This is a genomic window from Psychrobacter faecalis (assembly GCF_016107575.1).
Classification (GTDB): Bacteria; Pseudomonadota; Gammaproteobacteria; order Pseudomonadales; family Moraxellaceae; genus Psychrobacter; species Psychrobacter faecalis.
This window is the reverse complement of the sequence record NZ_JABAST010000007.1, coordinates 1-112268: the sequence shown is the minus strand read 5'-3', so window position 1 is coordinate 112268 and position 112268 is coordinate 1. Positions and strand designations below refer to the sequence as shown.

The window sequence follows — 112268 nt, the reverse complement described above, 5'->3', positions numbered from 1 at the left end:
CATTGTCCCCTTTGGAATTATTATTTAGGGGTGACAACTATCCTGCCATAGGGGGGAATGGCAGAATTCTATGAATAATATAACCCGTCAAAAACCAGTGAAAGAAGTCATGACCGTCACCGCTAAGGAGCGATTGACCCCGCACTATATTCGTATTTATCTTACTGGTCATCCTGACACGATTGCTAATATTGCGACCATGACTATCGGGGTAAACAATAAAGTCGCCATACCAATTGATAAATCCCAACCGCTCAATCTAGAGGATAAGTCCAGTTTTGTGATTCGAACCTATACCCACCGCGGCGTAGATATTGAAAGACAACAAATCTGGATTGATTTTGTCGCTCATGGTGATGAAGCACCCGCTTCGGGGTGGGCAACTCATGCCAAAGTTGGTGACGAGCTTGGGGTGATGATGAGGCCTAAGAATAAAGCGTTATTTCCAGTAGCAGATCAATTTTTATTGGTTGGCGATGCCACGGCTATCCCTGTGCTTGGGGCGATACTTGACAGTCTGCCGAGTAGCGCGACTGGGCAATGTATCATCGAAGTTCATGGTGAAAAAGACGAACAAGTTTTACCCACGTCAGCTAATATTGCAATGACGTGGTTACATAACCCGCATCCTATGCAGGGCAGTCAACTCGCTGCTGTGGTTAAGACGCTTACGCTACCAAGTTCAGAAAACAGCCGTTTTGCTTATATTGCTAGTGAGTTTTCATCAGTTAAAGCCATTCGTCAGTATCTAAAAGGTGAACTGGGGTGGTTAAAAGACGAGCTATACGCCTTTTCATATTGGAAATCAGGCTTTGCTGAAGACCAATCTGCGAGTGATCGACGTGCAGAAAAAGAGGCAGACTAAAATAGAAAAATGATAGTAAATAGACGAGAAAGATTGGTTCCCATAACTCTTTTTTGACCAACAGCTATAGCAACTATAAACCACTGTGAAACCGTTAAATTTTCCAGGTAAGTCAAGGCGCGGCAACTTTTGCCAGAATGACGCATAAGAGGCATGATAAATACAGTAAGTCGCATTGATAAGTAAAACAGACAGGATCAAATATAATTTATTTTATTCACCCTGTTCAAGATCTTCTAGTATTGCGCACTCTGCGTTTTCATCACCTGAGCAATGATCAGCAGAAATCTGTAATAAGCTCACCATATCTTGCAATTGAGCTATTTTTTGTTTCAAAGTTGCGATATGTTGCAGTGTCAATTGTTTAACATCAGCACTCTGCCGATCTGTATTTTTCCGCAAATCAAGCAACTCTTTCATCTGTTTGGACGAAAAACCTAAATCGCGAGCCTGTTTTAAAAAGCATAAGCCTTTTATATCTTGTTTAGAGTACATTCGATAACCTGAATTCGAGCGCTTTGCGGCATCAAGCAACCCGATCTGTTCATAATAGCGGATCATTTTGGGAGAGATTCCTGATTGCTCTGACGCTTGACCGATATTCATAACTTTCCTCCTGATATAAAAAGAGTTAAAGCCAAATGACTACTTTGAATCGCGACTTTAACCCTATCTTAATACAATCTATGCTTTAATCATTGGCACCTGAAAATACTTTAAGCGAAAGGCATTACCTAGCACAAAAACAGAGGATAGGGCCATTGCTCCTGCAGCAAAAATAGGTGACAACAAAATTCCAAACGCTGGATATAAAACCCCTGCGGCAATTGGAATTAAAGCAATGTTATAGAAAAATGCCCAAAATAGATTTTGTCGAATATTTTTGATAGTTGCTTTACTTAAAGCAATCGCATTAGGGACACCTTGTAGACTACCTGACATCAACACAACGTCTGCGGCTTCAATCGCCACATCTGTCCCTGTCCCAATCGCTAGACCGACATCAGCTTGGGCTAGCGCAGGCGCATCATTAATACCATCGCCAACAAAAGCCACGCGACCATACTGTTGTTGCAGTTGACGTATCGCATCTACTTTTCCATCAGGCAACACTTCTGCGATCACTTGATCAATATGTAATTTTGCTGCAATTGCTTGGGCGGTATGCCGATTGTCGCCTGTAATCATTGCCACTTTTAAGCCCAATTGATGTAAACCTGCAATAGCGGCATAAGTGGTATCTTTAATAGGGTCTGCAACGGCAATAATGGCGGCTAGCTTTTGGTCAATCGCGACATAAAGTGGGGTTTTACCTTCTTGTCCTAAGCGTGCAGCCTCGTTTTCAAAAGGTGTAACATCAAGCTCTAATTGCTTCATATAACGATCAGCACCAATATGAATGGTTTGACCTGCCACTTCCGCTTTAATTCCAAATCCCGTCACAGACTCAAAGTTGGTAATCGGTAATAAGCTGATATTTTGTTGTTCTGCAGCCTGAACAATGGCTACGGCAATGGGATGTTCAGATTTTGCCTCAACCGATGCCACAATACGCAAGACTTGCTCATGTTGAAACCCTTGTTGGACATGAAAATCCGTTAAAGTTGGTTTACCTTCGGTCAAGGTGCCGGTTTTATCGACTGCAATGACCTTAACTTCCTGTAGAGCTTGCAACGCTTCACCTTTACGAAATAACACGCCCATTTCTGCACCGCGACCTGTACCGACCATAATAGACGTAGGGGTTGCCAATCCCATTGCACAGGGACAAGCAATAATTAAGACGGCAACGGCGTTGACAAGACTAAATGTCAAAGCAGGTTCAGGACCAAAAATAAACCAGACTATAAAAGTCAGAGCGGCTAAGAGCATGACCATGGGGACAAACCACATCGTGACTTTATCAACCAATGCCTGAATCGGTAATTTAGATCCTTGAGCCTGTTCAACCATGCGAATGATTTGTGCCAATACCGAAGATTCTCCGATAGCCGTTGCCCGAAAATTCAAAGTTCCATTTTGATTGACCGTCCCTCCTACCACTTGATCGCCCACTTGTTTTTTGACAGGAATGGGTTCACCTGTAATCATGGATTCATCAATATAGCTTTGACCTTCAATAACTTCACCATCAACAGGAACACGCTCACCGGGACGAATCTCAACGATCGTTTCTGTGGTCACTTCTGCAATCGTTACTTCCACCACTTGTCCGTTATGGTGAACACGCGCTGTTTTTGCTTGCATACCAACTAAGTGTTGAATGGCTTGAGAGGTACGTCCTTTGGCTTTTGCCTCAAAATAACGCCCTAATAAAATTAAGCTCACAATCACAGCGGCCGCTTCATAATACACATTCACGGTGCCCTCGGGTAGAACTTGTGGAATAAATGTTGCAATGAGAGAAAAGCTATAAGCCGCCAGTGTTCCAACCGCCACCAATGAGTTCATATCTGGGGCAAAACGCCATAATGCCGGAATACCTTTTTGATAAAAACGTCGGCCTGGAAAGATGAGTACCAGTGTAGTCAAAACAAATTGAATCAGCCAGCTTTGTTGCGTGCCGATATTGTCCATGACCCACATATGAAAAGCTGGAATCATATGTGATCCCATTTCTAGAATAAAAACAGGCATGGCTAAAATTAAAGAGATCATTAAATCTCGTTTCAGCTGTTGCTGTTCCGTGGCTTTTTTATCCTGTTGAACACTCACACTTTGTTCAATCTGCTTAGCTGTGTATCCCGCTTTTTTAACGGCTTGAATCAAATCGCTGCTCTGTACTTGAGCGTTGCCTTGTACCCATGCGCGTTCAGTAGCAAGGTTGACGTTTGCTTGTTGTACGCCCTCAACTTTTTTTAATGCTTTTTCTACCCGTCCAACACAGGAAGCACAAGTCATACCTTCTATCGACAGCTCAATCGGCTGAGATGCCAAGATCTTATAACCGGCTCGTTCTACGGCTTTGGTTACTGCGATAAGGTCTAAAGGTTGAGATGAGGAAATCATGGCTTTTTCAGTCGCAAGATTCACCTCAGCATTTTCAACACCTTCAACTTTTTTTAATGCTTTTTCTACTCGTCCCACACATGAAGCACAAGTCATACCCTCAATGGGCAATGTCTCACTATAAAGATAAGACTTACTATTTTCTGAATTCATAACAGCCTCTATCATGTTCAATCTATTATCAACAGCATATAGGTTGACATCATGGTAAGGTCAAGTATATTTTTTCAAAAATGTGTTTGACCTTACCATTATGACAAGGCTTAAGCTTAGTGATGAAATAAAACTTATTTGGAGAAAGGGTATGAAACTATTGATTGCAAATATGAACTGTGGCGGTTGTGCCCGTGGTGTGACAGCAGCTATTCAGAATATCGACTCAAAGGCCAAGGTTAAGATTGATTTAGCAGCCAAAGTGGTCAGTATCGAAACCATCGCCAGTATTGAGCAGATGACAGCTGCTTTAGCAAAAGGCGGTTTCCCTGCACAAGCGCAATGAATCAGCCTTATAAACGCGCAGCCTATCTGTTTGACAGAAAGGACGATGGGCTGAATCACATCTGAAAATATTGACCAGTTGAAAAAAATCTGACATGGGCAACTGCATCTTAGTGATGCGTTTGCCCCGCGCCTTTGGTTATAGGTCTACTTTTAATGATAAAAAGTGGACAGTGTTATCAAAATGAATACTTTATCTATGACACGAGTTATCGGCAAGCGCATGCAATATTCCGCAGGATTCAGCTAGCGCTTCACTTGCGCATTTTTGCCGCAACGCTAGTAGATGTTGCTTTAATTGTATCAGCTCTTCCATACGTGTCTCTACCGCATCGATATGCTCATCCAATAGCACATTGACCTCACCGCAGTTTTCATCAGGTTTATCTCTATATTGAAGCAGGGTTCGTACTTCATCCAAAGTCATATCGAGCGTACGGCAGTGCAGGATAAATTGTAGACGCTCAAAATGCGCTTCATTATACAAACGATAGTTGCCTTGGCTACGCGCAGGTTTTGGTAATAACCTCTCTTTCTCATAATAGCGAATGGTTTCGACCGTCGCACCGGTGCGCGTGGCAAGCTCACCAATTTTGATTAGCATGTGTATCTCCTTAAATAGTATTTTCTATTATCTAAACAATAAAGTAACTATAAGGTTTGCTGATAAAAAATCAAACCTCTTTATCGTTAAAAGTCTTGACCCTAAAGTTACTATAGGGTTCATACTGCCTTTAACAAGAGGAGAAGTGATTATGCAATATCATATTGAAGGTATGGACTGTGCCAGTTGTGTTGGTAAAATCGAGCGGGCGTTAATGCGAATACCTGGTGTCTCTGAGGTTCAGTTAAACTTTGCGACTCAAAAGCTAGAGCTAACCTTGGCGCCTGATACGAATACTGGCGTTAAAGATATCGAGAAAACCATTAAAAGCCTAGGGTTTGGTGTGTCAGCGTTAACGGGTCAACAAAATGAGAGGGGCAATGATGGTAATCAATCAGCGGTGGACAATCAGCGCTGGTGGCAAACCATAAAAGGCAAACAGGTCATTGGTACGGGGCTTTTGATGGGTGCCGCATATGTATTGTCTTTAATTTTCCCTGAATATGGCGCATGGGCTTTTATTGCCGCTGTGGCTATCGGTGTCCTACCATTTGCTCGCAAAGCTTCTGCACTGGCGTTAGCAGGATCGCCTTTTTCAATTGAAATGCTCATGTCTGTTGCGGCTATTGGCGCGCTTATCATAGGTGAAGCTGAAGAAGCGGCTGCCGTGGTCTTTTTATTCTCGGTTGGGGAGCTATTAGAGAGTGTCGCAGCTAATCGTGCGCGCGCAGGAATCAGAGCATTATCGTCGCTTGTACCAAAGACAGCTATTTTACTGGACGCGCAAGGACAACAACGTCAGGTGGCAGCGACTTCACTACAAGTGAATGATAAGGTGCTTGTGCGTCCTGGTGATAGAGTCTCTGCTGATGGCGTGATTGTTCAAGGTACGTCTAGCCTTGATGAGTCACCTGTGACGGGAGAATCTGTTCCTGTTGCCAAAACCATAGGCGATGAGGTCTTTGCTGGATCTATCAACGTTGATGGGGTACTACAAATACGCGTAGAAAAAACAGCGGCAGATAATACAATTGCTCGTATTATTGAGCTTGTGGAGCGGGCACAAGCGTCCAAAGCACCGACTGCACGCTTTATTGAAACCTTTAGCCGCTACTATACGCCTATCGTTATGGCGATTGCGGCTTTAGTGATTATTATCCCACCTCTACTGATGGGAGCAGAATGGGGAGTATGGCTATACCGTGGTTTAGCGCTATTACTGATCGCCTGTCCTTGTGCTCTTGTGCTGTCAACACCTGCCGCTATTGCCTCAGGTTTGGCTGTCGGCACGCGCCATGGACTGCTTATCAAAGGAGGTAATGTCATGGAGTTGGTGGGTCAGGTCAACACTGTCGCTTTTGATAAAACGGGTACTTTGACCGAGGGCAAACCTCGAGTAACCGATATCATTGATTTTAAAACAGTACATGGCGATGCTGAGGGTCGCGATAAACTACTGTCACTGTTTGCAAGTGTCGATGCTACCTCCAGTCATCCGCTTGCTATCGCTATTGTGGATCATGCCAAAGCCGCTAAGGTAGTCATACCTGGATCCTCCAACGCCTTTGCGACCGCAGGTAAAGCGGTTCATGCAACGGTTGCTGGACGCTCTTTGGCCATCGGCTCACCAGTCTACGTCGCTGAGAAAGTGATGTTGCCAGCTGAGCAGCAGATTCAAATTGAGATGCTACAAAATGATGGTAAAACGGTTTCTATTTTGTTTGATGAGCAAACGAGGGAGGCGCTCGGATTGGTCGCTCTACGTGATGAGTTACGAGAGGATGCAAAGCAGGCCATTGCCCAGCTTAACAAGATGAACGTGCGCTCCGTCATGCTCACAGGTGACAACAGTCGTACGGCAAAAGCGCTTGCCAGTCAGTTAGATATAGAGTGGAAAGCTGAGCTGTTACCTGAAGACAAGCTACGTCTACTCAGTGAGATGCAAAGCAATAGTAAAATAGCGATGATTGGTGATGGTATCAATGATGCACCCGCTTTGGCAGCGGCAGACATTGGCATTGCGATGGGCAGTGGCACGGATGTGGCTATCGAAACGGCTGATATTGCCCTATTAAAAAGCCGCGTGATAGACGTTGCTAACCTTATTGCCTTATCCCGCGCCACCATGAGAAATATCCATCAAAATGTCATATTTGCACTTGGGTTAAAGGGCATATTTCTGATAACCACTGTGCTCGGCGTGACAGGGCTTTGGATTGCTGTGCTAGCGGATACTGGTGCTACAGTACTGGTGACGCTGAATGCATTGCGTTTACTGCGTTTTAAAACAAGATCTTCCGATTAATTATCATTAAAGGATAAGGCGGTCGCAACTACATTGGGACCGTTTTATTAAACCTATCTCCTGCCTACAAGCAGTCAATGCACCTACCTTTAATCCAGAAATCGCCTAAACCTATCACTCTTCATCCAGAGTAAATCTGCGCCGATATTCGCTAGGGGTCAAACCAACAATGCGCTTAAATATTTTACGAAATGCACTGGCATCACTATAACCAACTTTCCACGCTATTTGCTCAACAGGCATTAAAGAGAACTGTAGAAAGTCTTTTGCACTACCAATGCGTAATCGCTGACAGTATTCTGTTGATGTCATGCCCGTCGCCTTATGGAAACGGCGCAGAAAAGTGCGCTCCTCTAACTGCGCACAACTGGCTAGGGTGGATAAATCAATAACCCGTGCTTCTGTTTTTTGTAGCCAATGCTGCACCTTTAGTATGGCGGCATCACCATGGGTGAGTATTGGAGAAAATGCACTGTAATAACATTGTTCACGCCTTGAGGGATCAATTAACAACGCACGAGCGGTCTCATTCATCACTTGTGAGCCAAGAAAGCGATCCACCATCCTAAGCCCCAAGTCCGTCCAAGCCATCGCGCCACCAGCGGTCACAATATCACCGTCTTCGATAATAATGCGATCCACATCAAGATCGACATCGGGGAAGCGCTGTTCAAACTCTTCTACATAACCCCAATGCGTCGTTGCTTTGCGTTTGGATAGGAGTCCCGTCTCGCCCAGTAAAAAAGCACCGGCGCAGACGGATGACAGTATCACACCTGTGGAATGCTGATCTCTTAGCCATTCCAGCCATGGTGCCGCTGCTTGCTTTGCAATTGGCGTCTCTAACGTGGGTGGAATGATGATAGCTGTTAACCTTCCTGCACTATCAGAATTGCTCGAAAAAGTGCAGGTAGGTCGCAGATCAGCATCTTTAATTTCCCAGTGACTCACTTGTAAAGGCAGATCGGTTGTATCTCGATGTTTGGCGGCGATCTTACTGGCAATGACTAGTAAATCAGTCAAGCCAAGGACGGCCGCCATTTGAGCCTTCTCATAAACAACTAACCCAATTTCAATAGCGTCTTTTTGATTCATATGTCGTTATTAACCTCTTGTGTGTCGATGTAGCCACTCGTTAGTGTGTCACAGCGCTTATATAATGTACGCCTATACAGTCACTTTGATAAAAAAAGGAATCATCATGAGCACAAAAGCACTGATCGTTGTAGATATTCAAAATGAGTATTTTCCGCAAGGTAACTTATCACTCGTAGGTATTAACGAAGCCGCTGCCAATGCGGCGTTGGTTATTGCGTCTGCTAGAGAAAAAGGCCATACCGTCATTCATATCCGTCATGAAATGCCTTCTGCTGACGCACCAATCTTTACGCCTGGTACTGATGGTGTAGAAATCAATGAGAAAGTAAAGCCTATAGAGGGCGAAGCCGTCATCACTAAGCATTACCCCAATTCGTTTCGTGAGACCTCTCTTAAAGATCTGCTTGATAAAGAAAACATCAAAGACGTTACCGTGATTGGCGCCATGAGCCATATGTGTATTGATGCAACCGTTCGTGCTGCGGTTGACTTTGGCTATACAACGACCACCATCCATGATGCCTGTGCCACGCTTGATCTTGAATTTAATGGCACGACCGTACCCGCAGCTCAGGCTCATGCCACCATTATGGCAGCGATTGAATTCCTATATGGCGAAGTGATTGACACCCAAACTTGGATTGCGCGTTAGTCATAAGTTTTTAAGCAAACCATTATTAACTCATAACATAGACTCATCAATAAGGTAACCATTATGAATATAACGAAATCGCTGACCGGCACCACACTATTAAGTGGTTTCATTTTGTTAACCGCATGTACCACCTTTGCCAGTCCAGCGACCAATTCTAACGCGGTAAAACAGACGGCGACCAATACCGTTCAATTTCAGCAAATCCGTAATGCCACGATTAAGCTTGATTATGACGGTACCACGTTTTTAGTGGATCCTATGCTCGCGGCTAAAAACGCTTATCCAGGGTTTGCAGATACGTTAAATAGCCAAATACGCTATCCAATGGTAGATTTGCCGGTATCTGTTGCAGAGGTGCTAAAGGCTGACGCCATTATTTTAACCCATCTACATGCGGATCATTGGGACGATGCTGCACGCAACCTGGTCCCTCGTAATATGCCAATTTTTACCCAAAATGAAGCCGATGCGGCAATCGTGCGTAAAGATGGCTTTACCGATGTCAGAGTGTTGACAGAGCAAGGGGTGGTGTTTAAAGGCACTAGAATCAATAAAACCATCGGACAGCATGGCACTGATGAGATGTACAAAGTTCCAGCGCTTGCTCAGGCACTTGGTAAAACGATGGGTATTGTGTTCCAAAAGCCAAACTACAAGACCGTCTATGTAGTAGGGGATACCATTTGGAATAAAGACGTAGAGAATGCGCTGACTCGCTACAAGCCTGATGCGGTCATCCTTAATACAGGCTATGCAAAGCTGTCTACCTTTGTCGATGACTCTATTATTATGGGTAAAGACGATGTATACCGTGCGTATCAATTCTCACCTAATGCTCAGATAATTAATGTGCACATGGATACGGTCAATCATGGCGCACTGTCGAAGGCAGAGCTGCGCCGTTTTATCGAAGAAAAACACTTAGACAAACAGCGTGCGCTTGTTCCTAATGATGGTCAAACCTATAAATTCTAGTTCTTTAGAAGTCAATTTTTAGAAGCTTCCCTGTGTGGCAATGCTCAAAGTGTGTTGCCACATATAATAAACACTGCATAACTGAGACAGTTTATGAATATGCCAAATAATTCTGGCAACGCACCTTTCGTTCTCTCGGTACTCGACAATGCCTTCACCGGCGTTGGCCACACAGTAGAGAACACCTTTCAAGAGATGATTGCGCTTGCGAAACTGGCGGATAAAAGGGGCTTTCAGCGGTTTTGGATGTCTGAACATCATGCCATGCCTGGCGCCGCGGTTCCTTCGCCACAGATGATGGTGGCTCGGCTTACTGGTGAAACCGAGCGCATTAGGCTTGGTGCAGGCGGTATCATGCTACCGAATCATGTGCCTCTGGTGGTCGCTGAGCAATTTGGTATGCTTGATGCGCTGGCGCCAGGACGGATTGATCTGGGTTTGGGAAGGGCACCAGGTACGGATGGCGCAACAGCTTCAGCTTTGCGTCGTCACCATGCGGCAAACGATGAGTTTCCTCAGCAAGTCGCAGAGTTGTTGGGCTTTTTAGAAAATAGTTTTCCACAAGACCATCCTTATAGTGAGGTTCATGCGGTGCCAGGCCCATGGCAGGCTGAGCAAAATCGAGTACCACCATCACAGACCACAGCTGATGTCTGGATCTTGGGGTCATCGACTTATTCAGCGCATCTGGCAGCACAGCTTGGCAGACCTTATGCGTTTGCCTTGCAGTTTGGCAGTGCTGATGTTTTAAATGCCATGCGCATTTACCGAGAGAATTTCCGTCCATCACAATTCCTAGCCAAGCCATACAGTTTGGTTAGTATAGGTGCGATTGCGGACGAAGATCCTGTAGAAGCACGTCGCCAGTCAACGTCGTCTGCCATGGCAATGTTGAGAATGTTCCAGCGTAAACCTTTTGCTTTACTGCCCCCTGATGAAGTCGCGGCTTTTCAAGGCAATTTACAAGAGCACCAGATTATTGAACAGTATACTGATCAAACCCTTCATGGCACTGCTGCCGAGGTAGCAAAAGGTTTGGAGGATCTTCAGGAGCAGACAGAGGTCGATGAGGTCATGATGGTGGTACAGGGCTATTCGCGACGCGCCCAATTGCGCACTGTTGAGCTAATCGCAAATCTCTATGGTATGCCAAGTCACTAGGGCGTGTCCCTAATCTAGAAAAGTAGGTTCAAAAGCCTTAAAATATAGAGACTATTTCAAACATGGCTCTCTAGGATATGGCAAGAACAGTACTCAATGATAATACATGGGAACAACTCCAAAGCACCATGAAGACTCATGGCTGTCATACTTGAAAAAACGACAGACAAGTCATGGAACCCATACTGTGGAAACTTCGTACAGGTGCCCTATGGCGTGATATACCGAGTGGGCTATGTCCATGGAGAACTGCCTACAACCGCTTTAACAGGTTGTCAAAAAAGGGGTTATGGGAACTATTTTTTTTGACCTACGAGCAAGTATTGATGAAGAACGGGTATTCGCAGACGGAAGCTACATCCGCTGTCATCAACATTCAAGCGGCGTCAGACGAGGAGAGCTTCGAGACACTGGGAAATCTTGAGGTGGAACCACCACCAAGATTCATCTCACCGTCGATTCGCATGGAAACCCGATTGATTTTAAAATCACTGAGGGTGACGTCCACGACAGCCAAGCGGTAGATGACATCATAGAGAGGTTAACGGATGCGACCTACTTCATTGCTGATAAAGCTTATGATTCTGAAACCATTAGAACGAGGCTCAAGCAAGACAACATAAGCCCTATCATACCTAAGAGAAAAAATGCTAAACAACCAGATCTAGCTTTTGATCATTATTTATATAAGCTACGACACTTGGTTGAAAACACGTTTGCAAGGCTAAAGCACTTCCGTAGTATTGCGACTCGATACGAAAAATTGGCTCGTAATTATAAGTCTATGCTGTATCTAGCTTGTACTATGATTCATTGTAAACTGAATTAGGGATACGCCCTAGATCCTGTTGATAATAGTAATAGTAAAAGGTTAGCAAAGCGCTTAACGATTAATCTCAATCGATGCAATGATTTTGTTAGATATACCGATAAAATGACTGGCTCTAGCATTATCGCTTTATTATTATAATCTTACGCTGTTAGGCAATGCTGCCTTACTTAAGTAAATCAACCTCAGATATGTTCGGGGCGGTTCAGTCTTCATCCCAATAAGGATACTCACCAAAGCGCTCGGTAATCAGCTCAATAAGCTTTCGGCACCGCTTTGATAGAAATTTGTTTTTTGGATAGACCGCATAAGCGTTTAATAAGGGTAATTGAAATTGCTGCAATAATGGGGTCAATTCTCTGTCTTTTAGCTTTTAGTAAGCAATAAAGGTAGGAAGTAAGACGATGCCATGGCCTCTAACTGCCATATCCAGCAAAAAATTACCATTATTGGCGGTCATTCTTGAGCCAGTGCTGACAAGATGGCGCTGACCTTGTTCATCGGTCAGTTCTAAATTATGGCTCGGACTTAAACTGTATTGTAAAACACGATGCGGACCACATGATAGTGGTAGGACAACAGTAATTGAGCGAGTCTTAAAGGAACGAATGATCTCATCTTTACCATGTTTTAGCTTGCCCCATCAATAGATCTTTGACGGGGCAGTATTATACCTCTAAGAAAGAAAAACCAGTTATTTTTAGTTGTCAGTCAACAGTTATTAACAGGTGTGCTTTCTATCATTCTTGCTTAGGAATGGCTTTAAATTTGGCCACTTGCTTCGCATTAGTAATAGTCAGAACAGGCAAGTTGTTACCGCTCTTGCTGATGCTATATTTGCCTTGTACCGTTGCTGCGGCTGCTGTATCAAAGCTGGCTAACGGTTCAGGACACCCTTTTCGAGTGCTTCTTATACCGCCTAGTTGTACGTTACCATTCACAACGCTGTATCCAGCAGCTAGGTTATTACAGGTATTCATGAGAGCGACAAAATTGTTGCCGTTTTCATTCATAAAATTTAGAACCAATGGGTTCTTTGCATCAAAGAATAGCTGAGGAACTTTATTATTATTTGCATCTTTGGCATCAACCAACTGCCAATTATAGGCTTGTAGGATATTTGATGTAATTGTCTGTTCTACTGGAGCTGTCACGCTAGGAGTAGTTTGGCAGCCAGCAGCTAATGTACCTACTGCTAAAACACCTGCCATCATCACTTTGGTCATGTTTTTCATATAAACGCCTATAAGATTAAATTTATTAAAAAATTATGCATAGCTGTCGTAGTCGATGATATTAACAGCTATAAAGCCTACGTATTGTCACAGAGGGTAAAAGAAGGTACAAGTAATCAAGTATGGCGATTTGGGTACTCCAGTTAAAGCGATGATAATAGAGGAAATTGATAAATTTCAGCATAAATCAGTGTACTGATAAATATTCCAGCCCCACTCAGCCAGATCATGTATACATGAGACATTGACCACTCGACTTGCCATATAATTTTCTTTTTTGCGCTCAACCACTCTGTAATACTGATGCCGACCATCAACCACAATATACCCACCAAATAACCGCCTAACACATCACTTAAATAGTGTTCATTTAGCACAATTCTACTTAACCCAATCAATAACATAAAAAAGATAGAAAATATAATTATGTGAATTTTTTGGACAAAATTCTGATTAAATCGAATCAGTAGGTAGGTAATGAACCCATATAAAGCAATCGTAATCGTAGCATGACCACTTGGAAAAGAATGGGTGTGCTCAAACAATAAAATATCGGCGGGTCGCTCACGTTTAAATAAATATTTGGTTAAAAAAGTAAATGCGGCGCTACCTGAAGTAGCAACCAGTAGTCCTATAAGGACATGGCGTTGCCGAAGCACCCAGCATATTACTATAGTAAGCAGCATCACCAAAACGGTCATAGGAGTAGAAGCAAAGCTGGTTATTTGAATGAAAAAATTAATAACGTCAGAGTCACGCAGTAAACTCATCTGCTGTGATACAAAGTAGTCTGTGGCAACAATAGGTTTTAATGTAGCCACGTCTTCGACCAGCCCAACGAATAACGCCAATACGTAGCTCATTAATACAAATAAAAGCGTGAATGACAGACCATAAAAATGCCGTATATCGAACCGTTGTGACAGTATTACATACAGCTTGGGATGCCTATCCTTAAATTGAATGATGCGTGTGTGTTTTCCAAGATACTGTTTTGTCATTACCCAATAGCGAATGACTTGATTTAAAAACCACTGTTCATAACGAATCATCACGTACTGCAACACTAATAAAATCCCAACAACTATAAAAAGCAGAGAAACTAAGGCGACCAGTGGCTGATTTTCTTGTATGAGTAACATTAATATTCATTCTTTTCGAGAATATCCCGAATCCTATATAATTACTTTTATTGTTTATAGCCGTTTTCTCGATATAAGTGTTTTTAGCATAGCAATCTCTCTAGATACTACGCTCATCTTCACCTATCCAATCAGGTCCTATTTCAACCTCAATATCCCGTGCATTAATTGGTTCATGGCATTCTGAACATACCGTTACGGGATGCATTATTTGGCCGCACTTATTGTGTCTATGTAGCAACGGCGCACCACGTTCATCAGCCATGTGTTTGTCTCCCCAGCTAACCAGTGCCAAAACGATTGGATGCAAATCTAAACCACGCTCTGTCAACCGGTATTCCTCACGCAGTGGTTGCTGTTGATACGGTGTTTTTGTCAGAACGTCATACTCAACCAGCTTACGAAGCCGGTTAGACAAGACATGACGTGTGATGCCTAAGCGTTGCTCAAATATATCAAAACGTCTGACACCTAAAAAACAGTCACGTAAAATCATTAGCGTCCAACGATCACCAATGACTGCCAAAGTGCGAGCTACTGAGCAAGGCTGTTTATCAAGTTCATCCCAGCGCATATGTTACCTCCTACATGTATGAGTAATAGATTAGCTTGACAGACTCTGAAAAGGAAGCTATGTTTTTGTTAGTTCTAAAAAGGAACCTATAAGGAAATAGACATGTATAGAGCACCCGTAGCGGTTGTAATTGGAGCAGGCGATGCCACTGGCAGTGCTGTTGCGAAACGTTTTGCAAGAGAAGGTTTTACCTTATGCGTGACCAGAAGGAATGTGGAGAAGCTGAGCGCATTAGTCAGTGATATTGAAGCCGCTGGTGGAATAGCAAAGCCATTTGGTTGCGATGCGCGTGTAGAGCAAGAGATGGTTGAGCTGTTTACCCATATTGAACAAGACATTGGCACGATTGAAGTTGTGGTATTTAATATTGGTGCGAATGTCCATTTTTCCATTGTAGACACCACAGAAAGAGTCTACCGAAAAGTATGGGAGATGGCAGCGCTATCTGGATTTCTCACAGGTAGAGAGGCAGCAAAAGTAATGATCCCCCGTGGAAAGGGCACGATTATTTTCACCGGCGCGACGGCTTCTTTACGAGGTAGTAAAGGTTTTTCTGCTTTTGCTGGCGCTAAATTTGCTTTACGTGCTTTGGCGCAAAGCATGGCTCGAGAGTTAGGGCCACAAGGTATACATGTGGCTCATCCTATTATTGATGGTGCCATTGATACCGCCTTTATTCGTGACAACTTTCCTGAGCGTTATGCGCTTAAAGATCAAGACGGGATCTTAAATCCAGAGCATATCGCTGAGCAGTATTGGCAATTACATTGTCAACCAAGAGACAGCTGGACACATGAGCTTGATCTACGCCCATGGCTAGAGACCTTTTAGAAACTTTCTAATATATTTTGTCAGGAGTACTTTGAGATGAGTAAAAAAGTAGAGTTTTTCTTTGATGTAGGCAGCCCAGCCAGTTATTTGGCATGGACACAATTAGAGGGTATTGCACAGCGCACCAACGCTAAAATCATTTGGCGGCCTATGCTGCTTGGTGCTGTTTTTCAAGCCACTGGTAATGCGTCACCAGCTTCGGTTCCTGCTAAAGGCCCTTATATGTTGAAGGATCTTCAGCGTTTTTCAAATATTTATGGGGTGCCGTTTAACTTCAATCCATTTTTCCCGTTGAATACGATGCATTTAATGAGAGGTGCGACCGCTTACTTGGAAGAACCTGAGTTCCAGACTTATTTAGCAGCTATTTTCAACGCTTTATGGTCTGAAAAGCTAAACATGGAGTCACCAGAAGTAGTGGCTGAGGTTTTGACCAAAGCAGGCATTGACGTGACTGATTTTATGGCTCGTATTAGTGAGACTGAGGCCAAGGCGCGTTTGAAGGCAACTACTGAGGAAGCTGTAGCACGAGGTGTTTTTGGTGCGCCTAGTTTCTTTGTGAATGATGAGTTGTTTTTTGGTCAAGATCGCTTAAGTTTCGTTGAGATTGCTTTAAAAGAGTGGCCTTAATTGGCAACGGTATAGCATGAGTTGAAAGCTTTTTAGACTCCTAATTTTTTTAAATTATGAAGAGATTAATACGAACATCGGTTATAGTATTACTGAATTCTATCTTCATTACTTTTCATTCTATGATACTCATATTATTAAAGGTACTTTGCTCAGGCTCACGTTATGGATTTTATAGTATGTGGTTGCCATCCCACTTTACGTGCTGAATAAAGACTTTGATGCTAGCGTCCCTCTTTCTTTTTTATCTATTATATTACTACTGTTTATAATAGTGCGATAACAGGAGCATAACCCATCGTGATTTGGCTAAAAATGCTTATTGGGGCACTAATGGTATTAGCCATTCAGCTATTTACTCAAACTCGCTTTTTTTATTTAGCTGCACTTGCTCCACTTTTCCCAACCTTTACTTTAATTAGCCACTTTTTAGTGGGAACTCAGCGTAGTGTTGCAGATTTTAAAGTAGCACTGGTGTTCAGCATGTTGGGCGTTATACCGCATTTAATTTATACAGTTTTAGTGTTTTTTACCTTTAGTCATATTGGTTTATATAAGGCCTTGATATTGGGAGTAATGGGTTGGCTGGTAGCAGCTGCCATTTTAGTTTTAGCATGGCAGCAGTATCAGCTCTAATATGAATTCCTTCAATAAAATATTCTTAAATGTGGCTTGTTCCATGTATGAGATTGAGGCAATGTAAAAATATTTTATTTTTCTGTTCATTGCTGAGCGGTTTAACACATGAGAGACGCTTATAATTCACTCATAGATAAACGCAAGCATTCTCTACTGTTTTAGCTTAGCATCTTACCCCTCATTAGTACTTAAGACATCTGTTGTGCTTCATCAATCTTATCAGTTAATAGTGGCTGTAGTGGCATAATAAATTTCTGCTAAAGTATGTAACTGCTTTACAGACGATTTATAAGGAAGAGCTTCAATTGTTTTTAGATCCTTGGGTTTGGCTGGGTTTTTTCATTTTGCTGTCTTATACCGTAGAGGCAATAACTGGCTTCGGAAGCTTAGTAATAGCGCTTTCTCTTGGCGCACTAATGTTACCAATCAACCAAATGCTGCCAGTAGTAGTACCACTCAACGTTTTGATGACCGGTTATTTGGTCTGGCATAATCGTCAATATATATACTGGCCCATACTGTTTAAACTGATTTTACCATTAATGTTATTAGGGACACTGGTGGGTTATGGGCTGCGACCGTGGGTTGGGGATTCTTTGCTTCAACTGCTATTTGGCGCATTAGTATTTTGGTTTGCTAGTCGCGAGCTCTGGCGTATACATCGCGGTATAAAGGCTGTTCCCCATACGCTTATGCTGAGCCGAGCATTGACTTTTGGTGCAGGCATTACGCATGGCTTGTTCGCGTCAGGCGGTCCACTTCTGGTTTATTCAATAGCAGGCATTAACTTAGACAAAAGCCGCATGCGCGCCACTCTGTTGGTCGTATGGCTCACACTAAATGGCTGTTTATCAGTACTATTCTTGTTAGATGGGACACTGTTTCCTAGTTTGACACGCCTTGTTGTTTATCTACCACTGTTGGTTATAGGTGTCCTATTAGGTGAATACTTGCATCATCGTCTGGATGAGCAACGTTTCCGCCGATTAATTTATGGCTTATTAGTAATAACTGGAGCGTTGCTGATGATGAAGTCTGTTATGTGACGATGGAAATATACTTTTTTATATCGATCTATTATGAGGCAATAACACCTGATTCAGTCATTTTATCGGTATAGCGAATGGGTAAGTACTAAGCCCTTCTATCGCTATGATGAATCATCTCTTACTCTTAGGTTTATTCCTATCTGCTTATCTTTCTCTAAAACTGCCATCGCCATATCAGTGTTCATACGATTCGAAACTTTCCAGCCAACGTTACTACGGGCAAACATATCAATGATAAAAGTGGTATAAATCTAGCCGCTGATCGTTACGATATTTAGTCGTGTCCTAGTCTTTACTACGCCAAACACTTTGCAAACGATGCAGCTCAATGCTGTTAAATCTGTAGATATTAACTTGAGAGGTTTTAGTTATGTAGCTTAACGATAAGGCTAATGATCAGCTAATTGAAGGTATTCGATATTGTATTGAAGAATAATGATAACTATTATCATTATTGTTTGCGTTATTTTTATAATGTTGCTAAAGTGTGCATTCTTTATTGCTGAGTAGTGGGTAGCTCTTTGCATCTTCTAGTTTTAAGATGTTATCTATATTAATACTTCAATTACTTATCTTACTTTTATAGCAATTAAAAAGCATAACTTTACCGTGTTTTTCTAGCAGGTATTCATGATGTTATATCGAATCTCTTCTATCAGAAAAGCTGAAAAATATTAGTAAACACTAAATACTTCCAGGATTGTCATCTATGCCAATATTACCAACCTCTTTTGCTATAAAAAACTCTTCCTTACAAAAACCACTATGTTTAACGACTGGTAAAGCTTTTCTGAGCATCGCTATCGCCTCTATTCTTACTACTACCGCATTCGCAGCTGAGAGCGGTGGCCTTACTGTACAACAAATAGAAGCGCAAGAAGCGGCAGAACAGCAAGCTATGCCCTCTGTTGAGCTAGATACCATTGTCGTTAAAGCGGCGCGAGAGGAGCTAGAACAAGCAGCGGGTCTGTCAGTGATTAGTGAAGAGGCCATCAAAAAAGCCTCTGTTTCCAATGACATTGCAGAGATCGTGCGCAAAATGCCTGGGGTTAACCTATCTGGCTCCTCAACTTCTGGTCAGCGCGGTAACCAGCGCCAGATTGACCTACGTGGTATGGGACCGAATAACACGCTGATTCTAATCGACGGCCGTCCTGTTACTTCTCGCAATGCAGTTCGCCCTGGTCGTGCTAGCGAGCAAGATACCCGTGGAGACTCGCAATGGGTGCCGCCGAGCGCTATTGAACGAATCGAAGTATTGCGTGGTCCAGCCGCGGCTCGCTATGGTTCTGGTAGTATGGGCGGGGTAGTTAATATCATCACCAAAGCGCCTACTAAAAAAGAATTTTCGGTCACCGGTCACTACGAATCCCCAGAGAGTGACTTAGAAGGCAAAGACTGGCGCACCAATATCAATATGGCTGGCTCTTTAAACGACAAGCTGTCCTTCCGTACCACGTTGGGTTACCACGACAGTGAAGGTGATGACCCTTATATCAATGCCGAAGACGCCCAAATTGTTGATGGGAGCAACGGACCAGCTGCTTCGGTCGCGGCAGGTGTTGAAGGGGTGGAAAATGTAGACGTCCGCCAGCTTTTTGAATACGCTATGGATGCGATGAATACTGTGGGTTTTGAGGTCAACTACAGCACGCAAGATAACCGCTGGGCGGGCGACTCGCAATTCCAAACAGTCAATGATGACTTGGTCGAAACCCTAGGGGGTGACACCACCAATAAGATGCGCCGCTATGGTGCTGCTTTAACCCATCGAGGTGACTATGAAAACTCCCGTAGTAACAGCTATTTAGAGTTTAACCGTACCAATAATGAGCGCTTGGCTGAAGGTACTGGTGGTAGTATTGAAGGTCAAATTAAGCCTCCAGTAGAAGGCGAAGATTACCTATGGAACAAAGCGACTTATGACACACTTAACGCCAAGTCAGAGTGGGATATCTTTTTTGACCGCCACACCTTGACTGCAGGCGCTGAGTTCCGTGGTGAAAAACTCAATAATCCTGTGGTTTCAGATTTAACTTTTGATGAAGGCTTTGACTTTGGGGATGTGGAAACTGACCCTGCTAAGCGCGATCCAAAATCAGATGCTTACCTGATAGGTGCTTATTTAGAAGACAACTACCAAATCACTCAAGATTGGTATGTAACCCCAGGGCTCCGTTTTGATTATCACAGCGAAGCCGGTAGCAATTGGTCACCGAGTATCAATACTACTTGGGACTTTAGCCCTAACTGGTCGGTGAAAGCAGGGGTCAGTCGCGCCTTTAAAGCACCATCACTTTATCAACTTGATCCCAACTATATCTACTACACTAAAGGCAATGGCTGTCCTTCTTGGATTCCGACTGATCAACGAGGCTGCTATGTTTTGGGTAACACTGATCTCGAGCACGAGACTTCTTGGAACAAAGAGCTGACTTTTACCTATGACGATGGTACAGGACTCAATGCTGGTCTGACGTATTATCATAATGCCTATGACAACCGTATTGGTGCGGGTGTAGATCGTGTGGGTGTAGTTGGTGTGGTGGTTGATAGTGCAGATATAAACCGCTCTGTTTTTCAATGGGAGAACCAAGGCGAAGCCATCATTGAAGGTCTTGAAGGCTTTGTAAAAGTGCCAGTGACTGACACGGTTTCTTGGTCTACTAATGTCACTGGAAATATTCGCTCAGAACGTAAAGATACTGGCGAAGCGTTATCATTAATCCCTAAGTTTACTGTTAATTCTAACGTTAACTGGGACATTACCCCACGTTGGAATACCGACTTTGGTGTTAGTTATTACGGAACTATTGAAGCGCCTGAAGTTTCAGTTACTACTGGCGATGCGTTAGAAACGCTAAAGCTTGATCGTAAGCCTTATGCACTTGCCAATATCAGCACTCGCTATAACTTGACGGATAGTGTCACCGTTGGTGCCGGAATCAAAAACTTATTTGATAAGCAAATTAAACGCGAAGGCACGGGTACCAATGCGGGTGCTCGAACTTTTAATGAGCCAGGTCGGGCTTATGTGTTTGATGTGAGTATTGATTTCTAATTCTTAGATACAGTATTTTCTTTAAGAATAAAAAAGGTCTGAACTAATGGTTCAGACCTTTTTATTTGGGTGATCAATTGTCTCATAATCTTGTAAAAAGTAATTCATTTAAATGCGACTGGTGATGCTGTCACTGGCTTTGAGCCAGGTCGTAACATCAAAGCCTCTTTAATCTAACAGTTCTAAAGCTTATTGGTTTTGGTATCGTCACTATAGTTAAAGTATCTTAAAAACGCTACGGTGCTGCTGATATCAATTTTTTGCAGCCTCTGTCTGCGTAGGCTCAGCAAGCGAGAAAAATTGATATCAGCAGCACTGTTATGTATCGATATTGCTTTTCCCTGACTATATATATTCTTAGTTTTTATTAGTCAGTAACTATTGAATGATTTTCAGAAGGTGAGATAAATTGTTCTTTTTAAGAAGTAAGGAATGAAGCTAGAGGCAGTTAGCTTGAATTACACCGTATCGACAATCACTGGACGACCTTGATGGTTTAAAACAGTGACATCGACGTTGTATAAATCTTTCATGGTTTCTTGCGTGAGGACATCTACAGGCGCTCCTGTGGCTAGCACACGCCCATTTTTCATCGTTACCACGGTATCAGCGAACTGTGCGGCTTGATTGATATCATGGAGGACAATGACCACGGTTTTTTGCTCAGTATGACTTAACTCACGTAGTTCACGCATCAGGCGACCAGCATGGTACATATCCAAATTATTTAATGGCTCGTCAAGCAATAAATACGGCGTATCTTGACAAACAATCATCGCAATCAGCACACGTTGGCGTTGACCACCTGATAGTGTCGATAAGAAGCGTTCGGCTAACGGCTGAAGCTCATAGCGCTCTATAATTTCTTGCACTTTTTGTTGATCGTTGGCGGTTGGCTGACCTTGATGATAAGGATAGCGCCCAAACATTAGTAGTTCATGCACCCGAAGCCGCCCTTGCACTTGGTTATCTTGCCCAAGCATTGCCACCGTTTTAGACAAGGTTCGTGCATCACAGCTGACAATACCACGTTCCTCATTATTTACATCAAAGCTTACTTGCCCACTTTGCAAAGGTTGCAAGCGTGCCATCACCGAAAATAGAGTGGATTTGCCAGCGCCGTTGGGACCAATTAAGGCAATGATTTGGGCACTAGGCAGGGTCAGTGTCATGTCATGCAAGATTTGCTGTTTGCCGATATGATGCGAGATGCCAGTTATTTTTATCATAATTGTTCTTACTTTATTGTTTTTACTTCATTTGAGTATCTGTGAGCTAAATTTTCAATAAATTTTTATGGTTAATGGCTTGAGCGACGTTGGCTCATAAAAATCAATATTAAAAATACCAAGCCACCAGCCAATTCAATGACGACCGATAAGACGCCAGCCATACCGAGAACTTGCTCAAATATGGTTTGACCGAGTACCAAGCAAATAATTGCCACTAAGCTGACCAATATTAAGCGTTCGCTATGATACATATTACGCGCGATACGATTGGTCAATGCGCAGACCAATAAGCCAAAGAAAGTCACTGGACCAACTAATGCGGTTGCCGTAGCAACTAGTACCGCAATGCCCGTTAACAGCCCAAATGCTAGGCGTTGGTAGTTGATACCGAGGTTGATTGCCTGTGATTTACCAAGCATCAAAACATCGCACTGATAGCGCCAGCGCCAAATAAACAGCGCACTAATGACACAAATAATAAAGCTAATACCCAAAAGTTGTGGGTTTACGGTATTGAACTGGGCGTAACTTGCCGATTGCACAACGACGAAATCATCAGGGTTAATCAATCGCGCAATCAGTGCCGATAAGCTGCGAAACAACACCCCAAAGATGACGCCGACTAATATCAGCCGTGTTAAATCCTGACTGCTTTTGGAGAACAGTAGTTTAAATAGCAATAACGACGCGCCAAACATCAAGACAATTTCAAGCGAAAATTTAGCAATCGGATTAAGACTGGTAAAGCTAATCGCGCCCAAAAAGAATACTAGTAAGCTTTGCAGCAATACATACAGCGAATCAAAGCCCAACAATGAGGGCGTCAAAATAGGATTGTGGGTTAAGGTTTGAAACAATAGGGTAGAGACGCCAATCGCATAACCAACGACCATCAGCGCTAGTAGTTTTTTACTACGTAATGGTAGCGCAAAATCCCAATGTCCATGGACGTTAATGCTTAAAAACAGAATCATCGAGATAAGCAATACAATGGACGCAATCGATTTTGGATGATTAACGATTGTTGTCCAGAGTTGTGCTAGACGACTTTGTCCAGAAGTAAGAGCGTCGTTATTTTCTGAAGCACTATCGTCTGCGGTGTTAGTGGTTGCGGCGCTAGGCTTAGATGATGAAAACATGCGTAAATCCTATAGTGCCAAACTTATTGGTAAAAAAGCAGTGATAAGTGAAAAGATTAGGTAACTGGATTGGGTTGAGTGATTCAAATAACAGCTTTTATTGTTCAGCAGGTGCACGTAATAATAGCCATAAAAACAGTACCGTACCAACCACACCGAAAACTGTTGCTACGGGCACTTCAAATGGATAGCGAATCGAGCGTCCAATAATATCGCACAGCAATACCGCTGAAGCACCAAGCAAGGCAACCGCAGGTAAACTACGGCGTAATTTATCACCCATCAATCGACTGACGATATTGGGCACGACCAAACCAATAAATGGAATCATACCCACCGTCACGACGACAACGGCACTCATCATGGCAACCATTCCGACGCCAATCCACGTCACATGACGCTTGCTGATGCCTAAGTTAAGCGCAATATTATCGCCTAAACCAATGATGGTCAGTTTATCGGCGATGATATAAGCCAGCACGCAGAGTACACCTGTCAGCCACAATAATTCATAACGACCAGCTAATACGCCAGAAAAGTCACCAAACTGCCAAACACTTAGCATTTGTAATGACTCAGTCTGATACGCGATGAAGGTCGTCACTGCTTCAATGATGCCGCCAAAGACAATACCAATCAGCGGAATCATTAAAAAGTCTGTCGGTGGAATACGGTGAATCAGCAGCATAAATAACATCATGCCAAATAGAGCAGCGATGGTTGCCACGCCCATTTTAATAATAAGCGCACTGGCTGGAAACAGCAAGCTGACCACGAGCAACCCTAGCGCTGCACTTTGGGTAGCACCAACCATTGATGGCTCAACGAAGCGGTTTTTTAGTACTACCTGAATAATCATTCCAGCCACTGCCATTGCGATACCTGTTAAGATAATGGCAATGGTACGCGGTAGTCGGCTGACTAACATTAACGAGCTGTCTGAGTTGGCGCTATGACTGATGAGGCTTTGCAGGATACCTGACCAGGAAAAATCGGCTACACCGATTGATAAGCTTAATAACACCAAAAGCCCCATAATGATGAGGCTAGCGCTGTTAATGAACCATGGTGCCATAACGGCACGTCGAGGTTGAGCGCTAAAACTATTGCTCGCGCTTTTTGACGACTTTGCTGAGCTAGTGGACAAAGAAGCGCTTGCTTTATCCTCAACACTGATCTTATTAGAAAATAACGGCATAAAGTTTGCTGGCTTAGAAATTTATTGACGCACAAAGTGATCGTTTGAGGACAGTTATCTAATAATGCTTAATAAATCTAACGATTATTTAGCATTATTAAAAGCGTCTTTAATGGTCGTTAAATCTTTAATCCATTGATAATAACCGCCGAATGCAAGATAAGAGTCTGGACTGAGATATACCACTTGATCTTTACTCCAAGCAGTGGTTTGGGCAACCAGTTTATTATCTAATACTGCTTTTGCTCCAGCACTGTCTTCACCAATTGCCGCGCTACGGTCAATGACAAATAACCAGTCTGGATTGGTCTTTTGTAGATATTCAAAAGACACTGGCTGACCGTGGTTACCATCTTTGATTTGTCCATCCGCTATTGGAATATTGAGTACGGTGTGAATAAAACCATAGCGTGACTCAGTACCATATACCGACATTTTATTGCCATTGACCATGACGACTAGGCCTGTGCCCTTATCTTTGGTGGAAGCTTTGGTTTCTGCTAACAGGTCATCAATGTCTTTTTGCAGTTTGGCCGCTTGCTCACTTTTACCAAACAATACTCCTAAATCAGCCAGGCGGCGCTTGCTCGATTCATAAATATCGGCGGTATCGACACTCATATCAAGGGTAAGAGCAATGTTCGAAAGTTCATCGTATTTTTTAGCAGTGCGGCCGCCAATTAAAATTGCCTGCGGTTGTAGCGCATTCAAGGCTTCAAGATCTGGCTCAAATAACGTACCTACTTCTTTTGGCTCAGGTTGGTTTTTTGCTTGCAGATTGTCTAACAACATATTGTTTGGCATACCTTGAATAGGCACATCAAGAGCGGCTAAATCTTGCATTAGCGTCATGTCATATACTGCAATGGGTGATGGGTTCATCGGTAAGCTTACTTCACCTTTTACGGTATCAATTTTTACAGTAGTGGCAGACTCGCCATTACTAGTAGCATTTGAGACTGTATCTGTCGTTTTATTTTCTGTTGTAATCGTTGCAGTTTCAGAGTCGCTAGAGTCGGATGATGTACAGCCAGTCAAACTAACAGTGGCTACTAATGCCACCATCATAGTGGTTAATAAAGGACGCTTGAATACAGGTACTGGTGTAGAGAGTAAAGTGGTAAACATAAATAACTCATTATACAGGTTATAGAAAGTTGGTTAATTAAACGACTGCCAAATATATGAAGGGTAGTAAAGAGTCTGCATAACTGTATTAACAACAGTGTTCTTCGCTATTTATTTTGCCTTCAATCTTCAATCTTATTGCTTATTTCGTTTTTTGTAAGGTCAGATAAGTAAACAGCGATTATCATAAAGGAGTTAGTGATATATATCAATGATAATGAGAACTATTGTCATTATTTATATTGGTTATTTTCATAGATAGAGGTACTCATCTTTCTAGCAGCTTTTAAGAAACAGCTTGCCTTCCTCTTAAACCTATTTAAAGTAGAGAGGGTAATTTGTAAGCGGAAATTAACATCTGAAAGATAATTATTGTTAATAGTTATCGTTTGCATTACTATTACATTTTATTTTATAGACTTATTAGGCTGTTATGGGTTCAACAAGTTTCAATGTGCCATCACTTAAATTAACATCAACAGTTATGGGTTGTGTTGTCACATTACACTTGCTGACAGCACTTGCATTGGTGATAGTCAAAACCCCTGTGACTACTATTAAGCCACTTAAAATAACGCCACCTATAGAAATACAGTTGGTGTCAGAAGTTACGACAATTGCAGAGCCGGTGACGGCAGCCGCAGAAGTCGAACCTATTAAAGCGCTCAAACCACAATCTGTTAGCGTACCTGAGGCAAAACCAGAGCCTAAAAAAGCCGTGCAACCAGTTGTGAAAGAAGAGACATCAAAGCCTCAAGTTGATACTAAGCCAGCTACTGCGACAACAAAGGTAGTAAATAGCAAGCCTGTCATCAAACAACCAATAAAATCACAAGAATCAGACGCAGCAGCTCAAGCAAGCGCTTTAGCAGCCGATAACGAACGTAAGATATTGGCAGTACAGGCTGAAAAGGCTACTCAACAAGCGCATGCCAAAGCTATGCGAGAGGCTCAGGCAGCAGCAGATGCCAAAGCAAAGGCAGATCGTGAAGCGCAAGCCGAATCCGATGCCAAAGCGGCAAGAGAAGCCGCACAAGCCGCTGCTCGTGAGAAAGCCAATCAACAAGCTGCCGCCGCCGCAAGTAATACCCCCGTCAATTTTACTGCCACTAACGCTAACTGGGCCTCAGAACCGAGTTTTAGTTTTCCTGCTCGTGCCAGACGAGCTGCCAAATCAGGCGAAACCTTTAGGGTGGTTTTGATATTACAAGTTAATAAGCAAGGCGGCATTGATAATGTGAGCTTAGCGCAATCTTCTGGCAACGCTGCACTCGATAGAGAAGCTCAGCAACAAGTACGTTCTGGTAAATTTAAACCCTTTACGAAAAATGGCGTACCAGTGGTGGGTAATGTGACTTTACCTATCAGTTATGCAGTGCCGTAAAAGTTAGTTATTTACCAAGCCCATTATTTTCAAAGCGTCACTATTTATAATTTTTCATGATAAGTCGTTATGCGGTACTCGCAACGAACTCATATGATTGCATAACATATTAAGGAGTCTGATATGGACTTTACAAGCTACTGGCAATACAGCGATTTGGTGACCAAAAGCTTGTTTTTCTTGCTATTGGTCTTATCGGTGCTCTCTTGGGTAACTGGTATTATTCGCATATTACAAAGCCGAAAATTGGCCGCCTGTGTTGCTGATGATTTGAGTCAGCAGGTTGAGATGAAGCGTTCAGCTGTGACTAACTCTGATGCTGCTATGCGTCGATTAGTCATTGAGCAAGCATTATTAAAGCATATAGGGCGTTACCGTTTTGCTAGCGAACGCGGCTTGCCTATTTTAGGTACAACTGCAGCGATCGCGCCGTTTATTGGGTTATTTGGTACAGTTTGGGGTATTTTTCACGCGTTACATAATATTGGTACTAGTGGGCAAGCAGGCCTTGGACAAGTGGCAGGGCCAGTTGGCGAGGCGCTCATCATGACAGGTCTCGGCATTGCCGTCGCAATTCCAGCAGTGGTGTTTTATAACCTTGCCGTACGTATCAATCGAAGGGTAATGTACCATGCCAATGATAGAGCCCATGATTTATTGGCGCAGTCTGTTGATTTAGCAGCAATGCAACCTTCAATGGATCCTCATAATGTAGCTGAAAAGCAGGGTATAACTACTAATGTCACTGGTAGTAAGAGTGCTCATAGCAATAGTAGTTATTCATACTGATAAACAAGAGGCTTATCAACAGTAGCAGTGCTAGCCTTTATTTATAAAGCTGTTTTAAACGATAGCACTGCATGGTTTTTTTCAAAGCAAAAATTTATGATTTTGTATAAGACGGATATACGATTGAGAGTATTATGGCATTTCAGTTAGGTGATGATGACGTCCAAAGTATGAATGAGATGAACCTCATTCCACTTATTGATATCATGTTGGTATTGATGATTATCTTTTTATTGACAGCGACTGTTTTGAACCCAACAGTACCGCTTGATTTACCCAAGACCAGTGCGCCAATCAATGAGCAGCCACCTGAAGCAATACAAATCAGTATTGATAAAGATGCCGGTATTTTTTGGGATAGCGTTCCTATTAGCATAGAAGAGTTAGATACTCGTTTGCAGCAAGAAAGTGCTTCAGGCAAAGACCCTTCTATTCAATTGCGCGCGGATAAAGACAGCAAATATGATACGGTTGCGCAAGTATTAGCATCGGCAAGTCAAGCAGGTTTAAGTAAAATTGCCTTTGTTAATGAATAACAATGAAAAATAGGAGTCATTTACCATAGTTGGCTTTCTATATAATCAATCTCCTCCCGCTATTATTAAAAATAACTAAGATAATAATAAAAAATAAATATAATAACAATCTTTCTCTTCCGCCTTGCTTGGGTAACCTAGCGAGGTTTTTCTTATCCAGTAGATAAGGTCAGAGTGCTAAAGTTATCTTGAATAGGCTTAATCTTAGAAGTTCTTTAAGCTCTCTAATAGAGAGGTTGTAAATACCTCTCCATGAGATTGGTTGTAAAACTGATAGCTACAACGCTCCTCAAAGTGCTCACAGACTTCCTTGGCGAATTCTTTTTTACTCATCAGAGTAGGCGCTACTACTGGCATAGTGGTCTGCTCTGGAGAGTGACTAAAAGTGAGTCGTATTTGTTTGTGTTTATTATTGGATATATCTGCAAGTTGCGCTTTAGGAAGATTTTGATATGCCTGCCAATAGTTAATCATCTCTCCATTTTGCCACCAAAGTGATGGATCTGCACTGAAATACTGCTGATAAGCTTCAGGATGCTTGAACAAATTATATAACACAAACAAACCACCGTAAGAGTGTCCCCAAATGGCTTCTTGCTTCGGTTTCTCGCCCAACTGTTCATATACCCAAGGTTTAATTTCTTTTTCAATCAACGCATAAAAGTTTTCTACACCGCCGTTTAATCGCTCTCTACCTTCTTCTGTAAACGCATTGTTATCTGTAGTGTTGGCTAATAGTGGTGGGGTATAGTCATAAGCTCTGGCGTCAACATCAAAACGATAAGGCGTCTGATAGCCTATGAAGACCAAAGCGGGCGCTGATTTTTGTGGTGTGGATTTGGATAATAAGCGCAGCGTTTCTTTGTTTAAATCATCAATAGCCGCATTGCCATCAAGCATATAAAGCACTTTACTAGGAGTTTTTACAGAATTGTTAGAGAGTAGATGATCGGTTGTCTGCTCAGGAATAGCTAACCACACTTGATAATGACGAGGTTTTGCATAGGCTTGCAGCGTTTTCAATTGTGAATCGGTTAAGCTAGAGGAGGATAGTTCTGGTGCAGGTGCACTGAAGGTATGATATACGAAACGATACCCGATATCTTTGGCATGCAATAAGCTCATATCTACGGTCTTGGTCAAGTCAGGTTTAGCATAGCTTGGTGACATCATTACTCCTGCCATAGTTATCGTTATAATTGCAAGGCTTCCCTGAAATCTTGACATACTTATCCTTTATTATATTTAGTTTATTGAAAAAAGCCTTAGACATAGCGTTGCTTATATTGAAGCTGTAAGAGGATTAACAAATGCAGTTTATATCATTGATAATGATTGACAATTAGTTACAATATCGTAATAATAATGCATATGATAATCGTTATCAATAGTATTGCTTTCTAGTGGTTCTGTATTTCACAAAAATCCTTCTTATGAGATTAAATTATGTCACGTTCAACTCAGTCATGTTTCAGCAAAAACCTATTATCTAAAGTTTCTATTTTATCTATTGCACTATTATCTTTAGGGGTTGCAGGCTGTCAAAATACGATGTCATCATCTAGCGCAACGCCTGTATCTACCTCTAATGCTGTCACCACGGGTCTCATGAAAACTCAAAGTAACTATGCTGATACCCGTTATTTAACGATTGACGGCAAAGATTATCCTGTTTCTGAAAACTCTGCTCGAGTAGTCATCAATAAAGCGAAAAATGCACCAGAATTGGTCGCTGATATTTTTGATGGAAAAGGTAAAGTTGCAGTACCAGGCTATAAAGTGATGTTGATGGTTCGAACGAACTCAGTGGCTGCAGAAGGCAGAAAGCTAGATAATGGTAAAGTTATCGATAATCGCATGATCCATCGTGGCAGCAAAACTCTTGTTGGTATCCCTGTTGTCAATGGTCAAGCAAAACTTGATCAGGCACAATTATTAAATTTCGATATCATTTTTGACGATTTAACAACAGTCGTTGCAGAGGGCGAAGTGGTCAAACCACGTGGTACCAAACTAACCAAAGCAAATATACCAGTTACCAATAAAAAAGTGGTCGTACACTCTTTGACCTTACCTAACATTGCTAGCGGTGAGAGTGCAGGTGGTGGTGTTAATTTCGAAGCCAGTGCAACAGTAGATGGCAAAGTCATAAAAACTGGCGCTAATAGTGCTTTTAATATCTTTTATACCGCGACTAGTGATAATGCTAGAGGATTCTAGTTGTTGAGTGCTAACTGGTAAGAACAGACTCTGACTTCACTAGATGAAGCCAGAGTCGTTTCCGTTTAATCGTTATCTGTTTTTAAAACCACTAACAAACCCAATGGGTTATCTACTATTGCTTTAAGGAATTCTCACGTGGTTAATAATACCTCCAATCAATCCTCGCATTTCCGACTATCTCCGCTATGCTATTCTGTTTTATCGTTACTCTTTATGTCAGTACCAGCGACTGCTGCTGAATCACAAAATAATGCTGATTCAGAGCCTAGCACCACATTAGATACAATTGTCGTTACCGCAAACCCTTTATATGCCATTGATCCGAGTGAAGACAATAATTTATATAATGCCAATGTCGCGACGGTCGGCACCAAGATACCAGATTATCTAGAAAATATTCCACAGTCTATCAGTGTGATCACCCAAGCGAAAATCGATGACTTAAATCTTGATACCCTAGACCAAATTGCTAAGCGCACGACAGGCTTACGCGTCCTGCAAAATGATGATGGGCGCTCCTCTATTTTTTCTCGTGGTTATGAATATGACCAATACAGTATCGATGGGCTCGCCTCTCCAATGGCAAGTATCAATGGCACCTTGCCTAATTTAGCGGCATTTGACCGAGTAGAAGTCATGCGTGGTCCATCTGGCTTGTTTAATTCAGCGTCAGAGATGGGCGGTGTGATAAATTTGGTTCGAAAGCGTGGTGAAGCCGATGGCAAGCAAATCTTAGAAGCCAATGTTAGTAACCCAACAGGTTATGGCGTAACTGCTGATCTACAAGGCAGTTTAAGCGCCGATGACAGTCTGGTTGGTCGAACGGTCCTGCAATACAATCAGCGTGCTAATCCAGTAGTTGATGATATCGGCGGAAAAGACAATCAAAATAGTACGGTCTATGTCAGTGTTGATAAGCAATTGAATGATTCCAGCAAATTTGGTCTAGGTTATTTAATGCAAGATCGACAAATCACACCTAATAATGGTCTACCAACTTTTGCAGATAAATCATTAATATCTTTACCTCAAGATAAATTCTATGGCGCTAAATGGAATGACTTTAACAGTCAGAGCCATGATGTGTTTGCCGATTTTGAGCATCGTCTTGCCAGTGCCGGCGTCATAAGTGCCGGTATGCGCTACTCTGATCGAGAGGCTGATTATAATTATGCTTTTGCAGGAAGCGCCCTTGTAGACAATAAAACCAATGTTGCTGGTATTGGTGCAGATATTCATGAAACGTCACTTAGTGCTGATGTCAATCTAAGCCAACCTTTTAAGATTGGCAACCATCAAAGCGAATATGTCATTGGTGCTGACTATAAACGCTTTAAAACTGATAATGAGAATGCACGAACTCAAGCCTTGGGTAAAGGGCTCACAGTCGAACAAATCAACGATTTGAACGAAGTCAGTATTATTGAGCAAGCACGTCGCGGTGAGAAAGGTTTTGCCCTCGTACACACTGAAAATACGCTGAGTGAGACAGGTTTATATGGCAAAGTCAATTATAAACCTATCGATAAGTTAAGTTTAATCGCCGGTGGTCGTTTGAGTCACTATGAGATAGAAAGTGATGACAAGATTAGCAATGCTAATGCCAGTACTGACAGTAGTAGCAAAGCCACCGGCTATGGGGCTGCTGTGTATGAGTTGACGCCAAATATCAACGCATATGGTAGTTATACCCAAGTATTTACCCCACAGTATGTCGCCAATAAAGACGGTGAGTTACTAAAGCCGCGTGAAGGCGATCAAATAGAAATCGGTCTAAAAGGACATTGGCAAGATACCTTATCTGCAAGACTAAGTGCCTACCGTCTGACCGATGAAAATGCTGCTGCTCCTACAAAAGATGGCGATCAAGTTGCATTAGGTAAACGTCAAATGCAAGGCGTAGAACTAGAAGTTAATGGCGAGATTATGCCGAATTTGCAGGTATCTGGCGGTTATAGCTATCTAGATAGTGATATTAAACAAGCATCAAGTGATAGGGATGATGGCATTTTCTTACTAATGCCAAAGCATTCTGCGAACCTTTGGGTAAGCTATGAAGCGGATAATTGGCTTGCTCGTCCATTAACAGTAGGATTGGGTGTCAACGCCGTCGGTGAGTTTTCTTCCTCTCAAGGTATCAAAGCAGATTCTTATAATACTTGGGATGCAATGGTCAGTTATCCATTTAATGATCAGCTCACCGGACAGTTAAACGTCTATAACCTCTTTAACAAAGACCATTATGTCCGCGTCGGTTCACTCAATACCTTTAATATTCCGGGTGATGAGCGTGAAGTAAAAGCGTCATTGTCTTATAAATTTTAGAAATAGTCATGGCTTGTTAGGTTACAAGCCTAATAAATGAGGCGCATTGAGTGGATCAAGCGCCTTGTCTTTTTTATAAAACTAATTTTTTATAAAGGGTGCATTATGTCCCAAGTTTTTGATCAACATTATACAGACAAAGTGCCATTACCCGTGGCGGCTAAAATAAAGTTCATGAACCATATCAATGATGAACACCAAGATGAGCTGGCTATGTTTGTGGAGGCATTTGCTGACACTAAGCTCAGTAATGATGTAGCGGTTGTGGTGGCAGAGGTTTATAGCGATGGATTATTGCTCGAAGCAGCAGCTCAAAACTCAGAAAGTCTACCAAGTCATAAAGCTGAATCGTTGCCTGATGTGGTCAAGCAATTCTTTATTGAATTTGAAAATGTGATTGATGAAACGGTTACTTTGAAGTCGCAATATATCAACCTCTTGCAGGTGGCTTCAAAGAAACTTGGCAAGCAGGCGATAAAACAGCAAGAGCGTTATTTCACTGTGATTGATAGTTATTACGCCAGCCCGAATATGTATCGATTGGTCGTGATCGCGCCTGCTGACTCGCCACTGAATCATGCAGGATACGCTTATCTGTTTGAAATGAATACTGACATATCAAACAGTCATGAATCTGCTAATGCCTCTGATAACGCATCGGAGAGGTTACAACGTTATTATACCTTGCGAAAAGCATGGCAAGATGCAGGAACTCAGCGAATACATGGCTGGGTGGATACTTATATTCATGGTGACACGCCTGGTGGAAATTGGGCAAGAGCGGCTCAAGCTGGCACGCAGCTCAAAAGTGTTCGCGATTATCCTGAAAAGATTGCGCATTTAAATGACGGACAATGTCTGCTTATCTGCGACGAAACGTCTATACCAACAGTCGCTAACTTATTAGAAAATTGGCACAATCCAATAGCGCCAATCGTCATTGTCGTTACTCATGATGTGGCAGATAGAGCGTATTTACAAGATATCGAATTAAGTCAGACATTAGCACAGATAGATAATTTTAAAAAAGATAGTATAACGCATATCTTAAATACGCCAACCACCAATCTTCCTGATGCTGTCTTGTCAGTTATAGATACACGCTTAGAAGGCGCATCTATCGTTATAGAAAAGGTTTGGGGAGCGCTTGGAGCGTCTGATGCCAAAATATTAAAGCGTCAATTAAAGGCTAAGTTTGGTTTGTCTCGCCAAGATATGGTGATGAAAGTGTATTGGCGAGCGTCTTAAAAGGTGAGTATGAGTCGCTTTGAACTGTCCCGACTATATCGTAGGCTGTTTATTTAAGTTAGGCCGCTAGATCTAACGGATTGAGGTTATCATAATACTGTTTTTCAAACTCAAAAGGTGGCACATCATCAATAGCGCGATACTTAGTAGAAAATGCTTTCGCTTGTGCTTATATCTGGCTGAAATAATGAGTGTTCAACACGCCTAAATAAAAATAACCTTAGATTATAAAATAACAGTCATTCTATAAAACGGTCTAAATATGTCTGCACCAAAACCTTCCTTGTCCAATAAACCGATTGCCACTGATCGCGTGCGCTCTACTGATTTACCTGTTGCATGGATTATGATGCTTGGGTTGATTGTGGCGGTAGGGCCATTATCGATTGATATGTATCTACCAGCGTTACCATCAATGGCGGACGACTTTGGCGTATCAACTGCCTTTATGGCAAACTCCGTCCCTGCCTATTTTGTCGGCTTGGTATTTGGGCAGCTATTTTATGGTCCGTTAAGTGATCGTATTGGTCGGGTTAAACCCTTATATTTTGGTATGATTTTATATGTCATTGCTTCGATTGTGTGTGCCACCACAAGTAATGAATACGTATTGTTTGCTGGTCGTACCTTGCAGGCCCTTGGTGCTTGTGTTGGGGCGGTGGTTACCCGAGCTGCTATTCGTGATCGCCTGACTGCCAAACAAACCGCCAAAGCCTTTTCTATTATGATACTGGTAAAGGGCTTGGCACCAATATTAGCGCCGTCACTTGGCGCACTATTTTTGCAGTTCTTTAATTGGCACTCTATCTTTTGGTTTTTAGCCGCTTTTGGAACGCTTAATTTATTATTGACGAAGTTTTTCTTTTTTGAAACGCTCAGCGAAGAAAATCGTAATACGCGCCCTGCTAAGGAGGTGCTCAGTCAGTACTGGGACTTATTAAAAGACCCGGTGGTGTATCAGAAAGTATGCTGAGGTAATAAAGGAGAGTGACAGCCGAGGCAAGATGATATATTTGAGGTTATGAAGACACAAATAGATATCAACTGCCCCGACTGTCACAGTCCCAGTTTAAAGAAAAATGGCAAAAAAAGCTATGGCAAGCAAAACTACCAATGCAAAGCCTGCAAGCGTCAGTTCATTGGTGATCATGCCTTAACTTATAACGGCTGTCACTCTAGAATAGAAGATAAAATACGGCTAATGACAGTGAGAGGCTGTGGCATTAGAGACATTGCTATTATAGCCTCAGTTAGCATTGGTAAAGTGCTAAGCACCATAAGCTCATCCGTATATAAGATTGCGCCTAAGCAGAGCTACTATGAACGCTTAGAAGTTGATGAGTTCTGGACTTACGTGTATCGCAAGAAGCGTAAAGTCTGGCTCATCTACGCTTATGACCGTGCTACCAATGAGATTGTCGCTTATGTCTGGGGCAAACGTGATTTGAGAACGGCTAAGAAGCTAAGAGCACGTCTAAAGCAGCTCAAAGTCAGCTATGACTCTATTAGTATGGACAATTGTGATAGCTTTATAACGGCTTTTAAACCAGATCATAAGCGAGTTGGCAAACAGCATACGGTAGGTATAGAAGGTAATAACTGTCGCTTGAGACACCGATTACGTCGAGCGGTTAGAAAGACTTGTTGCTTCTCAAAAAAGCTTGATAATCACTTTAAAGTATTCGATCTGGTGTTCTTTTATGTCAATTATGGCTACGTCTGATGCCAGCATACTTTTTAGAACACCACCGAAAAAAGAAGAGCACCTCACTAATCTAGTGTCTTCGACTAAGAAATCAACAAAGTTATGAGCTGACCTTAGAAGAATTTATCATCAATATCTATTTAACGGTATACTCTACGAAACTATGACCCCTGCCGTCAAATCCGCCCAGTTAAACTTGGGAGATTTTAATTACGCAGCTCGACGATAATAATCAAACCACACCTGTCTTGGCAATCTATAGTTCAAACCCTTTTGAATTCCAGTTTAATTGTATTCAAGCTCAACATACAGCTTGTAAGACTTTACTAAACCTTATCAGATTATTATTTTAATAAGTAATTTCAGAAAAACTTATTTAATTGAGTTTATGTATAATTAAACAAATGTGCTTACCATACTATAATTTCCGTTTTCTGTACTGACCCCTATTAAAAAAGAAATTCTTATGAAAAAGCTTGCGGCTTGTCTTTGTTTTGCCATTGCTTGTATCTCTACTTCTCATGCTGAAACCATCGCTGGTTACAGCTTTGAAAAATACCCTGCTAAAATTTATAACGGTAAACAAGCACCCTTAAAATTAGGTGACTGGAGCTCTTTTCGTACTCGTCTGAAAGCAGCTCATAAAGATGGTGAGGTTAACTTTGCGGGTAACTATATCGTAACAACCTGGGGCTGTGGTACAAGCTGTGTGTCAGGGGCTATGATTGATAAACGTACTGGCAAAGTATACGATATCCCGCTAGGTGAAACTGAGGATAGTGTCACCCCTTATGAGAGTGGCGCAGAATGCTTCGCAGACGGTGCGGAACTTGATGACAACGAGCGTTTGGCTTTCTATCCTAATAGCCGCTTATTTATCAGCCGCAATTGTGAAGGCGAGAAAGTCAACGAAACCACCGGCAGACAACTGATCACCTATTATGTCAACATTTGGGATGAAAAGACCAAGACATTCAAACTAAAAAAGGTTCAGCAATCTAAACTCGTTAAAGTGGACTACAATCCATTTTAAACTAAATTTTTCCTGTACCTACCTTTTAAAGCCAAGTTTTTAGCCTAAACTTGGCTCATACCACCCCCTGCTTTTTTTAGATGCCTTACTTGGACTATCTTGACGAAAGAAATCAACCACCTCAACGTTGTAGTGGCACACTAAATTTGGACTGTATTTAGGAGGAGATATACTACACACAAAAAAGCCAGACAACCTAAGCTGTCTGGCTCTAAAATTTGAACGACTTATCTATGATTATGTTCCCGCCATACAGCATGTTCACATACCTCACAGCACCAACTCTCTTTTGCTCGCATATAAGGGATGTCTGCTGGTATCTGTAAAGGGCAAACATAGCCGCAGTACTCACAAAGCACATCATCTAAATAAGCAAAACACTCACCGATTATCTCGAACAGCACTTGTGGGCTAATCTTATACTCCTCACAGACGGTTTCGATATGAGCGATATAATCACTTTCGTTATCATATGACCAGTAATCCTCACAGATTCTTAGATCTCGTGCGTTCTGCGTCATATTCGGCTGAAGCTTTACACTCATCACATTCTCCTTAGTAGCCGCCATAGCCAGACTGCGGTAATAGCTCGTAAAGCTCGCTCTGAAGCTGACAACACATATCCTCAATCACATAGTCAAGACTGGCATCTAAGCCCTTCTGCACCCATACCCGCACCGCCATATCGTTATTAAAGCAGTGCTTCACTCCCAAGAAGCGTGCTAGGTTATAACCCGATGGAACGTAAAACTCACGCATCAATGCATTGGCGATAAGATTTGCTTCATCACTGATTGCACCGTCCCGTTTAAACTCGCTAAACAGCTCTTCATAATTGATAATTGTCATAGTGACGTCTCCTTGTCTGTTTGTGCATTAGAGCTATTTGTATTTGCTGCGCTGGTTAGCTTTTCCTTACTCGCCAGTAGCAAGTTATCCATCGCTGAGCCATCCTGACGGGTGATATCAGGCACATAGCGGCTATACACCCGAAACAGCATCTCAGTACTACTGTGACCCATCTGCCGGGCTATCCACTCAGGATTCTCACCAGCAGCGAGCCAAAGTGTCGCTGCGGTATGCCGAGTCTGATAAGCCCGCCGATGTTTAAGACCGAGTAGGGCAAGCGTGGGTTTCCATACCCGCCGGTTCACATTGCGGTACTCCATCGGATTGCCTTGTGAATTGCAAAACACAAACTCTGACTTACCAAAGGTGCGCGTCTTCTGCTCTAGCAAGGCATCATAGACCAACTGTGACATCGCAATATCACGTTGTGAACCTAACGTCTTAGTCGGGCCCATCTCACCATTTACTAATGCACCACGGATACTGATCTCACGCCGATCAAAGTTAATACAGTCCCACTTCAGTCCATCAATCTCACTGGTACGCATTCCTGTAAAAAAGCGAATGGTGTAGTAGGGCCTATAATCAGCTCGGACATGCTTTAAAATCAGCCATACTTCACTCAGTGTGAAAGGATTCACATCTGGACGAGCTTGCTTGAGATTCTTAATATTTTTATAAGGCATCTCAAACTCATGGCGATCAGACGCTTCTTCTAGTATCATACGAAGAAGTATCATGATCTGATTGATTCGTGCTACTGACAGACTTGACTGACCATCTTTACCGTAATGAACTTTGGCGAGGGAGCTACGGAAGGTCAGCAAGTCTGGTTTTTTTATGGCGTGTACTGCTTTGCCACCAAACTCAGGCAACAAGTACTTATCAAGAATAATCTTTATTTTTTGCCGATAGCTTGGCCGCCATTCAATCTTCTTCTCCTCATACCAAATCTCTGAAAACTGCCTAAAGGTAGGATTGCGACTGATACAAGCTTCCGCTCTATCAGCCAGTGCATTCATTTCCTGCGCTCGTTCACTCTTTGGGAAGTAAGTAGCGTAATCAAAGATACCTAGGGTTATTTCAGCTTCCATTTTTTTCAAGACTTGCGCTAATTTTTTACGATTAGCTGGATTGTCTTCTAAACTGGTTTTCTCTCGACAGCGCTTACCTAAGTAGCGGAAGTCTACGACCAGCTTGCCAAACCGTCCTCGCATAGTAGCCATAGTAATTCTCCTTTTATTACTGAAGTGCCATACCGTTGATGGCGCTCATAACTGGCTTACACATATCCTCTTCGATACGCTCCCATACGTACAAAATCTTGCGACCGCCGAAAGGACGAATGTAATGGATGTTTTCAATCAAAACGGTGTCTTTCATTTGATTGCGGATAGTACGTGCGTCGTACTTGATGCGTTCGGCTAACTCATCAGTTGTTAAATAAGTATTGCTCATAGTGTTTACCTCTTTTCAGTTATTAAGTCATTGCATTAAGTGATAGAATAGAAATTATTTTATCAGCCTTAAAAATGCACCTTTGAAGTATCAGCTGTTATTTACCTGCTTAGAGGTAATTAGTAACCGATTTGTGTACTATATTATCTTTTTACCTCAATGTAAAGCATTTTTACCCGAAAAGAGGTATTAATTATGATTGTGTCTAAACTTCCTGTAATTTTGGCAGAGAAAAAGTTGCGTGTAGCAGATGTTGTAAGAGCAACAGGTATGAGTAAATCAACCCTTCATAAGTTATACAATGAAGAGTCATCAAGAATTGACTTCAATACCATCGACCAGTTATGTGAGTTTTTAGATGTGCAGGTGGGTGACTTATTTATTTATAAGCCAAATAATAAAGATAATGAAGAGTCTTGAGGATCTACAAAGTTGAAAGAAATTCTCAGATGAATAATTGGTAGAGCCTTATATATATGACGTTCCAAGGCCTACAATTAAGGTTGGGGTTATTTTTAAAACTTACTTTTTCATGATTTGGTCACGTTTTGGTCACGCTATGAGCTCAACATACAAAAGCAGTAAAAAAGGAAAAGCGATGTTAAGAAAATATTTCTTAGCATCGCTTTTTATAAAGATAAGAATAATAAGTTGGGTTCAATTACGAAATCAGTGTTTATAGCGTGGGCACGAAATGGTCACGTTTTGGTCACGGTGCTGATTTTTGAGCTTTTAATATGTTAGATAAACTTAGCAATTAGACTGAATAGCTCATGCTGAAAAACGCTACAGCCCTTAAAAATCGGACAAAAAAAAGCCTCACTGTTAAGTGAGGCTTTTTAAGTATTTGGAGCGGGAAAAGAGATTCGAACTCTCGACCCCAACCTTGGCAAGGTTATGCTCTACCACTGAGCTATTCCCGCTAATGATCAATTAACTATCGTCAGTTGATGAAGGCGTATTATACGCAGTTTTATTTACCTGTCAACACCTAACACGAAAAAAAGTAAAAGATAGCAAAACAGGCATGTCATCCAGTCATAATTTTATGTTATAACAGTTTATTATAATATGTATTCCAAAAGCTTTGTATGGAAGAAATAAGCTGGTGTGCATTTTATAAGAAACCCCATCTTTATTGATAGTTATCAATACTTATAATCTTAAGCATTAAGGATAAAAAATGAGTCAACAATATACCATCGCGGATTATTTGTTCGATCGTATCGCTGAAGCGGGTGCGACTGAAATCTTTGGCGTGCCCGGTGATTTTAATTTAACGTTTTTAGATAATATTATTGCGTCTGATAAGTTGCGCTGGGTCGGCAATACCAATGAGCTAAATGCTGGCTATGCTGCTGATGGCTACGCACGTGAGCGTGGTTTTGCTGCTATGGTGACGACTTTTGGCGTGGGTGAGCTGTCGGCGATTAATGCTACCGCGGGCTCTTTTGCCGAGTACGCACCCGTGCTGCACGTGGTCGGTGCGCCAAGTACCGCCCTGCAAGATTCAAAACGCCGGATTCACCATACTTTAGGTGATGGGGTGTTTAATTATTTTATTAAAATGGTTGAACCGGTCACCGTCGCGCGAGCGCAGATCACGCCTGATAACGCTGCCTCTGAGATTGATCGTGTGATTCGAGTTATTCTGAAAAAGCATCGTCCCGGTTATTTGTTGTTATCACCAGATGTGGCGAAGATGCCGATTTATCCGCCAACGACCAAGCTTGATGATAGCCAAGAAGATATCACCAGCCAAGCGGCATTGGCAGACTTTAAGCAAGCACTCATAGAGTTTTTGCCAAATAAAACCACCACACTGATGGCAGATTTGATGGTGCATCGTTTGGGATTACAAAATCAGCTAAAGGCTTTAATTGCTGATACCCACATTCCTTATACGACGTTATCATGGGGCAAAACCTTGCTTGATGAAAACAGTGAACGTTGGGCAGGTACTTATGCAGGCGTGGCATCACGTCCTGTGGTTAAAGACGCGGTAGAAAATTGCGAATGCTTAATTAAAATTGGCGTGCAATATACCGACACAACCACCGCAGGTTTTAGCCAAAATATCGATGAAAAAGTTGTGGTTGATTTGCATTATGAGCGGGCATCTATCAGCGGTCAAAACTTTGCCCCGATTGCGCTCAAAGATGCGCTGCAAACGCTACATGAAGTCATGACCTCAGGCATTAATATCGTACCGAAGCAATTTTGCAAAGAGATGCAGCCGCATGAGCAAAACGGCAAGGATGACGAGCCGATTCGGCAAGATGACTTGTGGCATATCATCGCCGATGCGCTCGATGATAAAAACCTCGTGTTTTCTGACCAAGGTACGGCGTATTTTGGTATCAGTGATGTGCGGCTGCCAGAAGGGGTAACGTCTTATGGGCAACCGATGTGGGGCTCAATCGGCTATACCTTGCCAGCGAGTTTGGGTGGCGCTATTGCCTCACCGCATAAGCGTAGTATCTTATTGATTGGTGACGGCTCGGCTTTGTTAACCATTCAAGAAATCGCGGTAATGATTAAAGAGCGCATCAATCCGGTTATTGTCTTGATTAATAACGATGGCTATACCGTTGAGCGAGCGATTCATGGTGAAAATCAGCGCTATAATGATATTCCTAAGTGTGACTGGCAAATGATGCCAAAAGCCTTTGGTGCCACGGAAGAAAATAGCCTTATACTTAAAGCAGAAACCGCTGGCGAACTAAAAGCAGCGCTCGAAAAAGCAGCGGCCACCAAAGATAAACTGGTAATGTTAGAAGTGATGACAGATAAACACGATATCCCGCCTTTATTGGCTGATATCAGCGCTGCCCTTAAACCAAAATAGCCTAAGTAAAAAATTTCATTACTATAAATTTATATCTTTTATTGATGAAAGAGAATAATTAAGCGTTTATAAAACAGAAAAGTCCTATTTAGCGTCATGCTAAATAGGGCTTTTTTAATATTCTCAGACGAAGGTTTATAGTGGCGCTAAAAGTCTTTATGATTGAACAAATAAAGAGCCAATAGTTAATGTTTTCTATAGGAATTGCAGGCGTACGACGCTTAACACAAACTACCGTTAGGATTCTATGTTATACAATAGAGTAGGCTTTTATAGATTGGGTTTTTAAAGTTAGACAGTTAAGAAAACTACAATAAGACTGTTTAATTTAAAGCATTTCAATTTGAAGCTTTTGCAACAAGTACGCTAGAAAAGCTAAAGGACACACTTACATAATAATGATTAAAAATAGGGCTTAAAAAAGATGGATACCTTAAATATCCTGTATTTCGTAGGAGCAGTTTTAATTTTTGCCAGTATCATGGCAAGTACCTTGTCGGCGCGTTTGGGCGTGCCGCTATTATTGTTGTTTTTAGTCGTGGGCATGCTCGCCGGTGAAGAAGGTATCTTGGGTATTGAGTTCTCTCAATATGGTCTTGCTAACTTTGTCGGGCAGGCGGCGCTGGCTTGTATTTTGTTAGATGGTGGACTGCGCACCTCCTTTAAATCTTTTCGAGTGGGGCTAAGACCTGCTATTACTCTTGCCACGTGGGGAGTGCTGGCAACGGTCATGATACTGGGCGTCTTTGTCACGTGGCTACTCGATGTCGATTGGCGTTTTGGGCTATTGATGGCAGCTATTGTCGGTTCGACCGATGCGGCAGCGGTATTTTCATTGCTGCGAAATGGCGGTGTGAAGCTTAACGACCGTGTACAAGCGACGTTGGAGCTCGAATCTGGTGCCAACGATCCACTAGCTATTTTATTAGTCACCGGATTGATTGCGCTAAATGTCGACCCTGAGGGACAAACGGTACTGGGCTTTATAGGCTTGCTATTACAGCAGCTGAGCTTTGGCCTCGGTATGGGTTTATTATTCGGTTACTTATTGGCAAGGCTGTTACCGAAGATACATTTGGCAGAAGGCATGTATGCCATTTTGATATTGTCGGCGGGCTTGGCAGTGTTTGCGGCGACCAATTTAATCGGTGGTAGTGGGTTTTTGGCGGTTTATCTGGCTGGCGTGCTGATAGGCAACCATAAAGTGCGCTCAACCGAGCATGTCATGCGCGTGATGGACAGCTTTGCGTGGCTATCGCAAGCCGTCTTATTTGTGGTGCTGGGTCTATTGGTGACGCCATCGAATGTCATTAACGTTTGGTATTACTCGGTTGCGATTGCCGCCTTTATGATTTTGATTGCTCGTCCTATCGCGGTCTATAGCAGCGTAAAACCTTTTAAATTTAAAGACCGAGAAATCGGTTTTATTTCTTGGGTTGGCTTGCGCGGTGCCGTACCGATTACCCTTGCTATTTTGCCCGTAATGGCGGGTATTGACGGCGCCTTTATGCTGTTTGATATTGCCTTTGGCGTAGTAGTTTTATCCTTGATTTTGCAAGGCACAACCATTCCCTTTATGGCGGATTTATTTAAAGTACGCATTCCCAATAACAAAGACCCCGAAGAGAAGCATGAGGTTTGGGTATCGGACAAGGCAAGTATTACTTTATATCAGTTTCAAGTAAAGTCTGGGGCGTTTGCGATTGGACGTCATCCAAAAAGCATTTCTAACCACGTTAACCCTGATCAAATTAGTGTGTTTGCCTTGGTACGCGGGCAGCAAATTGTGATTGTCGACGAAGACACTAAGCTGAAATTTGGTGATAGCGTGTGGTATGCGATGCGCGGCAATCATGCCAGCCAAATTGCGCGGATTTTTAATGACACCACCTTAGACCGCAAAGCTATCGATGATTTTTATGGCGATTGGCTCCTATCACCGAGTGTTAAGCTGGGCGATTTGCCATTTTTTACTGGTGTTATGACCTCTGAGTCTTTGGTCGATAAGCTTAAGTCCAAACCAGAAGATAACGAAAAAAATATGTGGCAGCAAACGGTTGCTGAATACGTCAAAGGTAACCTAGATATGGCGCCGGTATCGGGCGATACAGTGGGGATTAATGATGAATGGTCACTGGTCATCAAAGAAGTCGATGATAAAGGCAAACTTAGAACGATTGGTTTAAAACGTGAAGAGCTACCAAAAGCAGGGTAGCTGTTTATCGTTATTCTTTATTATTATCCATTAAATACTTGTCACTCTATAAAAGCCCAGTCATTTGCTGCAAAAAATCAGCGACGTGCTTATGCAGATTTTCTCGATAAGCCCAATGGTGTTTGACCTCATGGCTTGCCTCATTGGACAATAGTATTTTCATCATTCCTTTCTCTTCATAACGCTTGGCCAAATCATTGGGAAGGTAGCCGACGTGATGACCCGCCAAAATTAACTGTGCGGTCGCCTCCATATGATAAGTGGTGGCGCTTAACGTTTTTGGACGCACATGGTTGATACTTAGGTCAGTAATATAACCCCGTTTTATCCAAGGATAATTTTGTTCCAAGTCCTCAAAAGTTAAACCGTCTGCCTCATAAAATAGCCGATGCTCGCGTCCGCAGCAGACGACTTGCTTTTCGATAAATGCTGGCTGAAAGGTCAATAGGGGCGGGAAGCTGCTAAAATAACCCACGCCAATATCACTTTCATTGCTAAGTAACTTATCAAGCATACTCTCAGGGCTTTGCACATCGATAGAAAAATGTATCAGTGGGTTTTGACGATAGCTCGCAGCCAAGCATTGACGCAAGACATCATAAAAAAATGTTGGCATCTGATCGATAAGACATAATCGAATATGACCGCCGCGTACCGAATCCAGTTGCCGAATATAGTGCAATTGATGCTGAAAGCTGGCCACCGCCTCATTAAAGCTTAAGCAAGCCTCATAAACCGCTGCGCCGTCTTCGGTGAGCTTAAAACCCGCGCGCCCGCGATGACAAAGCGTCATACCCAAACGATCTTCTAAATGGGTTAAATGACCGCTAATGACAGACGGGGTGATATTTAAGCGTGACTGCGCGGCGGTCACGCCTTGGCATTCCACGATGGCCATAAAGCTGCGCAGGGTCTTGATGTCAATTTTTATCAATTCATCTAGCATGGAAAGTCATGTCCCCGTATCTATTATCTTAAACCGTCTTAACCAAATTTTTTATATAACTTCTATAAATAACGAATAAATCAAAGTTACTACGAAAAACCAGAAGTTTACTTCTAAATTTTACCATGGTCTCGCCTCTGATATTTAGGTATTGTCAGAGCTATAGAAAAAACGGCATAGACAAAAAGTAATATAGATAAAAAGTAATGTAGACACACTGTCTGTTTTGACCAATCGATATAAGGATGTAAGTGATGAAATTCAATCAACCATTAAGCGGCAACGATATGCCAAGATTTGGCGGCTTCGCCTCTATGATGCGCCTGCCAACCCAAGCGGATGCTGAGGGGCTAGACGTGGCTTTTGTTGGCGTGCCTTTAGATATCGGCACCTCAAACCGTAGCGGTGCTAGATTGGGACCACGCCAGATTCGCGATGAATCCCGTATGATTCGCCCTTATAACGTCGCCACTCGCGCCGCTCCCTTTGAGTCCTTACAAGTCGCTGACATTGGCGACGTGCCTATCAACACCTTTAACCTGCTAAAAAGTGTCGATATTATTGAGAAATTCTATACCGATAAAATCCTCAGTCATGGCGCTATTCCGTTGACATTAGGCGGCGACCATACCATTGCTTTGCCTATCTTACGTGCGCTCGCCAAAAAATATGGCCCTGTTGGGATGGTACATATCGATGCCCATGCCGATATCAATGATGAGATGTTTGGCGAACAAATCGCTCATGGTACGCCGTTCCGCCGAGCTGTCGAAGAGAACCTCATCGATGGCAATCGCGTCGTTCAGATTGGTCTGCGTGGCACGGGTTATAGCGCCGAAGAGTTTGATTGGTCAACCGAGCAGGGTTTTCGCGTCGTGCCTGCTGAGGAGTGCTGGTATAAATCACTGATACCATTAATGGCAGAAGTGCGCGAAAAATTAGGCGCTGGCCCAGTATACTTAAGTTTTGATATTGATGGTATTGATCCTGCGTTTGCACCGGGTACGGGAACCGCTGAAATCGGTGGCTTGACATCCACTCAAGGTATCGAAATCATTCGCGGTATGCGTGGCCTTGATGTGGTCGGTGGCGATTTAGTAGAAGTGTCACCGCCGTATGACCCGTTTGGTAACACCTCGGTACTAGCCGCGAACCTGCTATTTGAGATGCTATGTATCTTACCGGGCGTGCGCTATGACGATAAGGTTAAAGCCATTTATTGAAAATAATTTATAAACCCAAACTGTCCTTTATAAGGAATTAAAGGGTAGTTTGGGTTTAGCTTGGATTTGATACTGAACGACTTATTTAATTGCTATTAAATTTTTTAGGATGATTAACTCATGACGCATTCTCTACAAACGCCTTCTTCATTGCCAAATTCCGCGCCAACTGCCTCATCTCTAACTTGTGGTGAGCTACTTGTCCAGTGGTTAGAATATTACGGGGTGAAGACGGTATTTGGTATTCCGGGCGTACATACGGTCGAGCTATATCGTGGCCTGCCGAATACCAATATTCGCCACGTGACGCCGCGTCACGAGCAAGGCGCAGGCTTTATGGCGGATGGTTATTACCGCGCGTCTGGTAAAGTCGGAGTGTGCTTTATCATCACTGGTCCCGGCATGACCAATATCATGACGGCGATGGCGCAAGCATTGGCGGATTCTATACCGATGCTGGTGATATCTAGTGTCAATAAAGTGCAGCATACCGGCAGCGGTGAAGGGCATTTACATGAGCTGCATGACCAGCAAGGTATGGTCAGTAAGGTTGCGCTCATGAGTAAAACCATCTGGCAACCTGAGTCGTTACCGAAAGTCATCGCCGAAGCTTTTGCGTTATTTAATGGCGCGCGTCCAGGGCCGGTGCATATCCAGCTGCCCATTGATGTGATTACCGCTGATGCCCGCCATGTCGCCAAGCCGCCTAAACTAAATAAGCTAGATACTTCTCTAAACAGCCAATCTGCTAATAATATTTTGGCACAACTACAAGCAAACAAACCACTTCCTCACCCTGCACAATTAGATTTGATTGCTGAAACCTTAAAAACGGCAAAAAATCCAGTCTTACTTTATGGTGGTGGCTGCGTGGATGTTAATCATGACGCACAAAAACTGTCAGAACTTATCGATGCGCCGACATTTTTGACCATCAATGCCAAAGGTTTACTGCCGCCTGCGCATCCGCTGAGTTTGGGTAGCAATCAATCATTGGCCGCTGGTCGCGCCGTCATTAGCGAGGCCGACTTAGTATTGGCGATAGGTACGGAGCTTGGTGAGACTGATTATGATGTTTTTTTTAATGGTGGGTTCAAAATCAATGGCACGTTGATTCGTATCGACTGTGACGCTCAGCAATTACAGCGTCCGTTTAGAGCGGATATTGCGCTATTGTCGGATGCGCAAATGGCTATTAGTGGTCTATGTACGCGCTTAGAAAATCAACCGCTGCATCATCAAGCAGCACCGCGAGTAGCAAAGGTAAAGCAAGCGTTGATAGAAGAAATGACGCCAGATTTTGCTGGTCAAAACGCGCTGCTACAGCTGATTCGAGATGAGGTGGAAGACGTTATCTTCGTTGGCGATTCAACCCAGCCTGTTTATAGCGGCAATCTTGGCTTTGAAGCGTTAACTACGCGTCGATGGTTTAACTCATCGACGGGCTTTGGCACCCTGGGTTATGGTTTGCCCGCCGCGATTGGTGCCATGATTGGCTCAAAAGCGCCCGTTATCAGCCTGATTGGTGATGGCGGTATTCAATTTACTATTGCCGAGCTAATCTGTGCCGCTGAGCTTGAGCTACCATTAATTGTGCTGTTATGGAACAACCAAGGTCATGGTGAGATTCGCCGCTATATGCAAGAGGGTGGCTTGCCTTTGATTGGAGTTAATATAAAAACCCCGAACTTTGAGCGGTTAGCCGCAGGATTTAGCGCCGGTTATCGTCGAATCACAGATAAGCAGCAGCTATTAGATGCCTTGCAAGAGGATATTAAAGGCAAACAACCAATTATTTATGAAGTCGATGAAGCCGATGCATTTCTTCTTGAAATGGGTAAAGGTTTTACCTGCTTTAGCTAAAGCATAATTGCTACTAAAAATAACTTATAAAACGTTATCTAACTATTTGCGCAATGCGCTCAGTCTATGGATAGATTGGGCCGCCAAAGAAAAAATTGACGCTCGTCACCTATCAAGGAGGATTGAATGACGAACTATATAGATAAATCCCAGCAGCCAATCTTAGGTAACAATACCATCGTTTCAGGCACGCCAGAAGGACTACATTGGCGCGCCTCCATGTGGAAGTTTTTGCTATTTTCAGCACTGGGTATTGCGCTGTTTATTATTCCCTTTCAGTGGGATGGCAAAGTCACCATTTTATTGGGCGTATTAAGCGATACCTTGCAAGCAGTGCTGGGCAGTTATGTGGTTTACGCGGTATTGGCGATTGTGACGACCTCCTTTATCGGGGCGCTGACCGTTAAGGTTTTAAGACCCAATCTGCCCGCAGGCTCCATGTGGACAAAGCTTTTTGATGTCGATTGGTTTTGGTTTGCTGCCCGCTTTTTGGGCGTGCTGTTTGCGTGGATGATTTATTTACAAGTCGGCCCTGAGTTTATTATCAATCATAATACCGGCGGCGTGATTTTCGAAGATCTGATTCCTGTTGTGATTCCTTTGTTCTTTTTTGCCATTTTATCCTTACCGTTTCTTACAGATTTCGGTTTGATGGAATTTTTGGGTACTTTAGCTAGCAAGGTGTTCGTTAAGTTATTCAGGTTGCCGGGTCGCTCTGCGGTCGATGCCATGTCCTCTTGGTTTGGCGCCGCCTCTATTGGTCTGCTGGTGACCATGCAAGAGTATGATAAAAGCTACTATAGTCAGCGTGAAGCAGCAATTATCACCACCACTTTTTCGGTGACATCCATCGCTTTTACCTATGTCGTTGCCAAAACCATCGGCGTTGACAACAACTTTGTTTTCTTTTATCTGACCATTGCTGCAACTGGTTTTATCGCTGCGATTATTATGCCGCGTATACCGCCGCTGTCATTAAAGCCTGACACTTATCATTCTGGTAAAAGTATGCTCGATGAAGAAATCCCTACTGAGTATTCTACTTACCAATGGGCGATCAATCGTGCCGTCACGCGCGCGCATTCTATGCCAAGCTTAGGGAGGGTGTTTAAGCACAGCCTAAAGAACTTATTTGATATTTATTTTGGCTTAATTCCGGTTATTTTTGCTATCGGCGTTATTGGTCTTGGTTTAGCAGAATACACGCCGGTATTTAATTGGCTCTCTGCGCCGCTCGTGCCGTTGCTTGAATTACTACAAATTCCAGAGGCAGCAGAGGCCGCGCCTGCGATGATTATGGGCTTTGCCGATATGTACTTGCCAGCATTGGTTGGTAAAAGTATTGAGAGTGAAATGACGCGTTTTATCGTTGGTGCAGCTTCTATTACCCAGATTATCTATATGTCTGAGGTAGGCGCGCTGATATTGAAATCAAACATCAAGCTGAACGTCTTAGAGCTGTTTATAATTTTTATCTTGCGGACGCTGATTAGCTTGGTGGTCATTACGTCGGTGGCGCATCTATTGTATTAGTCGTGATTGCAACGCCTCATTTTGGCATTAAAAAAGCAGTGAACAGTTAGCGTAAAGACAACTTTATTAAACAATATAAGGCAACTAGTCATCATGGAAATAACAAATTCTTTATCCTTAACGAGAGCCGCCGCTCAGCAAAGCATGAAAAATGAAGTTAGGTTAAATGCCGCCTACATAGAGGGTGATTGGGTCACGATTGCAGCCTCTGAATCAGTAGATGAGCATGCTTTATATGATCCAAACTCCGGCGAAGTCATTGCAAAAACTCGCTTGTGTCGTAGCGCACAGGTAGACAGCGCCGCTTATGCTGCATCACGCGCTTATGCAACTTGGTCGCAAACCAGCGTCAATGAGCGCGCGCGTTATCTGCAGGCGATTGCAGATACGATGGCGCAGCAGTTTGAGAAGCTGGTTGCGTTGTCGGTATTGAATAATGGTAAGCCGATTGCAGAGGCGAAAATAGACGTGAGCGACGCCATTGCTTGTTATCGCTATTATGCCAATCTTATCACCGAGCAGACGACTTGGTCTAAGGTCGAGACAAACGAGTCAAGCATACGCTTATTAAAAACCTATGCACCCGTTGGTATTTGCGCCCTTATCGCGCCTTGGAACTTTCCGATGGTCACCACCGCTTGGAAACTAGCGCCCGCGCTGGCGGCAGGGTGTACTGTTATTCTCAAACCGTCAGAGGTGACACTATTACCAGAGTTGATGCTGGGCAATATATTGTCTACTATTAATCTGCCAAAAGGGGTGGTCAATATCCTACCGGGCGCAGCAGAAGTAGGTGCGGCGATGACCAGCCACCCGTTGATTGACAAAGTGTCTTTTACCGGCAGTAATGTCGTCGGTGAAAAAGTAATGCGCCAAGCAGCAACAGGTATCAAGGATATCAGTCTAGAGCTTGGTGGTAAGTCCGCTATCGTAGTGCGCGCAGATGCTGATATTGATTATGCCTGTGATTTAATCATCGGTGGTATCTTTACCAACGCCGGTCAGATTTGTTCTGCGACCTCAAGATTGCTCGTCCATCAAGACATTGCGCAGTCGTTATTTGACGCACTGAAAACAAAAACAGAAACTTTGAAAATTGGCGATGGTTTTGCTGTCGATACGCAAATGGGTCCATTGGTCAGTGCGCAGCAACTTGCGCAAGTCAAAAAGTATATCGATATCGCGGTTGATGAAAATCTTAATTGCCTAACAGGTGGCAAGATACTAGAGCGTCAAGGGTATTTTGTCACGCCGACCATTTATACAGAGGTACCAGTGAGTAGTCGGTTATGGACAGAAGAAGTATTTGGGCCGGTATTGGTCAGTACCACCTTTGCAGACGATGCGTGGGCGGTTGAACTTGCCAATGATAGTAAGTATGCCTTGGCAGCGACTATTGTGAGCGCCAATGAAAGTGCAGCGTTAGAGATGGCGCTACAAATTCAAGCTGGTCATATTTGGGTTAACGAGCAGCAAATCGTATTGCCCGAAGCAGGCTGGGGCGGGTTTAAGCAAAGTGGCATTGGTCGCGAATTGGGTGCTGATGGCTTGTCTGCTTATCAGAAGAGTAAGCACGTTTTGCTACCGTCGTAATTGCTGATTTTAGCGCCTTGTCATTTTAATCGTTATCATTTTAATCATAATGCTTTGCTGCGCTTAGAATGTTTTTCTATCTCGCTAATAAAAACCCCCTGTTATAGATATTCTATATAGGGGATTTTGGTTAATGCTTAGCAATAAAATGGTAGATTACCACATCAAATCATCTGGAATGACGTAAGCGGCATAAGGATCATCTTCTGCCAGCTCGACCTCTGACTTGTCATTCGACACCACAATAAAGCCTTCGAGCTTGGCGTTGATACGGTCAGCTAGTGGACGAGGCAGCAGCGCATAATCGTCTTCTAAGCGCGCAATCACCACATGACCCGCTACGATTTGATCATAGAGCTTTTGGGAGATATAAATCTTTTTAATTTTGCCATTATCAACAAACTGATAAGTGATGTCACCCTGTGTTTCTGTGATTTGATGTTGCCTAATCATTTGGATAACGTTGGCTCTTAGCGTTTTTTCTTCTAAAAGCTGCTGTTTTTCTTGATTGAGCTTTTGGTCTTTTTCTATTTTTTTGGCTTGAGCGTCTGCCAAGGCTTTTTTGGCTTCAAGGTTTGAGGCGTCACCTGTGCGCTTGGCATGCTGCGACTGTTTGCTGATTTTTTTGGCTTTTTTGCTATCCACCAATCCAGCTTTTAAGAGTTGTTCTTGTAGGGCGTTTTTGGCCATGTCTGTATTACCTAAGTACCTAAGTGAAATTGCCTAAATCTGAAATTATAGTGTTTAAAAAGGTTATGGTAGCAAATTTTGTGCAGTACTGTCACAGTCTGGCGTAAAAATCGTTCATTACGCCTTAAAAGAATAATTTTAAAAAGTAATTGTACATAATATCTCTCACATAAGGTTTAAAGATAAAGAGCTAAGCTTTTATTCAAATTGTCAAAAAGACGCACCCACATCGTGAGTACGCTAAAAGCTATATAGGTGTAATATAAAAATACTTGAATAAAAATAGAGTTTAGTCAAATTTAGGTTGCTATAGGCGTATCTAAAGTTACTGGTTGTGCCTTGTTTGTTTTGCCATCCACTGCTGCGCTTAAATTCACAAGGAAAATAGCAGTGGCTGCAATTAATCCTGGTATCGCGATAAACAAGAAGTTTGTTTGATGGCTTAGCTCAAGGGTGAGTAGGGCTCCAGTTAAGATAGGACCTACGATAGCACCAATACGACCAACACCTGATGCCCAGCCCATAGCTGTTGTCCGTACACTCGTCGGATAATACTGTGCGACAAAGGTGTAGAGTAGTATCTGTGAGCCGATAGTCGTAGCGCCTGCAATCGCGATCAGAGTATATAGTACTAGCTGAGGGCTGTTATAGCCAAGCAGTATCAACGCCGCAGCGCCTAGGGCAAACATGATGGCTAAGACAGGTTTAAGATGAAATTTATCAGCCAGTATGCCGCCGCCGATAGCTCCCACCATGCCACCAATATTGAGTGCAAATAAGAACAGCATGCTTGCACCTAGTGAGTAACCCGCCTGAATCATTAGTTTTGGCAACCAACTAGCAAGGGCGTACACCATCAGTAAGCACATAAAGAAAGCGACCCAAAACATGATAGTAGTGAAACCACGGTTTTTCAGAAATAAGGCTTTAATTGGTGCATCATCGCCTTTGGTCGGCTCGTCCAGTAGCAAACTGGTAGAAGTGGTAATCGTTTCTTGCGGTGCCAATTTTTTAACAATAATTTTGGCTTCTTTATCTCGCATCTCTTTTACCAAATACATCAAAGATTCAGGCAACATTTTCCAAATAATTGGTAAAAGTAGCATTGGAATGCCAGCGATATAAAACATAATCTCCCAGCCAAAATCTACCACCAAAAACGAGCCTAATAATGCCGATGCCATGCCACCAATGGCATAACCACTAAACATTATAGCAACTAAAGTACTGCGAATACGTTTTGGTGCATATTCGGAGGTTAAAGCAACACAGATAGGCATAACACCACCGATACCTAGGCCTGCAATAAAGCGCAAAGTGGCGAACTGTATTGGGCCACCAGCAAAAGCACCAAGAAAAGTAAAGCTACTGAACAAGCCGACGCAAATCATAATGGTTTTTTTGCGTCCAATCTTGTCTGATAGTGTTCCAAAAATCATAGCGCCAAACATCATGCCAAAAAGTGCAGCACTGGCAAGAAAACCTGCTTGTACTGCGGTTAATGACCATTCCTCCATGAGTAGGGGCAATGCTACACCATAAATAATAAGATCATAGCCATCAAAGATAATAATCAATAAACACCAAAATAAGACTTTCCAGTGAAAAGGTGCAAATTTGGCTTCATCAATAACCCTATTGATGTTTAAAGTAGGTGAGTCCATTCTTTTTTCTCCGTGGGTAATATCCCTATAAGTCTTTATTAAGTTATTGTTTTCTATCAAGCAAGTCAAAAACCATCTGAGTATTAATCTATACCTATAAGGTATAGATTTTGACGTAACTTAATAAAGGGCGGTGACATGTGGTAAAAGAGAAAAGCACCTACATATCCTTTAGATATACAGGTGCTTTTCTTAAATCAAATGAAAGATTTAAGCTCTTATTTGTTAGACTATTTTTTTATTACTAAAAAATCTGATGATATCCGTAACTCTATTAGTCATGAAAATATTGTTTGATTAATTGATTGAACACGTCAGGCTGTTCAATATTTGAGATATGTGAAGCATCGATAGTCGCAAGCTTAGCATTAGGGATGTGTTCGACCATATATTGACCATCGGCAACCGTCGTCACTGGGTCTTTAGAACCTGCAACCACCGTAACTGGCACGCGGATATCTTTTAGCTGTTCACGTGTATCAGCGTCAGATAATGCCTCGCAGCAGCTGGCATAACCCTCGCTACTGCCAGCTACGAGAGCGTCAGATAATGCTTTAACTGCATCTGGATAATCATCGATAAAACTTGCTGTAAACCAACGCGAAGCAGCTGTCGATGCAATAGGTTCTAATCCTTTCTCACGTACCAATTTTGCCCGATCTACCCAAGCATCCTCATTGCCAATTTTCGCGGCGGTATTGCATAGCATTAAGTGATGGAAGCGGTCAGGGTAATTGATAGCTAACCATTGACCCGTCATTCCGCCCATAGAGATGCCACAAAAAAACGCTTTATCGATGTTTAGATAATCAAGCAAATCAATAACGTCTTGTCCAAGCTGATCCAAACTATAAGGACCTTTTGGTGCGGAAGACTTACCATGGCCACGGGTGTCGTAGCAGATAATAAAATAATCGTTTTGTAAGGCATCGATTTGCGGCTGCCACATATGATAGCTGGTACCTAAGGAGTTAGAAAATATCAGAGCAGGGCTGCTTTTATCGCCAAAAGTGGCATAGTTTAGGGCAATTTCTTGGTTGTTAAATATGGGCATACTAAGCATCCTTATTTAGGATTAAAGTGTTGAAGACATATGTAGGGATGAGTATCACGCTTGATAATTAACCCGCTCAATAATCATTGCGATACCTTGTCCAACGCCAATACACATCGAGCAGATGGCATAACGCTTACCTGTTTTCTCAAGTTGATTGAGTGCTGTTAAAATTAAACGTGCTCCTGAGGCGCCGAGTGGATGACCAAGGGCAATCGCACCGCCATTAGGGTTGACGCGCTTGCTATCATCAGCTAACCCTAAGTCACGCGTACAGGCGAGAGCTTGAGCGGCAAAGGCTTCGTTTAATTCAATGACATCCATCTCATCGATTGACAGTCCAGTTTGCTTAAGCAGCTTTTTCATCGCCGGTGCTGGGGCAAAGCCCATAATACGCGGTTCAACGCCTACCGTAGTTGAGGCCACAATACGTGCACGCGGCTTTAGATTAAACTCTTTAACGGCTTGCTCTGATGCCACTAAAAAAGCCGCTGCGCCATCATTGATACCTGACGCATTGCCAGCCGTCACGGTACCCTCTGCGGTGACGATAGGGCGTAGTTTGGTCAACTTCTCAAGCGTGGTATCAGCACGAGGATGCTCGTCAGTATCGACACTGACAGGATCGCCTTTGCGTTGTGGAATGACGACAGGAGTAATCTCATCTTTGAAAAACCCTGCCTCTTGCGCCGCTGCGGTACGTTGTTGACTACGTAATGCAAATGCATCTTGGTCAGCGCGATTGACATTGAACTGCTCTGCGACGTTTTCAGCTGTTTTTGGCATGGTCTCCGTGCCATATAGCTCATCAAGCTTTGGATTGATAAAGCGCCAGCCCATCGTGGTATCTTCGAGCTTTTGACTACGACCAAACGCCTGATCTGACTTACCCATTACCAATGGCGCACGGCTCATGCTTTCAACACCACCTGCAATAATTAGATGCGCTTCACCCGCTTTAATAGCGCGCGCCGCTATCGCTAACGCATCCATTGACGAGCCGCATAAGCGATTCACGGTAGTGGCAGGCACTTGATAAGGTAGGCCAGCTAGTAACGACGACATACGCCCGACGTTGCGATTATCTTCACCGCTCTGATTAGCACAGCCGTAAATAACGTCATCTACTTTTACCCAATCGACATTGGTATTACGTTCCATTAACGCCTTGATAGGGATAGCACCTAAGTCATCGGCACGGACAGGTGCTAGACCGCCGCCGTAGCGACCAAAAGGGGTGCGAATGGCATCGATAATATAAGCATTATTTAAACCAGTGGTTGAAACAGTCATCATCCTTGTCCTTTTTATTATTTTGAATTTGTAGCATCAATTAGCGTCGCACCCGTCAATGCTTGTAAGTCCGCAAAGCTTAAGCCATCGACTATTTCAGTGACGGCCAAACCTTTATCAGTGACATCAATAACACATAAGTCAGTATAAATGCGATCAACGCAGTTTTTGCCAGTCACGGGGTAGGTAAGCTTGCTAACGATTTTAGGGTCGCCAGTTTTGGTGGTGTGATTGGTCATCACAAAGACTTTTTTGGCACCGACGGCTAAGTCCATAGCGCCGCCAACAGCAGGTATTGCATCTGGCGCACCCGTGCTCCAGTTGGCTAAGTCGCCATTGGCAGCTACTTGAAACGCACCCAATACGCAAATATCGATATGACCACCACGCATCATGGCAAAAGAGTCGCCATGATGAAAGAAGCTACCGCCATCGAGCATGGTGACGTACTCTTTTCCGGCATTAATCAGCTCGGGATCTTCTTCGCCTTTAGCAGGTGGCGGTCCAAAAGCTAATAAGCCGTTTTCTGAATGCAAAAATACATCTTTATCATCCGGTAGGTATTGGGCAATTTTGGTCGGTAGTCCGATGCCTAAATTGACATAGGCACCATCTGGAATATCTTGTGCAGCACGCTCGGCGATTTGATCGCGGGTCAAAACGGTGTAGGAAGTATGGCTCATGATGACGCTCCTTATAGTTGGCAGTATTAAGCGGTGGCTGTAGTAGCTGTGCTAGAAAGTTAAGCGCTAGCAGATTCAGTGCTAGCAGGCTGAATTTGCACCACATGCTGCACAAAGATACCCGGCGTAATAACGTGCTCAGGATCAAGCGCGCCAAGCTCAACCGTTTCGGAGACTTGGGCGATAGTAATATCAGCCGCCATTGCCATGATAGGACCAAAGTTACGCGCAGACTTGCGGTAGACTAAATTGCCCCAGCGATCGCCTCTAGAAGCTTTGATTAAAGCAAAATCAGCCTTGATCGGATATTCAAGAACATAGTCTTTACCATCGATTTCTCGAGTTTCCTTACCTTCTGCGAGTAAAGTACCAAAGCCTGTGGGCGTATATACCGCACCGAGTCCCATACCTGCTGCTTGAATACGGCAAGCCAAATTACCCTGTGGTACTAGCTCCAGCTCAATCTTGCCAGCATGATAAAGCTCATCAAATACCCAAGAATCCGATTGACGCGGGAAAGAACAAATGATTTTACGCACAGCACCTGTTTTTAAGAGCTTGGCAAGGCCGTGATCGCCATTACCGGCATTATTATTAATGATGACCAAATCCTTTACGCCTAAATTAATAAGTCCATCAATGAGTTCAGCGGGTTGACCCGCTGTGCCAAAGCCACCAATCATGATGGTGGCGCCATCTTTGATTTGACTAAGTACGTCAGTGATATTTTTCTCTGCTTTGTTAATCATGTTTATATCCTATAAAAAGTCATATGAGGTAGTGTCTTTAAAATTAATAAGTGGTACATGGGTTGGACTCATTGCTCTGACACTACTTAATTTTTTTCGTAAGAGACTTGCTCTTAATTGGCTTCATTATTAGAGGTCGTTAATGAGATAGATGATGTTGGTAGTAGGCGTTTTTTGGTCAGAATATAGTGAGCAATCATGCCAATAAGAATGCCCCAAAAAACAGAGCTTAATCCCAAAAAGCTCATACCCGATGCTGTCGCCAAAAAGGTAATTAACGCTGCATCTCTTTGCTCATCATTTTTCATAGCAATGGTGATATTGGCAGAAATGGCACCGATTAATGCAAGGCCGGCCAGTGCCGCGACAAGCTCTTTTGGAAGCAAGCTAAATACCATCACGATACTGCCAGCAAATAAACCGCCAAATAAATAGAAGATGCCATTAGCGACACCTGCGATATAGCGCTTTTCCTTAAGTTCATGCGCATCTTTGCCAGTACAAAGCGCGGCTGTGATAGCGGCAAGTACGATAGTGATACCACCAACACATGCAACTGCTAACGAGGCGAGGCTTGTAACACTCACAATAGGCTTGGCTGGCGTGTCGTAACCGCTAAGATTTAAAATAGCCATACCGGGTAAAAACTGGCCAGTTAAGCTCACAAGGATGAGTGGTATAGCGAGGTTAAACGTTGAGTTCCACGACCATTCAGGGGCAATAAAAGTAGGTATAGTGATAGCTAAATCGAAATTGACAGGGTTCATTTTGCCAAGTAAGACGCTTAAGATAACACCGCACAGTAGTACCCAAATCATCGTATAGCGCGGCGAAAAGCGTTTGGCTAATAAATAGCAACCGAGCATGCTAAAGACGATAAATGGCATGCTATCAGTGGCTTTAAATAATTCTAAGCCGAATTGAAATAGAATCCCTGCCATCATGCCAGCGGCGATACCGTTAGGAATCCATTTTAATATTTTGTCGAAGTAACCTGTTGCCCCCACGATAAATATGACAATCGCTGAGATGATATAACCGGCAACAGCTTCATTAATACTCATCTGTGGAAATAGGGTAACCAGTAAAGCGGTACCAGGGGCGGACCATGCTGTAATAACCGGTGTTTTATATTTAATAGACAAATATATACCAGAAATAGCCGCACCGATGGAGACACCCCAAATCCAAGACGCCATCATGGCATCTGAAACTTGTGCGGCTTGTGCGGCCTGAAAAAAAATAATCAAAGGACCCGCATAAGAAATAAGAACCGCTAAGAACCCTGCAACCGAGGCGGAGAGCGACCAATCGCTTTTTAAGGTTTGGATTACAGAGGCCATATTGCTTCCTTGCAAATTAGCATTTGTCATGGGATTAACAGTTTGGGATGACAAATTCAGGTTCATGCTATTTATTGGCAGATTAATTATTAGCCTTCGTCGCCACCGCCCACAGGAATGGTACTACCAGTAATATAAGAAGACTCATCGGATGCTAAAAACAAGATGGCATTGACTTGCTCATCAATCGTGCCGTAGCGTTTCATAAAGGTGCGATCAATGGTCTGATCAACCACCGCATTCATCCATGATTTTTCATCATCAGTTAATGGTTTGGCGTTACGTGGAATCTTTCTGGGCGGCGCTTCAGTACCGCCAGTTGCCACTGCATTCACACGGATACCATCGTTTGCATACTCAAAAGCGAGCGATGCGGTCATGGCGTTCACGCCGCCTTTCGCTGTCGAATAGGGTATGCGGTTGATACCGCGAGTAGCGATAGAGGACACATTAACAATAGTGCCTGATTGCTGTTTGACCATGGTTGGTAATACCGCATGACAACACCATAATGTTGGAAATAATGAGCGGCTGATTTCCTTTTGAATTTCTGCTTCAGAGAAGCTGGTAAAAGGTTTCATCCATATTGCGCCGCCGACATTGTTGACCAAAACATCAATTCTCCCGTAAGTATCTATTGCCTTGTCGATAGCTTCTTTAGCACCCTGATGCGTTTCAAGGTCAGCTTGAATAGTAACTGCATCCCCACCGTTAGTGATGATTTCAGCTAGCACCTCTTCTACTAATGGAGAGAAGTCTACCATGACGATTTTGCCGCCTTCGCTTGCCAAGCGCAGTGCAACTCCGCGTCCGATGCCTTGAGCAGCACCAGTGACAATACATACTTTATGATCAAATCTTTTACTCATGACCGTCTCCTAAAAACTTGCTCATGCTCTGCTACTAAAGGGATGCCTTTAGGTTCTATTATTGCTCACTAGGTGTGAATTTCTCATAATAAAAATTACTTGGTTTGAGGTTGCTACTATCTAACCAATTACTCACAGCATCTACCATCCCTAACGGACCACACAAGTAGACATCGACGTCACCATCGTTCAGCCACTCGTTATCAACATGACCGGTAACATAGCCTTTACGCTCATGCTGGCTGTCTTCAGTGGCGACACAGGTGCGGTAGTCAAACCAAGGGTGGTTTTGTTTGACTTCTTCTAGTTTCTGAACTTCTATAAGATCAAAGTCGTTGGTGACGCCGTAGACCATCCTGACAGGATGGTGAGCACCAGACATCTCTAAGCTTTTTAGCATCGATAGAAAAGGCGCAATACCGGTACCACCTGCTAGGAATAATGTCGGACGAACAAGAGGACGTAGATAAAAGCTACCAAATGGGCCTTCGAAATCAATATCTTGGCCAATCTGAGCGATGTCAGATAAAAAAGTACTCATCTTACCGTTAGGAATATTACGAACGACGAACTCAGCCTGCTTGGCATTGGGTACAGAGCTAAATGAGTAAGAGCGTGTCTCGTTAGAATCAGGAATACTGACATTGACATACTGGCCTGGCAAAAATACTAGCGTATCTGGATTGTCGACTTCGACGCCAAAGTGAATGGTAGATTCAGACAACACATTGAGTTGCTGTAATTTACCTTTAAAAGTAGATTTACCAACTTTACAGGCTTCAGAGGAGGTTGGTACTTTGATCACGCAGTCGCTTTCTGGAATCATCTGGCAGGTGAGTACATAACCTTCAGCGGCTTCAGCTTCTGTCAGTGCATCTTCGATATACATATCAGGGTGCATGTCGTAGCTGCCAGATTCACAATGGCAACGGCAAGTACCGCAAGCACCATCAAGGCAATCCACAGGGATATTAAATTTTTGACGATAAGCGGCTTCGGCGACGGTTTCGTCGGCTTCACATTTGATGAAGCCTGTGACGCCGTCTTCGAACTGTAGAGCAATATTATATTCCATGAGAAATATCCCTTTTCAACACGTATTAATTAAAAGCTAGTGACTAAATAATGAGTGAATAATGATTAGACGTGATAGACGTCCATAATTTGATGCACATAGTCGTCTTTTAAGACCACATACTTATCCAAAATTTTTGGTTGGTCTTGAGTCATGTCTATTTTGTACTGAGAGTAACCCCAATAGGTATTGGTCTCGTGATAGCGAAAGGACTTGTTGATCCAGTTGAAACGTACCGTCACAATACCGTCATTGTCTTCGAGTAATTCAATATTCGATAAATTGTGCGTGGTACGCGTATCAGGTATGGTCGCTGATGAGCGCTCAGTCTCGATGCGGAAGATACGATCTTCAAGACCACGGCGATCCGGATAATAAATCAGCGAGATTTCTCGTTGTGGGTCGCTGATGAGCTGACCATCATCATCCCAACTTGGCATCCAGAAAGGGCAGTCTTCATCGTAATAAGTGAGCCATTCTTCCCATTTTTTCTCATCCAATAAACGCGCTTCACGGTATAGAAACTGTCTAATGTCTTCAATGTTAACAGTTGCATTTTTCATGATTGATATCCTTATTTTTTTGTCAGTTCTACAATAAATAGCAGAGTAATAATAAAAATGTATTAGTCGCTATTAGCACCGTGTAGCTGCTGCTCTTGCTCTAGAGCTTTTTTCATCTCTTCATGCCAGTAACGATGTTGGACGGTATATAGCCCTTCATCTTCAGTCTTAACACCACTCATCAAAGGTTTAAGGTCAATAGCGGCAGCGCCTTCATCTGCACCTTGAATCCAATGCTCAGAGCCTCGGCACATATCATTCCATTCAAGCTTGATACCGTTATAACCTTCTTGACACGAGCGGAACTCTTCTAAGTCATCAGGTGTTGCCATACCAGTAACGTTAAAGAAATCTTCATACTGACGGATACGGCGTGCACGTGACTCATCGCTTTCGCCTTTTGGTGCGATACACCAGATGCTAACTTCAGTTTTGTCAACCGCGATAGGGCGGAGCATACGAATTTGTGAGCCGAACTGATCCATGATGTAGACGTTTGGATATAGGCATAAGTTACGTGAGCGTTCAATCATCCAGTCCGCCATGGCTTCACCGTAGCTGGCGACATACTCATCGCGATAAGCGTAGTTTGGACGGTCTTGTGGGTTTTCCCATTGTGTCCATAACAGCATGTGACCGTTTTCAAAAGAATAAAACCCACCGCCTTGTCGACCCCATTTGCCAGCGTTCATGGCTTTGATATTGTCTTCTTTGACAGCTTCAGTTTCTTTACGGCGCGCAGTTGTCGCAGCGTAGTTCCAATGGACGGCTGATACGTGATAGCCGTCAGCACCGTTTTCAGCTTGCAGTTTCCAGTTACCATCAAAGGTATAGGTTGAGGTGCCGCGTAACACTTCTAGACCCTCTGGCGACTGATTGACAATCATGTCAAGAATTTTGGTAGAGCCGCCAAGCCAGTTTTCGATTGACTGAACATCATCATTTAAGCTGGCAAAGATAAAGCCTTTATAATTGGCCATCTTCACTTGTTTTAGGTCGTGTGAGCCTTCTTTATTGAAGCATTCTGGATAGCCTGCATGTCTTGGATCTTTAACTTTAAGCAGCTTACCTGAGTTGTTAAAGGTCCAACCGTGGAATGGGCAGGTGTAAGTGGCTTTATTGCCTTTTTTATGTCGGCAGAGCTGTGCACCACGATGTGAGCATGAGTTAATCATGCAGTGCAGCTCGCCTTCTTTATTGCGGGCAAGAATAACAGGCTGACGACCAATGTATGAGGTGTAGTAGTCGTTGTTATCAGGAACTTGAGACTCATGAGCCAAATACACCCAATTGTTTTCAAAGATGTACTTCATCTCAAGCTCGAACAACTCTTCGTTAGTGAAGGCGCTACGATGCAGGCGATAAATCCCTTTTTCACTGTTCTCTTCTAAAAAATCATCAATAGTGATGTCTGATCCTTCAGGTACTAGATTGATACGCTCGCTCATGGCTGCCTTCCTTGTATAATGACGGTATAAAATGAGATTAGAAGCTAACGTTTGATACGACAACTGAGGACATATCAAACGTAAGTCGCTAATCGTTATTAATGAATGCTATTTAATATGAGTGCTCATTAACCTTGAGCACGGCGGCGTTCTACTTCGCTGCCTTGTATAGCTTGGTCAATGTCTTTTACTAAATGAAAGTCAAAGTCGATACTTGCGTAAGGCTTATCAAGCGCTTTTTCTTTTAGCTTGTCCGCATCTTCGACCATCGTTACCTCTGGTACCAAACCTTCGCGGCTTGCAAAAGCAAAGTCATCCCATAGGTACTCATCGCCATCGATGTTAATCTGCGTGGTCAGTTTGCGATGACCGTCAGCACTGGCAAAGAAATGAATGTGAGCTGGGCGATGACCGTGACGTCCTAGCGCGCCCAATACTTTTTGCGTCATTCCTTCTGGTGGTACCGAGTAACCTAGCGGCACGATGCTGCGGAATGCATAATTTCCGTTTTCATCGGTAATGATGCTACGACGTAAGTTGAAATGAGACTGTGATTCATCAAAGAAAGAGTAGTTACCTAAGCTGTTGGCATGCCACACTTCAACTTTTGCGTTTGGAAGAGGCTTTCCATCTTCACCATAAACAGTGCCTTGCATAAATAGCACGGTGCCATTATCAAGGTCAGTGCCATCATCTAGACGCGCAAAGCCCTTTTCTTCTGGCGCACCAGCGACATAGAGTGGACCTTCAATAGTACGTACAGTACCACCGTCAAGACCGGCTGCTTTTAAATCCTCTTCAATCATTAAATCCATGAAGTGATCGAAACCCAAGCCTGGTGATAATAAACCAGCTTCTTTGCCCAAATCACCGATAAACTCAACGCCAGACCAATATTCATCGGCAGTGATTTTTAAGTCGTTAATGGTTTGCATAAGGTCGGTCACGATACGCAAGACAATCTCTTGTACGCGTGGATTGACTTGCTCTGGGTAATCGATTTTACCTTTGGTGAACTGCGTAGCTAATGTTTCAATTTGGCTGCGTTCCATGTCTCTCTCCTTGTTGAGGACTGTTTTGTTAAGGGGTTTTTATAGTGAGTATTCTTACTCAAATTTTTATGGATTCTGATATCAGCTGTACTGGCTTGCTTTAGCTGTCATCACTACGAACAGATGATGGATGACGTAACAATGGTGTCACTTCAACTTTCATATAGGGGTAAAGTGGCAGAGACATCATAATGTCGTGTAGCTCTTCATTACTTTCAACATCAAAGATACTGAAGTTAGAGTACTGACCGGCTATGCGCCAAATATGACGCCATTTACCTTGCTCTTGGAGCTTTTGTGACAGCTCTTTTTCTGTAGCTTTAAGCTCGTTGACTTTATCGGCGTCCATATCTGTTGGGATTAAGACATCCATTCTGACGTGATATAACATAATTATTTCCTTATATTTGATGATGGGTAATTTTTTTAGCTGTTACAGCATTTCAGTTTGAGGATTAGTAGAAAATTGCGGCTTCGATGATTTAAGTGAATTATTGATTGCTTGTTTGGCGTAGTGATAGACTTTATCGCTATCTACTTCGATACCAAGACCTGCGCCCGTAGGTACATTTAACCCAAAATCTTGATAATCAAGAGGCTGTGCTAAAACATCGTCGGTTAATAACAACGGACCAAACAGTTCGGTGTCAAAATTTAGACTGGGATAGGTTGAGAATACATGAGCTGAGGCCACCGTACCGATAGGCCCTTCAAGCATAGTGCCGCCATACAGCTCGATACCTGCTAGATGTGCCATTTGTCCAATAAGACAAGCTGCTCTCAATCCGCCTGCTTGATTAATTTTTACCGCAAAGACATCAGCATAATGATCTGCTGCTAAATGAAAGGCATTCTGAGGATCTTGGACAATTTCATCCGCCATAATCGCCACATCAAAGCGATCAGTTAAACGTTTTAGAGCGGCTTTATTACGCATTGAGACAGGTTGTTCTATTAAATCAACGCCACCAGCTTGCAATAGACTAATACCTTGCATTGCCTCAAGCTCTGTCCATGCTTGGTTAACATCAACCGTAATGCGGCAATCAGGCAGCGCTTTTTTGATAGCCAATACGTGGGCAACATCATCAATAATCGGATTGCTACCGATTTTTAATTTAAAAATGCGATGGCGCTTTTGCTCAATCATACGCTTAGCTTCGGCGATATCGGTCGCTGTATTGCCGCTGGCAAGCGTCCAAGCCACTTCGATACGGTCACGAACGCGGCCACCAATTAGCTCACTTACTGGTAGGTTTAGGCGTTTACCTTCAATGTCGAGTAGAGCCGTTTCGATGGCACACTTTGCAAAGCGGTTGCCATTGATATGAAGACTTAGCAGCTGCATAGCTTTTGCTGGACTAGTCGGCTGTTCTTTTAATAAAAGAGGGGTAAAGTAGGTATCGATATTGGTTTTGATGCTATGAGGGCTTTCTTCTGCGTAGCTTAGGCCGCCAATGGTGGTCGCTTCGCCCCAACCTTCGTAGCCATCTTCTGTTTGAATGTGTACCAAGACCAAGACTTGTTCGTTCATAACGGTACAAGCGAGCTTATGAGCCCTTATAGTAGGTATTGGTACCAATAAAGTATTAATTGAACGAATCATGACAGTCCCTATTGAATAGATGATGCTTCCTTATGCTTAATAAGAACTATAGTTATTAGATAACGACATGTCTAAGACCTATTTAGTCTGATATTGATACCTTTTGGGTATTTTGATAATCAACCTTCACCGTGTTATGTTCTTTAGGTATCGATAGGCTTATAGGTCACTTAAGGAATAATGTTCAATGGAATTGAGACATTTACGCTATTTTGTAGCGGTAGCAGAGGAAAAAAGTTTTAATAAGGCAGCAGAGCGTTTGTTTATTTCACAGCCCCCACTGAGCCGTCAGATAAAACAGTTGGAAGAAGAGATCGGCGTCACGCTCATTGATAGGGACAATCGCCCTTTAAAGCTTACAGAAGCTGGCGACTTTTTTTATGATCATGCGCTTCAGATAATAAAAAAATCAGATGATCTGCGGGCAATGACCTTTCGTAAAGGCAGCTTTGACAACACATTATCGATAGGTTTTGTGTCGTCGATACTGTATGGCATATTGCCGAAAGTGATTGCGCGCTTCAGAGAGGTGTATCCAAATATAAAGATTAAATTATATGAATTGAACTCTTGGCAGCAAACGCAAAGCTTAGTAGAAGGCAAAATAGATGTCGGTTTTGGGAGGCTTTTATTTGAAGACGCTTCTATTAGGCGATTATTACTAAGACAGGAGCGTTTAGTGGTTGCGGTTCCTAACAAGCATCGATTGGCAAAAGAGCAACAAAAGAGCATTCGTTTAATGGATTTAACCAATGAAAATTTATTGTTATATCCAATGGCACCTCGTCCTAGCTTTATTGATTTTGTCTTAGAGCTCTTTGAGTCACGCAATCTAAAAGCAAACTATTTTACTGAAGTACGTGAGCTGCATATTGCTTTAGGATTGGTAGCAGCAGGTGAGGGCTTGACTATTGTACCAAAAACGCTTGAGCATCTACGGAATCAGGAAGTGACTTATATTCCTTTCGAGGACGGGCTTTTAACCTCGCCTATTGTTATGAGTGTGAGGCATTTTGACAAATCAGAGCTATTAAAAACATTGTTGGAGGTGACTTATCAGATTTACGATGAAGAAGGGTTTGATTATAAGCTTGAAAAAATTTAAGAAGATCAATTGCTTATTAATAACCTTAATATGAACTCATAATAGGATAGTTTTATGCCAGAATTCCATTACAAACCCGAAGCAGGGCCGGCGGAAGTAGCACGGCTCGTTTGTGGTAGCCCTTATTATAATCGTCGTGAATACGATTTTGCTGAACTAGAAGACTGACTATAAAGAGCTGATAAAGGTTTAACGCATGCTTAAGTAGCATTATAAATCTGCAACTTCTAAAGTTGAACTATTTTTAAATTATCAAAGAGTAAGTGCTTTGAAAGAGTGTGCTAAGCTTGGGTTTGCTAACTTACCCTAATATGATTATTCGTTTACCAGATTCCGTTATGCGCTTGATGCAGCATATCTCAACGATATCTAAGTATAAGGTCCGCCACAGTCTTATACATTCTGAAAACCTTGAAAATACCATAAAAAGAGACTTGTCGTATCGCTGCGAACAAGCCTTTTTTTATGAAATATAAGGAACAGTCTTAGGGTAGGGTATGTGGTCAAATCTACCCAGCACGATTTTATACAAGTTTATTGAACAAAGCTTTTGGTTAATTTAGTATGTTTTTGCGAGTTGTTAAATATATGGCTTTAGAGAGTTAACATATATGGTAATTATGATTACCGTATATTGGCTATTATTCTAATAAACGTTAGTTTTAATCGTATCAATTTCATTATTTTTTAATTTATGTCTGTTAATTTACGTCAAGGATGACCCGTATGAGTATCAAAGCATTTCCAGCAAAATGGATGACTGAAGAACACGAAATGGTATATGACAGTGCGCTAAAAATGTTTCAAAGCTGGGAGGACAAAGACGAGCAGTGGCGAGAAAACGGTATGATTGACCGCGCGGCTTGGGAAGAGGCCGGCGAGATGGGCTTTTTATGTGCGTCAATACCAGAAGCGTACGGCGGCGGCGGCGGTGATTTTGGTCATGAAGCCGCGATTCTTTTGGCGCAGGCGCAGGCGAACCGAGCCAGTTATGGCGGTATGGTGCACTCAGGTATCGTGGCTCCATATATCTATAAGCTTGGAACTGAAGAGCAAAAAAAATCATTGTTGCCTAAGATGGCGACGGGCGAATATATTGGTGCTATTGCGATGACTGAGCCGACGACGGGCTCTGACCTGCAGGCCATCAAAACTTATGCGATAAAAGAGGGCGACGACTATATCATTAATGGTTCAAAAACCTTTATCACCAATGGTCAGCATGCCAATATCGTGCTATTAGCTTGTAAGACAGACCGCGATAAGGGCGCGCAAGGCGTCTCGCTGATTCTTGTTGAGACCGACGGTTTAGAGGGTTTTACACGTGGCCGTAACCTGAAAAAGACGGGTCTTGCTGGACAAGATACTTCAGAGCTTTTCTTTAGTAATGTGCGTGTGCCACAAAAAAACGTACTAGGCGGTGTCGAGGGGCTCGGCTTTATACACATGATGCAAGAGCTGCCACAAGAGCGCTTGATTATTGCTTTAAGTGGCTGCGGCGCGATGAAACTGGCGTTAGAGCTGACGCTTAAATATGTCAAAGAGCGTGAAGCCTTTGGCAAGCCAATTTGGCAATTCCAAAACACGCGCTTTAAGCTCGCTGAGGTACAAGCGGATTATTTAGCGGTAAAAGCCTTATGTGATTCAGCAGTTGAGGCGCAAATACAGGGTAAGCTTGACGCCGCGCAAGCATCCTTAATCAAGTACTGGGTGACAGAAAAACAGTGTAAAACGATGGATGAATGCTTACAGTTATTTGGTGGTTACGGTTATATGTCAGAGTACCCAATCGCTCGTATGTATGCCGATGCTCGCGTACAAAAAATCTACGGCGGCACCAATGAAATCATGAAAGAGCTGGCCTCGCGCTTTATGTAATCGCTTATGAGTGAGCAGAATGCGCGCTTCTCAACACTTCCTTATTTAAAACTAGCTACTTAAAAATTAAAGGGATTTATTATGACCCAGACCGCTTATATCTATGATGCGATCCGCACTCCTCGTGGTAAAGGAAAAAAGGATGGCGCTTTGCATCAAGCATCGCCGATTTGGTTGACACGTACGCTACTTAAAGAGATGCAGCAGCGTCATCACTTAGATACCAGCCTCGTCGACGATATCGTGCTGGGTTGTGTGACGCCAGTCGGTGAGCAAGGCTCAGATATCGCTCGTATCGCTGCTCTCGATGCAGGCTGGGATCAACGTGTAGCAGGGGTGACATTGTCACGCTACTGCGCCTCAGGCCTTGAATCTATCAACCTTGCTGCTGCCAAAGTCATGTCCGGTATGGAGGACATGGTTGTAGCGGGCGGCGTTGAGTCTATGAGCCGCGTACCGATGGGCTCAGATGGCGGTGCTTGGTATATGGATCCACGCGTTAATGATGCTACTGGTTTTGTCCCACAAGGGGTTGGCGCTGATACTATCGCGACCCTAAAGGGCTTTAGTCGCAGCGATGTTGATGAGTTTGCCACTGAGTCACATAGAAGAGCCGCCACCGCTTGGGAAAAAGGCTATTTTGATAAATCAGTGGTGCCCGTTAAGGATATTAATGGTTTATTACTATTAGACAAAGACGAAACCATTCGTCCAAATACTGATGTTACTACTTTAGCAAAGCTCAATCCGTCTTTTGCTATGCCCGGTCAGATGGGTTTTGATAGCGTTATTTTGGATAAATACACCACGATTGAAAAAGTAAACCACGTGCATCATGCTGGCAACTCATCAGGTATCGTCGATGGTGCTGCGATATGTCTTATCGGTAGTGCGGCCGCTGGGGACAAAGCTGGACTTAAGCCGCGAGCGAAGATTACTATGGCAGCAGTCATTGGCTCAGAACCTTCTATTATGCTGACAGGTCCGACACCAGCTTGTAAAAAAGCGCTAGATAAAGCGGGTATGCAAGCGTTTGATATCGACCTATGGGAGATAAACGAAGCCTTTGCTGCTGTTCCGATGAACACCGCTAGCGACTTTGGTATTTCATTAGATAAAGTCAATGTTAATGGCGGCGCGATTGCGATGGGTCACCCACTCGGCGCAACAGGTGCGATGCTAATGACGACGGTGCTTGATGAGCTTGAGCGCCGCGATTTAAAAACCGCCATGGTTACGCTATGCGTCGGCGGCGGTATGGGGATTGCAACTATCATTGAGCGTGTATAAAAACATTTAGCAAAAACGATTATAAAAATGATTATGGATGATTAACAAGGATTTAAAATGAGCACCAATAGCGTAGATGCCATCAATGCATTAAAGAATTTTTCTGCCCAATCTGATAATGGAATTATCACCGTCACTATCGACCAAACCGAGCGTAAGATGAATGTCATTGGAGAGGGCTTTAATGAAGCCTTTGCTACAATAACGGATGCTTTTATCAATGACCAGGACGCAAAAGGCCTAATTCTAACGTCTGGTAAATCAACCTTTGTGGTTGGCGCAGATATTGACCAATTGGCTACTATTGAAACGGCCGAGCAAGCCTTTGATCTGGTTGAAGACTTAAAAACTAGCCTGCGTAAACTTGAAACTTCAGGTAAGCCAGTCGTTGCTGCTATTACGGGTACGGCGCTTGGGGGCGGTCTTGAGCTTGCCTTAGCCTGTCATTATCGTATTGCTATCGATTCACCAAAAACCTCGTCTACAACCAAGCTGGGTTTGCCAGAAGTTAAGCTTGGCTTGTTACCCGGCGGCGGCGGGACACAGCGTCTACCGCGTTTGATTGGTATTCAAAAAGCCCTTGAGCTGATGACCCAAGGTAAAGAGCTGCGTCCACAGCAAGCGCTAGAAATTGGCTTTATCGATGACGTGGCTCATGACGATGACGAGCTTATCAGTAAGGCGAAAGCATGGATTAATGACAATCCAAAAGCGCAGCAACCATGGGACAAAAAAGGCTTTAAAATCCCAGGCGGTGATAGCAATCATCCAAAAATGGTGCAAGTATTTTCTATGGCCCCAGCGATGGCCAATCAAAAATCCCACGGCAACTATCCTGCGATTACCCATATTTTATCTAGCGTGTTTGAAGGCTGCTTAACCGATATCGACAACGGCCTTAAAATCGAGTCGCGTTTTTTTGTCGCCTGCGTGTTATCAGACGTATCCAAAAACATGATTAATAGCCTTTGGACGCAGCTCAATAGTATTAAAAAAGGACAATCACGCCCGCAAGGGTTTGAGCGATCTAAAGTCAGCAAAGTCGGTATTTTAGGTGCTGGCATGATGGGCGCTGGTATCGCTTACGTTTCAGCTAAAGCGGGTATGGAAGTGGTATTGCTCGATACGGCGATTGAAGGTGCCGAAAAAGGCAAAAGCTACTCTACTAAGCTGTTAGACAAAGCCATCAGCCGAAGGCGTTCAACAGAGGACAAAAAACAAGCATTATTAGACCTTATCAAGACCACCACGTCTTATGATGATTTAGAGGGCTGTGATTTAATCATTGAAGCTGTTTTTGAAGACATTGATATTAAAGCGGAATGTACGCGACAATCTGAAGACGTTATTCCAGAGACTGCCGTTTATGCATCGAACACCTCAACCTTGCCAATCACTGAGCTTGCTAAAGCCAGCAAACGCCCGAACCAGTTTATCGGTCTGCATTTCTTCTCACCGGTCGACAAGATGCCACTCGTTGAGATTATCGTTGGTGAAAAAACCGACGATGCCACGCTAGCAACAGGTTTTGATTATGTTGGCCAAATTGGCAAGACGCCCATCGTTGTCAATGACAGCCGCGGATTTTATACATCACGTGTTTTTGGCACTTATGTGTCAGAAGGCATTGCCATGTTAGCTGAAGGTGTTCATCCTCGCAGTATAGAAGTGGCTGGTATGAAGTCTGGTATGCCGATGCCGCCGCTGGCACTGCAAGATGAGGTGTCACTCAGCCTGTCACTACACGTGATGGAGCAGACTAAAAAGGCAATGGAGGCAGAAGGTAAGACTTTTACGCCGCATCCTGCGATGTCAGTAGTAGAAAAAATGGTCAAAGAATTTGGCCGCGAAGGTAAAAAGGTGTCTAAAGGTTTTTATGATTATCCAGAGAATGGTGAAAAACATCTATGGTCTGAGCTCACTGAACTGTATCAAACGACAGATGAGCAGCCCTCGCAGCAAGACTTGGTAGACCGTCTACTTTACGTGCAAGCCAATGAGACTGCCAAATGCTATGAAGAAAACGTCGTGCGTACGGTGGCCGATGCCAACATCGGCTCTATCTTTGGTTGGGGTTTTGCGCCAAACCAAGGGGGTACGCTACAGTTTATCAACTCAGTAGGCGTCGATAAATTTGTCGCGCGTAGTCGTGAGCTGGCACAGAAATATGGCGCACGTTTTGAGCCTGCGCAGATACTAGTGGCAATGGCGGCAAAAGGCGAGGTTTTCTCAGATGACTGAATCGATGGTTAATCAAGCGGATGCTATGAAAGACTGCTTACAAGGGCTGCGCGTCATTGATTTAACGCGCAATCTGCCTGGGCCATTTGCGACCAGATTGCTTGCGGACTTAGGCGCGAACATTATTAAGATTGAACCACTCAATGGCGATCCAGCCCGCGCTTTTGGGGATTTGTTTACCGCCCTTAATCATGGCAAAACCACTTTAAAAGTTGACTTTCGTGACTCGCAAGGTATTGAGACTATCAAAGCGCAAATCAAGGATAGCGACGTGATGCTCGATAGCTTTCGCCCTGAGGTATTAGAAGGCATGGGGCTTGATGCCAAAACCTTGCATGCCATTAATCCAAAGCTGGTCATGGTATCGATTACGGGCTATGGCATGGCTAATAGCGATGGCATCACTCATGATTGGGCGCATAAAGCCGGTCATGATATCAATTTTATGGCGATGAGCGGGGTGCTTGACCAGCTCAAGACGGCAGATGGCGAGCAGGCAATGCCCAATGTTCAGTTTGCAGACTTAGCAGGCGGCAGTGACACGGCGGTGATTGCTCTATTAGCGGCTGTATTTGCAGCCCAGCGTACGGGGAAAGGTCGCCACGTTGCGGTCAGTATGACGCACAGCTTGTATCAGCATCTGGTCATGCCAAAAGCGACTGGAAAACTGGTTGCCAGCTTTTCTGGCAAAAACCCAGAGCCGCAACAGGATTTCTTAGGCGGTTTATTACCTTGTTATCGGTTGTATAGAACTTCCGATGATCGCCATATGGCGGTGGGTTCACTAGAGCTAAAATTCTGGCAAGGGCTGTGTGAAATATTAAAATTGGCTGAAATTAAAGATGTGCATTGGCAGCGTGGGATTATGCCCAATACCAAGAGCAGCCAAGAGGCAGCACAAATGGTTGCTGATACCTTTGCCAATCAGCCTTTAAGCCATTGGCAGCAGGTTTTTGCATCTACCGATGTGTGCGTCACGCCAGTATTGAGTTTAGAGGAGGCAAGAGCACATCCTTTATTTGCCCATCAAGATGAGTATGGGGCGACACTGGGTTGGCAGTAAGGTAATGAAGCTGAAGTAACAGCATTGTTAGTGAATCAGTTAATAGCTTAATCATTTAGCCACTTAATCTCTTAGCCATTATATTTTTAGCATCTACGGCATTCTTAAGCGACTGAAAAAACATTCCTCTTTTGCGTTAACCCCTTTATGAACTTATCACTATTGGCGCGGTAATCGACTCATTGCATGCAATTTTAGAGAAAACGGCAGTATTTCTAGGCAAATGTATAAGCAATCAAGTTTAAAGCCGTACTGACTCAAAATGATTTGTTATCTATTGTTAAACATGAGCGGATGCTAGGTATAATGCAGCCCTAGCATCGTTTTCACTCATACGTCCTTAATAAGAAGATTTTATTATGTCAAACAAGCGTCCCTTATATATTCCTATTGCTGGCCCCGCGCTATTAGAAACCTCTTTATTGAATAAAGGTAGTGCTTTTTCATCAGAAGAACGCGATAGCTTTAATTTAACAGGGCTATTACCACACAACATTGAGACGATTGAAGAGCAGTCTCTGCGGGCTTATCACCAACTGCGTTCATTTACCAATACGATGGATAAGCACATTTATTTGCGTAATATACAAGATACCAATGAGACCTTGTTTCATCATCTGGTTGAGCAGCATATTGAGGAAGTCATGCCGCTCATCTACACGCCAACGGTTGGTCAAGCTTGTGAAAAGTTCTCGCAAATTTATCGCCGGAAACGGGGCTTATTTATCTCCTACCCTGAGCGTCATAAAATCGACGATATGCTGCAAAACGCCACCAAACAGAATGTTAAAGTAATCGTTGTCACTGATGGTGAGCGTATATTGGGTCTTGGCGACCAAGGTATTGGTGGTATGGGCATTCCAATTGGCAAATTAGCGTTGTACACAGCTTGCGGTGGCATTAGTCCCGCTTACTGTCTGCCTATTTTGTTAGATGTCGGTACCAATAACCAACAGCTACTTGACGATCCTATGTATATGGGTTGGAGAAATCCACGCATCTCTGGCGATGAATACAGTGAATTTGTCGATTTATTTATTCAAGCCGTTAAGCGTCGTTGGCCAGAGGTTTTATTACAATTTGAAGATTTTGCTCAAGGAAACGCCACGCCGTTATTAAATCGTTATCGTGACCAGTTATGCTGTTTCAATGATGATATTCAAGGGACTGCTGCGGTTTCGGTCGGTGCTTTGATTGCCGCGTGCCTCAATAAAGGGCAAAAACTTAGTCAGCAAAAAATAGCTTTCTTAGGGGCAGGTTCTGCGGGCTGCGGTATTGCTGAGCATATCATTCGCCAAATGCAGCGCGAAGGCTTAACCGAAGAGCAAGCGCGCAGCCAAGTATTTATGGTTGACCGTTACGGTTTGCTCATCGATAGCATGACAGAGCTACAAAAATTCCAAGAGCCACTGGTGCAAAAACAATCAGCAATTGAACATTGGGATAAGAGTCAAAAACTCGGTTTAGCGCAAGTGGTGAAACAAGCAAAAATAACGGTATTGTTCGGCGTGAGTGGACAAAAAGGTTTGTTTACTCAAGAGGTGATCGAGTCCTTATGTGCTAATACTGAACACCCAATTGTACTACCGCTTTCAAACCCGACCTCTCGTGTGGAAGCCACACCGCAAGAAGTGATGAACTGGAGCCGTGGTCGCGCCATTATCGCAACGGGTAGCCCTTTTGCTCATACCACTTTTAACGGTCAGTCTTTTGAGGTTTCTCAATGTAATAACAGCTATATATTTCCTGGTATTGGTCTTGGTGTTCTCGCAGCAAGGGCGAGAGGTATCAGCGACAATATGTTAATGGCGGCAAGCCAAGCGCTTGCAGATATATCAATGGAGTACGAAAAAGCGCCCGGTGCCATACTACCGCCAATTAAAGTTATTAAAGAGATCAGTAAAAAAATAGCCTATGAAGTGGCACTGCAAGCGGTCCAAGATAAGCTGGCATTACCTATCACAGCGGAGAACCTACAGCGCCGACTGGAAGCGAATTTTTGGTTGCCTGAATATCGCAATTATCGTCGTACTTCTTTCTAGTTTTTAGAAGGTGTTTATAGGTAAATGATAAATAAATAGTAGATAGCTGGTTCTAGGCTAGGGCATGTCCATGCTTGAACGCTAACTGAAATTTGCTAAATACAGTTGGTCGGTTGCGGCTGATTTGATTTAGCATAAAAAAGCAATTAGTTCAGCAGGTACATCGGCGTCTTTTTATAGTTATCAATCATTCATTAAAATCGTAAAAGCCCTCTACGCTATTTTATATAGCGTAGAGGGCTTTTTGGTTTCTTAGGTAGCTTTTTATTATTTTTATACCAACGTCATGGTATTAATTTCTATATAGTTTGCCATCTACCTATATGTTCTGACATTTCTAAAATTCCCATAAAAAAAGGCTTGCTGCATCGCTGCGAACAAGCCTGATTTAAAATGTGGTGGGCCCAGTAGGACTTGAACCTACGACCAAAGGATTATGAGTCCTCTGCTCTAACCAACTGAGCTATGGGCCCTTTAGACGCACAATGATACCTGATTTTTATATATTTTCAAGTAAAAGATAGAAAGTATTACCGATTTTTTTAGTAAAACATTAGTTCTCTGCTAAACATGACCGCCAGCCAATGTCAGGCTACGACCACCATCGACGGCAATTATTTCACCAGTCACATAACTTGCCCGAGCCAAATAAAGCACACTATGGGCGATTTCCTCAGGCTTGCCTATCCGCTGCATAGGAATAGAGTCGATGATGCTTTTTTGCTGCTGCGGGTGAAGTGCTTGGTCGCTATCTGCTTCTGGCAAGATATTGACGCCGGGAGCGACGCCATTGACGCGTACCTCAGGTGCCATATCAAGCGCTAAAGACTGTACCATCATTCGATGCGCCGCCTTTGCCATATTGTAGACGGCATAATTTTTAAAAGGTTTATTATGCGCATGGATATCGAGTAGGCTAATGATGCAGCCCTGCTGTGTCCTTAAATAAGGATATAAGGCTTGGCTTAATAATAAAGGCGCTTTGGCGTTGGTTAAAAATAATTCATCCCACTGAGCGTGATTGATATTACCAAGCGGACTTGGGTAAAAGCGAGAGGCGTTATGCACTAGGACATCAAGCTGGCCAAAAGCTTGCATAATGTTGCGAGTAAATCGCTGTAGTGTCTGACTATTATTAACAACTGCCAAATCTGTGATGATGACGACCGCGCTATCAGGGCGACTGTTATTCAGCGCATCCGCTAGGACATTGGCTTCTTGCTCACTATGATGACAATGAATAATGACGCGGTAGCCTTGCTCATGGGCGGCACGAACAATAGCTGCACCAATACGCTTAGCGCCACCGGTGACTACCATTACGGGCGCTGAGGTATTAGAATATTTTGATTGGCTTAAGCTAAATTCTTGGTTCATATTAAAGGTGTTTTTATTATGTATAGTAGAATTGCTCTAAAATCGATACAGTGCGACTGGGATGAATTTTTCGTAGCCTCTGTGATAACAGCAAGCAAGGAAAATTTATACCAGTCGCAAAAATCTATAACGTGTCGCTTTTATTTTGCACTGACTATAAATTGCTAGTTGAAAGTGCTTGTCTACAAGACAGGTTGTGTTTGTAAATGCTCAATTCTACGTTGGCGTAATGCTTCGCCAATCGCTGGACCTTTTAGATTCTGGTCAATATTATCCATGCTAATAGCATGAAAGCTATTTAAGGCGAGCATCATTTGGCGGTGCTGTATCGCCAATTTTAAAACATGACTGGTGACCAAAAGCTGCGACAGTTTATCCGGCGCTTTATGAGCGCTACAAGCTTGAATAAGATCGATTTTCTCGGCGGCGCTCAGCTGGTCTATGCGGCTAAGATTTTTCGCTTGCTGCACAAATAAAGTGGCAAACTGGCTATGCGCTTTTGGCACCTTTGTACTGTTTCCTATCCCATGAATACCTTTAACCGCTGCCTCTATATTAACCGAAAGAGTTTCTGTAGAGTTTAAAGTAAATAAATCTGTGTTCAGACTGGCCATTAATAACGCCCAGCGCTGCGATAAATTTAATTGCATTTGACCGGCGAAATACAATGCGGTTTGTACAATCTCTCGTATTTGATCGTACTGTTTATCATTCCAAACTTGCTGTAGTGGAGCAAAATACTCCGTCAACGCCCCAATCTCAAACAGCTGTTGCCAATATACCTGCGGCGATACTTGCATCATAGCACGGCTCGATTCTTGCCAAATACGCTCACTACTTAGATGCGCAAGCTCGCCTGAACGCACCAACTCACGCATCAATAGCAAGGTTTCATCGGCAATACTAAAGCCCAAATCATAATAGCGGCCATAAAAACGGGCGGTGCGCAGTACCCGTAATGGGTCTTCACTAAACGCGCTTGATACATGACGCAAGGTTTTGCTATGAATGTCGTTCAAACCGCCATAGTAATCGACAACGTCGCCACTTATCGGCGTATCATCCATAAGGCTTTTAACTTCTATTGCCATAGCGTTGACGGTCAAGTCGCGACGTTGTAAGTCTTCACGTAACGTCACATCAGGGCTGGCATGTACGCTAAAGCCTTGATAGCCCCGCCCTTGTTTGCGTTCTGTACGCGCCAGCGCATACTCTTCATGACTAATAGGATGCAAAAATACTGGAAAGTCTGCGCCCACTTGCTGAAATCCTGCATCCAGCATATCTGCGACCGTCGCGCCAACGACGACAAAATCCTTGTCTTTGATAGGACGACCCAATAATTGGTCACGGACAGCGCCGCCGACGAGATACACTTGCATAATAGTCTCTTTATAATTATTCAATATTTGCCATATTATTCTACCCAAAAAAAACCAGTCAACACCGATATAAGTATTGACTGGTTTTAGTATAGCAGACGGTTTCTATAAATGAACGCTAGAAGACCGTCGTAATAAGGCGTTTATATATGACATAAACGACTATTTTTGCTCATTGATTAAGTCTTGAGCTTCAGTAACTGCAAGCGCTGTCATATTGACCACACGGCGTGCTGTCGCTGATGGAGTTAGGATATGCACAGGTTTGCTCGCGCCTAGCAAAATAGGTCCAATAGACGCACTGCCAGTTGCCGTTTTTAGTAGGTTGAAAGCAATATTTGCTGAATCAAGCGTTGGCAAGATAAGCAAGTTTGCTGAGCCTTTTAGGTTGCTTGATGGTAAGTCATTGGCACGGATATGCTCATCAAGTGCTGCATCCCCTTGCATCTCACCGTCGAAGTCAAAGTCCACATTCATTTCTGTCAGTAGCTCATACACTCGACGCATTTTTACTGCGCTTTCGCGGTCTGAGGTACCAAAGTTTGAATGCGAAACCAAAGCCACACGCGGCGTAATATTAAAGTGACGTAACTGATCGGCTGCAAGTACCGTCATTTCAGCCAACTGCTCAGCCGTTGGGTCTTCATGGATGTAAGTGTCGGCAATAAAGATATTACGATCTTGCATCAATACCGCGTTCATCGCATAAAAATCGCTGACGCCTGCTTTTTTGTCGATAACTCGGCTGACGTATTTTAAATGCAGATGATAGTAGCTAAAAGTACCACAAATCATGCCATCAGCATCACCGTTTTCAACCAGTAGGGCACCGATTAAAGAAGTCTTACGGCGGACATCACGGCGCGCAAGCTCAATACTGACACCATTACGTTTATTTTTCTCGTAGTAGCCTTGCCAGTAGTCTTTATAGCGTGGATCATCGTCTTGATTAATAATGGTGATGTTTTCGCCATCTTTTAGACGCAGCGCCAATCTTTCAATGTTCTTTTCAATGATGGCAGGGCGACCAACCAAGATTGGATGCGCCAATTGCTCATCAACGACCACTTGTACGGCAAGCAGTACGTTGCGGTCTTCGCCTTCACAGTAAACAATGCGTTTAGGATCGGCTTTCGCGCGGGCAAAGATAGGCTTCATCACGAACGCTGAGTTATAAACAAACTCAGACAAGCGTTGACGATAGGCTTTCATATCAGAGATAGGCAGGGTTGCTACGCCAGAATCCATCGCCGCTTTGGCAACCGCAGAGGCGATTTCGATGATTAGGTTTGGCTCAAGAGGGCCTGGGATAAGGTAATCACGGCCAAAGCTTGGCGTACTCTCAACGTTTTTCACGTTATTCATTGGTGTCGCTTCAACATGCGCCATAGCCGCGATGGCTTTTACGCAAGCGATTTTCATCTCTTCATTAACCGCTGTCGCCCCAACGTCAAGTGCACCGCGGAAGATATAAGGGAAGCATAGCGCGTTGTTTACTTGGTTTGGATAATCTGAGCGACCGGTTGCCATGATAACGTCTGGACGTACGGCGTGCGCCACTTCTGGCATGATTTCAGGCGTTGGGTTGGCAAGGGCAAAGACGATTGGGTCTTTTGCCATACGGCGCACCATGTCTTCAGTTAAGGTGCCAGGCATTGATAGGCCTAAGAACATATCGACATCATCCATCACTTCTTCGATGGTAGTGGCGGTAGTATTGCGCGCATAACGCTGCTTGGTTTCATCAAGGTTTTCACGGCTGGTGGTAATGATACCGCGTGAATCTGATACAAAGATATTGTTTCTATCTACGCCAAGCGCACAAATGATATCCAAGCAAGATATAGCTGCCGCACCTGCGCCAGAGCAGACCACTTTAATCTCTTCGATTTTTTTGCCAGTGATAAGTAAAGCGTTTAGCATCGCTGCGGCAACAATGATTGAGGTACCGTGCTGGTCATCATGGAATACCGGAATGTTCATGCGCTCACGCAATTCGCGCTCGATTTTGAAACATTCTGGGGCTTTGATGTCTTCAAGGTTAATACCACCAAAAGTAGGCTCAAGCGAGGCGACGGCTTCGATGAACTTATCTGGATCATTTTGGGCAATTTCAATATCAAAAACGTCAATACCAGCAAATTTTTTGAATAAAACCCCTTTACCTTCCATGACAGGTTTAGAGGCCAATGGACCAATATTCCCTAAACCAAGCACCGCAGTACCGTTGGTTATCACGCCAACCAAGTTGCTACGAGCAGTATATTTAGCCGCTAACGCTGGATCTCTTTGAATCTCAAGACAAGGTATCGCAACCCCTGGAGAGTAAGCAAGTGCCAAATCACGTTGGTTGGCCAGTTGCTTGATAGGCGTAACTGAGATTTTACCGGGGCGCGGAAACTCATGGTAGTGTAAGGCAGATTGTTCAAACTGCTCTTTTTCCGTAGTAGGGGTGTCCGTATTCAAAGTGATATCGTCATTCATAATAATTGCCATGGTTGGAATAATTGGAATAAAGTAAATGGTGATAAAAACCAATGTCTATGCTTCATTATCATGACTATGATAATTAAGGCACATTTATACTAAAAAGGTCGTGCTCGGCGACTAGACATCAGCGTAAAAACAGCAATCTCACAGGAAGCGTTATTCTAGCACTATTGGTATTTCACTGCCTAGTCAAGTCATCTCAATTAGGTGAATAATATAATAAAATGATATTCGTTATTTCGCTGTTTGATAATGGCAAAAAACGCCCCTCGATATCAACCATAATTGCCTAATGTTTCAAAACATTACAGAATAGCAGCTTGTCCGTATTCTCTTACGAAGAACAGCTGATTGGCATTTGCGGCGCATGTGGCGCGGGCGGCATGGTATCGAGCTCAGTGGCGATGTCTTGGACGTTGTAAGGATTGGCAAGTAAGTCAAAGACTCGATTTAACTCTTCAAATTGGCCTTGTTCCGCCACCGTAATCGCCCGCTGTGCCACACTATTACGTAGTACATAAACCGGATTATTGCTATGCATTTGTTCAATAGAGGCTTCGCTAGATAACGGCTCTAGCGCTGCTAAATACCTTGTTGACCACTGTTGCCAAACGTGCTGTGCCTCATTATTAAACTCAGCAGTCATTTTTGCCAGCAATTCTTGCTCATACGGATATTCATTTGGCGCGACCAAACCCAATAGCGCGCGGAAACTGTTGCTATAGTCGAGCAAATTGTCTTCTAACAAGGTTAACCACTCAAAAGCAAGGGTCAAACTTTCTTTAGTGTGAGGCAGCCCAAGCTTACGGCAGAGTCCTTGCTGGTAATGCTGCATAAAGGTCGCTTCATACGGCGCTAGGCAATCAGCCAAGGTATCGCGTGTTACACCATTTAAGCGCATAAAGTGCGGGAGCCAAATATTTAAGTTCCAATGACCGATAGCAGGTTGGTTTTGATAGGCATAACGACCAGTATGGTCGGAGTGATTGTTAATCCACGCAGGGTTAAAGCGCTCCATAAAACCAAACGGACCAAAGTCTAAGGTACTGCCCGTAATCGATAAGTTATCAGTATTCATCACCCCATGGGCAAAGCCAATCAATTGCCAATCGGCAATCATACGTGCGGTTCGCTCAACCACCGCTTGTAAAAATGCTAAGACAGGCGCTTCACTATCACGGCATTCTGGATAGTATGTATCAATCATATAGTCGGTAAACTCGCCAAGTAAGTCGGGCGCAAAGCTTGCAATCCACTCAACATGACCGAGGCGAATATGACTGTCAGCGACGCGCATCAATGCCGCGCCTGCTTCCATACGCTCACGGCGGACACGTGTATCAGACACCACAAATCCTAAAGCATTAGACGAAGGAATGCCAAGCTGCGTCAACGCATGTCCGCATAAATACTCGCGAATGGTACTACGTAACACCGCGCGCCCATCGCCCATGCGAGAGTAGGGGGTCAGACCAATGCCCTTTAAATGTAAATCTTGTAATTTATCATTATTATCGAGCACTTGCGCCATGAGTAAACCGCGCCCATCGCCCAATTGTCCGGCCCACTGTCCGAACTGGTGACCAGCATAGGCCATGGACAGCGGTCGAAACTCAGCTGGCACGTATTGACCCCCTAATATTTCAACCCAACGCGCCATCAGCTCATCGTCATCGAGCCAGCCTAATTGCTTGGCAACTTCGGTGTTAAAGTGACCAGCGCGCGGATTGTCAAGCGGTGTCGGCTGCTGTTCATGATAAAGGCGAGTATCTAATGTGACGTAAGTATTTTGATAGCGCATAGGTGCGTTCCAATATAGAGGTATGTATTTTTAATATAAAAACTTAAGGTTAAAAGCGAGTAATGAAAGTGTTTAAAGAGAGTAATAAACTTACTATAGCATAGCCTTAATAATGCCGCGTTTCACTCTGTCCATCTCTTGTAATTGCTGTATAAACAATGAGTGAGCAGAAATAATGAGTGCGTAAACGAGTAGCGCACAACTCATGGCCGAAAAAAGCCCCCTATCTTTACAGATAGAGGGCAGGAGAAACGTACAATAAAAAGTAAAACAATAAATCTATAAAGGCTTAAGCGGCTTTTGGACTTTGACCGATAGAGCGAAACGCCGTTTTTAGATTGCTATTATGCGCCAGTATTTTTTGCTCAACTTTGGCATAGTCGTGCTTTAGCATCTCTTCAACTTCATGCAGGCGATCAGCAAACTCGGTCTTTTTTAGCTCAATAGTTTTGGCTTTTAGCGCTTGCCATTCTTCGACCGTTTGCGTAAAGGCTTCGTATTCAAACTTGATACGATCTTGGAAACTCTTCATCGCATGTGGAATATCTAGACCGTTCGCAGTAACACTATCAATCTGCTGTTGAGCCTTTTTGAACTGCATTTGCACTTCAGCATGCTTAATGGTGGTGTCGTCAACCGTGCGTAATTCACTGGTTAGCCCAAGTTTAGATAAGCCCAAGATAAGCCATTTAGTTGGATCATATTGCCACCATTTCACGCCATTACGATAGTCGTATTGGAAGAAGTGATGATAGTTATGATAACCCTCACCCCACGTAAAGATAGCAAGGAAAAAGTTATCGCGTGCACTATTGGTATCCGTATAAGGACGCGTACCAAACATGTGGCATAGCGAGTTAATAAAGAAGGTAAAGTGGTGGGTCAGCACCAAACGCAGTAGACCTGCCAATACGAGCGTGCCCCAAACGTCACCGATTAACCAACCAACTGCCGCAACCATCGCAACGTTGGTAGCCAGTACCCATAAACCATAGTATTTATGCTGAATCTGTAGCACTTTATCTTTGGTCAAATCAGGAATGTTTTTATAATCAAAGCGACCACTAGGATAATTGCGTAACATCCAACCGATATGACTGAACCAAAAACCACGTCTTGCTGAATAAGGATCTTCCATGCGGTCATCAACATGACGATGATGCGTACGGTGGCCTGATACCCAGTCAAAGGCAGAGCCTTGAACCGCAAGGGTTGAGCCAAGTAATAGGAAGTTTTTTACCAAGGGATGGGCTTTATAAGCGCGATGCGACAATAGGCGGTGATAGCCTGCAGTGATACTAATACCGGTCCACACCATAAAGGCACCAAATACACCCCAAACCGGCGCACTAACTTGATGGGTCAACAGGTACCATGGCGTAATGACGGCAGCAGCAATAGGCGTCGCAATTAGAAAAATCGCTGGAACCAAGTTGATTGGCGACTTTTGAAATTCAAGCTCAAGCGGATCGATACCCTCATAGTTAGCGACTGCATTGGCATCTTTATAACCGCTCGTCGTCGCAAACTGCGTATCGGCAGCCTCATCAGTTTTGCTTTTGCCAGTATCAAGCCACGTCTTCACGCGCAGCGCCTGAGTGCCAGCATGCTGTATAAGCGTATCACCCGACTTCATGGCGAAACGCAAGCCCTTAAGTGGTAAGCCTATTACTTTTTTAGCAATCATGTAATATTCCTAATGATATTAATTTCAGCCTCCATATTACCCTAAAAGACTAGTAAAGTGAACAGTTATACACTAGAAAAATATTGCTAAATAACAATAACTTGTAGGAGTTATGGTAGTGATTAACCCAAATAATCCCTTACTTATCAGCAATTAAGTGATAGTGTAAGTAAAAAGATAAATATGTGTGCGATAGAAATGTATAAATGACTATCGAGCCAATTAATTAGCTGGCTTTTTTAAGCCATTTTCAAGCAAGTTTTTTGAAATATGACAAAAAGATAGGTAAGAAGTTCACTTACTTAGCGCGTGAGAAAATAGGTTGGATAATCGGTGATGATGACGTCGACTTGCCACGTAATAAGTTGTTTAATCGTTTCGCTATCATTGACGGTCCACGCGCTGACTGGTAAGTGATAACGATGACAGTGCTTAATGACTGCTTGAGTCAGCAATAGATAGTGAATACCTAGCTGGACGCAGCCAAGTTGCAGGGCAGTTTGCGGTGCGCTTAGCAAAGTTTTAGGGGTGCGAATCAGTAAGCCACGCGGAATGTGTTGTAAGGTTTTATTGCGTTGCAGCCTTGCGTGTAATTCGACATCGAAGCTGGTCAGCGCTATAGGCAAGCTGGCAAGAGGACTATCGATTAAATCTTGCATTAATGCCTTTATTAATTTGCCGTAATCCGTGCGCTCATGCGTCTTAATTTCAAGCTCAATATAGCCAAAACCTTTTAGCACGGATGCTATTTCGGCCAAAGGGGTAATCTGATGACCGGACTGCAAATAGCGCCCAATCTCGGCAAGACTCAACTGGTCAATGCAGGATTGTTGGGCGCACATGCGTAGTAAATTATCATCATGAAAGACCAGCAAGTGACCATCGGCGCTTAATTGCACATCAAATTCAACGCCTATCAAACCCGCGCTTTGTAGGTTTTGCGCCACTTTAAAGCCTGCTAAGGTGTTTTCTAGCGCTTCACCGCGTGCGCCGCGATGGCCCAATAAAAGGGTATTTTTAAAATTTATCATTATTAATAGCTATCAAAAATTCTTATCGCTATCATATCGTCTCTGCAAAATGGGGTCTAATAAAATATTTATCTGAGAACAGAAGCATTACTTAGATAGTGTAGTTATGAGTTGCAGCCACGACATAAAATATGTCTTTGTAGCTTTTTTGCAACCAAAGCAAGGTTTTGTACACAATGTTGGACGTTATTTGTATATCAATAGGCTACACTGATGACCATTTAAATCAAACGCCGTATAATAACGTGGTTTTCAAAAATTGCATGGCAATCTTTACTATACCGTCGTTACCATTTAAATGTCATGATGCGCGTGTAAGTTTTTGAATGTTAAAACACTGGCCGTCATTGGCGGTACGAATCAGGAAATTGGAGCAAAAAAAGATGAGCGTAGCAAATAAGAGTTTGAGCAAGTGGTATAAGGTTGCTGGTATTGGTATCGCCTGTAGTTTGGTACTTACAGGCTGTAACCGCTCAGAAAAAGAAGAGACCACAGAAACTGCCGAGCTAACCGAAGAGGCCGCCACTAACGAAAACGCTGCTGCTACAGCGGTAAGTTGTGATGATCCAATGGTACAAGATCGCCTCAAATCAGCCTTAAAAAATACGCTCAATCAACAAGCGCAAACCTTGGCAGCAAGTTACGCTAACGATGCTGAAATTGCTTTAAATGGTGGCGTTGTCAGTGGTAAAACCAATGGTATCGTCATCGATGTACAAAACGCTGCGGTATTACAAGCTACAAATGATAATGGTATGACTACCTGTCAGGCGAGTGTCAGCATGACTCTGCCAAGTGAAGACTTATACCAAGCCAGCCAGCTGCAATCCGCTAACAATCAGCCAAGCTTACAATCACGCCTAGCCAATGATAATATCCGTATCAATAATAACATGCTCGTTGACGATGCCTTTACGTATGTTGTTGGTACCCAAGGCGGTCAAGTACGTACGCGTATCGCTGGACAGCCAGCACTGCTGACCGTGGTATCAGAAGTAGTGGCAGGCTCAGCCTTTCAGACAGCGCTAGAAGAGCAGCGTGCCGCGCAAGCAGCCGAACGCCGCCGTCAAGCGGCACAAAACAATACCGAAAACCAAACTCGCCAACCAAGACCGGTAACGCCAGCGGCCCCTGTACGTCCAGCTGAGCCAGCTACGCCACCGACTGTCAATCAAAATAGCAGCAGTCAAAACAGTAGCCAGAACACGAGTAATCAGGATAATCAAAGCAATAACCAAGCTGCCCCAACGCCTAGTACTACAGCGCCTGCGACTCCAGCTGCACCTAAGTCAGTCCCTAAAGATGACAGTATCGATATGGTGATTATCGAAGATAAAGACGCGACTTATTAATTATTTATAAGAAGTCAGTTTCTATTGTTTAAGCCTAGCGTTTGAAATTCAAAAGCCCGCAACTATCGTAAGTCGCGGGCTTTTTGCTTGAATGGATTTTTAGCGGTTAATTTTTAGCAGTCAGTAAAAGCTAAACTATTTATTCTCAGCGAATTTTTGTAATACTTGACTGTCCCATAGCACTTCAGAAACTTGCTCAGGGTCGGTGCAAAAACGCGCAGCGACAAACAGCCAATCAGACAAGCGATTGATAAAGCTAACTGCCGTTGGACGAATGGCCTCGGAGCGCTGCTGCTGCAATAGCACCGCTTGACGCTCAGCACGGCGACAGACGGTACGTGCCACATGCAATTGACTGACCAACACTGAACCTGTCGGTAGGATAAAATCTTTTAGCGCCGGCAAGGTGCTATTCATCGCGTCAATCTGTTGCTCTAACCATGCAATGTGCGCGCTATTCACGCCTTCATATTCTGGCATGGCAAGCTCGCCACCAATATTAAATAGCAGATGCTGAATAATCACTAAGGCTTGGGCAAAGTCGGCTTCTTTTGTCGCGTCAGTCGAGTTTTGCGTCAACTGCGCGCGTACCAAACCAATATGTGAGTTAAGCTCGTCGACATCACCCATGACGCTAAATAGATTGTCCGCTTTACTCACGCGGCTGCCATCTGCCATGCCTGTAGTACCGTCATCGCCAGTACGTGTATATATTTTGCTTAAACGATTGCCCATGTTTTATCCTTAAAGGTTAGTGTTTATTAAAAAGTCAGTATTTTTTAGCATTGCGAATGTTAGTTATGCGCTCATTGTAGTATTTTACGAGCATTTTCGCTAAGATAATGGGTTAAGTTTTATATCGCTGTTTCCCTTAAAATGATAATGACGCTAAATATTGTTATAAATAAGCGTTTTCATTATCTAAGTGTGCAGTAAGAATATTTTCGTTTCACTCTTATTTTTTTTATCAAAAGGCTTTTTTACTATGACCACACCTCTTGCAGACGCGATGTCTCAGCTTGCCATTTATGACTCACTTAACGGACGCAAGCAGGTATTTAAGCCGCTGGTTGCGGGTAAAGTCGGCATATATGTGTGCGGAATGACGGTCTATGATTATTGTCATATCGGTCATGCGCGGATGATGGTTGCTTTTGATATGGTGGTACGCTGGCTGAAACAATTGGGCTATGAGGTTAATTATGTGCGGAATATCACCGATATAGATGACAAAATCATCGCTCGCGCAGCCGAAAACGGCGAAGAGATTGGCGCATTAACACAGCGTTTTATCACAGCGATGCATGAAGATTTTGCGGCCCTTGGCTGCTTAGCACCCGATGCTGAGCCACGCGCGACCGATTATATCGACGAGATGCAGCAGATGATTGGCAATTTGGTCAGTAATGATTACGCTTACGCTGGCGATAATGGCGATGTCTATTATGCGGTCGATAGCTTCCCTGATTATGGCAAATTATCCAAGCGCAATTTGGACGATATGCAAGCGGGCTCGCGCGTCGATGTCGAAAATGACAAGCGCAATCCGTTTGACTTTGTCCTGTGGAAAGCGGCGAAACCTGGTGAGCCACAATGGGCATCGCCGTGGGGTCAAGGACGTCCGGGCTGGCATATCGAATGCTCGGCGATGTCAACCAAATGCCTTGGTGATACTTTTGATATTCACGGCGGCGGTCATGATTTACAGTTTCCGCATCATGAAAACGAGATAGCACAATCGGAAGCGGCGACGGGCTGCGAATACGCACGTAATTGGATGCACGTTGGTTTTATCAATGTCGATGGCGAAAAGATGTCCAAATCGCTGAATAACTTCTTTACCATTCGCGATGTGATTGCCAAGTATCATTCTGAAACGGTGCGCTTTTTCTTGTTATCGAGTCACTATCGCAGCCAAGTCAACTTCTCAGACAAAGCCTTAGATGAAGCGCACAATAGCCTAAGCAGATTGTATCAAGCATTAAAAGCGGCTGAACAGCAAAAAGGACAAGCACTCATTATCGATGATGCGCTCACCAACTCTGCTTATGATAGCGCGGCAGGACAAGACTTTATCAAAGCCATGAATGATGATTTTAATAGCTCAACGGCAATCAGCGTATTATTTGGGCTGGCACGTGATATTAATAAAGCGATTAAAGGTGAAGAGGTAGAGCTTGCATGGCAATTGGCGCAGCAGCTGAAAGCCTTGGCGCAGACGCTAAATATATTGCAGCTGCCGGTACAGCAGTTTTTGCAAGCGGTCGTGGGTGAGGCGCAAGAAGGCGGTTTGTCCGATGACGCTATCGATGGATTAATCACCGAGCGTGCCGATGCCAAAACCAACAAAAACTTTGTCCGTGCTGATGAGATACGTGAGCAGTTAAAAGAGGCGGGAATTGAGCTTGAAGACAGCCGTGCGGGTACGACTTGGCGCCGTGCTTAAATCGTATTCTTGCTATAAGCAATTGTATCAATTAACATTTTACCCTCAAATTAAGTCAGCTTTATGCTGGCTTTTTTTGGTTCAGTGCATTAGCTTTATCTTATATTCAAAATTAATGCTTAACTCTACTAAATCATTTCATTAATCAGCCTAGAACCTTAACGTATGAAACATTCCTCTCAGTCTTTGATGGCTAAAAATACCCAAGCTCCGTATATGGGCAATAGGGGCGACGCTGGTGTTTCTGGTTGTAAGAGTCTAGATACTATTAAAGGTAGGCAGAAATTAACCGTGAGGCATTTGAACATACGTCATTTTATTTTCAGTATTTCCGTTATTATCCTAAGTATTGTCTATCTGCCAGCTTATGCGGCTAGTCATTCAGCGAATGAAAATTCAACGATCAACAATCAAAACGAAACACCTGCGCCAATCAGCGAGGCGCCAGAAAACATTGTTGACTATGCATCGCAACGGATCGATAAGATCAAAAAAGAGGGCGTCAGTGTCTCTGCGCTTGCCGAAGAGGTCATTAGTCCGTTTGAGAAAAAAACCGAACAGCAAGCGGGGGTATTACAGGGTGATTCCGGTCTGACTGGCGACTATAACGAAAGTTATTATGCCTTAAATAAGCTCAATGTCGGCTTGCCGCCACTATCTGAGCCACCGAATTTATCGACACCACTGGCAACACTAGAGTTTTTTCAATCGGCAGTTATCAAGCAGCAATATGATTTGGCTGCTTATGCGCTCAATATGAACTTGATTGACGAGGAGTTGCAGCGTAATCAAGCAATAGAGCTTGCCAAACAGCTCGATTTTTTATTGATGGAAAAAAAGCTGTATGCGTTTGATAAGTTGCCCGACCGTCCTGATGGTTTGATAGAACCGCCGCTTGGTAGCAATAATAGTATCCAAGGCATCCCTCGGCGCTCAATCCAGTTGGGTTATATCGACTATCGTGATCGCCGTGTGCCGCTGCATCTTGAGCGCGTACGTATCGATGACAGCCCGCCTTTTTGGGTGTTTTCTGCGCAAACGGTCGCCAATATCAATAAGCTGTATGAGCAATATCAGCCTGCCAAGTTTGAGCGTTATTTGCCCGACTGGACCAAATTAAAAGTCTTTGGCATTGCCATTTGGGAATTCATCGCGTTATTTTTATTCTTTTCTTTTACCATGGGCGCCGGTTGGTTGCTCAGTAAAGCGGCTGGTAAACTGCTCAATTGGTACGTTTTAGACAAAGAGGGCAATCGGCTCGCTACCATTCATCATAACGGAGTCGAAGACTTGGTCAATAAGCTGACCGTGCCTTTGACGTTTACCATCAGTTTTTCCGCGGTTTATACCTTGGTATCGGGCGGTTTTCCTTACTTAGATGCGCTTGCCTCATCGACACGCCCCATTATTTGGATTGGGCTGGTGCTAAGCGCCATGTGGCTGGGTACACGCGCCATTAATTTCTTTGCCAATCGTTATAAAGATTTGCAAATCGAGAATTTGAGCGAAGAGCAGTTTGATAAAGGCCGCAGTCGCCGCACCTATGTGTCTATTTTTCGCCGCGTCTTTATCTTTGTGATGATTTTAGGCGGTATTTGGATAGGTTTGAGTGAATTTACCAATATTGATGGTTTGGGTAAAACCTTACTTACCTCGGCAGGTATTGCGGGTGCGGTGATAGGTATTGCTGCCCAGCCTATCTTGGGTAATATCATCGCAGGCATGCAAGTCGCCATTACGCAGCCGGTGCGTATCGGTGATACGGTGATGATGGAAGGCGAGTGGTGCACAATCGAGGATTTGGGTTATACCTATGCGGTACTAAAAACCTGGGATGAGCGCCGCTTGATTGTACCGATGCGGCATTTTATCACTGAGATTGTAGAAAACTGGTCACATACCGAGTCGCATCAAATCTCAGTGATTTATTTATATGTCGATTATGGCGCTGATATCGAAGCGATACGACAAAAATATATTGAGCTGGTCAAAGACAGTGAGCTATGGGATAGTGATACCGAGCCTGAGATGTATACGGTATCGGTAACAGAGACTACTATCAAGCTACGCTGTAGCCAAGCGTCCGATAGCCCGCTCAATGCTTGGTTACTTGAATGTGAAGTGCGTGAGCGAATGCTAAGCTACTTATATAGTGAACAAAAGGATTATCTACCAGCGGAACGTTTTATCGTTAAAACAGAAACATAGTAAGGATGTAAGAGCATGGCAAAATAAAGGCATCATCTGGCAAAATAAGCTGACAAATATGTTATGCGAAGGCTTGCTTTATTTGTTATAATATGGCGTTATTTTTAAGGGATAATTCAGTTATTAAGCGTCGGGTAATCAGATGTTAGAAGGTTTAGAAGCGCAGTATTAGCAATTCTACTTTCCTAAGCATTTTATTACCGCTGATAAACAGATAACATGCCGAGTGATATCCGTATTTAAGGTTTGTTCCTCATGGTTTTTTCACAATTCTAGCCGCTTTATTTTGGCGTATTGATTTTGATAAAGCTTTTGTTTATCGACGTGATACTGCATTGCCCACCCATCAAAATAACCACCACTAGGGGTCTGTATGTTGCGAATTGTCGATGAAGCCTTAACCTTTGATGACGTTTTATTATTACCAGCTTATTCTGAAATCCTACCAAAAGCTGCTGATTTAACGACCCGCCTAACCAAAAATATCACTTTAAACTTACCGATGATTTCGGCTGCGATGGATACCGTCACTGAATCTGAGATGGCCATCACTATGGCGCAGCTTGGTGGTTTGGGTATTTTGCACAAGAGCATGGATATCGATAAACAGGCCATGCAAGTACGCCGCGTTAAAAAATTCGAAGCCGGTACAGTTGTCGATCCCATCACCGTGCACCCAGAGATGACCATCGGTGAGCTATTAAGATTGACCCAAGATAACAACATCTCAGGGGTGCCTGTGGTTGAGAAGGGTACCGATAAAGTCATTGGTATCGTCACCCATCGTGATTGGCGCTTTGAAACCAATTTGTCACTACCAGTTAGCCATATCATGACGCCAAAAGATCAGCTGGTCACCGTCAAAGAAGGTGAAAGCAATGAAAATATCAAAAAACTTCTTCACGAGCACCGTATCGAAAAGGTGATTGTGATTAATGATGATTTTCGTTTGCGTGGTTTGATTACGGTCAATGATTTCTCTAAAGCAGAAAACAATCCTAATGCTTGTAAAGATGAGCAGGGGCGCTTGCGTGTTGGCGCGGCTGTTGGCACTGGCGCTGATACTCAAGCCCGTGTTGAAGCTTTGATTGCCGCTGATGTCGATATCATCGTTGTCGATACCGCCCATGGTCACTCAAAAGGCGTGATTGATAAAGTTTCTTGGATTAAAAAGCACTATCCAAACGTTCAGGTTATCGGCGGTAATATTGCCACAGGTGATGCCGCTAAAGCATTACGTGATGCCGGTGCAGATGCCGTTAAAGTAGGTATTGGTCCTGGGTCTATCTGTACCACGCGTATTATCGCGGGTGTTGGTATGCCGCAAATCTCGGCAATCGATAGTGTCGCAAGCGCGCTACAAGGCAGCATTCCACTGATTGCTGATGGCGGTATTCGTTATTCAGGCGATATGGCCAAAGCCATTGCTGCCGGTGCGTCGTGCATCATGGTTGGCTCATTGATGGCGGGTACCGAAGAAGCGCCGGGTGAGGTTGAGCTATTCCAAGGTCGCTACTATAAAGCCTATCGCGGCATGGGAAGCTTGGGCGCGATGTCAGGTCAAAACGGCTCATCAGATCGCTATTTCCAAGATGCCAAAGATGGGGTAGAAAAACTGGTACCAGAAGGTATTGAAGGCCGCGTACCTTATAAAGGCCCAGTTTCTGGTATTGTCAATCAGATGATGGGCGGTCTACGTTCATCGATGGGTTATACTGGTTGTGCGACCATTGAAGAGATGCGTACGAAGCCGCAGTTTGTCAAAGTCACTTCAGCAGGTATGAAAGAATCTCATGTCCATGATGTGCAGATTACCAAAGAAGCACCTAATTATCGCGTTGATTAATCATTTCTTAACGCTAGTTATGTGTAGGTTATCGGCTCTGTAGCGTTGCCGTGAGACCAAGATACAAACAGCCAACAATGCTTTGTTATTGTTGGCTGTTTTTTTTGTAAAATACAACATTAAACTCTTCTATCTATAACTTAGACGCCTTTTTATTATTTAGACGCCTTGTCTAGGTTTAAGGCTTATACTTGATGTGTTTTAAAAAAACTTCGGCATTGCTGGAGTGAATTTTTAGTAGCCTTAAAAAGGACAAGGCGCATAGAAAGAGAGCAAAAAAAGAAAATTTATAGCAGCAGACAGTTTTAAAAGGGTTTCTAAAAAAGCGATTGTCTATAAATTAAGCTTCTTTTAAACCAATGACAGTCTGGGCGCCCGTTTGATTTTTTACTTTATAAAATTGAGGAATAATAATAATGAGTTACTTTGGCACTGATGGTATTCGCGGAAAATTTGGTGAGTTACCGATTACCCCTGATTTTATTTTGAAGTTAGGTTATGTGACGGGACTGGTGCTGATAGAAAATAATAATAATCCTGCGCGCAAACCCAGTGTGGTGATAGGTAAAGATACGCGTCTGTCCGGCTATGTGATTGAAGGGGCGCTGCAGGCGGGCTTTAATGCGGCTGGGGTTGACGTCCATATGCTAGGGCCGCTACCGACGCCTGCTATCGCGCATTTGACCCGCAGTTTTAACGCCGATGCTGGTGTGGTGATTTCTGCTTCGCACAATCCTTATTTTGATAATGGCATCAAGTTCTTCTCAGGTGATGGCAAAAAACTGACCGATGAGATGCAAAGCGCAATCAATGATAAATTGACCGCAATTATGGATGCCTCAAATTCCGCTAATAATGCCATCATGCCAATTCTAGATCCGGCGCAACTGGGCAAAAACAATCGTATTAATGATGCGAAAGGGCGCTATATCGAATTTTGTAAAGGTAGCTTCCCTTATCAATATGACTTAGATCATTTGACCGTCGTCGTCGACTGTGCCAATGGGGCTGGTTATAGCGTTGCGCCACGCGTTATGCGTGAGCTTGGCGCCAATGTTATCGCAATTAATAACAAACCCGATGGTATCAATATCAATGCCAATTGCGGCTCAACCCATCCTGAGAGTCTGCAAAAAGCGGTACTCGAATATGAAGCCGATGTCGGTATTGCTTTAGATGGCGATGGTGACCGTATCGTGATGGTCGATGAAGCCGGTGAGCTGGTCGATGGCGATGGTATTTTGTATGTACTTGCTACTCAAGGTCAAACCAAAGCTGAAGGCGTTGTGGGTACCTTGATGAGTAACATGGGTTTAGAGTTGGCGTTAAAAGACGCGGATATCGCCTTTACCCGTGCAAAAGTTGGCGACCGCTATGTCATGCAAGAGCTTGAAGCCAAAGGTTGGATATTGGGCGGTGAGCCATCTGGTCATATTTTATGCTTGGATAAAAGCCGCACGGGCGATGCCATTATCGCAGGCTTACAAGTGCTGGCAGTGATGCAAGCACGTGGTAAGGCACTTAGCGATTTGACCGAAGGCTTTGAAGTGTTACCACAAAAACTGGTCAATGTGCGCTTATCGCAAATGCAAGATCCGTTTGAGCATGAAGAGCTTGTCGCAGCTTTTGATAAAGCGCGTGCTACTTTAGAAGGTCGTGGTCGCCTGCTTATCCGTCAGTCAGGTACAGAGCCGATGATTCGGGTCATGGTTGAGTCAGACGATGAGATAGAATGTGATGTGATGGCCAACGATTTGGCCGATAAAATCAAAACGGTTTTAGGCTAAACGTCTTGGTTAAATACACTTATATTAATAATATTTGAAAGTTAGCGAGAAACAATCATGAGTATGGATTTTACCGATCAGCGCCTATCGTATGAGAAAGGGCAACTCGACCAGCAGTCAGTACCAGATTCACCATTTGAGATGCTACACGCGTGGATGAATGAAGCGATAGCAGCAGAAGTGCAAGAACCTTATGCGATGAGTTTAGCGACGTGCGGCGCAGACAATAAGCCCAGCGTGCGTATCGTTTTGCTGCGGGAGATTACTGAAAAAGGCATCGTGTTTTATACCAATTATGAAAGTGCCAAGGGTCAAGATATCGCTGAAAATCCCAATGCCGAAGCGCTGTTTTTTTGGCATAAGCTTGAGCGTCAAATCCGTATCAGCGGCAGCATTGCTAAAATAGATGCTACTAAATCCGCGGCTTATTTCCAAAAACGTCCGCATGATAGTCAAGTGGGCGCGTGGGTTAGCCAGCCGCAAAGTGGTGAAGTTGCCAATCGCGAGGTCATGGAGCAAACGTTTGAGCAGTTGCAAAATGATTATCCAGCAGACAGTCAAGTGCCAACCCCTGAGTTTTGGGGTGGCTATGAGATTACGATTGAGAGCATCGAGTTTTGGCAAGGCCGTGCCAATCGTATGCATGACCGCATTGTTTATACGCAAGATAAGAGTGGCACGGGCGACGCGGCAAAATGGACAACCAAACGTTTGTTACCATAAAATTAGCTCATTTAAGCTAAAATCTACTGAAAATAAGATATTGCAAAAATCAAAAAGCCTCTTTAAACCTAACACGCTAGGCATTTAAAGAGGCTTTTTTTGCGCTGATTTTTAGCCTAATTTCTTGCATTAACCCCAGTTCGGGATAAGGGCTCAAAAAAAAGATAAAAAAAGAAGTCCGAAGTTGCTAAAGTAAGTTTACCAAGACAAACTTCACAACAAGGACTTCTTACATGGACAACCTAACCGAACTATACTGCCATATTGACGACTTTTATCAGCAATTCAAACCTGAGTTTGACGCTCATTTAATCGCAACGGGACACCAAAGGTTAAGAGCATGCCAGATAAGTGTAGCAGAGATTATGACCATCTTGGTACTGTTTCATCAACTGCGGTATCGACAGTTTAAGGCGTTTTACTACCATCACATGCTTGGCATGATGAAACGGGAGTTTCCAAATCTGCCGAGCTACTCGCGATTTATAGAGCTTGTGCCGCGCAGTATCATACCACTGTGCAGCTACTTGCAAAGCATGATGGGCGACTGTACGGGTATCAGCTATATTGATTCAACCAAGATAGCAGTTTGTCATAACAAGCGTATCTACCGTCATAAAGTCTTTGAAGGACTTGCAACCCGAGGCAAAAGCAGCATGGGCTGGTTCTATGGCTTTAAGCTACACGCCATTATCAATCATAAGGGCGAGCTTGTATCTGTTAAAGTCACTGCGGGTAATACGGATGACAGAGTACCTGTTAAGGATATGGCAACGTCTGTGTTTGGCAAGGTGTTTGGGGATAGAGGCTATATCAGTAAAGCACTAAACGAGTGGCTCACAAAACACAGTGATACCACGTTGATAACCAAACTTCGGCGTAATATGAGACCCCAATTACTTGAGCCTATGGATGAGGCACTACTCAATCATCGCTCTTTGGTTGAAACGGTGTTTGGAGAGCTTAAAAACTTGTGCCAAATCGAACACTCACGCCATCGTAGTGTCACGGGGTTTATCACAAACTTGCTGTCAGGTTTAATTGCTTATTGCTGGTTTCCCTATAAACCCACCATCAAAAATATGCCTCAGCAGGGACAGGTAGCGACATTGTAAATAGTATCAATGAGTTACAATGTGGCTTATCCCGAACTGGGGTTGCATTAACTTCTTGCTTTGGTATCGACATTCACTGACACTGACATACCTGGACGTAACTGCGCAAGGTTAGGCTGGCTTTGGTCTAAATCAATTCTAACAGGAACGCGCTGGGCAATTTTGATATAGTTACCCGTCGCAGGATTGGCCGCGCCGGCACTAAATTCGCTGCCCGTTGCAGGCGAGATATTACTGACATGACCACTAAATTTGGCACCGCCAAGGGCATCGACATGAATGGTAGCGGGCTCACCGATACGCATATTGGCTACTTGCGTTTCTTTAAAGTTAGCAATAATCCATACGCCTTTTGGTACGATATACATCAGCTGCGTACCTGCGCTCACGTATTGTCCCTCTTTGACACTGATTTGACTCAGCTGCCCAGATTCTGGTGCCTTAATAACGGTATTGTCTAAATTAATCTGAGCTTGCTTAGCACCGGCTTCTGCACTCTTAATATTGGCATCTAAAGATGAGCGGCTACCGCTGGTCTTCTCGCTTGCCTCACGAGCCACTTGTAAATTCGCTTCTGCTTGTTGCACGTTGGCCTGCGCTTTTGCAAGTTGCGCTTTGATATGCGCCACTTCTGCCTTTGAGACCGCGCCGATAGCGTCTAAACCTTGATAGCGTTTGACATCCTCACGCGCACTGTCGACGCTGACTTTAGCACTATATAAGTCCGCCTCGCGTGCTTCGATTTGCGCTTGGCTGGTTCCTGTATCCTGCGCATTACTAGCGCGATTGGTCACAGCGATTTCAATGTTTGCCTGCGCTTGCTCAAGCTGCTGCCTAAAAGTACGATCGTCTATTTTGATTAATAAATCACCTTCTTTAACATTGGCAAAATCCTCAACCGCCACCTCAGTCACGTAGCCAGATACTTGCGGACTGATAATGGTGGTTTGGCCTTTAATAAAGGCATTATTGGTCTGCTGGACCGTCGGAGTAAAAGGCGGCAGCTTCCAAGCGTACAAAATTAAGGCCACGCCAATCACAATCAAGGCGATTAGTATGCCTAAATTTAAATAAGATTTCTTCTTTGGCGACCAGCCGTCGCTGCTAGGAATCGGCTCCTTTGGCGGCATGGACGACTCATCACTGTCAGTAAGATTATCATTAACAGTACTCTCGTCATTAACAATACTCTCATCGTTTACGAGCCTGTCGTTAGCTGATTTATCTATATTGACCACAGCACTTGGATGATTTGTTGCATCAGGAGCATGATTGTCGTTGGTTAGCGCGTCAGAGGCAGGCTTAGGGTTTTGGTTAAGCTCATCAGATTTTTCTTGACTCATGCCGCGCTCCTAAAGTTTGAATAGTTATCATAAGTTTTTTGCATTAATTAATATGTTAAGTGGCATTTTTAAATGAAGAAAATGCTTTAATTATTCGGGCTATTTTGCTTCGCGCATTTTTGCAATCGCTGCCAATTCTTTAGCCAATGGATTACGTTTATGGTAGCGATGATACAAGTAATTTAGTAATAAAATCAGCGTTGTGATGGAGGCGATAGTTGCCATAAGAAAAAATAAATCAGCATAGGCGGCGACAGTCGCTTGGCGCTGAATGCCTTGCAATACTTGTCCCATCGCTGCGACATTTGCTTGATTGGCATCCGTGATTTGGGTAGATAACATACGACCTGCGCCTGCAACTTGTGCCATTAAGGCCGGATCGCCCAAATTAAGCGAGCTGACCATATCAGCGTAGTGTATCTGTGTACGTATGGTGGTAAACGCTTGAATCGCTGCCGCGCCTGCAAGTCCGCCAATGGTCTGCGAGATGCTAAAAATAACCGAAAAACTAATAATGTAAGCGGGGCCGTTAGCGATAGCGCGAAACATCCCTTCAAAAACCATGGGACCCATAAAATAGACGGCAGCAAAGGCAATCATAAATTGACTGACATAAAACATATAAGGGGCAGAATTTAGCGAAATATCTGTATCTAGCCAGGCGCCAACCGCAATCAGGGCGACAGCGAAAATGACTGGACGGCGTAAATCCATCGCATTGGTCCTAAAAATACTGATGACCAAGGCCAGAACGCTGGCGGCAAGTATCACCGCATAAAAGGTAATCAACTGATCATTTCCGTAGCCCAAATTGGCCAGTAAGCCAGCTGCACCGACATTTTGCTCGGATAATAAAATACGCATCACCGCGCCGGTTATCGTAAAAGCGATGATATTGCGGCTACGCATCCAGCGCACTTGTAACATTGGGTTTTTACGGTGCGTTTCAATCCATAAGGCGATGCTAATTGTCACCACCGCGATGATGAGCGGATAGCTCAGCCAAGGCGTCGTCCACCACTGGATACGCCCTTGTACCAAAAAGACTGCCAACGCTGCAAGTCCGCTGGCAAAAAACGCAAAGCTTAAAAAATCCAGTTTTTCGAATACTTTTTCGGTATTGCCAGGTGGTAGCTCTAAGATATTAATCAGGGCAAAGCAAATCAGGGTTAAGCCCAATTCAAACAAAAATAGCGTTTCAAGCTGGCCGTCGACCGCAAGATATGGCGAGATAATCCTTGAGAGAGGAATGCCAAATTGTACTAAGCCAAACCCCAAAATCAGACCGCTAATGCGTTTGGCGGTTGGCATACCTTGCAGGCAATAAAAAATAGCCAATACCGTCATGGCACTAGCAACCATACCACTTAAGCCGCGGGCGATGATTTCTAGATAATAAGGCTCAATGATAATAGCGCTGGTGTCTAAGAGATGGCTACTGACTAACCATTGTAAACTGGTGGCCGCCAACAGTGAGAACAGGGTGATTTTGCTAAAGAGCGCCATACCAAATTGCTGACGGATTTTGTATAGCAGCACGGTGATACAAGCATTGGTCATATTATAGGCGACCGATATCCAGCCACCTTCGACTGGCGTCAAGCCCATTTCACCTTGGATTTGGGTCAGATTTGCCACCAATAAACCATTTTGAAAGCTGGCGGTGATGCCAATAAAAATACCAATCAATAGATAAAATACTTTGCGGCGCGTAGGATGGTCGGGTGTGGCGGGAGAACCCACCATAAAGGGTTGTTCGTGCGGTTTGAATTGGTATTCATTGCTCATTGTCTATCGCCACCTGCTAAAAGTAGAAAGATAAAGTGACATCGTAGGATTCCTAGACGAGCAAAAATTGGACGAGCTATTATCCGAGCTATTATCAAATTGAGCCATAAGTGCTTCATTTAGTAGCTATAAAAAATAAAAAACAGTCAAAGGACTGTTTGCATTATTTTATCATGATTTCAATTTGAGACTATTTAATGATTGTACTTTTTTAGTTTAAAAAGGTGAGAGCGTCATAGTTATTTTTATGCTTAAAGATATAAATAATTCCACTTTTATTTAGAGTTTTTGCTCGAAGGTCTTCTTAGCTAAACTTATTTATGTGATTTAACAAATGTCGATTTTTTATAAATATGGCGCTTGACTGAGCTAGGCTCTGGGTACAAACTATGATGCTGATATATCCTCTTTTTTAGAGGCATAATAACAGTATTATAAGAAATATAAGGTCGTATTCAATGGTCGTTACAAGGAAAGTAAAATGGATTTTGCCCACATTATTCCGTCGAAAGCTCCGAGTGCGTGGCTCGATATGGACGCGCTCGATCATAATATAACACTGATCAACCAAAAAACTAAGTCTGTTCAACTACGCTTGGCGACCAAATCTATTCGCTCTATCGATGTTCTGCACTACATTAAAGACAAATCTCCTAACTTTATCGGGCTGATGTCTTATGCGGCCGACGAATCAGTGTATCTGTTAGAAAATGGCTTTGATAATATTCTCTGCGCTTATCCAACTTTAGATGCGAAAAGTGTCGCCGCAACTTTTGACTTTACCAAACAGGGCGCAACCATGATTTGGATGATCGATCGCCCAGAGCATGTGGATGTGCTTAATGAAGTTGCCAAAGCGCACGATGTCATTATTGATGTTTGTCTCGATATCAATATGTCGATGCCGCTGCCCAAGCTGTATTTCGGTACCAAGCGTTCGGCATTAATGAGCATCAAAGACGTAAAAAAGCTACTACAGCATATCAAAAAATATCCCAATATTAAGATCAGTGCGGCAATGGGCTATGAGGCACAAATTGCGGGTTTGCCCGAGCATTTACCGGGTAAAACTGTGTTGTCGCCTGCAATTCGTTTACTAAAAAGCCGCTCACAAAAACAAGTGAGTAAGCACCGCCGCTCAATTGTTGCCTATCTGGATAAACAAGGTTATACGCTTAAGCTCGTCAATGGGGGTGGCAGTGGCAGTATGGATTTCACCTCAAGCCAGCCTGAGGTTAGCGAAATAACGGTCGGTTCTGCCTATTATAAACCGGCGTATTTTGATTATATGGATAGCATGCATGAGTTTCAGCCTGCCGCGGGCTTTGTGCTGCCTGTGACGCGTCAACCAGAAAAAGGCGTGATTACCTGTCATAGTGGCGGCTTTATTGCCTCGGGTGCGACAGGGGCCGATAAAGCACCGGTCATTCATTATCCCAAACATTTATCCCTATTAAACGATGAAGGTTTTGGTGAAGTACAAACGCCGATGGCAATTGGCAAAACGGGCAATGATGATGAGATGCCGCGTCTTAATATTGGCGATATGGTTTGGTGCCGCCATGCAAAAGCAGGCGAGCTGTGTGAACATTTTAATGAACTCATTTGTTATCGACAATCTGGTCAGCCTACAGGGCCAGCAAACAAAGTAAAAAAACAGCAAACCATGATAACTTACCGAGGAGAGGGCAAATGTTTTCATTAAGGCAGTGGCAAGGAAGCAATGATTGGCAAAATTGGGTAGGGTACGAGCGTGCTGCCCCTGAGCAAAAACTCACGCCTTCATCGGTTGCAGAACTACAAGAGATTGTGAAAAATGCACGGGCAAATAAAAAGCGCGTTAGAGTCACCGGCGCGGCGCATTCTTTTAGTGGCTGCGCGAAACCTGAAGAAATTGCCGTCAGTTTACATAATATGCGCGGTCTTATCTCAGTCGATAAAGAGGCGAAGCTTGCCACTTTACATGCTGGTACTTACTTATATGAAATTGGCGCAGCGCTCAAAGAGCATGGTTTGGCGTTAGAAAACATGGGTGATGTGCAAGCGCAAACCATTGCTGGTGCTGCCAGTACCGCAACTCATGGCACAGGGATTACTTTAGGCTCGATTGCCAATCAAGTGGTAACCTGGGAATGGGTCGATGGTAAAGGCGAGCTGCACACCCATCATCGCGGCGACCCGAAAACTGACGAGTTGGGTAATGCCTTACATGCTAGCCTTGGTATGCTTGGTATTTTTACCAAATTGACGCTTAAGGTGGTTGACCTCTACGGACTTAAAGAGTCCAACGAAGTCTTAGATTTTGAAGAAGGGTTGGCACGTTTTCATGAAACCGCGCACAGCCATCGTCATCTAGAATGGTTTTTGTTTCCCGGCACCAATAAGATTCAGCAAAAGACGCTGTCAGTCATAGCACCCAAAGCGATGACGGGCACGCAGAAACTCAAAGATCATTTTGACAGCGTAGTCACTTTAAATGGTGCTTTTTATGTACTGTGTGAGCTGGCTCGTATGAAACCGTCGCTGACCAAAAAGGTCAGTGAAATATCAGCAAGCTCTATTCCTAATACCAAGCGTGAAGGTTACAGCTACGAGGTGTTTCCGACACCGCGCGGCGTCAAATTTAATGAATCTGAGTATTTTATCAAGTTATCTGACTTTGATGAATGTATCTCAGAGGTCAATCATATTTTATTAAACGACAATAAAGGCTCGCACTTTCCTATTGAGGTGCGCACGCATAAAGGCGAGACGGGCATGCTCAGTCCTACGCAGGGAGAGGATTGCGCGGTATTATCGTTCCACGTTTATAAAGGTATGGACTGTGAGCCATTGTTTAAATGGCTGTACGAGTATATGAAAAAATGGCAGGGTCGCCCGCACTGGGGTAAAGTGAATAAATTGAGCCGTATAGAGCTGCAAAGCTTATATCCTAAGCTCAATCGCTTTTTGGAGATACGCCGCGAGTATGATCCTGATAATGTCTTTATGAATAGCTGGCTTGAGCAAAAGTTTTGCCTTTAAAGCCCTTATTAACTTAGCCATAAAAAAACAGCTCATAAAGAGCTGTTTTTTCATATTAAACCATTGAAATGTCTTACTTAGCGCTTAATAGAGTCATCATAGTTGGCTTCCAAACGCATGGCGCGTTGGTAGCTATCAATGCTCGTCAGTTGCAAAGCATACTGTTTGATATGGGTGTAGTCTTCTAACGCGCCGCGCTTAGCGAGCATGATTAAATCAAACGACAGCATAAAGTCAGCGCCACTTAGCTTGTTACCGACAATAAATGATTTGCCTTTGACCTCATTATCTAAATAGCTCAGGAGTTTGTGCTTTTCTTGAGCGATATAACCGGTCAAAAACGCATTATCGCCAACGCCTGCTTTAGTGGTAAACAGTTCAAGCAATAACGGCAACATCAGCGAGCTTTCGGCAAAGTGAATCCACTGCAAGTAATGACCATAATCAGTGCTGTCGGTCGCAGGGCGTAATTGCTCTGGCGCAAAACGCTCAATCAATAGCTCAGTAATCGCCCCAGATTCGGCGTAAAGCTCGCCATCCATCTCAATAACCGGAGATTTACCGAGTGGATGAATTGCTTTTAGGCTATCAGGTGCTAGATGCGTGTTGGCATCGCGCTGATGGCTAATGATTTCATAAGGTTGCCCCAATTCTTCTAGTAGCCATAGCGTACGTAGTGAGCGTGATTGATTAAGATGATGTAAGCGAATCATGATGTCAGCCTTGTTGCGGTATTTTATATTAAGCGTTCAGTTTAGCCAGTAAGCGTTTGGCAGCTTCTTCTGATGAGGCTGGGTTTTGGCCGGTAATCAATAGACCGTCTTCGACGACATACGATTCCCAATCTGCGCCTTTTTGATAGTCACCGCCATTGGATTTTAAAACGTCTTCCAATAAGAAAGGTACGACGTCAGTGAGCTGTACGCCTTCTTCTTCGGTATTAGTAAAACCAGTAACTTTTTTACCTTTGACTAAATACTCACCATCGATTTTGACGTTTTTCAGCGCTGCAGGAGCGTGACAAACAAAAGCAACCGGCTTGTCTTGCTTAACAAAGCTTTCGATTAACTCGATGGAGTTTTTATCGACTGCCAAATCCCACAATGGACCATGACCGCCTGGATAAAAGACAGAATCGAAGTCTTCGGCTTTTACGTCGGCAAGCTTTTTGGTATTGGCAAGACGCTCTTGAGCATCTTTGTCGTCTTTAAAGCGTTTGGTGTCCTTGGTTTGCGCATCTTCCGTATCGCTACTCGGATCGAGTGGTGGTTGACCGCCAGCAGGAGAGGCTAAGGTAATATTGACGCCAGCATCTAAAAAAGCATAGTAAGGGGCGGCAAATTCTTCGAGCCAAAAGCCGGTCTTTTTGCCAGTATCACCTAATTTATCGTGTGAGGTTAGTACCATTAAAATATTCATAACTGTCCTTATTTATTATTGATATTGGTATTGATGCTTGTTGGTATCCATCGTTAAGTATTGCTGAGAGATTCTATTGCTCTTAGAATTGCACTATTTAAAATAACCACTACTGAACGTCGGCAACTTTAACCACGGTTTTACCGAAGTTCTTACCCTCTAACATGTCAAAGAAAGCTTGCGGCGCTTGTGCTAAGCCATCGACGATATGCTCTTTGGTTTTAACTTTACCCGACTCAACCCATTCACCCATGGTTTTTAAGAACTCTGGGAAATAATCGCCGTACTCTTCAAAGATAATAAAACCTTTGATAGTCAGGCGTTGGCTCAGGATAAGACCCATCAACATACCGAGACGGTCTTTGCCATCAGGAAGGTCGGTCGCATTATATTGTGACACCAAGCCGCACACTGGGATACGCGCATGAGCATTCAGTAATGGCAATACGCCATCGAGTACTTTACCGCCAACGTTTTCGTAATAGATGTCGATACCATCTGGGCAAGCGTTTTTCAGCTGTTCGGCAAAGTCGTCGGCTTTATGGTCGATACAAATATCAAAACCTAATTCTTCAACTGCATAGGCGCATTTTTCCGCTCCGCCTGCCACACCAACGGTACGCAAGCCTAAATGCTTGCCGACTTGTCCGACCGTTGCGCCCACAGGACCAGTTGCTGCTGCGACGACTAAGGTTTCGCCTTGTTTTGGTTTACCGATATCGGTTAAACCCATGTAGCCGGTAAAGCCTGGCATACCAAGGACACCTAAACCATACGAAGGGTTGGACATATTCTTATCAAGCTTGACCACGCCTTCGCCATCACTGACGCTATAATCCTGCCAGCCTGAATTTGATACCACCAAATCACCAACGGCAAATTTATCGATATTAGATTCGACCACTTGGGCGACCGTGCCACCTATCATCACATCGCCGACTTCTAGTGGGTCAGCATAGCTTTTTGACGCGCTCATACGTCCGCGCATATACGGGTCAAGTGACATATAAACCGTGCGTAGTAGCATTTGCTTGTCGTTAGGCGTTGGGATGTCGCTGATGGTCAGCTCAAAGTTATCTTTAGTAGGAGCGCCATTCGGGCGGCTAGCAAGTTTGATTTGACGATTTTGTTGTTGGTTTTGTTGTTCATTAAAGCTCATGTTAAAGCTCCTTATTCTAGTTATTATTCTAGTTATTGGTTGTAGTTATTGGTTGTAGTTATTGGTTTTTTAAAGTTTTAAAATTCTTAAAGTCAGTAGCCATACTAAGGTGGATGGCTACCGATTGTTGTGGATAAGAAAGTTACGATGATAAGGCTTTAAATGATTAGGCTTTGCTCGTCACGGCGCGTTCTAAGATGCGGCGTGATACGTCTAAATCATTTTCACCATGTTCGCCCAATTTCACCATTTTGTGTGCTTCAAGTTGCTTAATAATAAGGTCAATCGCCGACTTATCTAACTCAGCATCTTCTAAGCTCACTGGCAAGCCAAGCTCGCGGAAGAAGTTCTCAGTATGCACAATAGCAGTTTCGATGATGGTATCGTCGTCTAAATCTGTATCTGTAATGTTCCAAACGTTACGCGCATATTGGAGCAATTTGTCTTTTTTACTGTCTTTAAGCTCACGCATGACTGACGGCAGTACAATCGTGAGCGTGCGAGCATGGTCAATCGCGTGTAGAGAAGTCAATTCATGACCAATCATATGCGTCGTCCAATCTTGTGGCACGCCCGTACCAATCAGACCATTTAATGCCATGGTTGCTGTCCACATGATGTTTTTACGCGTTTCTAAATTCTCTGGGTCGGCCTTGACCGCTTTACCTTCTTCGATAAGAATTTTTAATAAACTCTCAGAAAAGGCATCTTGCACTTTGGCATTAATAGGATAGGTAAGGTACTGCTCCATGACGTGAACAAAGGCGTCAGCGACACCGTTCATCACTTGGCGCACAGGTAATGTCAAGGTTTTGGTAGGGTCCAAAATTGAGAATTTAGGAAAGGTAAGCGGGTTACCAAAGGGTAGTTTTGCTTGACGTTCGCTATAGTTAATTACGCCGCCAGAGTTCATCTCAGAACCGGTCGCTGGAATGGTCAATACTGCGCCTAAATCAATCGCTGAGTCGATGTTTTTGCAATAGCTGGTCAATGCGTCCCACGCTTTTTCACGAGAAACCGTACCATCTGTGCTACCTTCTTCAGTTAATGAAGACACAAGGGCGACAAATTTACTGCCATCAATGACTGAACCGCCACCAACGGCCAATAAGAAATCAATATTATGCTCATTAACCATGTCAGCGGCTTTTAGCAGCGTGGTAAACTCTGGATTGGCTTCAATACCGCCAAACTCAAATACTTCACGGTTGCCGTTAGCACCTAGCGCATTTTTTACTTCATCTAAGGTGCCAGTACGCTGCGCTGAACCACCGCCATAAGTGATTAATACACGTGCATCGGTTGGCACCAGTTCTGACAATTTTTTGATTTGACCTTCGCCAAAGACGATACGAACGGGATTGTAATATTGAAAGTTATTCATAAAATTCCTAGTTGTTAATGAGAAGCTGTAAGGTGAGTTTTAAGAAGTGTGTAGGTTGTGAGCGCAAAAATTAGATCGTAGTAACTTTTGCTGTTTGAGCGTATTTTACATCAATTAGACCGGTCGTCTAGTAATTTATTATTAATTTTACAAAACTATCGTATAACCGAAAATCGTCATTGATTAGCTAGCGGTCTAAATAGTTGCTCATGGAAATCCTGAATAATATTTAGCGACCAAGTTGCGAGGTGGTCATCAGCCAAACTTCTGCCAATGGTGTATCGGTTTGACTGATTTTAGCGATTAAGCTGGCACCTAACCACGCAAAGTACCAACGCTTAGCCATACTTTCAGCGGCGATATTATCAGGGTGAGGAATTGAACGATCTGCCCAGCCGGCTTTTATTTGCTCAGCAATCCAATTAACAGTTTGCTGATAACCTGAATACAAGGCTTTACGCATGGTTTCTGAGATATCAGCCACTTCAGCGCTGAGCTTAACTACCAAGCATTTTTCATGGTCGCAGCCGTTTTGCTGGGTGTCATACCAGTTCTGAAAATAGTTATAAATCTTTTGTTGCGCGCTAATATCTTCAGCTGCAATCGACTCTAAGCGCCTTTTATAGTTAGCAAAATAATGCTCGATGATGGCTTCACCAAAAGCTTCTTTTGAAGCAAAGTAATGATAAAACGAGCCTTTAGGTACACCGGCAGTATCGAGTATTTGTTTGATACCGACAGCGGTAAAACCTTTTTGGGCAATAAGCTTATAACCTATCGCTAACAGAAGCGCCTTCGTATCGGATGGAATAGGGGTGGTAATATCAGACATGAAGAGGATGTTCTCCTTAGGGTATTATTTGGTTATGTAATCGAATGGAAATCAGTTAAATAGAAACCAGGGTTGAGAGCACTACTTTGATAATAGTTTTAAGCGTTACGTTTTCTCAACAATACATAATGATAAATTATTCTTGTTTTTGTGCTTACTATGGTAGCATTAGACCAGTCGTCTAGCAAGTTACGTTTGGTGAGAAGGCTTTTATTTATTAACGCAACTTATAAATGAATTCTTTTATCAATGAAACCTTTTATCAACGTTGAGCAGCAAGTTTTTTGCACAATAGTTGTGCCGACTGTTTATAAAGTGATACAACCTAGGGTTTTATACGTCAATCTCAACTTATCGTAGGCTTTTGATTTTTATAGAATTTAAAATTCTAATTGTTTTAACTGAAATTTTAAAAAGTAAGTAAACCAATACCTTAGAAAAATAAGTTGAGAGTGGGGTGTTTTATATAAGTTTCTATCTAGAAAATACTTTTAATTGAATGGCTCTTAAAAACAAACTTAAAATAAATAAGGATAATTATGTCAACCGATACTAAGCATACTCAACAAAGCGCGTATAACGATTTTCATTTGCAATATATCGCCGGTACTTGGCAAAAAGGTCAAGACGATAGCGTCAATACCGATACCAATCCTTTTAATGGCGAAACCTTGGTAGAGATTCAGCAAGCAACCGATAAACAGCTCGATGAAGCTTTTCAGGCGGCAACCAAAGCACAGGCAGAATGGGCGAAGCAAACGCCAGCCCAGCGTGCAGCGGTATTATATAAAGTTGTCAATATTTTTGATGAGCGTCAAGAAGAAATCGTTGAGTGGTTAATTAAAGAGTCGGGCAGTACCCGTATTAAAGCCATGGTCGAGTTTGGTAGTGCGCGTGCGATTACGCTTGAAGCGGCTACTTTTCCTAACCGCGTGCATGGCGAGATTCGCCCTTCTAATACGCCGGGTAAAGAGAACTTTATTTATCGTGAGCCGATGGGCGTGATTGCTGTGATTAGCCCATGGAACTTTCCTCTACATTTAACCCAGCGTTCTATTGCGCCTGCGTTAGCCTTGGGTAATGCCGTGGTGCTCAAACCTGCCAGTGATACGCCGATTACTGGCGGTCTACTATTGGCAAAAATATTTGAAGAAGCGGGTCTGCCAAAAGGGCTGCTGAGCGTGGTCGTTGGCGCAGGTAGCGAGATTGGCGATGCGATTGTTACTCACGATATTCCAAGCTTGGTGTCATTTACTGGTTCAACGGCGGTTGGCAAACATATCGGCGAGCTTGCTAACAGCGGCGATTATATAAAGCAAGTGGCGCTTGAGCTTGGTGGTAATAGCCCATTTGTGGTGCTAAAAGATGCCGACATCGAACAAGCGGTAAAAGCAGCAGCCTTTGGTAAATTCCTGCACCAAGGACAAATCTGTATTGCGATTAATCGCATCATTGTCGAAGATGAGATTTATGATGATTTCGTTGAGCGTTTCCTCGCTCACGTAAAAACCCTAAATGTCGGTGATCCTAGCAAAGAAGACACCGCAGTTGGCCCTATCATCAATAAAAAACAAGTCGAATCGCTACAAGAAAAAATCGCCAAAGCGCAGAAAGAGGGCGCTAAGATGCTATTAAGTGGTGAGATTAAAGGTCAGGTGGTGCCGCCGCATATCTTTAGTGAAGTGACGCGTGAGATGGACTTATCCTGTAATGAAGTTTTTGGCCCTGTGGTTGGTATCATTCGTGCCAAGGATGAAGATGATGCGCTGTCGATTGCCAATGACTCTATGTATGGTCTATCGAGTGCGGTCTTTACCCAAGATATGGAAAAAGGTCTGCGTTTTGCGCGCGGTATCAAAGCGGGCATGACCCATATCAACGATATCTCGGTCAATGATGAAAGTAATGCGCCGTTCGGTGGCGAGAAAAACTCTGGTATTGGACGCTTTAATGGTGAGTGGATACTAGAAGAATTTACCGCTTTGCATTGGATTTCAGTACAGCATAAACCACGTGAGTATCCGTTCTAATCAACGTATTTTGGTTAGACGTATTTAATTAAACGTACTGCTATGAAAAAAGACCGCCTTGATGGTGGTCTTTTTTCTTACTAATAATGTCGTGACTCTAAAAGTTGATTATTCTAATGTTGCTTAGTATGAAAACCCAATAACGCTTCGATTTCCTCGATAGACATACGGCGGGTCAGTGCTTGCTCTTCTACCGTCAAGCGATTGGCGTGCTCTTTAATCATGGTATGGATACTGCGCGCGACCTCTGATGTCGTGGCATAATACATTTGTGGTTGTTGTTCGGTCAGTAGGGTTAAAAAACGATTAACAATTTTGCGTTTTTCAATTGGCGCATGTGCTTCTGTCATGACATTCTCCTCAAGGTGGACCATTTATGTAGTCAAATTAGCCGTGGTCACTATTGATGATGGTAATAATGAAAGCAAATATCAAGGTGCTGGCTACTTTAGCGCTTAGTTCGTAGCGCGTCGCTTTTAGAATTTACATTTATACTGCCGTAAATTCGCCGATATCAGTCATTTGCGATAAGTTATTTAATAGCCGTGGTTTAGCATAAATGATAGAATATAGATTAATATAATATAAGTTATCTAGTGTAGCGCGTTATATGAGTCAAAGGTGTATATAATAGGTGCGTTAATCTACTGTAGCAGTTATATAGTTTCAGTTGTATTATGTATAACATTCATTTAAAATATATCTTTAAGACATACCTTCTAACTTTGACTATAAGAAGTCTGTTATGCAATCAATTAATTTACCTACCAAACCGCCAAGCTCGCCGCATCCTATTCTTAACCTGAGCTTTCGGATATTTTTTAGTGCCGCGGCTTTGTTTGCCATTATCACAATGACTCTATGGGCGTTTGTGTTTACCGGACACACGGATATCGATGCGCAAACGTTAAATCCGCTGTATTGGCATGGTCATGAAATGATTTATGGCTATGCGCTGGCAGTCGTGGCGGGTTTCTTATTGACCGCAGTGAAAACCTGGACGGGCGTGATGATGCCACATGGTTATAAGCTGCTCGGTATCTTTATGTGTTGGTTGCTGGCACGCTTGGGCTGGATAGCTTTCGGCCTCGGTATCACGGTTGCTGGTAGTGGGGTAGCCTTACTATATGCCGCGGCGATATTTGATTTATTGTTTGTCGGCTGGATGGCATTTGTGATTTCTCGGGCAGTGCTACAAGTGAAGCAATATAAGCAGATGGGTATTTTAGCCAAGCTTACGCTTCTAACACTCGGTAATGCGCTATGCTATTGGGGCATTATAAGCGCCAATATGAATTTGACCAAGTTAGGTATCTATTTAGGCTTTTACCTGATTATCGGCCTAGTGTTGACCATTGGTCGCCGTGTGGTGCCGTTCTTTATCGAGCGTGGTTTAAGTATTCCAAACGCTAAAGGTGAAAAAGAAGAAGTCACAGTACGTAATAATAAAGCACAAGATATCGCAAGTTTACTGTTTTTCTTTGTTTTTTTCCTCGTTGATTTATTTTACCCCAATAAATACTTGCTGACCATCAGTGCCCTTGGGGTCGCAGTGGTCAACATCGTGCGCTTGGCCGGCTGGTATCATCGCGGCATTTGGCAAAAACCGCTTCTATGGTCGTTATATATCGCATTTTTAGGGATGTGTCTGAGTTTTGTGTTATACGCACTACAGCCATGGCTTGGTTACAGCCACAGTATCGCCGTCCATGGATTATCCATCTCTGGCGTTGGTATGATGACAGTGGCAATGATGGCGCGGGTATCGCTCGGTCATACAGGTCGCAGTATCCATCAACCGCCCAAAATCGTCAATCTCATGTTTGCACTGATGGTTCTGGCGTTTGTCAGTCGAGTATTTTTACCATTAGTCGATATGAGCCATTACTTGTTATGGATTATGACGGCGCAAGGTGCTTGGATTGCTTGTTTTGCACTATTTTGCATCAGTTATTTACCGATGCTGGCACGCCAACGGCCAGATGGCTTATTTGGTTAATAAGGTTTTTACGTGATCAACGTTATTTGACAACGTCAAGTTAATATTCATCTCAAACAGGGGAGCGCAAAAAATGCGACTGACCAACTATAGTGATTATGCGCTGCGCTCATTAATATATTTGGCGATTAAGCCTGAGCCGCATCTATTGGCAAACATCAGTGATATTGCCAACAGCTACAATATTTCTAAAAGTCATTTGACCAAGATTATCCACCAACTGGGGCAGCTTGGTTATATCGACAGCGTACGCGGTAAAAATGGCGGTATTCGCTTGGCTTGTCGGCCAAAGGATATCAATTTGGGCGTATTGATTAAGCAAATTGAGCCAGATTTTAATTTGGTTGAATGTTTTTCGACTGATTTATTAGTAACTGCCAAACCCGATGCTAATACTAATAGCACGGCGAATAGTCCGGTTATTAGTGAAGACAGCGGGGTCGCTAAAGATTTGGCTTTGACGCTTATCGACGAAGAGGCCAGTGCGGTGGTCAAATCAGGCTGTATCATTAGCCCTGTCTGTCAGTTAAAGCAGGTATTTTTTGAAGCGCTGACTGCTTTTATCAACGTCCTTGAGCGCTATACACTGGCGGATATTATCAGTAATGAGTCAGAATTGGCTGAGCTATTGTTTTATAGAAATAACCTCAATAGACCCCACTCTCAACTTCGAAAGTGATTGAAAAAAGAAGAGCACCTCACTAATCTA

At 43.4% G+C, this 112268-nt stretch carries 91 protein-coding genes, 2 tRNA genes and 2 pseudogenes; 46 read left to right on the top strand and 49 right to left on the bottom strand.

Annotated features, from left to right (window positions below):
• Positions 1–70 precede the first annotated feature (70 nt).
• Positions 71–865 (top strand): siderophore-interacting protein, encoded by a 795-nt coding sequence (locus JFC07_RS04025; RefSeq protein ID WP_198328188.1) that lies wholly within the window; start codon positions 71–73, stop codon positions 863–865.
• Between the two features lie 213 nt (positions 866–1078).
• On the opposite strand, the gene cueR is transcribed toward JFC07_RS04025, so the two are convergent.
• Entirely contained in the window at positions 1079–1471 is a 393-nt protein-coding gene (cueR, locus tag JFC07_RS04020; RefSeq protein ID WP_191692463.1) for a Cu(I)-responsive transcriptional regulator, read from the bottom strand.
• A 78-nt stretch (positions 1472–1549) separates the two neighbouring features.
• On the bottom strand, positions 1550–4027 hold the full coding sequence (locus JFC07_RS04015; protein WP_198328185.1) for a heavy metal translocating P-type ATPase: 2478 nt from the start codon (positions 4025–4027) through the stop codon (positions 1550–1552).
• 151 nt (positions 4028–4178) lie between these two features.
• On the opposite strand from JFC07_RS04015, the gene JFC07_RS04010 reads away from it, so the two are divergent.
• Entirely contained in the window at positions 4179–4373 is a 195-nt protein-coding gene (locus JFC07_RS04010) for a heavy-metal-associated domain-containing protein (RefSeq protein ID WP_025646094.1), read from the top strand.
• A gap of 192 nt (positions 4374–4565) precedes the next feature.
• Here JFC07_RS04010 and cadR read toward each other — a convergent pair whose 3' ends face one another.
• Positions 4566–4976, bottom strand: a complete 411-nt coding sequence (cadR, locus tag JFC07_RS04005; protein WP_068406859.1) for a Cd(II)/Pb(II)-responsive transcriptional regulator — start codon at positions 4974–4976, stop codon at positions 4566–4568.
• 151 nt (positions 4977–5127) lie between these two features.
• Between cadR and JFC07_RS04000 the strand changes: the two genes are divergently transcribed.
• Positions 5128–7281, top strand: a complete 2154-nt coding sequence (locus JFC07_RS04000) for a heavy metal translocating P-type ATPase (RefSeq protein WP_191692465.1) — start codon at positions 5128–5130, stop codon at positions 7279–7281.
• A 114-nt stretch (positions 7282–7395) separates the two neighbouring features.
• On the opposite strand, the gene JFC07_RS03995 is transcribed toward JFC07_RS04000, so the two are convergent.
• Complete coding sequence (locus JFC07_RS03995) at positions 7396–8322, bottom strand: GlxA family transcriptional regulator (protein WP_263612371.1); 927 nt, start codon at positions 8320–8322, stop codon at positions 7396–7398.
• 160 nt (positions 8323–8482) lie between these two features.
• On the opposite strand from JFC07_RS03995, the gene JFC07_RS03990 reads away from it, so the two are divergent.
• The 4 genes and pseudogenes from JFC07_RS03990 to JFC07_RS03975 all read left to right on the top strand — a co-directional run bounded on the left by JFC07_RS03990 (position 8483) and on the right by JFC07_RS03975 (position 11999).
• Positions 8483–9031: a cysteine hydrolase family protein gene (locus JFC07_RS03990; protein ID WP_191692467.1), complete on the top strand. Its 549-nt coding sequence runs from the start codon at positions 8483–8485 to the stop codon at positions 9029–9031.
• Positions 9032–9094: 63 nt separating this feature from the next.
• Positions 9095–10009 carry an MBL fold metallo-hydrolase gene (locus tag JFC07_RS03985; protein ID WP_191692468.1) on the top strand — a complete coding sequence of 305 codons (915 nt, stop codon included), beginning with the start codon at positions 9095–9097 and terminating at the stop codon, positions 10007–10009.
• 93 nt (positions 10010–10102) lie between these two features.
• Positions 10103–11170: an LLM class flavin-dependent oxidoreductase gene (locus JFC07_RS03980; protein ID WP_198328184.1), complete on the top strand. Its 1068-nt coding sequence runs from the start codon at positions 10103–10105 to the stop codon at positions 11168–11170.
• 77 nt (positions 11171–11247) lie between these two features.
• A pseudogene (locus JFC07_RS03975) lies at positions 11248–11999 on the top strand (IS5 family transposase).
• 205 nt (positions 12000–12204) lie between these two features.
• Here the strand turns inward: JFC07_RS03975 and JFC07_RS03970 are convergent.
• The 4 genes from JFC07_RS03970 to JFC07_RS03955 form a co-directional block, all read right to left on the bottom strand.
• Positions 12205–12354: a hypothetical protein gene (locus tag JFC07_RS03970; protein WP_198328181.1), complete on the bottom strand. Its 150-nt coding sequence runs from the start codon at positions 12352–12354 to the stop codon at positions 12205–12207.
• A gap of 385 nt (positions 12355–12739) precedes the next feature.
• Positions 12740–13234 (bottom strand): META domain-containing protein, encoded by a 495-nt coding sequence (locus tag JFC07_RS03965; RefSeq protein ID WP_191692471.1) that lies wholly within the window; start codon positions 13232–13234, stop codon positions 12740–12742.
• Between the two features lie 143 nt (positions 13235–13377).
• Positions 13378–14376 carry a phosphatase PAP2 family protein gene (locus tag JFC07_RS03960; RefSeq protein WP_198328179.1) on the bottom strand — a complete coding sequence of 333 codons (999 nt, stop codon included), beginning with the start codon at positions 14374–14376 and terminating at the stop codon, positions 13378–13380.
• A 100-nt stretch (positions 14377–14476) separates the two neighbouring features.
• Entirely contained in the window at positions 14477–14950 is a 474-nt protein-coding gene (locus JFC07_RS03955; protein WP_198328178.1) for a winged helix-turn-helix transcriptional regulator, read from the bottom strand.
• A 102-nt stretch (positions 14951–15052) separates the two neighbouring features.
• On the opposite strand from JFC07_RS03955, the gene JFC07_RS03950 reads away from it, so the two are divergent.
• From JFC07_RS03950 to JFC07_RS03930, 5 genes are all read left to right on the top strand, one after another.
• Positions 15053–15781, top strand: coding sequence for an SDR family oxidoreductase (locus JFC07_RS03950; protein WP_198328177.1), 729 nt, complete (start codon positions 15053–15055; stop codon positions 15779–15781).
• Between the two features lie 36 nt (positions 15782–15817).
• Positions 15818–16411 (top strand): 2-hydroxychromene-2-carboxylate isomerase, encoded by a 594-nt coding sequence (locus JFC07_RS03945; RefSeq protein ID WP_198328176.1) that lies wholly within the window; start codon positions 15818–15820, stop codon positions 16409–16411.
• Between the two features lie 300 nt (positions 16412–16711).
• Entirely contained in the window at positions 16712–17047 is a 336-nt protein-coding gene (locus JFC07_RS03940; protein ID WP_227678247.1) for a GlpM family protein, read from the top strand.
• A gap of 308 nt (positions 17048–17355) precedes the next feature.
• A complete protein-coding gene (locus tag JFC07_RS03935; protein ID WP_198328174.1) occupies positions 17356–18096 on the top strand; it encodes a sulfite exporter TauE/SafE family protein in 741 nt (246 codons plus the stop codon).
• A 712-nt stretch (positions 18097–18808) separates the two neighbouring features.
• A complete protein-coding gene (locus JFC07_RS03930) occupies positions 18809–21160 on the top strand; it encodes a FepA family TonB-dependent siderophore receptor (RefSeq protein ID WP_191692375.1) in 2352 nt (783 codons plus the stop codon).
• A gap of 458 nt (positions 21161–21618) precedes the next feature.
• On the opposite strand, the gene JFC07_RS03925 is transcribed toward JFC07_RS03930, so the two are convergent.
• The 4 genes from JFC07_RS03925 to JFC07_RS03910 all read right to left on the bottom strand — a co-directional run bounded on the left by JFC07_RS03925 (position 21619) and on the right by JFC07_RS03910 (position 25857).
• Complete coding sequence (locus JFC07_RS03925) at positions 21619–22389, bottom strand: ATP-binding cassette domain-containing protein (protein WP_191692374.1); 771 nt, start codon at positions 22387–22389, stop codon at positions 21619–21621.
• A 71-nt stretch (positions 22390–22460) separates the two neighbouring features.
• Positions 22461–23531 carry an iron chelate uptake ABC transporter family permease subunit gene (locus JFC07_RS03920; RefSeq protein ID WP_198328173.1) on the bottom strand — a complete coding sequence of 357 codons (1071 nt, stop codon included), beginning with the start codon at positions 23529–23531 and terminating at the stop codon, positions 22461–22463.
• 97 nt (positions 23532–23628) lie between these two features.
• Complete coding sequence (locus JFC07_RS03915) at positions 23629–24606, bottom strand: ABC transporter permease (RefSeq protein WP_376779287.1); 978 nt, start codon at positions 24604–24606, stop codon at positions 23629–23631.
• Between the two features lie 207 nt (positions 24607–24813).
• Positions 24814–25857 (bottom strand): siderophore ABC transporter substrate-binding protein, encoded by a 1044-nt coding sequence (locus tag JFC07_RS03910; RefSeq protein ID WP_191692372.1) that lies wholly within the window; start codon positions 25855–25857, stop codon positions 24814–24816.
• Positions 25858–26455: 598 nt separating this feature from the next.
• Here JFC07_RS03910 and JFC07_RS03905 point away from each other — a divergent pair.
• The 3 genes from JFC07_RS03905 to JFC07_RS03895 all read left to right on the top strand — a co-directional run bounded on the left by JFC07_RS03905 (position 26456) and on the right by JFC07_RS03895 (position 28566).
• Positions 26456–27241 (top strand): energy transducer TonB, encoded by a 786-nt coding sequence (locus JFC07_RS03905; RefSeq protein WP_227678246.1) that lies wholly within the window; start codon positions 26456–26458, stop codon positions 27239–27241.
• 123 nt (positions 27242–27364) lie between these two features.
• Positions 27365–28030 (top strand): MotA/TolQ/ExbB proton channel family protein, encoded by a 666-nt coding sequence (locus JFC07_RS03900; RefSeq protein WP_198328171.1) that lies wholly within the window; start codon positions 27365–27367, stop codon positions 28028–28030.
• Positions 28031–28164: 134 nt separating this feature from the next.
• The gene (locus JFC07_RS03895; protein WP_198328170.1) at positions 28165–28566 is read left to right on the top strand and encodes an ExbD/TolR family protein; all 402 of its coding nucleotides are present in this window, start codon (positions 28165–28167) and stop codon (positions 28564–28566) included.
• Between the two features lie 204 nt (positions 28567–28770).
• Here the strand turns inward: JFC07_RS03895 and JFC07_RS03890 are convergent, their stop codons facing one another.
• Positions 28771–29793 (bottom strand): alpha/beta hydrolase, encoded by a 1023-nt coding sequence (locus JFC07_RS03890; protein WP_191692368.1) that lies wholly within the window; start codon positions 29791–29793, stop codon positions 28771–28773.
• A gap of 219 nt (positions 29794–30012) precedes the next feature.
• Here JFC07_RS03890 and JFC07_RS03885 point away from each other — a divergent pair, with 219 nt between their 5' ends.
• The 6 genes and pseudogenes from JFC07_RS03885 (at position 30013) to JFC07_RS03860 (ending at position 37100) form a co-directional block, all read left to right on the top strand.
• Positions 30013–30786 (top strand): hypothetical protein, encoded by a 774-nt coding sequence (locus tag JFC07_RS03885; protein WP_198328169.1) that lies wholly within the window; start codon positions 30013–30015, stop codon positions 30784–30786.
• Between the two features lie 138 nt (positions 30787–30924).
• A complete protein-coding gene (locus tag JFC07_RS03880) occupies positions 30925–33114 on the top strand; it encodes a TonB-dependent siderophore receptor (RefSeq protein ID WP_198328168.1) in 2190 nt (729 codons plus the stop codon).
• Between the two features lie 105 nt (positions 33115–33219).
• Positions 33220–34362 (top strand): siderophore-interacting protein, encoded by a 1143-nt coding sequence (locus tag JFC07_RS03875; protein WP_198328167.1) that lies wholly within the window; start codon positions 33220–33222, stop codon positions 34360–34362.
• 262 nt (positions 34363–34624) lie between these two features.
• A pseudogene (locus JFC07_RS03870) lies at positions 34625–35308 on the top strand (MFS transporter); the annotation flags it as partial.
• A 75-nt stretch (positions 35309–35383) separates the two neighbouring features.
• On the top strand, positions 35384–36085 hold the full coding sequence (locus JFC07_RS03865; RefSeq protein WP_198328166.1) for an IS1 family transposase: 702 nt from the start codon (positions 35384–35386) through the stop codon (positions 36083–36085).
• A gap of 448 nt (positions 36086–36533) precedes the next feature.
• A complete protein-coding gene (locus JFC07_RS03860) occupies positions 36534–37100 on the top strand; it encodes a hypothetical protein (protein WP_198328165.1) in 567 nt (188 codons plus the stop codon).
• Positions 37101–37327: 227 nt separating this feature from the next.
• Here JFC07_RS03860 and JFC07_RS03855 read toward each other — a convergent pair whose 3' ends face one another.
• Genes JFC07_RS03855 through JFC07_RS03840 form a run of 4 tightly spaced genes read right to left on the bottom strand, consistent with a single transcriptional unit; the run spans position 37328 to position 39407 of the window.
• Positions 37328–37645 (bottom strand): hypothetical protein, encoded by a 318-nt coding sequence (locus JFC07_RS03855; RefSeq protein ID WP_225211731.1) that lies wholly within the window; start codon positions 37643–37645, stop codon positions 37328–37330.
• 10 nt (positions 37646–37655) lie between these two features.
• Positions 37656–37949 carry a hypothetical protein gene (locus JFC07_RS03850; RefSeq protein WP_191692377.1) on the bottom strand — a complete coding sequence of 98 codons (294 nt, stop codon included), beginning with the start codon at positions 37947–37949 and terminating at the stop codon, positions 37656–37658.
• A complete protein-coding gene (locus tag JFC07_RS03845) occupies positions 37946–39175 on the bottom strand; it encodes a site-specific integrase (RefSeq protein WP_198328164.1) in 1230 nt (409 codons plus the stop codon). The genes JFC07_RS03850 and JFC07_RS03845 overlap by 4 nt, the downstream gene beginning before the upstream one ends.
• A gap of 16 nt (positions 39176–39191) precedes the next feature.
• Positions 39192–39407: a hypothetical protein gene (locus JFC07_RS03840; protein ID WP_011513303.1), complete on the bottom strand. Its 216-nt coding sequence runs from the start codon at positions 39405–39407 to the stop codon at positions 39192–39194.
• 195 nt (positions 39408–39602) lie between these two features.
• Between JFC07_RS03840 and JFC07_RS03835 the strand changes: the two genes are divergently transcribed.
• The gene (locus JFC07_RS03835) at positions 39603–39827 is read left to right on the top strand and encodes a helix-turn-helix domain-containing protein (protein ID WP_105245245.1); all 225 of its coding nucleotides are present in this window, start codon (positions 39603–39605) and stop codon (positions 39825–39827) included.
• Between the two features lie 428 nt (positions 39828–40255).
• Here the strand turns inward: JFC07_RS03835 and JFC07_RS03830 are convergent.
• Positions 40256–40330: transfer RNA gene (locus JFC07_RS03830), tRNA-Gly, on the bottom strand.
• A 260-nt stretch (positions 40331–40590) separates the two neighbouring features.
• Here JFC07_RS03830 and JFC07_RS03825 point away from each other — a divergent pair.
• Both JFC07_RS03825 and JFC07_RS03820 read left to right on the top strand, forming a co-directional pair.
• Positions 40591–42255 carry an alpha-keto acid decarboxylase family protein gene (locus JFC07_RS03825; RefSeq protein WP_198328163.1) on the top strand — a complete coding sequence of 555 codons (1665 nt, stop codon included), beginning with the start codon at positions 40591–40593 and terminating at the stop codon, positions 42253–42255.
• 424 nt (positions 42256–42679) lie between these two features.
• Complete coding sequence (locus JFC07_RS03820; RefSeq protein ID WP_198328162.1) at positions 42680–44470, top strand: potassium/proton antiporter; 1791 nt, start codon at positions 42680–42682, stop codon at positions 44468–44470.
• A gap of 46 nt (positions 44471–44516) precedes the next feature.
• Here JFC07_RS03820 and JFC07_RS03815 read toward each other — a convergent pair whose 3' ends face one another.
• A complete protein-coding gene (locus tag JFC07_RS03815; RefSeq protein WP_198328161.1) occupies positions 44517–45416 on the bottom strand; it encodes a LysR family transcriptional regulator in 900 nt (299 codons plus the stop codon).
• Between the two features lie 254 nt (positions 45417–45670).
• Here JFC07_RS03815 and speB point away from each other — a divergent pair, with 254 nt between their 5' ends.
• From speB to JFC07_RS03795, 4 genes are all read left to right on the top strand, one after another.
• Complete coding sequence (gene speB, locus JFC07_RS03810; RefSeq protein ID WP_191691247.1) at positions 45671–46639, top strand: agmatinase; 969 nt, start codon at positions 45671–45673, stop codon at positions 46637–46639.
• A 120-nt stretch (positions 46640–46759) separates the two neighbouring features.
• Entirely contained in the window at positions 46760–48502 is a 1743-nt protein-coding gene (locus JFC07_RS03805; protein ID WP_198328160.1) for a 5-guanidino-2-oxopentanoate decarboxylase, read from the top strand.
• Between the two features lie 126 nt (positions 48503–48628).
• A complete protein-coding gene (locus tag JFC07_RS03800) occupies positions 48629–50035 on the top strand; it encodes a YjiH family protein (RefSeq protein WP_198328159.1) in 1407 nt (468 codons plus the stop codon).
• Positions 50036–50128: 93 nt separating this feature from the next.
• A complete protein-coding gene (locus tag JFC07_RS03795; protein WP_191691242.1) occupies positions 50129–51628 on the top strand; it encodes an aldehyde dehydrogenase family protein in 1500 nt (499 codons plus the stop codon).
• Positions 51629–51784: 156 nt separating this feature from the next.
• On the opposite strand, the gene JFC07_RS03790 is transcribed toward JFC07_RS03795, so the two are convergent.
• From JFC07_RS03790 to JFC07_RS03725, 14 genes are all read right to left on the bottom strand, one after another.
• A complete protein-coding gene (locus tag JFC07_RS03790; RefSeq protein WP_102076920.1) occupies positions 51785–52318 on the bottom strand; it encodes a DUF2058 domain-containing protein in 534 nt (177 codons plus the stop codon).
• Between the two features lie 299 nt (positions 52319–52617).
• Positions 52618–53982, bottom strand: coding sequence for an MFS transporter (locus tag JFC07_RS03785; protein ID WP_198328158.1), 1365 nt, complete (start codon positions 53980–53982; stop codon positions 52618–52620).
• Between the two features lie 274 nt (positions 53983–54256).
• A complete protein-coding gene (pcaD, locus tag JFC07_RS03780; RefSeq protein WP_198328157.1) occupies positions 54257–55036 on the bottom strand; it encodes a 3-oxoadipate enol-lactonase in 780 nt (259 codons plus the stop codon).
• Positions 55037–55090: 54 nt separating this feature from the next.
• Positions 55091–56329 carry a 3-oxoadipyl-CoA thiolase gene (gene pcaF, locus JFC07_RS03775; RefSeq protein ID WP_198328200.1) on the bottom strand — a complete coding sequence of 413 codons (1239 nt, stop codon included), beginning with the start codon at positions 56327–56329 and terminating at the stop codon, positions 55091–55093.
• A gap of 17 nt (positions 56330–56346) precedes the next feature.
• Positions 56347–57012: a 3-oxoacid CoA-transferase subunit B gene (locus JFC07_RS03770; RefSeq protein ID WP_198328156.1), complete on the bottom strand. Its 666-nt coding sequence runs from the start codon at positions 57010–57012 to the stop codon at positions 56347–56349.
• Positions 57013–57071: 59 nt separating this feature from the next.
• Positions 57072–57761 (bottom strand): 3-oxoacid CoA-transferase subunit A, encoded by a 690-nt coding sequence (locus tag JFC07_RS03765; RefSeq protein WP_198328155.1) that lies wholly within the window; start codon positions 57759–57761, stop codon positions 57072–57074.
• Positions 57762–57874: 113 nt separating this feature from the next.
• Complete coding sequence (gene benE, locus JFC07_RS03760; protein ID WP_198328154.1) at positions 57875–59104, bottom strand: benzoate/H(+) symporter BenE; 1230 nt, start codon at positions 59102–59104, stop codon at positions 57875–57877.
• An 89-nt stretch (positions 59105–59193) separates the two neighbouring features.
• Positions 59194–59973 (bottom strand): 1,6-dihydroxycyclohexa-2,4-diene-1-carboxylate dehydrogenase, encoded by a 780-nt coding sequence (locus JFC07_RS03755; RefSeq protein ID WP_198328153.1) that lies wholly within the window; start codon positions 59971–59973, stop codon positions 59194–59196.
• Between the two features lie 58 nt (positions 59974–60031).
• Positions 60032–61048 carry a benzoate 1,2-dioxygenase electron transfer component BenC gene (gene benC / locus JFC07_RS03750; protein ID WP_198328152.1) on the bottom strand — a complete coding sequence of 339 codons (1017 nt, stop codon included), beginning with the start codon at positions 61046–61048 and terminating at the stop codon, positions 60032–60034.
• 65 nt (positions 61049–61113) lie between these two features.
• A complete protein-coding gene (gene benB / locus JFC07_RS03745; protein WP_020443471.1) occupies positions 61114–61611 on the bottom strand; it encodes a benzoate 1,2-dioxygenase small subunit in 498 nt (165 codons plus the stop codon).
• A 62-nt stretch (positions 61612–61673) separates the two neighbouring features.
• Positions 61674–63059 (bottom strand): benzoate 1,2-dioxygenase large subunit, encoded by a 1386-nt coding sequence (gene benA / locus JFC07_RS03740; RefSeq protein WP_198328151.1) that lies wholly within the window; start codon positions 63057–63059, stop codon positions 61674–61676.
• 128 nt (positions 63060–63187) lie between these two features.
• A complete protein-coding gene (gene catA, locus JFC07_RS03735; protein WP_227678245.1) occupies positions 63188–64111 on the bottom strand; it encodes a catechol 1,2-dioxygenase in 924 nt (307 codons plus the stop codon).
• Positions 64112–64211: 100 nt separating this feature from the next.
• Positions 64212–64502 carry a muconolactone Delta-isomerase gene (gene catC / locus JFC07_RS03730; RefSeq protein ID WP_198328150.1) on the bottom strand — a complete coding sequence of 97 codons (291 nt, stop codon included), beginning with the start codon at positions 64500–64502 and terminating at the stop codon, positions 64212–64214.
• A gap of 42 nt (positions 64503–64544) precedes the next feature.
• Positions 64545–65717 (bottom strand): muconate/chloromuconate family cycloisomerase, encoded by a 1173-nt coding sequence (locus tag JFC07_RS03725; RefSeq protein WP_198328149.1) that lies wholly within the window; start codon positions 65715–65717, stop codon positions 64545–64547.
• A gap of 187 nt (positions 65718–65904) precedes the next feature.
• Here JFC07_RS03725 and JFC07_RS03720 point away from each other — a divergent pair, with 187 nt between their 5' ends.
• The 6 genes from JFC07_RS03720 (at position 65905) to JFC07_RS03690 (ending at position 75336) form a co-directional block, all read left to right on the top strand.
• A complete protein-coding gene (locus JFC07_RS03720; protein WP_198328148.1) occupies positions 65905–66822 on the top strand; it encodes a LysR family transcriptional regulator in 918 nt (305 codons plus the stop codon).
• Between the two features lie 726 nt (positions 66823–67548).
• Positions 67549–68700, top strand: coding sequence for an acyl-CoA dehydrogenase family protein (locus JFC07_RS03710; protein ID WP_198328147.1), 1152 nt, complete (start codon positions 67549–67551; stop codon positions 68698–68700).
• Positions 68701–68781: 81 nt separating this feature from the next.
• The gene (locus tag JFC07_RS03705; RefSeq protein WP_198328146.1) at positions 68782–69990 is read left to right on the top strand and encodes an acetyl-CoA C-acetyltransferase; all 1209 of its coding nucleotides are present in this window, start codon (positions 68782–68784) and stop codon (positions 69988–69990) included.
• A gap of 57 nt (positions 69991–70047) precedes the next feature.
• Positions 70048–72231, top strand: a complete 2184-nt coding sequence (locus JFC07_RS03700; protein WP_198328145.1) for a 3-hydroxyacyl-CoA dehydrogenase NAD-binding domain-containing protein — start codon at positions 70048–70050, stop codon at positions 72229–72231.
• Between the two features lie 4 nt (positions 72232–72235).
• Positions 72236–73294 (top strand): CaiB/BaiF CoA transferase family protein, encoded by a 1059-nt coding sequence (locus JFC07_RS03695; protein ID WP_198328189.1) that lies wholly within the window; start codon positions 72236–72238, stop codon positions 73292–73294.
• A gap of 359 nt (positions 73295–73653) precedes the next feature.
• The gene (locus tag JFC07_RS03690; protein ID WP_198328144.1) at positions 73654–75336 is read left to right on the top strand and encodes an NAD-dependent malic enzyme; all 1683 of its coding nucleotides are present in this window, start codon (positions 73654–73656) and stop codon (positions 75334–75336) included.
• Between the two features lie 396 nt (positions 75337–75732).
• On the opposite strand, the gene JFC07_RS03685 is transcribed toward JFC07_RS03690, so the two are convergent.
• The 7 genes from JFC07_RS03685 to JFC07_RS03655 form a co-directional block, all read right to left on the bottom strand.
• Positions 75733–75809, bottom strand: a tRNA-Ile gene (locus tag JFC07_RS03685).
• Positions 75810–75900: 91 nt separating this feature from the next.
• Positions 75901–76713: a pteridine reductase gene (locus tag JFC07_RS03680; protein ID WP_198328143.1), complete on the bottom strand. Its 813-nt coding sequence runs from the start codon at positions 76711–76713 to the stop codon at positions 75901–75903.
• A gap of 182 nt (positions 76714–76895) precedes the next feature.
• The gene (locus JFC07_RS03675) at positions 76896–78095 is read right to left on the bottom strand and encodes a tRNA nucleotidyltransferase/poly(A) polymerase-related protein (protein ID WP_191691574.1); all 1200 of its coding nucleotides are present in this window, start codon (positions 78093–78095) and stop codon (positions 76896–76898) included.
• 162 nt (positions 78096–78257) lie between these two features.
• A complete protein-coding gene (locus JFC07_RS03670) occupies positions 78258–80579 on the bottom strand; it encodes an NADP-dependent malic enzyme (RefSeq protein WP_191691576.1) in 2322 nt (773 codons plus the stop codon).
• 340 nt (positions 80580–80919) lie between these two features.
• The gene (locus tag JFC07_RS03665) at positions 80920–82386 is read right to left on the bottom strand and encodes a protein adenylyltransferase SelO (protein ID WP_191691578.1); all 1467 of its coding nucleotides are present in this window, start codon (positions 82384–82386) and stop codon (positions 80920–80922) included.
• A gap of 289 nt (positions 82387–82675) precedes the next feature.
• Positions 82676–84073 carry an acyl-CoA desaturase gene (locus JFC07_RS03660; RefSeq protein ID WP_225211654.1) on the bottom strand — a complete coding sequence of 466 codons (1398 nt, stop codon included), beginning with the start codon at positions 84071–84073 and terminating at the stop codon, positions 82676–82678.
• Between the two features lie 302 nt (positions 84074–84375).
• Positions 84376–85104 carry a glycerophosphodiester phosphodiesterase gene (locus JFC07_RS03655; protein WP_191691580.1) on the bottom strand — a complete coding sequence of 243 codons (729 nt, stop codon included), beginning with the start codon at positions 85102–85104 and terminating at the stop codon, positions 84376–84378.
• A 383-nt stretch (positions 85105–85487) separates the two neighbouring features.
• Here JFC07_RS03655 and JFC07_RS03650 point away from each other — a divergent pair, with 383 nt between their 5' ends.
• Entirely contained in the window at positions 85488–86456 is a 969-nt protein-coding gene (locus JFC07_RS03650) for a hypothetical protein (protein ID WP_191691582.1), read from the top strand.
• Between the two features lie 135 nt (positions 86457–86591).
• Here the strand turns inward: JFC07_RS03650 and JFC07_RS03645 are convergent, their stop codons facing one another.
• On the bottom strand, positions 86592–87191 hold the full coding sequence (locus JFC07_RS03645; protein WP_191691590.1) for a cob(I)yrinic acid a,c-diamide adenosyltransferase: 600 nt from the start codon (positions 87189–87191) through the stop codon (positions 86592–86594).
• A gap of 250 nt (positions 87192–87441) precedes the next feature.
• On the opposite strand from JFC07_RS03645, the gene cysS reads away from it, so the two are divergent.
• From cysS to JFC07_RS03615, 6 genes are all read left to right on the top strand, one after another.
• Positions 87442–88902, top strand: a complete 1461-nt coding sequence (gene cysS, locus JFC07_RS03640) for a cysteine--tRNA ligase (RefSeq protein ID WP_191691592.1) — start codon at positions 87442–87444, stop codon at positions 88900–88902.
• Positions 88903–89067: 165 nt separating this feature from the next.
• Entirely contained in the window at positions 89068–91110 is a 2043-nt protein-coding gene (locus JFC07_RS03635) for a mechanosensitive ion channel family protein (RefSeq protein ID WP_225211655.1), read from the top strand.
• A gap of 373 nt (positions 91111–91483) precedes the next feature.
• Entirely contained in the window at positions 91484–92956 is a 1473-nt protein-coding gene (gene guaB / locus JFC07_RS03630) for an IMP dehydrogenase (protein WP_068405659.1), read from the top strand.
• A gap of 416 nt (positions 92957–93372) precedes the next feature.
• Positions 93373–94743 (top strand): phosphoglucosamine mutase, encoded by a 1371-nt coding sequence (gene glmM, locus JFC07_RS03625; RefSeq protein ID WP_191691594.1) that lies wholly within the window; start codon positions 93373–93375, stop codon positions 94741–94743.
• Between the two features lie 63 nt (positions 94744–94806).
• Positions 94807–95466, top strand: coding sequence for a pyridoxamine 5'-phosphate oxidase (gene pdxH / locus JFC07_RS03620; protein ID WP_191691626.1), 660 nt, complete (start codon positions 94807–94809; stop codon positions 95464–95466).
• 233 nt (positions 95467–95699) lie between these two features.
• Complete coding sequence (locus JFC07_RS03615; RefSeq protein WP_198328142.1) at positions 95700–96581, top strand: IS982 family transposase; 882 nt, start codon at positions 95700–95702, stop codon at positions 96579–96581.
• A gap of 47 nt (positions 96582–96628) precedes the next feature.
• On the opposite strand, the gene JFC07_RS03610 is transcribed toward JFC07_RS03615, so the two are convergent.
• Together JFC07_RS03610 and JFC07_RS03605 are read right to left on the bottom strand one after the other, a co-directional pair.
• On the bottom strand, positions 96629–97924 hold the full coding sequence (locus JFC07_RS03610) for an HlyD family secretion protein (RefSeq protein WP_198328141.1): 1296 nt from the start codon (positions 97922–97924) through the stop codon (positions 96629–96631).
• Between the two features lie 99 nt (positions 97925–98023).
• Entirely contained in the window at positions 98024–99712 is a 1689-nt protein-coding gene (locus JFC07_RS03605; RefSeq protein ID WP_191691596.1) for an MFS transporter, read from the bottom strand.
• A gap of 481 nt (positions 99713–100193) precedes the next feature.
• Between JFC07_RS03605 and JFC07_RS03600 the strand changes: the two genes are divergently transcribed.
• Together JFC07_RS03600 and JFC07_RS03595 are read left to right on the top strand one after the other, a co-directional pair.
• A complete protein-coding gene (locus tag JFC07_RS03600) occupies positions 100194–101417 on the top strand; it encodes an alanine racemase (protein ID WP_198328140.1) in 1224 nt (407 codons plus the stop codon).
• Positions 101405–102736 (top strand): D-arabinono-1,4-lactone oxidase, encoded by a 1332-nt coding sequence (locus JFC07_RS03595; protein WP_191691600.1) that lies wholly within the window; start codon positions 101405–101407, stop codon positions 102734–102736. The genes JFC07_RS03600 and JFC07_RS03595 overlap by 13 nt, the downstream gene beginning before the upstream one ends.
• A gap of 77 nt (positions 102737–102813) precedes the next feature.
• Here the strand turns inward: JFC07_RS03595 and JFC07_RS03590 are convergent, their stop codons facing one another.
• The 5 genes from JFC07_RS03590 to JFC07_RS03570 form a co-directional block, all read right to left on the bottom strand.
• Positions 102814–103449, bottom strand: coding sequence for a glutathione S-transferase family protein (locus JFC07_RS03590; protein ID WP_198328139.1), 636 nt, complete (start codon positions 103447–103449; stop codon positions 102814–102816).
• A gap of 28 nt (positions 103450–103477) precedes the next feature.
• Positions 103478–104155: a type 1 glutamine amidotransferase domain-containing protein gene (locus tag JFC07_RS03585; protein ID WP_198328138.1), complete on the bottom strand. Its 678-nt coding sequence runs from the start codon at positions 104153–104155 to the stop codon at positions 103478–103480.
• A gap of 109 nt (positions 104156–104264) precedes the next feature.
• Positions 104265–105314, bottom strand: a complete 1050-nt coding sequence (locus JFC07_RS03580; RefSeq protein WP_198328137.1) for an NADPH-dependent curcumin/dihydrocurcumin reductase — start codon at positions 105312–105314, stop codon at positions 104265–104267.
• 166 nt (positions 105315–105480) lie between these two features.
• Entirely contained in the window at positions 105481–106698 is a 1218-nt protein-coding gene (locus JFC07_RS03575) for an iron-containing alcohol dehydrogenase (RefSeq protein ID WP_198328136.1), read from the bottom strand.
• Between the two features lie 229 nt (positions 106699–106927).
• Entirely contained in the window at positions 106928–107530 is a 603-nt protein-coding gene (locus JFC07_RS03570; RefSeq protein ID WP_198328135.1) for a TetR/AcrR family transcriptional regulator, read from the bottom strand.
• A gap of 539 nt (positions 107531–108069) precedes the next feature.
• Here JFC07_RS03570 and JFC07_RS03565 point away from each other — a divergent pair.
• Positions 108070–109560 (top strand): aldehyde dehydrogenase family protein, encoded by a 1491-nt coding sequence (locus tag JFC07_RS03565; RefSeq protein WP_198328134.1) that lies wholly within the window; start codon positions 108070–108072, stop codon positions 109558–109560.
• Between the two features lie 113 nt (positions 109561–109673).
• On the opposite strand, the gene JFC07_RS03560 is transcribed toward JFC07_RS03565, so the two are convergent.
• A complete protein-coding gene (locus JFC07_RS03560) occupies positions 109674–109910 on the bottom strand; it encodes a hypothetical protein (protein WP_144296297.1) in 237 nt (78 codons plus the stop codon).
• Between the two features lie 395 nt (positions 109911–110305).
• Between JFC07_RS03560 and JFC07_RS03555 the strand changes: the two genes are divergently transcribed.
• Both JFC07_RS03555 and JFC07_RS03550 read left to right on the top strand, forming a co-directional pair.
• Complete coding sequence (locus JFC07_RS03555) at positions 110306–111559, top strand: NnrS family protein (protein ID WP_198328133.1); 1254 nt, start codon at positions 110306–110308, stop codon at positions 111557–111559.
• 73 nt (positions 111560–111632) lie between these two features.
• Positions 111633–112238, top strand: a complete 606-nt coding sequence (locus tag JFC07_RS03550) for an Rrf2 family transcriptional regulator (protein WP_198328132.1) — start codon at positions 111633–111635, stop codon at positions 112236–112238.
• Positions 112239–112268 lie beyond the last annotated feature (30 nt).

What these genes read in the sequence shown, in the direction of transcription:
- JFC07_RS03920 (WP_198328173.1), bottom strand. Translation starts at nt 23,531, where the DNA reads ATGTTTTCATCATCTAAGCCTAGCGCCGCAACCACTAACACCGCAGAC.
- JFC07_RS03560 (WP_144296297.1), bottom strand. Translation starts at nt 109,910, where the DNA reads ATGACAGAAGCACATGCGCCAATTGAAAAACGCAAAATTGTTAATCGT.
- JFC07_RS03645 (WP_191691590.1), bottom strand. Translation starts at nt 87,191, where the DNA reads ATGGGCAATCGTTTAAGCAAAATATATACACGTACTGGCGATGACGGT.
- JFC07_RS03910 (WP_191692372.1), bottom strand. Translation starts at nt 25,857, where the DNA reads ATGTTTACCACTTTACTCTCTACACCAGTACCTGTATTCAAGCGTCCT.
- JFC07_RS03960 (WP_198328179.1), bottom strand. Translation starts at nt 14,376, where the DNA reads ATGTTACTCATACAAGAAAATCAGCCACTGGTCGCCTTAGTTTCTCTG.
- JFC07_RS03680 (WP_198328143.1), bottom strand. Translation starts at nt 76,713, where the DNA reads ATGAACCAAGAATTTAGCTTAAGCCAATCAAAATATTCTAATACCTCA.
- JFC07_RS03955 (WP_198328178.1), bottom strand. Translation starts at nt 14,950, where the DNA reads ATGCGCTGGGATGAACTTGATAAACAGCCTTGCTCAGTAGCTCGCACT.
- JFC07_RS03695 (WP_198328189.1), top strand. Translation starts at nt 72,236, where the DNA reads ATGGTTAATCAAGCGGATGCTATGAAAGACTGCTTACAAGGGCTGCGC.
- catA (WP_227678245.1), bottom strand. Translation starts at nt 64,111, where the DNA reads ATGGAACGCAGCCAAATTGAAACATTAGCTACGCAGTTCACCAAAGGT.
- pdxH (WP_191691626.1), top strand. Translation starts at nt 94,807, where the DNA reads ATGGATTTTACCGATCAGCGCCTATCGTATGAGAAAGGGCAACTCGAC.
- JFC07_RS03945 (WP_198328176.1), top strand. Translation starts at nt 15,818, where the DNA reads ATGAGTAAAAAAGTAGAGTTTTTCTTTGATGTAGGCAGCCCAGCCAGT.
- JFC07_RS03835 (WP_105245245.1), top strand. Translation starts at nt 39,603, where the DNA reads ATGATTGTGTCTAAACTTCCTGTAATTTTGGCAGAGAAAAAGTTGCGT.
- JFC07_RS03690 (WP_198328144.1), top strand. Translation starts at nt 73,654, where the DNA reads ATGTCAAACAAGCGTCCCTTATATATTCCTATTGCTGGCCCCGCGCTA.
- JFC07_RS03805 (WP_198328160.1), top strand. Translation starts at nt 46,760, where the DNA reads ATGACGCATTCTCTACAAACGCCTTCTTCATTGCCAAATTCCGCGCCA.
- JFC07_RS03900 (WP_198328171.1), top strand. Translation starts at nt 27,365, where the DNA reads ATGGACTTTACAAGCTACTGGCAATACAGCGATTTGGTGACCAAAAGC.
- benC (WP_198328152.1), bottom strand. Translation starts at nt 61,048, where the DNA reads ATGGAATATAATATTGCTCTACAGTTCGAAGACGGCGTCACAGGCTTC.
- JFC07_RS03710 (WP_198328147.1), top strand. Translation starts at nt 67,549, where the DNA reads ATGAGTATCAAAGCATTTCCAGCAAAATGGATGACTGAAGAACACGAA.
- JFC07_RS03595 (WP_191691600.1), top strand. Translation starts at nt 101,405, where the DNA reads ATGTTTTCATTAAGGCAGTGGCAAGGAAGCAATGATTGGCAAAATTGG.
- JFC07_RS03555 (WP_198328133.1), top strand. Translation starts at nt 110,306, where the DNA reads ATGCAATCAATTAATTTACCTACCAAACCGCCAAGCTCGCCGCATCCT.
- JFC07_RS04000 (WP_191692465.1), top strand. Translation starts at nt 5,128, where the DNA reads ATGCAATATCATATTGAAGGTATGGACTGTGCCAGTTGTGTTGGTAAA.
- JFC07_RS03655 (WP_191691580.1), bottom strand. Translation starts at nt 85,104, where the DNA reads ATGATAAATTTTAAAAATACCCTTTTATTGGGCCATCGCGGCGCACGC.
- pcaF (WP_198328200.1), bottom strand. Translation starts at nt 56,329, where the DNA reads ATGACTGTTTCAACCACTGGTTTAAATAATGCTTATATTATCGATGCC.
- JFC07_RS03860 (WP_198328165.1), top strand. Translation starts at nt 36,534, where the DNA reads ATGAAAAAGCTTGCGGCTTGTCTTTGTTTTGCCATTGCTTGTATCTCT.
- JFC07_RS03565 (WP_198328134.1), top strand. Translation starts at nt 108,070, where the DNA reads ATGTCAACCGATACTAAGCATACTCAACAAAGCGCGTATAACGATTTT.
- JFC07_RS03660 (WP_225211654.1), bottom strand. Translation starts at nt 84,073, where the DNA reads ATGATTGCTAAAAAAGTAATAGGCTTACCACTTAAGGGCTTGCGTTTC.
- JFC07_RS03765 (WP_198328155.1), bottom strand. Translation starts at nt 57,761, where the DNA reads ATGATTAACAAAGCAGAGAAAAATATCACTGACGTACTTAGTCAAATC.
- JFC07_RS03795 (WP_191691242.1), top strand. Translation starts at nt 50,129, where the DNA reads ATGGAAATAACAAATTCTTTATCCTTAACGAGAGCCGCCGCTCAGCAA.
- glmM (WP_191691594.1), top strand. Translation starts at nt 93,373, where the DNA reads ATGAGTTACTTTGGCACTGATGGTATTCGCGGAAAATTTGGTGAGTTA.
- JFC07_RS03820 (WP_198328162.1), top strand. Translation starts at nt 42,680, where the DNA reads ATGGATACCTTAAATATCCTGTATTTCGTAGGAGCAGTTTTAATTTTT.
- JFC07_RS03785 (WP_198328158.1), bottom strand. Translation starts at nt 53,982, where the DNA reads ATGGACTCACCTACTTTAAACATCAATAGGGTTATTGATGAAGCCAAA.
- JFC07_RS03675 (WP_191691574.1), bottom strand. Translation starts at nt 78,095, where the DNA reads ATGCAAGTGTATCTCGTCGGCGGCGCTGTCCGTGACCAATTATTGGGT.
- JFC07_RS04015 (WP_198328185.1), bottom strand. Translation starts at nt 4,027, where the DNA reads ATGAATTCAGAAAATAGTAAGTCTTATCTTTATAGTGAGACATTGCCC.
- JFC07_RS03605 (WP_191691596.1), bottom strand. Translation starts at nt 99,712, where the DNA reads ATGAGCAATGAATACCAATTCAAACCGCACGAACAACCCTTTATGGTG.
- JFC07_RS03930 (WP_191692375.1), top strand. Translation starts at nt 18,809, where the DNA reads ATGCCAATATTACCAACCTCTTTTGCTATAAAAAACTCTTCCTTACAA.
- JFC07_RS03800 (WP_198328159.1), top strand. Translation starts at nt 48,629, where the DNA reads ATGACGAACTATATAGATAAATCCCAGCAGCCAATCTTAGGTAACAAT.
- pcaD (WP_198328157.1), bottom strand. Translation starts at nt 55,036, where the DNA reads ATGCCCATATTTAACAACCAAGAAATTGCCCTAAACTATGCCACTTTT.
- JFC07_RS03895 (WP_198328170.1), top strand. Translation starts at nt 28,165, where the DNA reads ATGGCATTTCAGTTAGGTGATGATGACGTCCAAAGTATGAATGAGATG.
- benB (WP_020443471.1), bottom strand. Translation starts at nt 61,611, where the DNA reads ATGAAAAATGCAACTGTTAACATTGAAGACATTAGACAGTTTCTATAC.
- JFC07_RS03580 (WP_198328137.1), bottom strand. Translation starts at nt 105,314, where the DNA reads ATGAGCTTTAATGAACAACAAAACCAACAACAAAATCGTCAAATCAAA.
- JFC07_RS03980 (WP_198328184.1), top strand. Translation starts at nt 10,103, where the DNA reads ATGAATATGCCAAATAATTCTGGCAACGCACCTTTCGTTCTCTCGGTA.
- JFC07_RS03725 (WP_198328149.1), bottom strand. Translation starts at nt 65,717, where the DNA reads ATGATTCGTTCAATTAATACTTTATTGGTACCAATACCTACTATAAGG.
- JFC07_RS03585 (WP_198328138.1), bottom strand. Translation starts at nt 104,155, where the DNA reads ATGAATATTTTAATGGTACTAACCTCACACGATAAATTAGGTGATACT.
- guaB (WP_068405659.1), top strand. Translation starts at nt 91,484, where the DNA reads ATGTTGCGAATTGTCGATGAAGCCTTAACCTTTGATGACGTTTTATTA.
- cysS (WP_191691592.1), top strand. Translation starts at nt 87,442, where the DNA reads ATGACCACACCTCTTGCAGACGCGATGTCTCAGCTTGCCATTTATGAC.
- JFC07_RS03615 (WP_198328142.1), top strand. Translation starts at nt 95,700, where the DNA reads ATGGACAACCTAACCGAACTATACTGCCATATTGACGACTTTTATCAG.
- JFC07_RS03985 (WP_191692468.1), top strand. Translation starts at nt 9,095, where the DNA reads ATGAATATAACGAAATCGCTGACCGGCACCACACTATTAAGTGGTTTC.
- JFC07_RS03875 (WP_198328167.1), top strand. Translation starts at nt 33,220, where the DNA reads ATGTCCCAAGTTTTTGATCAACATTATACAGACAAAGTGCCATTACCC.
- JFC07_RS03815 (WP_198328161.1), bottom strand. Translation starts at nt 45,416, where the DNA reads ATGCTAGATGAATTGATAAAAATTGACATCAAGACCCTGCGCAGCTTT.
- JFC07_RS03665 (WP_191691578.1), bottom strand. Translation starts at nt 82,386, where the DNA reads ATGCGCTATCAAAATACTTACGTCACATTAGATACTCGCCTTTATCAT.
- JFC07_RS03850 (WP_191692377.1), bottom strand. Translation starts at nt 37,949, where the DNA reads ATGACAATTATCAATTATGAAGAGCTGTTTAGCGAGTTTAAACGGGAC.
- benA (WP_198328151.1), bottom strand. Translation starts at nt 63,059, where the DNA reads ATGAGCGAGCGTATCAATCTAGTACCTGAAGGATCAGACATCACTATT.
- JFC07_RS03925 (WP_191692374.1), bottom strand. Translation starts at nt 22,389, where the DNA reads ATGATAAAAATAACTGGCATCTCGCATCATATCGGCAAACAGCAAATC.
- cueR (WP_191692463.1), bottom strand. Translation starts at nt 1,471, where the DNA reads ATGAATATCGGTCAAGCGTCAGAGCAATCAGGAATCTCTCCCAAAATG.
- JFC07_RS03650 (WP_191691582.1), top strand. Translation starts at nt 85,488, where the DNA reads ATGAGCGTAGCAAATAAGAGTTTGAGCAAGTGGTATAAGGTTGCTGGT.
- JFC07_RS03890 (WP_191692368.1), bottom strand. Translation starts at nt 29,793, where the DNA reads ATGTCAAGATTTCAGGGAAGCCTTGCAATTATAACGATAACTATGGCA.
- JFC07_RS03610 (WP_198328141.1), bottom strand. Translation starts at nt 97,924, where the DNA reads ATGAGTCAAGAAAAATCTGATGAGCTTAACCAAAACCCTAAGCCTGCC.
- JFC07_RS03845 (WP_198328164.1), bottom strand. Translation starts at nt 39,175, where the DNA reads ATGGCTACTATGCGAGGACGGTTTGGCAAGCTGGTCGTAGACTTCCGC.
- speB (WP_191691247.1), top strand. Translation starts at nt 45,671, where the DNA reads ATGAAATTCAATCAACCATTAAGCGGCAACGATATGCCAAGATTTGGC.
- JFC07_RS03855 (WP_225211731.1), bottom strand. Translation starts at nt 37,645, where the DNA reads ATGAGTGTAAAGCTTCAGCCGAATATGACGCAGAACGCACGAGATCTA.
- JFC07_RS03720 (WP_198328148.1), top strand. Translation starts at nt 65,905, where the DNA reads ATGGAATTGAGACATTTACGCTATTTTGTAGCGGTAGCAGAGGAAAAA.
- JFC07_RS04025 (WP_198328188.1), top strand. Translation starts at nt 71, where the DNA reads ATGAATAATATAACCCGTCAAAAACCAGTGAAAGAAGTCATGACCGTC.
- JFC07_RS03840 (WP_011513303.1), bottom strand. Translation starts at nt 39,407, where the DNA reads ATGAGCAATACTTATTTAACAACTGATGAGTTAGCCGAACGCATCAAG.
- JFC07_RS03770 (WP_198328156.1), bottom strand. Translation starts at nt 57,012, where the DNA reads ATGAGCCATACTTCCTACACCGTTTTGACCCGCGATCAAATCGCCGAG.
- JFC07_RS03755 (WP_198328153.1), bottom strand. Translation starts at nt 59,973, where the DNA reads ATGAGTAAAAGATTTGATCATAAAGTATGTATTGTCACTGGTGCTGCT.
- JFC07_RS03790 (WP_102076920.1), bottom strand. Translation starts at nt 52,318, where the DNA reads ATGGCCAAAAACGCCCTACAAGAACAACTCTTAAAAGCTGGATTGGTG.
- JFC07_RS03885 (WP_198328169.1), top strand. Translation starts at nt 30,013, where the DNA reads ATGTCACGTTCAACTCAGTCATGTTTCAGCAAAAACCTATTATCTAAA.
- JFC07_RS03590 (WP_198328139.1), bottom strand. Translation starts at nt 103,449, where the DNA reads ATGATTCGCTTACATCATCTTAATCAATCACGCTCACTACGTACGCTA.
- JFC07_RS03700 (WP_198328145.1), top strand. Translation starts at nt 70,048, where the DNA reads ATGAGCACCAATAGCGTAGATGCCATCAATGCATTAAAGAATTTTTCT.
- JFC07_RS03635 (WP_225211655.1), top strand. Translation starts at nt 89,068, where the DNA reads ATGAAACATTCCTCTCAGTCTTTGATGGCTAAAAATACCCAAGCTCCG.
- JFC07_RS03575 (WP_198328136.1), bottom strand. Translation starts at nt 106,698, where the DNA reads ATGAATAACTTTCAATATTACAATCCCGTTCGTATCGTCTTTGGCGAA.
- JFC07_RS03600 (WP_198328140.1), top strand. Translation starts at nt 100,194, where the DNA reads ATGGATTTTGCCCACATTATTCCGTCGAAAGCTCCGAGTGCGTGGCTC.
- JFC07_RS03965 (WP_191692471.1), bottom strand. Translation starts at nt 13,234, where the DNA reads ATGAAAAACATGACCAAAGTGATGATGGCAGGTGTTTTAGCAGTAGGT.
- JFC07_RS03550 (WP_198328132.1), top strand. Translation starts at nt 111,633, where the DNA reads ATGCGACTGACCAACTATAGTGATTATGCGCTGCGCTCATTAATATAT.
- benE (WP_198328154.1), bottom strand. Translation starts at nt 59,104, where the DNA reads ATGGCCTCTGTAATCCAAACCTTAAAAAGCGATTGGTCGCTCTCCGCC.
- JFC07_RS03705 (WP_198328146.1), top strand. Translation starts at nt 68,782, where the DNA reads ATGACCCAGACCGCTTATATCTATGATGCGATCCGCACTCCTCGTGGT.
- JFC07_RS03570 (WP_198328135.1), bottom strand. Translation starts at nt 107,530, where the DNA reads ATGTCTGATATTACCACCCCTATTCCATCCGATACGAAGGCGCTTCTG.
- JFC07_RS03915 (WP_376779287.1), bottom strand. Translation starts at nt 24,606, where the DNA reads ATGGCACCATGGTTCATTAACAGCGCTAGCCTCATCATTATGGGGCTT.
- JFC07_RS03995 (WP_263612371.1), bottom strand. Translation starts at nt 8,322, where the DNA reads ATGGCGGCCGTCCTTGGCTTGACTGATTTACTAGTCATTGCCAGTAAG.
- JFC07_RS03670 (WP_191691576.1), bottom strand. Translation starts at nt 80,579, where the DNA reads ATGAATGACGATATCACTTTGAATACGGACACCCCTACTACGGAAAAA.
- JFC07_RS03865 (WP_198328166.1), top strand. Translation starts at nt 35,384, where the DNA reads ATGAAGACACAAATAGATATCAACTGCCCCGACTGTCACAGTCCCAGT.
- JFC07_RS04010 (WP_025646094.1), top strand. Translation starts at nt 4,179, where the DNA reads ATGAAACTATTGATTGCAAATATGAACTGTGGCGGTTGTGCCCGTGGT.
- catC (WP_198328150.1), bottom strand. Translation starts at nt 64,502, where the DNA reads ATGTTATATCACGTCAGAATGGATGTCTTAATCCCAACAGATATGGAC.
- JFC07_RS03825 (WP_198328163.1), top strand. Translation starts at nt 40,591, where the DNA reads ATGAGTCAACAATATACCATCGCGGATTATTTGTTCGATCGTATCGCT.
- cadR (WP_068406859.1), bottom strand. Translation starts at nt 4,976, where the DNA reads ATGCTAATCAAAATTGGTGAGCTTGCCACGCGCACCGGTGCGACGGTC.
- JFC07_RS03950 (WP_198328177.1), top strand. Translation starts at nt 15,053, where the DNA reads ATGTATAGAGCACCCGTAGCGGTTGTAATTGGAGCAGGCGATGCCACT.
- JFC07_RS03990 (WP_191692467.1), top strand. Translation starts at nt 8,483, where the DNA reads ATGAGCACAAAAGCACTGATCGTTGTAGATATTCAAAATGAGTATTTT.